The 106,159-nt window shown below is 60.0% G+C and carries 102 protein-coding genes and 1 pseudogene; 86 read left to right on the top strand and 17 right to left on the bottom strand.

Annotation, left to right across the window (positions count from 1 at the left end):
* Nucleotides 1–135: 135 nt before the first annotated feature.
* Nucleotides 136–2,079 (top strand): stalk domain-containing protein, encoded by a 1,944-nt coding sequence (locus E6C55_RS20770; RefSeq protein WP_168735780.1) that lies wholly within the window; start codon nucleotides 136–138, stop codon nucleotides 2,077–2,079.
* 118 nt (nucleotides 2,080–2,197) lie between these two features.
* On the opposite strand, the gene E6C55_RS20765 is transcribed toward E6C55_RS20770, so the two are convergent.
* On the bottom strand, nucleotides 2,198–3,505 hold the full coding sequence (locus E6C55_RS20765) for a S1 family peptidase (RefSeq protein ID WP_136371737.1): 1,308 nt from the start codon (nucleotides 3,503–3,505) through the stop codon (nucleotides 2,198–2,200).
* Between the two features lie 155 nt (nucleotides 3,506–3,660).
* Nucleotides 3,661–4,527, bottom strand: coding sequence for a YitT family protein (locus E6C55_RS20760; RefSeq protein WP_136371736.1), 867 nt, complete (start codon nucleotides 4,525–4,527; stop codon nucleotides 3,661–3,663).
* Between the two features lie 146 nt (nucleotides 4,528–4,673).
* Between E6C55_RS20760 and yidD the strand changes: the two genes are divergently transcribed.
* Nucleotides 4,674–4,934, top strand: coding sequence for a membrane protein insertion efficiency factor YidD (gene yidD, locus E6C55_RS20755; protein ID WP_211093621.1), 261 nt, complete (start codon nucleotides 4,674–4,676; stop codon nucleotides 4,932–4,934).
* 345 nt (nucleotides 4,935–5,279) lie between these two features.
* Nucleotides 5,280–7,352, top strand: coding sequence for a methionine--tRNA ligase (metG, locus tag E6C55_RS20750; RefSeq protein WP_230986777.1), 2,073 nt, complete (start codon nucleotides 5,280–5,282; stop codon nucleotides 7,350–7,352).
* Between the two features lie 880 nt (nucleotides 7,353–8,232).
* On the opposite strand, the gene E6C55_RS20745 is transcribed toward metG, so the two are convergent.
* Both E6C55_RS20745 and E6C55_RS20740 read right to left on the bottom strand, forming a co-directional pair.
* Entirely contained in the window at nucleotides 8,233–9,117 is an 885-nt protein-coding gene (locus tag E6C55_RS20745) for a transposase (protein ID WP_136371733.1), read from the bottom strand.
* Between the two features lie 47 nt (nucleotides 9,118–9,164).
* Nucleotides 9,165–10,000 (bottom strand): annotated as a pseudogene (locus E6C55_RS20740) (IS1595 family transposase).
* A 578-nt stretch (nucleotides 10,001–10,578) separates the two neighbouring features.
* Between E6C55_RS20740 and E6C55_RS20735 the strand changes: the two are divergent.
* The 6 genes from E6C55_RS20735 to E6C55_RS20710 all read left to right on the top strand — a co-directional run bounded on the left by E6C55_RS20735 (nucleotide 10,579) and on the right by E6C55_RS20710 (nucleotide 15,628).
* Nucleotides 10,579–11,565 (top strand): metal ABC transporter substrate-binding protein, encoded by a 987-nt coding sequence (locus E6C55_RS20735; protein WP_136371732.1) that lies wholly within the window; start codon nucleotides 10,579–10,581, stop codon nucleotides 11,563–11,565.
* Between the two features lie 28 nt (nucleotides 11,566–11,593).
* Nucleotides 11,594–12,442 carry a metal ABC transporter ATP-binding protein gene (locus tag E6C55_RS20730; RefSeq protein WP_136371731.1) on the top strand — a complete coding sequence of 283 codons (849 nt, stop codon included), beginning with the start codon at nucleotides 11,594–11,596 and terminating at the stop codon, nucleotides 12,440–12,442.
* Between the two features lie 7 nt (nucleotides 12,443–12,449).
* Nucleotides 12,450–13,253, top strand: a complete 804-nt coding sequence (locus E6C55_RS20725; protein ID WP_136371730.1) for a metal ABC transporter permease — start codon at nucleotides 12,450–12,452, stop codon at nucleotides 13,251–13,253.
* A gap of 24 nt (nucleotides 13,254–13,277) precedes the next feature.
* Nucleotides 13,278–13,988: a cytochrome c biogenesis CcdA family protein gene (locus E6C55_RS20720; protein ID WP_136371729.1), complete on the top strand. Its 711-nt coding sequence runs from the start codon at nucleotides 13,278–13,280 to the stop codon at nucleotides 13,986–13,988.
* Between the two features lie 102 nt (nucleotides 13,989–14,090).
* Nucleotides 14,091–14,513: a transcriptional regulator MntR gene (mntR, locus tag E6C55_RS20715; protein WP_136371728.1), complete on the top strand. Its 423-nt coding sequence runs from the start codon at nucleotides 14,091–14,093 to the stop codon at nucleotides 14,511–14,513.
* 146 nt (nucleotides 14,514–14,659) lie between these two features.
* Nucleotides 14,660–15,628 (top strand): patatin-like phospholipase family protein, encoded by a 969-nt coding sequence (locus E6C55_RS20710; protein ID WP_136371746.1) that lies wholly within the window; start codon nucleotides 14,660–14,662, stop codon nucleotides 15,626–15,628.
* A gap of 84 nt (nucleotides 15,629–15,712) precedes the next feature.
* On the opposite strand, the gene E6C55_RS20705 is transcribed toward E6C55_RS20710, so the two are convergent.
* The gene (locus E6C55_RS20705) at nucleotides 15,713–16,045 is read right to left on the bottom strand and encodes a hypothetical protein (protein ID WP_136371727.1); all 333 of its coding nucleotides are present in this window, start codon (nucleotides 16,043–16,045) and stop codon (nucleotides 15,713–15,715) included.
* 20 nt (nucleotides 16,046–16,065) lie between these two features.
* Nucleotides 16,066–17,037: a DUF1385 domain-containing protein gene (locus tag E6C55_RS20700; RefSeq protein ID WP_230986776.1), complete on the bottom strand. Its 972-nt coding sequence runs from the start codon at nucleotides 17,035–17,037 to the stop codon at nucleotides 16,066–16,068.
* A gap of 189 nt (nucleotides 17,038–17,226) precedes the next feature.
* Between E6C55_RS20700 and E6C55_RS20695 the strand changes: the two genes are divergently transcribed.
* The 6 genes from E6C55_RS20695 (at nucleotide 17,227) to E6C55_RS20670 (ending at nucleotide 23,755) form a co-directional block, all read left to right on the top strand.
* Nucleotides 17,227–17,808, top strand: a complete 582-nt coding sequence (locus tag E6C55_RS20695; protein WP_136371726.1) for a YqhR family membrane protein — start codon at nucleotides 17,227–17,229, stop codon at nucleotides 17,806–17,808.
* A 40-nt stretch (nucleotides 17,809–17,848) separates the two neighbouring features.
* Nucleotides 17,849–18,295: a type II 3-dehydroquinate dehydratase gene (gene aroQ, locus E6C55_RS20690; RefSeq protein ID WP_136371725.1), complete on the top strand. Its 447-nt coding sequence runs from the start codon at nucleotides 17,849–17,851 to the stop codon at nucleotides 18,293–18,295.
* 21 nt (nucleotides 18,296–18,316) lie between these two features.
* Nucleotides 18,317–19,390 carry a M24 family metallopeptidase gene (locus tag E6C55_RS20685; protein ID WP_136371724.1) on the top strand — a complete coding sequence of 358 codons (1,074 nt, stop codon included), beginning with the start codon at nucleotides 18,317–18,319 and terminating at the stop codon, nucleotides 19,388–19,390.
* Between the two features lie 75 nt (nucleotides 19,391–19,465).
* Complete coding sequence (efp, locus tag E6C55_RS20680) at nucleotides 19,466–20,023, top strand: elongation factor P (protein WP_136371723.1); 558 nt, start codon at nucleotides 19,466–19,468, stop codon at nucleotides 20,021–20,023.
* A gap of 152 nt (nucleotides 20,024–20,175) precedes the next feature.
* Entirely contained in the window at nucleotides 20,176–21,429 is a 1,254-nt protein-coding gene (locus E6C55_RS20675) for an aspartate kinase (protein WP_136371722.1), read from the top strand.
* Between the two features lie 820 nt (nucleotides 21,430–22,249).
* A complete protein-coding gene (locus tag E6C55_RS20670) occupies nucleotides 22,250–23,755 on the top strand; it encodes a stalk domain-containing protein (RefSeq protein WP_168735779.1) in 1,506 nt (501 codons plus the stop codon).
* Between the two features lie 28 nt (nucleotides 23,756–23,783).
* Here the strand turns inward: E6C55_RS20670 and E6C55_RS20665 are convergent, their stop codons facing one another.
* Together E6C55_RS20665 and comA are read right to left on the bottom strand one after the other, a co-directional pair.
* Complete coding sequence (locus E6C55_RS20665) at nucleotides 23,784–24,242, bottom strand: DUF441 domain-containing protein (protein ID WP_136371720.1); 459 nt, start codon at nucleotides 24,240–24,242, stop codon at nucleotides 23,784–23,786.
* Between the two features lie 129 nt (nucleotides 24,243–24,371).
* The gene (gene comA / locus E6C55_RS20660; protein ID WP_136371719.1) at nucleotides 24,372–25,190 is read right to left on the bottom strand and encodes a phosphosulfolactate synthase; all 819 of its coding nucleotides are present in this window, start codon (nucleotides 25,188–25,190) and stop codon (nucleotides 24,372–24,374) included.
* 239 nt (nucleotides 25,191–25,429) lie between these two features.
* On the opposite strand from comA, the gene E6C55_RS20655 reads away from it, so the two are divergent.
* The 39 genes from E6C55_RS20655 to E6C55_RS20465 all read left to right on the top strand — a co-directional run bounded on the left by E6C55_RS20655 (nucleotide 25,430) and on the right by E6C55_RS20465 (nucleotide 64,415).
* Nucleotides 25,430–25,693 carry a YqhV family protein gene (locus E6C55_RS20655; protein WP_136371718.1) on the top strand — a complete coding sequence of 88 codons (264 nt, stop codon included), beginning with the start codon at nucleotides 25,430–25,432 and terminating at the stop codon, nucleotides 25,691–25,693.
* 97 nt (nucleotides 25,694–25,790) lie between these two features.
* Entirely contained in the window at nucleotides 25,791–26,939 is a 1,149-nt protein-coding gene (gene spoIIIAA, locus E6C55_RS20650) for a stage III sporulation protein AA (protein ID WP_136371717.1), read from the top strand.
* The gene (gene spoIIIAB / locus E6C55_RS20645) at nucleotides 26,936–27,454 is read left to right on the top strand and encodes a stage III sporulation protein SpoIIIAB (protein ID WP_136371716.1); all 519 of its coding nucleotides are present in this window, start codon (nucleotides 26,936–26,938) and stop codon (nucleotides 27,452–27,454) included. Before spoIIIAA ends, spoIIIAB begins: the two co-directional genes overlap by 4 nt.
* A gap of 16 nt (nucleotides 27,455–27,470) precedes the next feature.
* The gene (gene spoIIIAC, locus E6C55_RS20640) at nucleotides 27,471–27,674 is read left to right on the top strand and encodes a stage III sporulation protein AC (RefSeq protein WP_136371715.1); all 204 of its coding nucleotides are present in this window, start codon (nucleotides 27,471–27,473) and stop codon (nucleotides 27,672–27,674) included.
* Nucleotides 27,675–27,698: 24 nt separating this feature from the next.
* Nucleotides 27,699–28,088 (top strand): stage III sporulation protein AD, encoded by a 390-nt coding sequence (spoIIIAD, locus tag E6C55_RS20635; protein WP_136371714.1) that lies wholly within the window; start codon nucleotides 27,699–27,701, stop codon nucleotides 28,086–28,088.
* Nucleotides 28,089–28,113: 25 nt separating this feature from the next.
* Nucleotides 28,114–29,412, top strand: coding sequence for a stage III sporulation protein AE (gene spoIIIAE, locus E6C55_RS20630; RefSeq protein ID WP_230986775.1), 1,299 nt, complete (start codon nucleotides 28,114–28,116; stop codon nucleotides 29,410–29,412).
* A 20-nt stretch (nucleotides 29,413–29,432) separates the two neighbouring features.
* Entirely contained in the window at nucleotides 29,433–30,176 is a 744-nt protein-coding gene (gene spoIIIAF, locus E6C55_RS20625) for a stage III sporulation protein AF (RefSeq protein ID WP_136371713.1), read from the top strand.
* Between the two features lie 18 nt (nucleotides 30,177–30,194).
* Nucleotides 30,195–30,845 (top strand): stage III sporulation protein AG, encoded by a 651-nt coding sequence (gene spoIIIAG, locus E6C55_RS20620; protein ID WP_136371712.1) that lies wholly within the window; start codon nucleotides 30,195–30,197, stop codon nucleotides 30,843–30,845.
* A 40-nt stretch (nucleotides 30,846–30,885) separates the two neighbouring features.
* Complete coding sequence (locus E6C55_RS20615) at nucleotides 30,886–31,605, top strand: SpoIIIAH-like family protein (protein ID WP_168735778.1); 720 nt, start codon at nucleotides 30,886–30,888, stop codon at nucleotides 31,603–31,605.
* Nucleotides 31,606–31,744: 139 nt separating this feature from the next.
* A complete protein-coding gene (gene accB / locus E6C55_RS20610; protein WP_136371710.1) occupies nucleotides 31,745–32,233 on the top strand; it encodes an acetyl-CoA carboxylase biotin carboxyl carrier protein in 489 nt (162 codons plus the stop codon).
* 62 nt (nucleotides 32,234–32,295) lie between these two features.
* Nucleotides 32,296–33,666: an acetyl-CoA carboxylase biotin carboxylase subunit gene (gene accC / locus E6C55_RS20605; protein WP_136371709.1), complete on the top strand. Its 1,371-nt coding sequence runs from the start codon at nucleotides 32,296–32,298 to the stop codon at nucleotides 33,664–33,666.
* Nucleotides 33,667–33,786: 120 nt separating this feature from the next.
* Entirely contained in the window at nucleotides 33,787–34,194 is a 408-nt protein-coding gene (locus E6C55_RS20600; RefSeq protein ID WP_136371708.1) for an Asp23/Gls24 family envelope stress response protein, read from the top strand.
* A gap of 162 nt (nucleotides 34,195–34,356) precedes the next feature.
* A complete protein-coding gene (gene amaP / locus E6C55_RS20595; protein ID WP_136371707.1) occupies nucleotides 34,357–34,920 on the top strand; it encodes an alkaline shock response membrane anchor protein AmaP in 564 nt (187 codons plus the stop codon).
* A gap of 19 nt (nucleotides 34,921–34,939) precedes the next feature.
* Nucleotides 34,940–35,170: a DUF2273 domain-containing protein gene (locus E6C55_RS20590; RefSeq protein ID WP_136371706.1), complete on the top strand. Its 231-nt coding sequence runs from the start codon at nucleotides 34,940–34,942 to the stop codon at nucleotides 35,168–35,170.
* 423 nt (nucleotides 35,171–35,593) lie between these two features.
* On the top strand, nucleotides 35,594–36,130 hold the full coding sequence (gene nusB / locus E6C55_RS20585; RefSeq protein ID WP_136371705.1) for a transcription antitermination factor NusB: 537 nt from the start codon (nucleotides 35,594–35,596) through the stop codon (nucleotides 36,128–36,130).
* Nucleotides 36,127–36,984: a bifunctional methylenetetrahydrofolate dehydrogenase/methenyltetrahydrofolate cyclohydrolase FolD gene (folD, locus tag E6C55_RS20580; RefSeq protein WP_136371704.1), complete on the top strand. Its 858-nt coding sequence runs from the start codon at nucleotides 36,127–36,129 to the stop codon at nucleotides 36,982–36,984. The genes nusB and folD overlap by 4 nt, the downstream gene beginning before the upstream one ends.
* 27 nt (nucleotides 36,985–37,011) lie before the next feature.
* Nucleotides 37,012–38,379, top strand: coding sequence for an exodeoxyribonuclease VII large subunit (xseA, locus tag E6C55_RS20575; RefSeq protein WP_136371703.1), 1,368 nt, complete (start codon nucleotides 37,012–37,014; stop codon nucleotides 38,377–38,379).
* A complete protein-coding gene (xseB, locus tag E6C55_RS20570; protein ID WP_136371702.1) occupies nucleotides 38,366–38,665 on the top strand; it encodes an exodeoxyribonuclease VII small subunit in 300 nt (99 codons plus the stop codon). Before xseA ends, xseB begins: the two co-directional genes overlap by 14 nt.
* Nucleotides 38,666–38,712: 47 nt before the next feature.
* Nucleotides 38,713–39,594, top strand: a complete 882-nt coding sequence (locus E6C55_RS20565) for a polyprenyl synthetase family protein (RefSeq protein WP_136371743.1) — start codon at nucleotides 38,713–38,715, stop codon at nucleotides 39,592–39,594.
* Between the two features lie 970 nt (nucleotides 39,595–40,564).
* Nucleotides 40,565–42,454: a 1-deoxy-D-xylulose-5-phosphate synthase gene (gene dxs, locus E6C55_RS20560; RefSeq protein WP_136371701.1), complete on the top strand. Its 1,890-nt coding sequence runs from the start codon at nucleotides 40,565–40,567 to the stop codon at nucleotides 42,452–42,454.
* A gap of 3 nt (nucleotides 42,455–42,457) precedes the next feature.
* Complete coding sequence (locus E6C55_RS20555; protein ID WP_136371700.1) at nucleotides 42,458–43,333, top strand: TlyA family RNA methyltransferase; 876 nt, start codon at nucleotides 42,458–42,460, stop codon at nucleotides 43,331–43,333.
* A 229-nt stretch (nucleotides 43,334–43,562) separates the two neighbouring features.
* Nucleotides 43,563–44,024 carry a hypothetical protein gene (locus tag E6C55_RS20550; protein ID WP_136371699.1) on the top strand — a complete coding sequence of 154 codons (462 nt, stop codon included), beginning with the start codon at nucleotides 43,563–43,565 and terminating at the stop codon, nucleotides 44,022–44,024.
* Between the two features lie 2 nt (nucleotides 44,025–44,026).
* Nucleotides 44,027–44,476: a transcriptional regulator AhrC/ArgR gene (ahrC, locus tag E6C55_RS20545; protein WP_136371698.1), complete on the top strand. Its 450-nt coding sequence runs from the start codon at nucleotides 44,027–44,029 to the stop codon at nucleotides 44,474–44,476.
* 42 nt (nucleotides 44,477–44,518) lie between these two features.
* Nucleotides 44,519–46,204: a DNA repair protein RecN gene (gene recN / locus E6C55_RS20540; RefSeq protein WP_136371697.1), complete on the top strand. Its 1,686-nt coding sequence runs from the start codon at nucleotides 44,519–44,521 to the stop codon at nucleotides 46,202–46,204.
* A gap of 126 nt (nucleotides 46,205–46,330) precedes the next feature.
* On the top strand, nucleotides 46,331–47,659 hold the full coding sequence (spoIVB, locus tag E6C55_RS20535) for a SpoIVB peptidase (RefSeq protein ID WP_136371696.1): 1,329 nt from the start codon (nucleotides 46,331–46,333) through the stop codon (nucleotides 47,657–47,659).
* A 217-nt stretch (nucleotides 47,660–47,876) separates the two neighbouring features.
* Nucleotides 47,877–48,695 carry a sporulation transcription factor Spo0A gene (gene spo0A / locus E6C55_RS20530; protein ID WP_136371695.1) on the top strand — a complete coding sequence of 273 codons (819 nt, stop codon included), beginning with the start codon at nucleotides 47,877–47,879 and terminating at the stop codon, nucleotides 48,693–48,695.
* A gap of 533 nt (nucleotides 48,696–49,228) precedes the next feature.
* Nucleotides 49,229–50,779, top strand: coding sequence for a gamma-glutamyltransferase (gene ggt, locus E6C55_RS20525; RefSeq protein ID WP_136371742.1), 1,551 nt, complete (start codon nucleotides 49,229–49,231; stop codon nucleotides 50,777–50,779).
* Nucleotides 50,780–50,841: 62 nt separating this feature from the next.
* Nucleotides 50,842–52,026 (top strand): amidase, encoded by a 1,185-nt coding sequence (locus E6C55_RS20520; RefSeq protein WP_136371694.1) that lies wholly within the window; start codon nucleotides 50,842–50,844, stop codon nucleotides 52,024–52,026.
* Nucleotides 52,023–52,895 (top strand): fumarylacetoacetate hydrolase family protein, encoded by an 873-nt coding sequence (locus tag E6C55_RS20515; protein WP_136371693.1) that lies wholly within the window; start codon nucleotides 52,023–52,025, stop codon nucleotides 52,893–52,895. Before E6C55_RS20520 ends, E6C55_RS20515 begins: the two co-directional genes overlap by 4 nt.
* A 127-nt stretch (nucleotides 52,896–53,022) precedes the next feature.
* Nucleotides 53,023–54,189 carry a peptidylprolyl isomerase gene (locus E6C55_RS20510; protein WP_168735777.1) on the top strand — a complete coding sequence of 389 codons (1,167 nt, stop codon included), beginning with the start codon at nucleotides 53,023–53,025 and terminating at the stop codon, nucleotides 54,187–54,189.
* Nucleotides 54,190–54,461: 272 nt separating this feature from the next.
* On the top strand, nucleotides 54,462–56,180 hold the full coding sequence (locus tag E6C55_RS20505) for an ABC transporter ATP-binding protein (RefSeq protein ID WP_136371691.1): 1,719 nt from the start codon (nucleotides 54,462–54,464) through the stop codon (nucleotides 56,178–56,180).
* A 404-nt stretch (nucleotides 56,181–56,584) separates the two neighbouring features.
* Complete coding sequence (locus E6C55_RS20500) at nucleotides 56,585–57,631, top strand: FecCD family ABC transporter permease (protein WP_136371690.1); 1,047 nt, start codon at nucleotides 56,585–56,587, stop codon at nucleotides 57,629–57,631.
* Entirely contained in the window at nucleotides 57,631–58,665 is a 1,035-nt protein-coding gene (locus tag E6C55_RS20495; RefSeq protein ID WP_136371689.1) for a FecCD family ABC transporter permease, read from the top strand. The genes E6C55_RS20500 and E6C55_RS20495 overlap by 1 nt, the downstream gene beginning before the upstream one ends.
* 157 nt (nucleotides 58,666–58,822) lie before the next feature.
* A complete protein-coding gene (locus E6C55_RS20490; RefSeq protein WP_136371688.1) occupies nucleotides 58,823–60,406 on the top strand; it encodes a spore germination protein in 1,584 nt (527 codons plus the stop codon).
* Complete coding sequence (locus E6C55_RS20485; protein WP_136371687.1) at nucleotides 60,403–61,638, top strand: Ger(x)C family spore germination protein; 1,236 nt, start codon at nucleotides 60,403–60,405, stop codon at nucleotides 61,636–61,638. Before E6C55_RS20490 ends, E6C55_RS20485 begins: the two co-directional genes overlap by 4 nt.
* Nucleotides 61,638–61,841, top strand: coding sequence for a hypothetical protein (locus E6C55_RS20480; protein ID WP_136371686.1), 204 nt, complete (start codon nucleotides 61,638–61,640; stop codon nucleotides 61,839–61,841). Before E6C55_RS20485 ends, E6C55_RS20480 begins: the two co-directional genes overlap by 1 nt.
* Before the next feature lie 45 nt (nucleotides 61,842–61,886).
* A complete protein-coding gene (locus E6C55_RS20475; RefSeq protein WP_136371685.1) occupies nucleotides 61,887–62,999 on the top strand; it encodes a GerAB/ArcD/ProY family transporter in 1,113 nt (370 codons plus the stop codon).
* 15 nt (nucleotides 63,000–63,014) lie between these two features.
* Complete coding sequence (locus E6C55_RS20470; RefSeq protein ID WP_136371684.1) at nucleotides 63,015–63,242, top strand: hypothetical protein; 228 nt, start codon at nucleotides 63,015–63,017, stop codon at nucleotides 63,240–63,242.
* A 27-nt stretch (nucleotides 63,243–63,269) separates the two neighbouring features.
* Entirely contained in the window at nucleotides 63,270–64,415 is a 1,146-nt protein-coding gene (locus E6C55_RS20465; RefSeq protein ID WP_136371683.1) for a GerAB/ArcD/ProY family transporter, read from the top strand.
* A gap of 49 nt (nucleotides 64,416–64,464) precedes the next feature.
* Here E6C55_RS20465 and yicI read toward each other — a convergent pair whose 3' ends face one another.
* Entirely contained in the window at nucleotides 64,465–66,816 is a 2,352-nt protein-coding gene (yicI, locus tag E6C55_RS20460) for an alpha-xylosidase (protein ID WP_136371682.1), read from the bottom strand.
* 132 nt (nucleotides 66,817–66,948) lie between these two features.
* On the opposite strand from yicI, the gene E6C55_RS20455 reads away from it, so the two are divergent.
* Nucleotides 66,949–67,830, top strand: coding sequence for an AraC family transcriptional regulator (locus E6C55_RS20455; RefSeq protein ID WP_136371681.1), 882 nt, complete (start codon nucleotides 66,949–66,951; stop codon nucleotides 67,828–67,830).
* 344 nt (nucleotides 67,831–68,174) lie between these two features.
* Here E6C55_RS20455 and E6C55_RS20450 read toward each other — a convergent pair whose 3' ends face one another.
* Complete coding sequence (locus tag E6C55_RS20450) at nucleotides 68,175–68,504, bottom strand: DUF2627 domain-containing protein (protein WP_136371680.1); 330 nt, start codon at nucleotides 68,502–68,504, stop codon at nucleotides 68,175–68,177.
* A gap of 186 nt (nucleotides 68,505–68,690) precedes the next feature.
* On the opposite strand from E6C55_RS20450, the gene lpdA reads away from it, so the two are divergent.
* The 14 genes from lpdA to E6C55_RS20375 all read left to right on the top strand — a co-directional run bounded on the left by lpdA (nucleotide 68,691) and on the right by E6C55_RS20375 (nucleotide 85,690).
* Nucleotides 68,691–70,127 carry a dihydrolipoyl dehydrogenase gene (gene lpdA / locus E6C55_RS20445; RefSeq protein ID WP_136371679.1) on the top strand — a complete coding sequence of 479 codons (1,437 nt, stop codon included), beginning with the start codon at nucleotides 68,691–68,693 and terminating at the stop codon, nucleotides 70,125–70,127.
* 185 nt (nucleotides 70,128–70,312) lie between these two features.
* On the top strand, nucleotides 70,313–71,347 hold the full coding sequence (locus tag E6C55_RS20440; RefSeq protein ID WP_330999642.1) for a thiamine pyrophosphate-dependent dehydrogenase E1 component subunit alpha: 1,035 nt from the start codon (nucleotides 70,313–70,315) through the stop codon (nucleotides 71,345–71,347).
* Nucleotide 71,348: 1 nt separating this feature from the next.
* Nucleotides 71,349–72,335, top strand: coding sequence for an alpha-ketoacid dehydrogenase subunit beta (locus tag E6C55_RS20435; protein WP_136371678.1), 987 nt, complete (start codon nucleotides 71,349–71,351; stop codon nucleotides 72,333–72,335).
* Nucleotides 72,336–73,032: 697 nt separating this feature from the next.
* The gene (locus E6C55_RS20430) at nucleotides 73,033–74,439 is read left to right on the top strand and encodes a dihydrolipoamide acetyltransferase family protein (protein ID WP_136371677.1); all 1,407 of its coding nucleotides are present in this window, start codon (nucleotides 73,033–73,035) and stop codon (nucleotides 74,437–74,439) included.
* Between the two features lie 74 nt (nucleotides 74,440–74,513).
* Nucleotides 74,514–75,230 carry a lipoyl(octanoyl) transferase LipB gene (gene lipB / locus E6C55_RS20425; protein ID WP_136371676.1) on the top strand — a complete coding sequence of 239 codons (717 nt, stop codon included), beginning with the start codon at nucleotides 74,514–74,516 and terminating at the stop codon, nucleotides 75,228–75,230.
* 143 nt (nucleotides 75,231–75,373) lie between these two features.
* Nucleotides 75,374–76,525, top strand: coding sequence for a M20/M25/M40 family metallo-hydrolase (locus E6C55_RS20415; RefSeq protein ID WP_136371674.1), 1,152 nt, complete (start codon nucleotides 75,374–75,376; stop codon nucleotides 76,523–76,525).
* A gap of 66 nt (nucleotides 76,526–76,591) precedes the next feature.
* Nucleotides 76,592–77,746 (top strand): AraC family transcriptional regulator, encoded by a 1,155-nt coding sequence (locus E6C55_RS20410; protein ID WP_136371673.1) that lies wholly within the window; start codon nucleotides 76,592–76,594, stop codon nucleotides 77,744–77,746.
* 58 nt (nucleotides 77,747–77,804) lie between these two features.
* A complete protein-coding gene (locus E6C55_RS20405; protein ID WP_136371672.1) occupies nucleotides 77,805–78,869 on the top strand; it encodes an ABC transporter substrate-binding protein in 1,065 nt (354 codons plus the stop codon).
* Nucleotides 78,870–78,875: 6 nt separating this feature from the next.
* Nucleotides 78,876–79,442 carry a nitroreductase family protein gene (locus tag E6C55_RS20400; RefSeq protein ID WP_136371671.1) on the top strand — a complete coding sequence of 189 codons (567 nt, stop codon included), beginning with the start codon at nucleotides 78,876–78,878 and terminating at the stop codon, nucleotides 79,440–79,442.
* 252 nt (nucleotides 79,443–79,694) lie between these two features.
* Entirely contained in the window at nucleotides 79,695–80,666 is a 972-nt protein-coding gene (locus E6C55_RS20395; RefSeq protein WP_136371670.1) for a LacI family DNA-binding transcriptional regulator, read from the top strand.
* 158 nt (nucleotides 80,667–80,824) lie between these two features.
* Nucleotides 80,825–82,069: a sugar ABC transporter substrate-binding protein gene (locus E6C55_RS20390; RefSeq protein WP_136371669.1), complete on the top strand. Its 1,245-nt coding sequence runs from the start codon at nucleotides 80,825–80,827 to the stop codon at nucleotides 82,067–82,069.
* Between the two features lie 102 nt (nucleotides 82,070–82,171).
* The gene (locus E6C55_RS20385) at nucleotides 82,172–83,044 is read left to right on the top strand and encodes a carbohydrate ABC transporter permease (RefSeq protein WP_136371668.1); all 873 of its coding nucleotides are present in this window, start codon (nucleotides 82,172–82,174) and stop codon (nucleotides 83,042–83,044) included.
* On the top strand, nucleotides 83,044–83,880 hold the full coding sequence (locus E6C55_RS20380; RefSeq protein ID WP_136371667.1) for a carbohydrate ABC transporter permease: 837 nt from the start codon (nucleotides 83,044–83,046) through the stop codon (nucleotides 83,878–83,880). The genes E6C55_RS20385 and E6C55_RS20380 overlap by 1 nt, the downstream gene beginning before the upstream one ends.
* Nucleotides 83,881–83,932: 52 nt before the next feature.
* Nucleotides 83,933–85,690 (top strand): glycoside hydrolase family 13 protein, encoded by a 1,758-nt coding sequence (locus tag E6C55_RS20375; RefSeq protein WP_136371666.1) that lies wholly within the window; start codon nucleotides 83,933–83,935, stop codon nucleotides 85,688–85,690.
* A gap of 34 nt (nucleotides 85,691–85,724) precedes the next feature.
* Here E6C55_RS20375 and E6C55_RS20370 read toward each other — a convergent pair whose 3' ends face one another.
* Nucleotides 85,725–85,985: a hypothetical protein gene (locus E6C55_RS20370; protein WP_136371665.1), complete on the bottom strand. Its 261-nt coding sequence runs from the start codon at nucleotides 85,983–85,985 to the stop codon at nucleotides 85,725–85,727.
* 398 nt (nucleotides 85,986–86,383) lie between these two features.
* Between E6C55_RS20370 and E6C55_RS20365 the strand changes: the two genes are divergently transcribed.
* Complete coding sequence (locus tag E6C55_RS20365) at nucleotides 86,384–86,737, top strand: hypothetical protein (RefSeq protein WP_136371664.1); 354 nt, start codon at nucleotides 86,384–86,386, stop codon at nucleotides 86,735–86,737.
* Complete coding sequence (locus E6C55_RS20360) at nucleotides 86,734–86,928, top strand: hypothetical protein (protein ID WP_136371663.1); 195 nt, start codon at nucleotides 86,734–86,736, stop codon at nucleotides 86,926–86,928. Before E6C55_RS20365 ends, E6C55_RS20360 begins: the two co-directional genes overlap by 4 nt.
* 87 nt (nucleotides 86,929–87,015) lie before the next feature.
* Here E6C55_RS20360 and E6C55_RS20355 read toward each other — a convergent pair whose 3' ends face one another.
* Genes E6C55_RS20355 through E6C55_RS20345 form a run of 3 tightly spaced genes read right to left on the bottom strand, consistent with a single transcriptional unit; the run spans nucleotide 87,016 to nucleotide 90,367 of the window.
* Nucleotides 87,016–88,125, bottom strand: coding sequence for an ABC transporter permease (locus E6C55_RS20355; protein ID WP_136371662.1), 1,110 nt, complete (start codon nucleotides 88,123–88,125; stop codon nucleotides 87,016–87,018).
* On the bottom strand, nucleotides 88,109–89,209 hold the full coding sequence (locus tag E6C55_RS20350) for an ABC transporter ATP-binding protein (protein ID WP_136371661.1): 1,101 nt from the start codon (nucleotides 89,207–89,209) through the stop codon (nucleotides 88,109–88,111). Before E6C55_RS20350 ends, E6C55_RS20355 begins: the two co-directional genes overlap by 17 nt.
* Nucleotides 89,210–89,212: 3 nt before the next feature.
* Nucleotides 89,213–90,367 carry a COG1470 family protein gene (locus E6C55_RS20345; RefSeq protein WP_136371660.1) on the bottom strand — a complete coding sequence of 385 codons (1,155 nt, stop codon included), beginning with the start codon at nucleotides 90,365–90,367 and terminating at the stop codon, nucleotides 89,213–89,215.
* 224 nt (nucleotides 90,368–90,591) lie between these two features.
* Here E6C55_RS20345 and E6C55_RS20340 point away from each other — a divergent pair, with 224 nt between their 5' ends.
* Nucleotides 90,592–91,194, top strand: coding sequence for an RNA polymerase sigma factor (locus tag E6C55_RS20340; RefSeq protein ID WP_136371659.1), 603 nt, complete (start codon nucleotides 90,592–90,594; stop codon nucleotides 91,192–91,194).
* Nucleotides 91,187–91,984 carry an anti-sigma factor gene (locus tag E6C55_RS20335; protein WP_136371658.1) on the top strand — a complete coding sequence of 266 codons (798 nt, stop codon included), beginning with the start codon at nucleotides 91,187–91,189 and terminating at the stop codon, nucleotides 91,982–91,984. The genes E6C55_RS20340 and E6C55_RS20335 overlap by 8 nt, the downstream gene beginning before the upstream one ends.
* A gap of 19 nt (nucleotides 91,985–92,003) precedes the next feature.
* Here the strand turns inward: E6C55_RS20335 and E6C55_RS33905 are convergent, their stop codons facing one another.
* Complete coding sequence (locus E6C55_RS33905) at nucleotides 92,004–92,159, bottom strand: hypothetical protein (protein WP_168735776.1); 156 nt, start codon at nucleotides 92,157–92,159, stop codon at nucleotides 92,004–92,006.
* Between the two features lie 117 nt (nucleotides 92,160–92,276).
* Here E6C55_RS33905 and E6C55_RS20330 point away from each other — a divergent pair, with 117 nt between their 5' ends.
* The 4 genes from E6C55_RS20330 (at nucleotide 92,277) to fur (ending at nucleotide 95,398) form a co-directional block, all read left to right on the top strand.
* Nucleotides 92,277–92,843 carry an NUDIX domain-containing protein gene (locus E6C55_RS20330; protein ID WP_136371657.1) on the top strand — a complete coding sequence of 189 codons (567 nt, stop codon included), beginning with the start codon at nucleotides 92,277–92,279 and terminating at the stop codon, nucleotides 92,841–92,843.
* A gap of 1 nt (nucleotide 92,844) precedes the next feature.
* The gene (locus E6C55_RS20325; protein ID WP_136371656.1) at nucleotides 92,845–94,059 is read left to right on the top strand and encodes an endonuclease Q family protein; all 1,215 of its coding nucleotides are present in this window, start codon (nucleotides 92,845–92,847) and stop codon (nucleotides 94,057–94,059) included.
* Between the two features lie 87 nt (nucleotides 94,060–94,146).
* Nucleotides 94,147–94,803: a stage II sporulation protein M gene (gene spoIIM / locus E6C55_RS20320; protein ID WP_136371655.1), complete on the top strand. Its 657-nt coding sequence runs from the start codon at nucleotides 94,147–94,149 to the stop codon at nucleotides 94,801–94,803.
* A gap of 106 nt (nucleotides 94,804–94,909) precedes the next feature.
* Complete coding sequence (gene fur, locus E6C55_RS20315) at nucleotides 94,910–95,398, top strand: ferric iron uptake transcriptional regulator (protein ID WP_136371654.1); 489 nt, start codon at nucleotides 94,910–94,912, stop codon at nucleotides 95,396–95,398.
* Nucleotides 95,399–95,477: 79 nt separating this feature from the next.
* Here the strand turns inward: fur and E6C55_RS20310 are convergent, their stop codons facing one another.
* Nucleotides 95,478–95,954, bottom strand: a complete 477-nt coding sequence (locus tag E6C55_RS20310; RefSeq protein WP_136371653.1) for a glutathione peroxidase — start codon at nucleotides 95,952–95,954, stop codon at nucleotides 95,478–95,480.
* A 104-nt stretch (nucleotides 95,955–96,058) separates the two neighbouring features.
* Between E6C55_RS20310 and E6C55_RS20305 the strand changes: the two genes are divergently transcribed.
* Nucleotides 96,059–96,502, top strand: a complete 444-nt coding sequence (locus E6C55_RS20305; RefSeq protein ID WP_136371740.1) for a MarR family winged helix-turn-helix transcriptional regulator — start codon at nucleotides 96,059–96,061, stop codon at nucleotides 96,500–96,502.
* A gap of 63 nt (nucleotides 96,503–96,565) precedes the next feature.
* Here E6C55_RS20305 and E6C55_RS20300 read toward each other — a convergent pair whose 3' ends face one another.
* Nucleotides 96,566–97,735, bottom strand: a complete 1,170-nt coding sequence (locus E6C55_RS20300) for a S8 family peptidase (protein ID WP_136371652.1) — start codon at nucleotides 97,733–97,735, stop codon at nucleotides 96,566–96,568.
* A 231-nt stretch (nucleotides 97,736–97,966) separates the two neighbouring features.
* Here E6C55_RS20300 and E6C55_RS20295 point away from each other — a divergent pair, with 231 nt between their 5' ends.
* The 8 genes from E6C55_RS20295 to E6C55_RS20260 all read left to right on the top strand — a co-directional run bounded on the left by E6C55_RS20295 (nucleotide 97,967) and on the right by E6C55_RS20260 (nucleotide 105,920).
* Complete coding sequence (locus tag E6C55_RS20295; RefSeq protein WP_136371651.1) at nucleotides 97,967–98,206, top strand: DUF4227 family protein; 240 nt, start codon at nucleotides 97,967–97,969, stop codon at nucleotides 98,204–98,206.
* 24 nt (nucleotides 98,207–98,230) lie between these two features.
* A complete protein-coding gene (locus E6C55_RS20290; protein WP_136371650.1) occupies nucleotides 98,231–99,142 on the top strand; it encodes a tyrosine recombinase in 912 nt (303 codons plus the stop codon).
* A 4-nt stretch (nucleotides 99,143–99,146) separates the two neighbouring features.
* Nucleotides 99,147–100,322 carry a phosphopentomutase gene (locus E6C55_RS20285; protein ID WP_136371649.1) on the top strand — a complete coding sequence of 392 codons (1,176 nt, stop codon included), beginning with the start codon at nucleotides 99,147–99,149 and terminating at the stop codon, nucleotides 100,320–100,322.
* Between the two features lie 150 nt (nucleotides 100,323–100,472).
* Nucleotides 100,473–101,297: a purine-nucleoside phosphorylase gene (locus tag E6C55_RS20280; RefSeq protein ID WP_136371648.1), complete on the top strand. Its 825-nt coding sequence runs from the start codon at nucleotides 100,473–100,475 to the stop codon at nucleotides 101,295–101,297.
* Nucleotides 101,298–101,331: 34 nt separating this feature from the next.
* Entirely contained in the window at nucleotides 101,332–102,654 is a 1,323-nt protein-coding gene (locus E6C55_RS20275) for a pyrimidine-nucleoside phosphorylase (protein WP_136371739.1), read from the top strand.
* Between the two features lie 44 nt (nucleotides 102,655–102,698).
* Nucleotides 102,699–103,214 (top strand): hypothetical protein, encoded by a 516-nt coding sequence (locus E6C55_RS20270; RefSeq protein WP_136371647.1) that lies wholly within the window; start codon nucleotides 102,699–102,701, stop codon nucleotides 103,212–103,214.
* 366 nt (nucleotides 103,215–103,580) lie between these two features.
* Nucleotides 103,581–105,293, top strand: coding sequence for a DUF2207 domain-containing protein (locus tag E6C55_RS20265; RefSeq protein WP_230986778.1), 1,713 nt, complete (start codon nucleotides 103,581–103,583; stop codon nucleotides 105,291–105,293).
* 63 nt (nucleotides 105,294–105,356) lie between these two features.
* Complete coding sequence (locus tag E6C55_RS20260) at nucleotides 105,357–105,920, top strand: LemA family protein (protein ID WP_136371645.1); 564 nt, start codon at nucleotides 105,357–105,359, stop codon at nucleotides 105,918–105,920.
* Nucleotides 105,921–106,159: the final 239 nt, after the last annotated feature.

Here is a 106,159-nt window from a genome sequence, read left to right as displayed (position 1 = left end):
CGGAAAGTCCAGTCCCTGATTCGATTTTCAAGGTGCAAAATGGCTGGAAATTTTTCGAGCGGCCTCCAGTCCCCTCGGGGACTGGAAATAGGCTCTTGAATGACTTCAAAACATACTATACGAGGAGATTATGCAATGAAAAAATGGTTGTCCGCACTTCTGCTCTTGTCTCTGGTCTTCGGTTCCATTCCGTTCGCAAGCTCCGTCTCGGCGGCGCCGGGCAACAACGCTCTCGTTCTCTATGTCGACAAGGCGAAGGTAACGCATAATGGAGTCGATTATTCGTCCGTTCAACCGACCACGGCAGTCAAAGGAATCTCCTACGCTCCGCTCAGCATGCTTGTCGCCCGTTACGGCTACAGCATCAGCTTCAACAGCGCGACCAAGGAATCCATCGTCCAAGGCAACAATATCGAGATGCGCTGGAAGCTGAATACGTCCTCGTATACCTTGAACGGAGTGACGACCCCCTTCACGGGAACCGCTTATGTCCTGAAGGGAAGCCTGATGGTTCCGGTACGCGCATGGGCGACCGCGACCGGCTCGACCGTCGCGTCGTCGCAAGGGCTGATCACGCTTAAGTGGAGCGCCTTCAAGGAGCCGACGGCCGAATTCGCCGTGGATCAATCCGAGATTTATGCGACGCAGACGAACGTCACCTATACAAGCAAGTCGGAGAATGCCGAATTCATCACCGAAGAGCAATGGTCCGGCAACGAACCGGTCTTCAACGAAGCGGGAACGTACACGATTACCCGCACGGTCAAGGACACGAACGGAGAATGGAGCGAGCCGTATTCGGTTACGATCACCGTTCTTCCTCCGAATCAGGAGCCGGTGGCCAGCTTCACGACCGACAAGACGGTTTACCGAATCGGGGAGCGAATCACCTATACCGACCTCTCGACCGACGACGAGAACGCAATCGCCGATCGCGTGTGGAGCACGAACAAGAAGGACGTCTACTTCACGTCGGGGCAGCAGACGATCAACCTTCGCGTTGTCGACAAGCATGGTCTGTACTCGGAAGTCTCGCAGACCATTACGATCTCGACGGAAGTTCTGTACACGGAAGAGCAATACAACCAGAAGTACACCCTTCCGGGAGAGATATACCAGACCGACGGGCTAGCCGTGCTGAAGTATTCGCTCATTCCGTACACGTTCACAAGCTCGAATCGCAAGCTGCTCGCCTCCAACAGCCCGGAGAACCTGACGAAGCCGGGACTGCTGTACCGCGATACGGTATCGGGAGACTTCCGCCTGTTCCTGTATCACCAGAATCTGGGCGCCGACAAGCTTAAAATTTACTTGGCTGCTACGAACAAAAGCTCTCAGATCGCTAGCGTAAGTCTGGGCGCCGCCGGGCAAGCTGGTCCGGATACGTTCGGTTTGTGGACAGGCAAGCTCGCTTCAGAGCGTTACCTGGACTCCAACGTAACCGGCAAGACGACGCTGACGACGCTTCAGCCGGGTGAGACGAAGCTGATCATGCCGGAGCTCGGCACGAAGGCGCTGAAGACGAACGATGTTTTCTCGGCGTATGCCGATCTGTACTCGAGCGAGAACGTCCAGTTTACGCTGTTCGCCGTCAAGGAGACCGACACCGACCCTCTGGCAACGATGAAGACGTTCGGCAACCTTCCGCGCGACACCAAGCACATTCGCGGCACGTTCGACGGCGCGGACCGGACGATTCAAGTGAGCTCCGTGCTCGGCTCCGAGCCGCAGCGCATTCTGTTCGGCGATCACGTCAACGATCCGTCCCTGGACGGGCGCGACATGCTGAACGGCGTCTATGAGAACAACTGGGGCAACTTCGGCGTCGTCTACAAGATGACGGTGCGGGTGAAGCCGAATACGCTGATCGCGGCCAACGCCCGCGGCGGCGTCTGGTCCGGCGTATTCAAGATCAACGACATTCCGGTGATGGTCTCGAACAAAAGCTTACTGCAGTTGCAGAGCGACGTGTGCGTCCTATACCGGACCGGCAATTACGAAGAGATCGTCGAACTGTCGTTCATGACGGCGCTCGGCTCCAACCTTCCGATGAATGTGCTGTTTATCCCGATGAAATAAATAAAATTATTTTGAGACTAAATTTCATTTATAAAGGTTTAAAAGAGAACACCCACATCTAGCACTTAAGCTAGATTGTGGGTGTTTGGCTATAAATTTGTTTATTGTTTTGTTGATTTTATAAAGTGTAAACTCCTGATAAGTTAAGATTGGTAATCACGTTTTGGATATGAGAGTATAATGTTCGCTGCTCTCCTGCTACAATATTGCCTCCGGATAAAACCCCAGCTAAAGTATGGTTTCCAGATGAACCAGGAAGATAAGTGGGGGCACCGCTATCTCCTCCAGTGCTATAGAGAGCTGCACTTCTTAATCCTACCAGATAGGTGCCATCAACTGATCCGCTTGCATAAGGAGTTCTAAGCGGACCGCATGTAACATCAGATGAGACTCCGCTTTTGCATATTGTTTCTCCAGCAATCTCCGAGCTAATGGATTCAGTAGCGTCCCAATATCCATTGTCATAATTGTAAGGAGAATTAAATGCAACTGTACCGGTAGTGTTAAGTATTATTAAAGCGTCAGTAGTTCCTTGGAAATATTTATAATTTACAGCTCCTATAGATGCATTCCCTTGGGAAAAGTAGTCATATAATGAACCGCAATGCCCTGCCGTCACTAATAAATCTACGGGTCCTGTGGGGCCAATAGTCCAGCCGGTGAAGGCACCAGTACATAATGAACCTGTACTTGTATTGTTAATTGCTAATCCTCCCCTAACCGGTCGTACATAATCAAATCGTGATAGTGGCTGTATACTAGGGCTACTTAGATGAGTTTCTAATATATCCTCTCCATAATTCTTTTTTATCTGTTCAATATATTCCCTATCTTGTTCGCTCGCTTGAACGATTATCTTATTTTTTTCTATTGATATCTCAGTATAAAACTCCAAACTATTATTAATAATGTAATTTATGATATCGTTTTGTATTGAAATTAATTCATTTAACGTATGGTCTACATAATAAATTTCAATATTCTTTTTTTCAGATGAGCTATCAACAATTTTTTGAATGCTTTCTGCATTTGATTTGTTTTTATTGCTTAAAGCGATACGCAACTTCCCATTATCTAACAAGTGATCGTAATATAATCCGCCAAAGAATTCACTGTAATTGGAATTTAGCATCTCTTGCAATTTTTTTCCGTAATTTATCGTTGCATCCCTGATACTTAGTGTTTTTAATTCATCATCCGTAAGATATACGCCATATCTCCCCGGACTATCTTCAGAATAGACCGCTTTCGACAAATTATCCGCTGGGTCAAATCCATAAATTTCCCTGAATGAGTTGCTGATATCCAAATCAGAAATACTAATTCTTTGTTGTTGTGACAAATCAGTCTCTGCATAAACTTGACTAGATACAATGCTGAGTAGTGACAGGACGATTATTAAAGCACGGAAAAAGCTTTTTTTCATAATAAACCTCCTAGTATGTTAAAATAAGGAACGAAGAAAGGGTATCTCATTTTAACTTGTATGTCAAATATGTACATTAATGTTATTGATAATGAGCGTGTCGGTAGTTTGTAGTCCAAACCTAATGTTGAACTTGAACGCGCCAATAAATGATTTTAGTGAATGCTTTTCTTCTGAAGATCCCCGCCCATCACTTCGGAGACCGCCTGAATGGCGATCAGCGCCTTCGAGTCGATCTCGTGTACGATGTCTCGCAGCTTGGCGACTTCAAGCCTCGTGACGATGCAGTAGATCATCTGCGTGTCGTTCTGGCTGTAGCCGCCCTTGGCGTAGATGAGCGTCGTGCTTCTCCCGAGCCGCTGCATGATCGCATCCGCGATCTCGGCGTGCTCGAGCGAGATGATCGTGACCGACTTGGATTCGTCGAGGCCTTCGACAACGATGTCCATCAGCTTGGCGGCAAGGTAGTAGGTGAACACGGAGTACATCGCGGAGTCCCAGCCGAAGACGAATCCGGCGGCGGTGAAGATGAACAGGTTGATGATCATGATGAGCTGTCCGACGGACATGCGGAGCTTCTTCGACAGGATGATGGCGACGATCTCGGTGCCGTCCAGGGAGCCGCCGAAGCGGAGAACAAGTCCGACGCCGGCACCGAGCAGAACGCCGCCGAAGCCGACCGCAAGAAGCTTCTCATTCGTGGCCGGATGGACGTGGTGCAGAAGCTGCGTCATGACCGACATGATCGCGATGCCGTACAGCGTGAAGAACGTGAACGACTTGCCGATCTGCTTCAGCCCGAGGAACAGGAAGGGAAGGTTGATGAAGAAGAGGAAGAGGCCGAGAGGCCAGCCGGTGAGCCTCGACAAGATGATCGAGATGCCGGTGATGCCGCCGTCGATAATATTGTTGGGCACGAGGAACAGCTCGAGCGCGAGCGCCATGACGACGGCTCCTATCGTGATGAAGAACAAGTTCTTTGCGTAATCGGACAGCGTTTTTTTGCGATGGGTTCTGGGCATGATCTTCTCCTCTGCGAGATGGAATGGGGATTGCCTTCGGCTCTTGGGAGTTTTCGCCATTCGCGGCCGCCTTATTCGCCCGATTTGACTCGGAGGCCGAAGGAGTTCAGAATAGAGCGAAGAAGGCAAGTAGGGAGTTGAGCCGAATGCTGCGCCGAGTAGCCCAAGCGCCGATTCGTTTCTATCGGATGTTCATCTCTCCGCTCAAGCCTCCGACATGCCGGTTCGCACCGACCTGCTCCGCCTATGCGCTGGAAGCGATTGAGGTTCACGGCGTGTTGAAGGGAAGCGGTCTCGCGGTCGTGCGCATCTGCAAGTGCCATCCTTTTCACCCCGGTGGGTACGATCCCGTTCCGGAGCGCAAGAAGCCGCGTCGCGGGCTTGACAGCGGCAGCGATCTTCCGTAAGATAATGCCAATAACCACTCCGATGAAGAGATAAGTACGAAGGTACATCCGTCCCAGAGAGCCGGTGATCGCTGCGAACCGGTGCGGAAGCCTTGGGAACATGGTCTTGGAGGATTCGTTCTCGAGCTTCGGCGGTCAACTCTGCCGGGTAAGGGGCGACGCGGGTCCGGCGTTAGCGGAACGACTGGCGGCATGCCGGTCTCAAGAAGCCTTCCCGCTCCACGGGCGGAAGGGAAGTTGGGTGGTACCACGTGAGCGATGCTCTCGTCCCATAGCGGACGGGAGCTTTTTGACGTTCTTGGCCGCAAGGCGGCCATACACTTTGAGGAAGGGCGGACTTACGAGATGGCGGATAACAAAACCTTTTACCTGACAACCCCGATCTATTACCCGAGCGACAAGCTGCACATCGGCCATGCCTACACGACGGTTGCGGGCGACGCGATGGCTCGCTACAAGCGGCTGCGGGGCTACGAGGTCATGTACCTGACGGGAACCGACGAGCACGGCCAGAAGATACAGCGCAAGGCGGAGGAAGCGGGCAAGACGCCTCAGCAGTTCGTCGACGACATCGTAGTGGGCATTCAGGATCTGTGGCGCAAGCTGGAGATCTCCAACGACGACTTCATCCGAACGACGGAGAACCGTCACAAGCAGATCGTTCAGCAGATCTTCGAGAGGCTGGTGGCAACCGGCGATATTTATAAAGGCGAGTACGAAGGCTGGTACAGCATTCCGGACGAGACGTTCTACACGGAGACGCAGCTCGTGGACCCGGTCAAGAACGAGAAGGGCGAGATCGTCGGCGGCCGAAGCCCGGACAGCGGGCATCCGGTGGAGCTCGTCAAGGAGGAGAGCTACTTCTTCCGGATGAGCAAGTACGCGGACCGGCTGCTCGCCTATTACGAGGAGAATCCGGACTTCATTCTCCCCGAGTCTCGCCGCAACGAGATGATCAACAACTTTATCAAGCCGGGCCTCGAGGATCTGGCCGTCTCCCGCACGACGTTCGACTGGGGCATCCCGGTTCCGGGCGACCCGAAGCACGTCATCTACGTATGGATCGACGCGCTGTCCAACTACATTACCGCGCTCGGATACGATTCGTCGGACGACTCGCTGTTCCGGAAGTACTGGCCGGCCGACGTGCATCTCGTCGGCAAGGAGATCGTGCGCTTCCACACGATCTATTGGCCGATCATGCTGATGGCGCTCGATCTTCCGCTGCCGAAGAAGGTGTTCGCGCACGGCTGGCTGCTGATGAAGGACGGCAAGATGTCCAAGTCGAAGGGCAATGTCGTCGACCCCGTCAAGCTGATCGACCGCTACGGCCTCGACGCGCTGCGCTATTACTTGCTCCGCGAGGTGCCGTTCGGAGCGGACGGCACGTTCACGCCGGACAACTTCGTCGAGCGGATCAACTACGATCTCGCCAACGATCTCGGCAACCTGCTGAACCGCACCGTCGCGATGATCGAGAAGTACTATGACGGTGAGATTCCGTCGTACGAAGCGGAATCGGAAGGGACGGAGTTCGACGCGGACTTGGAGAACACGGCCGCTTCCGTCATCGCCAAGGTGGAAGAGACGCTGGAGATGATGGAATTCTCCGTTGCGCTCTCCGCGATCTGGCAGCTCGTCAGCCGCACGAACAAGTACATCGACGAGACGAAGCCTTGGGCGCTTGCGAAGGACGACGAGAACAAGGGGCAACTGGCATCGGTCATGGGCCATCTCGCGGATTCGCTGCGCATTGTATCGATCATGCTGCAGCCGTTCCTGACCCACACGCCGCTTAAAGTATGGGAGCAGCTCGGGCTAAGGGAGGGCGGAGCCGCGACCCGATGGGAGAGCATCCGCTCGTTCCGCGGCATTCCGAAGGGAACGAAGGTGGCGAAGGGCGACCCGATCTTCCCGCGGCTCGACATGGCGGAGGAGATCGCCTGGATCGTCGACATGATGGGCGGCGGCAAGTCTGCCGCAGATTCCGCGGACGGCGGCGAGAAGGAGGCGGGCTCGGCATCGGCTGCGGGTTCGGCCAGCGCGGCGGAAGCCGGCGCTTCCGGCGACGAGCAGGAAGCCGTCGATCGCAAGGAGGAGATCGGGATCGACGACTTCGCCAAGGTCGAGCTTCGCGTCGGCCAGGTCGTCGCCTGCGAGCCGATCCCGAAGGCGGATAAGCTGCTCAAGCTGCAGCTCGATCTCGGCTTCGAGACGAGGCAGGTCGTCTCCGGCATCGCGAAGTTCTACAGGCCGGAGGAGCTCGTCGGCCGCAAGGTCATCTGCGTCGCGAACCTGAAGCCCGTCAAGCTGCGCGGCGAATGGTCGCACGGCATGATTCTCGCCGCCTCCCACGGCGACCAGCTCACGCTCGCCACGGTGCCGGAAGGCATGCCTAACGGCGCAGTCGTGAAGTAAATCCCGCAAGCTTAGCCGCGAGGACGTTAACCGCCCGGCCAAGGTCGATCGACCTTGGTCGGGCGGTTATTTGCATTCGGCGCGCGACGGGGCACAGGGGAATAGAGGCTCTAACCTAACACATAGTCGTCGCCCCTCTCCCGGCACTCCATCACCTCTCCAAGCACCATATCCCCCTCTGCTGGCATTATGTCTCTTCTCCCATTCGGTCAGGATAGGGATAAGCCGAGGCGAGGATGCGCCGAATCGGAGAGGAGCATAGAGAACAGCTTGACAGCCCCTTTGCTAACATTATGTCTCTTCTCCCATTCGATCAGGATGGGGATGAGCCGAAGCGGGGAAGCACTGGGCCGGAGAGGAGCACAAAGAACAGAAACAAAGAACAGAAACAAAGAACAGCTTAACCTCAGTGGTAGAGCTGGACGCGGAGAGGTCACGGAGACGAACAGTTCGATCTCGAAGGCGGAAGTCCGATCAGGCAAGCGGGAGAATGATGGGCATAGACTGCATCCAATCGATATGAAAAATCACGCCGCAGACGACCATCTGGATCGCTGCTGAAAAGGGCCCTGCACCGTGCGCTGCCATGAAGGGGCACCTGCGCCGTGCGTTGCGAAGAAAGAGCACCTGCACCGTGCCCTGCGAAGACGGGGGCTTCCTGCGCGGTGTACAGGGGGATCAGTGAGGGGCAGGAGACATCGGCGGCGACACCGGCCGCGGTCAGGGGCAGCGCCGGTCGGGAACGGCAATGGTCTAGGCGCGGCAATGGTCGGAGGGACGGCGGCGGTCGAGACAGGACGATGGTGGAATCGCGGTGATACTGGGGACGGTGGAACGACCAGCGACGGTGTTCAGGGTTGCTTCTGCGCTGCGTGCAGAGTTAACAGGCCGACCTGAGAGCGGCTGGGGAGCGCTGCACGTGCCGGAAAGCCTGGCAAGCCTGCACCATTAACCGAACGCAGTCGCCTCCGTTCTGACGGGCGTTCCACCGGAAGATGGCCTCCGCCAGATACTTGGGTAAAGAGCTGGCTCCGATGCCGCGATAGGTTGTCCGAATCCGCTTGAACTCCGCACGAAGGATCGGGACCATCGTCCGGCAATGGCGAACGGTCAGCAGCCAGGAGCGATGCACATCGTTCGCCTGGCTGGCGGGATCGGAAGCGAAGCATTCGCGCTTGACGAGCTGGCGAGCCTCCTTCGTGAGAGAACCGCCGTGCATCTGTTCGCGTTCGAGTACCATCCAGCTCCATCGCACAGGTTGACCGGCGCCATCGATCTCCATCGCTGCGGCAACCGGCTGCTCCTGCTCGTTCAGCTCGAAGAGGGACGGCAGGGAAGGACCGTAGATCGCCAAGCCGGCTTCTACGCGCCCGCTCAGCCGATCCGCTCCGTCATGCTCAAGCAGAAGGCTCGCGCGAATCTTATTCATCATGGCGTGAGCCGTTTTGTAGGTGACGCCGATCTGCTTCGTAAGCTGCGTGGCGTTGATGCCGGAGAAGGGATCGCTCATGCGTTCCATGGCGAACAGCCACTTCGACAGCGCTGTCCGCGTGCCTTCCATGCAAGTGCCGGAGGTAACGGAAGCCTGGTAGCGGCAGCGCGCGCATTCATATAGAGGCCGACGGCGAGTGGCGATCGTATACGCCTCCCGATGGCCGCAGAGCGGGCAGCGATACCCGTCAGGCCACCGGCAGCGGTAGAAATAAGCCGCGCAAGCGTCTTCGCCGCCTTGCTTCGCCAGAAACTCCGCATAGCTCTCGAGCATGAGAATACCTCCAATATAAGAACGAATGTTCCGTCTATGCACATGCCTCAGGGTTGAGGATGTGGAGTGGTCAAAACACAGGCATTGAGCAACCGGTCAAAGATTTGATTGGGATCAAAACGATGGTTGAAACGGAAACAGAACTCGTCAAAGCAAGACTGCATATACTTGGCTCCGAGTCCGTGGAACGTGCCTTGAATGAAGGCTTTGACGTTGCTGATGACGGTGTGCAGAGACTTTAGACACTCATTGTCGTCTTCCTTGTCGTACGCCTTCGGCTCGTGCTTAACTCCTTCTTGTCCAAGCGGCTTGTCAGACTCATGGCCGTCGGAGACAATGGTGCTGCCAGGTTCCACGAGCTTGTGGCGACGCGCTTGATCTCTTCAATTGATACGCTCTCGATGACGGCTTTGGCTTTATCAGTCCCGCGGCCGTCCTTGCCTCTGCGAGGCGCTCCGAAGTATGCATCATCCCTGTCTACAAGGCCTGAGAGCTTATACGGATCGTCGCGATCGGCCATCGCGGCGCGGATTGTTCGCATCAAACGTTGAGCTGTACGGTAGTTGAGGGCGAGAAGTTGGGATAGGGAAAGCGCTGACTTTCCACGCTTGTCGTGAGCGACTAAGTAAAACGCCCAGAACCAGGTAGTCAGAGGAAGCTTGGTCTTATGGAGCAGCGTACCCGCCGTCACCGAGGTCTGGTAGTGACAGGCTTGGCATTCGTAAAGCTGGCGGGTTCGGATGTAGGAATAGGCGTCATGCTTACACTTGTCGCAGACGAATCCATCTTTCCAGCGTTTATGAGCCAACTAATCAGCACAGTGTTCCTCCGTAGCAAATTCTTTTTGAAATTGCAGCAGCGACATCGGCAATGCTTTTGCCATCGTCTTTAACTAAGAACGTATGTTCGTCATAATCATTTTACCACACACACGTTCGTATTTGAGGTAATACTGAGCAGAGCGCAAAACAAGAACAAATGTTCTCTTTTATTGTAGCATTTTCTGGAATAAATGCAAGAGGATCTGTCAAAAAATGTTGGCGCGAAAAGGCCGTGATCCGGGAGGGAGAGGTTCCTGATCGAAGGGGAGAAGAGACATAAGTGTCTAGGAAGGGGATGTTGTTCGCACAACTTACCACAATAAGGAAATTCCGCAAGGTGGGAGGACGGCAAATAGGCGGAAGGGGCGATGAGACGGGAGAAGAGGAGAGATGGCGTTCGGTGAGATGAAGAAGATGGGGGGGAGTGAAGGTACAGAGGAAAGTGGAGGCACAGGGGAAAGTGATGGTACAGGTGATGGTGATAGCGCAGGTGAAGGTGTACGTTGATGGTGTACGTTGATGGTGAAGGGGGGCGGCACTCCTCGTCAGAGTCATTCCCCGTCAGTTGACAGAGTTGAAGCTCCCGGAGTATACTCCTTAAAGCGTAATTAATACGATTAAGAGGAAGTTGGGAACGGAAATGAAGCTGAGAACGGGACGAAGGGCCGCCGCCGCGCTTGCGCTGCTGCTTGCTACATTCACCGCGCTCTCCGGCTGCGGAGAGCAGAAGAGTACGTTCGTCGAGGGCAAGGTGAACGTTGTGACGACGTTCTATCCGCTCTATTATCTAGCAACCGAGATCGGCGGAGACGACGCCAACGTCGTTAATCTGATTCCGACGGGAGTCGAGCCGCATGACTGGACGCCGAAGAGCAAGGACCTGCAGACCGCGTCGAAGGCGCAGTTGTTCATCTATAATGGAGCGGGCCTGGAGGGCTGGGCGGAAGATTTCCTGCATGGGACGGGCTCGAACGGCGGTCTGAAGATCGTGGAGGCGAGCGAAGGGATCGCGCTCCTCTCCGGCAACCCGGAAGAGGAGGAGGACGGGGACGGGGACGGGGAAGAGCACAAGCACGAAGAGGGCGACGGCCACCATCACGACGCGGACGTTGATCCGCATACGTGGGTCAGTCCGAAGTCCGCGCTGATCATGGCGGATAACATCCTCCAGGCGTTCATCCAGGCGGACCCGGCGAACGAGGCGGCATACGAAGCCCGTTACGACGATCTTCAGGCCAGGCTGGCCGAACTGGATCGGCAGTTCACGCAGCAGCTCGGGGCGGTGCCGAACAAGGACATCGTTGTGACGCATCAGGCTTTCGGCTACATGGCGCGGGACTACGGCCTGAATCAGGTCGCGATCATGGGGCTGTCGCCGGAGGCGGAGCCTCGTTCGCAGGACCTGCTGGACGTCGCGGCGTTCGTGAAGAAGAACAACGTGCGGACCATCTTCTTCGAGGAGCTCGTATCCAATCAGCTCGCGAAGACGATCTCGGGCGAGACGGGCGCGGGCATCGACGTGCTCAGCCCGATCGAGGGCTTGACCTCCAAGCAGGAGAAGGACGGCGAGACGTATATCACGCTTATGGAGCGCAATTTGCAAAACCTGGTGAAGGCATTACAATAAAGAAGGCATACCGGAAGGAGATCCATTGATGACAACGACTGTCGTTCCTGATTCCGTCGCTCCTGATCCCAACGTCGCTCCTGTCGTCGCTGTCTCTCTGAACGACTCGAACGAGCGCCCTCCGGCGAGCACGCCCTCCTGCCACCGGGAGATCGTCTCGCTTCAGGACGTCACGTTCTCGTACGGGTCGCAGCATGTGATGGACAACGTGAACTTCGTCGTGCGCGAGCGCGACTTCGTCGGCCTCATCGGCTCGAACGGCGCCGGCAAAACAACGCTGCTCCGAATGATCGTCGGCCTGCTGAGGCCGACTTCCGGCGAGATCAAGCTGTTCGGCACGCCGATGTCCCGGTTTAAGGAGTGGCAGCTCATCGGCTATGTTCCGCAGCGCAACCACTTCAACCCTCTTTTCCCAGCGACGGTTCGGGAAGTGGTGCTGTCCGGCCTGTACGGGCGGCGCAAGCTGCTCAGGAGAAGTACGAAGGAAGACCATCTGCGGGCGGAGGACGCCCTCAAGACGCTCAAGATCGGCGATCTGGCGGAGAAGCGGATCGGGGAGCTGTCCGGCGGGCAGCAGCAGAGAGTGTTCCTCGCAAGAGCGCTCATCAACAACCCGAAGCTGCTCATTCTCGACGAACCGATGTCGGGCATCGACACCGAGACGCAGAATAACTTCTTTAACCTGCTGCTCCATATGCACAAGAAGCACAACATCACGTTCTTGATGGTATCGCACGACCTGGACATGGTCCGCTCCTACTTGGGAGAGGCGCCCAGAGCCAAGAGCGGCAAGCTGTCGTTCCATGTTCGGCACTCGCATGACCTCGAGGATTGCGTGGAGACCGATCTGCTGCATTCCTTGCGGCAAGAAGGGTAGGGTAGGCTTGGATATATTGACGGCCGAGTTTTTCCAACGGGCGCTTATCGGCGGCGCACTCATTGCCATCACGTCCCCGCTTCTGGGGCTGTTCCTCGTTCTTCGCAGGCTCGCGATGATCGGGGATACGCTTGCGCACGTCAGCATCGCGGGCGTCGCGCTCGGCTTCCTTATCAATATTTACCCGGTGGCCGTCGGCCTCGTCTTGGCCATCGTCGCCTCGTTCGGCATCGAACTGCTGCGCAGAAGGTACCGTTCGTTCGCGGAGCTGTCGATTGCCATCATCATGTCGGGAGGCATCGCGCTCGCGTCCCTCTTGTTTACGGTGGGCAAAGGGTATAACCTGGACGTAAACTCCTATCTGTTCGGGAGCATCTATACGCTCGACAACGCGGACATTCTGGTCATTGCCATCGTGACGGTTATCGTCCTCGGCGTTGTTCTCGCGCTGAAGAAGGAGCTGTTCCTTCTGACGTTCGACGAAGATGCGGCATCGGTCAGCGGTCTTCCGGTGCGCTACTTCAACATTCTGATCAGCATTCTGACCGCGCTTGTCATCAGCGCCTCGATCAAGATCGTCGGCGCTTTGCTCGTGTCCGCCTTGCTGACGATTCCTGCCGCGTGCAGCCTGGTTCTGTCCAAGAGCTTCCGTCAATCGATCATCCTCGTCGTGGCGATCGGCGAAGTCGCCGTTGTGCTCGGCTTGTGGATGGCCGGCGTCTGGAACCTCGCGCCCGGGGGCACGATCGTCTTGCTTCTCATCGCGATCTTGCTGGCCTCGTTGGTCATGACGCGACGAACTCGAGTCTAACAAAGCAGAGGAGAGTGGCCTCGCTTGAATGAAGTCAATATCGGCATCGCGTTCGCGGGGGGGCTGGCCTCCTTCATCTCCCCGTGCTGCCTGCCCTTGTATCCGTCTTATTTATCGTACATAACCGGCATGACCGTAACCCAGCTCAAGACCGACACCAGCCGCAGCGTGCGGACGAGGACGATGGCCCATACGTTCTTCTTCATTCTGGGGTTCTCGTTCGTGTTCTTCACGCTCAGCTATACGGCGAACGCGTTCGCGTCGACGTTCCGGGAGTACCAGGACCCGATCCGTCAGATCTCGGCGCTGCTTATCATCCTGATGGGCCTGTTCCTTCTGGGGGTATTCCAACCGCAGCTTCTGATGAAGGAGCGGAAAATAAACATGAGCTGGAGGCCGGCGGGCTATCTCGGTTCGTTCATCTTCGGGGTCGGCTTCTCCGCGGGCTGGTCGCCTTGCGTCGGTCCGATTCTGTCGTCGATCCTCGCGCTGGCCGCCAGCCAGCCGGGAACGTGGGCGAGCATGACGGCCGCCTATTCGCTCGGGTTCGGCGTTCCGTTCTTCGTGCTGGCGTTCTTCATCGGCTCGACCCGCTGGATTCTCAAGTACTCGAACCGGCTGATGAAGATCGGCGGCGTGCTTATGATTGTCATGGGGGTTCTGCTGTTCACGGACCGGATGACGTCGATTACGATCTGGCTGAACTCCGTGACGCCGGACTGGCTTAAATTCTGACGGCTTCGCAAGCGGACTTGGCAAGTGAGACTTGCTCCCCAACTTTGCGCTGGTGTATGATACTAAAGAGTTATTGACTGCCTTGGGAAAGGGGGAGCCGCATTGCCGACCCCAAGTATGGAAGATTATCTGGAGCGGATCTATCGCCTGATCGACGAGAAGGGCTATGCTCGCGTTTCGGATATCGCCGAAGGGCTGGAGGTGCATCCTTCTTCCGTAACGAAGATGATCCAGAAGCTGGACAAGGATAATTACCTTATCTACGAGAAGTACCGCGGACTCGTGCTGACATCCAAGGGCAAGAAGATAGGCAAGAGACTTGTCGACCGGCATCATCTGCTGGAGGCGTTCCTCAAGACGATCGGCGTTCAGGAGGAGAACATCTACCGCGACGTGGAAGGGATCGAGCATCACTTGAGTTGGGATTCGATTACGTGCATCGAGACGCTGGTCGAGTACTTCAAGCAAGACCCAAAGCGGGTGGAGGAGCTTTACGGCATTCGTGCCGAATTGGATAAGGAATAGATGGACGGGCTATTCGGAGAACCCTCGGGGACTTCCGGATGGCCCGTTGCTATTGGCGTTTATTCTGTCCGTTGCTGCGTTCAAGCCGAATGTACTGTTCGCTCTTCCCTGAGCATATGCTGTACGCGGGAGGGGGAGCGATGATGATGAAGGTGAACGGCGTGTTCGAAGGCGGCGGCGTCAAGGGCATCTCGCTTGTCGGCGCCGTGCGGGCGGCTGAGCTTCACGAGGTCCGGTTCCACCGGGTGGCCGGCACATCCTCCGGCAGCATCGTTGCGGCGCTGCTTGCGACCGGCTACAGTGCCGCGGAGATGAAGCTGATCATCGAGTCCGCTCCGTTCTCCAAGTTCCTGCGAAGATCGCCTTTGTTCAACGTGAAGGTGCTCGGTCCGGCGATCCGGCTGTTTCTTAAGAAGGGGCTGTACTCGGGCGACGCGCTGGAGGAATGGATACGCGACCTGCTGGCGAAGCGAGGCGTGCGCACGTTCGCCGACCTGCCGCTCGGCAAGCTCAAGATTACCGCCTCCGACATTACGAACGGCAGGCTTCTTGTCCTTCCGGACGACATCGAGGATTACGGCATCGATCCGCTTCACCTGGAAGTGGCCCGGGCGATTCGCATGAGCGTCAGCATCCCGTACTTCTTCGACCCGGTGCTGATTCCGGCTGCGAGGCCGCAGACCGGCAAGAGGAGGCGCAAGCTTGTCCTCGGGCGTTCCTCGTATGTCGTCGACGGCGGTGTGCTCAGCAACTTCCCGCTGTGGATTTTCGACGGGGACAAGAACGAGGACGGGGAAGAGGCCGTTCCCGTCATCGGCTTCCAGATGGTTGGCCGCAATGACGTGAGAGCGCACCGGATCAAGGGGCCGATCTCGATGTTCCAGGCGATGTTCGAGACGATGCTGAGCGCCCACGACGAGCGTTATATCGAGCAGAACAACCGGGTTCGCACAATCAAGATTCCTACCCTCGGCGTGCGGACGACGGACTTCCACTTGTCCGCGGAGAAGAGCGAGAAGCTGTACCGTTCCGGCCTGGAGGCGGGCGCCAAGTACTTCCGCAACTGCGACCCGAAGACGGGCAGGCTGACCGTCACGATCCAGCCGAAGAGCTAAAAAGCGAAAAGAACCCCCGATCAGCCGCTTGCGACGGCCGATCGGGGGTTTGTTGGTACGTCTTGATTGCGCCTTGATTGCGGTTCAGTGATAGCGCGGAGGCTCCTCGTCGTTCTTCTTGTTGCCTTCGATGACGCGGAAAGGAGCGGCCCGGCGCTTGGCGCGGCTCTGGCTCTCTTCGCGTTCCTTCGCGAGCCCGCGCTGCCGGCTCTTGGCGGCGGCCTGGCGGTACTTCGACGATTCCCCGGAAGAGCTTCTGCCCCAGCGGTTCGGCGGGAACTTGTAGAGCAGATAGACGATGGCGATCAGAACGACCGGAATCAGCAGCGAGGACGCGCCTCTCAGGATCTGGCCGACGATTCCGACAGCGATCAGTGCGAACAGGACGATCGCGACAGGTCCGTAACGTCTGCGCATGGCGTTGTCCTCCTTTGTTATCAGGCCGAGACGGAAGCGACAGCTTGCGGCCGGGCGCTGTATTCGCGGTCGAGCTCCATCATCCGGTTGAAGGAAGCGATCGAGACGGCTACTTGCTCGTCGTTCGGTTCCTTCGTCGTCAAGAGCTGCAGCCACAGACCCGGATAACCGAGCCAGCGAAGCACCGGGAAGTCGCGGACGGCGTTCGTCCACTTCAGCACCTCGTAGGAGATGCCGATAACGACGGGGAGCAGGGCGATCCGAATCCAAATTCTCTCCCAGACGGTGTCCCAATGGAAGATCGGGAACGAATAGAGGATGACGCCGACGATGACGGTGAAGATGATGAAGCTGCTGCCGCAACGGTAATGCAAGCGGCTTGCGCGCTGCACGTTCGCAATCGTAAGCTCGTCGCCCGCCTCGTAGGCGCTGATTACCTTATGCTCCGCTCCGTGATACTGGAACAGCCGCTTGATAATCGGCGTCTTCGAGATCATCCACAGGTAGAAGAGCAGGAGCCCGATCTTGATGACGCCTTCGAGAATGTTGTGCAGCACCTTGTTGTCGAACGCCCGGCCGAAGATCTCGCTCTCGAGGAAGGCCGGCACCGCGTTGAAAATAATTTTCCCAAACACGAAGCTCAGAACGCCCACGACCGCGACGCCGAGAATCATCGACAGGCTCCACTTCTCCTTCTCCTTCGCCTTGGCGCTCTCCTCCGGAGTCGATTCGTCTTCGGCATACGCTTCGGCGGAGAAGTTGAGATGCTGGGAGCCCTTCGCCGACGATTCGACGATGCCGACAAGGCCGCGAATGAACGGGATCTTCTTCAACCATTTAACGATCGTGGGCGTCTGGCCCCGCGGCACTTCGTAAAAAGCGATTTCTTGGTTCTTGCGTCTAACCGCCGTGACATTGACGTGGCGCCCCTGGAACATGACTCCTTCAATAACGGCCTGTCCTCCGTATGCTGTGTTCGGCTGCTGAGCCAAGCGATCACCTTCTTTGTTTAGAACTTTAAGGAAGCGGCAACTTCCGGTTTACGCTTATTTTACAGGAATCCCGCTTACAATGCCACAGGGAACGGCTGCTCGCCGTGCCAGCCCCGCAGCACTCCGAGTAGGCGGGCGTCCCGAAGCTTATACTAGATAGCGATATCGAGGGCAAGGGAGGTTCGCGCCATGTCGGATAAGGATGAGCACAAGCGCAGCCATGAGCAGGAGCGTATGGGAAACCGCAGGAAGAAAACGACCGCCAGGCGTGCGGCTATGTATGCGCTGCAGATCGGCTTCTTCGCCGGATTGATCTGGGGTCTGCTGCGCTGGCTTCTCGTCAGCCTCAAGCTTACGAACGTTCCGCAAGCGTTCCTCGCGGACCCTTGGGTGCGCAGGGACGCCTTGAACAGCGTGTTCTGGCATTGCATGGGCCTTGCGATGTTCATCGTCATGTCGATCGTCGCCGCGTTCGTCTATTGGCTGCTGCTCGGGGCGCTGCGGGGTCCCTGGCCCGGAATCGTGTTCGGGGCCGCGTGGTGGGCGCTGCTGTTCGCGGCGATCGGGCCGCCTGCCGGTCTTACCGAATCGCTGCGTGTCATCGGCTGGAACAGCATCTTCAGCGAGCTTGGCCTTTATCTGATCTGGGGACTCTTCATCGGCTACAGCATCGCCTTCGAATTCCATGACGAAGGCGCGCGCGAACCTAATCCCAAGGCGAGCGGCGGACGCGGCCGTATGGCAGGCGGGGATGACGCTGTGCTACAATGAATCACGGAAGTTTAAACGGATTCATTGGGGAGCGCGGATCATGACTCGTATATTGGTGCTGAACGGACCTAACCTGAACATGCTGGGCGTTCGGGAGCCGGGAATCTACGGCTCGGATACGCTGAAGCAGATCGAACGGAACCTGCTCGAGGCGGCCGGCCGCCTCGGCGTCGAACTGGAATTTTACCAGTCCAACCACGAGGGCGACCTGCTTGACAAGATTCATGCCGCTTACGGCCGAATGGACGGAATCGTTATCAACCCGGGCGCGTATACGCATACGAGCATCGCGCTGCGGGACGGCATCGCCTCCGTCGGTCTTCCGACCGTGGAGGTGCATCTGTCCAATATCCACAAGCGGGAGTCGTTCCGCCATGTCTCGATGACCGCAGCGATGTGCGTGGGCCAGATCGCGGGCTTCGGCGCTTACGGCTACGAGTTGGCCCTGCAGGCGCTGTGCCGTCATCTCGCCTCCTCGGCGGAATAACTCATTAAGGGAGGAAGACGGATGCCTAACGAGAGAGTCAGCCGAGCAAGAGCGGCATTGGGAGAGCTGGGAGGAGATGCCATCCTCGTCACGAACGCGTTCAACCGGCGGTACTTGACGGGCTTCACCGGCAGCGCCGGCGTTGTCCTGATCTCGGCCGAGCATGCGGCCTTGGTTACCGACTTCCGCTACCGGGAGCAAGCGCCCCAGCAAGCGAAGGGCTTCGAGATCGCCGAGCACGGGCCCGGCCTGTACGGCGACGTGGCGGCGCTGCTCGCGAAGTGGGGCGTGGCGAAGCTTCTTATCGAGGAGAACGACCTGAATCACGCGACGTTCCTGAGCATTCAAGAGAAGCTGAAGCCGATCGAACTGGTCCTCTCGAACGGAATCATCGAGAAGCAGCGCGTCGTCAAGGACGAAGCGGAGATTGCGGTCATTCAGGAAGCGGCCGATCTCGCCGACCGGGCGTTCGGGCACATCCTCGGCTATATCAAGCCGGGAGTCACGGAAGAGTCGGTCGCGCTGGAGCTTGAATTCTTCATGAGGAAGGAAGGCGCGTCCGGCACGTCCTTCGAGACGATCGTCGCCTCCGGCGAGCGCTCGTCGCTTCCGCACGGCAAGGCGAGCGACAAGATTATCGGCAGCGGCGAGTTCGTCACGCTCGACTTCGGAGCTTATTACAAGGGATATTGCTCCGATATTACGCGAACCGTCGTTGTCGGGCAGCCGACCGACCGCCATCGCGAGATTTACGCAATCGTCCTGGAAGCCCAGCTTCATGCGCTGGCTAATCTGCGCCCCGGAATGACCGGTCACGAAGGCGACGCCTTGACGAGAGATATCATTACAAGGTATGGTTATGGAGAATATTTCGGCCATAGCACCGGTCACGGGATCGGTCTCGAGGTGCACGAGGGGCCTCGGCTGGCGCGGAATTCCGACACGATTTTAACCCCCGGCATGATCGTCACGGTCGAGCCCGGCATTTATCTCCCCGGCTTCGGAGGAGTGCGGATCGAAGACGACGTCGTCGTGACGGATGACGGGATTAAAATACTTACTCGTTCTCCGAAGGAGCTCATCGTTCTGGACTAGCACCGTTGTGACTGGCTTCCGTTCCGATCTTGCTTCCGTCAGAGAGCCACGTTTCCACAGGAGGGAATTTTCAAAGTGATTTCCGTTAACGATCTGAAGACAGGCCTTACCATCGAAGTGGACGGCGACCTCTGCTCCGTCGTCGACTTCCAGCACGTCAAGCCGGGCAAGGGCGCCGCGTTCGTGCGCACGAAGCTGAAGAACCTGCGCAACGGCAACGCGATCGAGAAGACGTTCCGCGCAGGCGAGAACGTCGTTCGCGCTCACGTCGAGAACCGTCAGGTGCAATACCTGTACAACTCCGGCAGCGAATACACGTTCATGGATAACGAGACTTACGACCAGTTCAACCTGGACAAGAAGCAGCTCGAATGGGAGATCAACTTCCTGCTCGAGAACATGAACGTCAACATCCAGAGCTACCAAGGCGAGATCATCGGGATCAACATCCCGAACAGCGTCGACCTGAAGGTCGTCGAGACCGAGCCGGGCATCAAGGGCAACACCGCCACCGGCGCGACGAAGAACGCCAAGCTCGAGACCGGCCTGAACGTTCAAGTGCCGCTCTTCATCAACGAAGGCGACGTTCTGACGATCGATACCCGCGAAGGCAAGTACGTCTCCCGCGCGTAATCGTTCGCAGCGAGACGGACAAGTCCTTGTCCCGTGCACACAAATGTGCGGGGCAAGGATTTTTTATATTTCTGGGCCTAAATAGTTGTGCTATAATATACTGCTGTATGCAGTTGAATGAACCAGAAGCATGATCAAGGAGTGAAAACCCGTTGTCCTTAATCGTAATGAAGTTCGGCGGCAGTTCCGTTGGAACGACGGAACGGATGCAACGCGTGGCTCAGAGAATTATCGACAAGAAGCTGCAAGGCCACCGCGTCGTTGTCGTTGTCTCCGCTATGGGAGATACGACGGATGATCTGATCGATAAATCGTTGGAACTGAACGATAAACCGCCGGCCCGGGAGATGGATATGCTGCTGACGACGGGAGAGCAGATCTCCGTCGCCCTGCTGGCGATGACGATACACAAGCTCGGCCACGACGCCAAGTCGTTCACCGGCTGGCAGGCCGGCATTACGACCGAGGCGGTTCACGGCAAGGCGCGAATCTCCGACATTCAGCCGACGCGCTTGTTCAAGGCGCTGGACGAGGGCAATATCGTTATCGTCGCCGGCTTCCAGGGAATGACGGAGGACGGCGAGATCACGACGCTCGGACGCGGCGGCTCGGACACGACCGCAGTAGCTCTCGCCGCCGCCGTCAAGGCGGACGTGTGCGAGATCTACACCGACGTCGACGGCATCTACTCGACCGACCCGCGCGTCGTGAAGAACGCGCGCAAGCTGGACGTCATCTCGTACGACGAGATGCTGGAGCTGGCGCACCTCGGCGCGGCCGTGCTCCATCCGCGCGCAGTCGAATACGCGAAGCACAACAAGGTTCATCTTGTGGTACGCTCGAGTTTTACCCAGAATGAAGGCACGCTCGTGAGGGAGGAAGCAGCAATGGAACAAGGAGTCGTCGTAAGCGGGATCGCGTTCGACAAGAACGTCGCCCGGATCAGCATTCTGGGAGTGGAGGACGTTCCCGGCGTTCTGGCGAACGTATTCGGCGCGCTGGCCGCGGAGGGCATCGACGTCGATATTATCGTGCAGAGCGGCGTCCAGAACGAGAAGGCGGACTTCTCCTTCACAGTGTCGCTCGCCGACCGCGCGAAGGCGCTCGGCGTTCTCGAGAACAACCGCAGCGTCGTCCCTTACCGCGAAGCGACCTTCGAGGAAGGCCTCGTGAAGGTGTCCATCGTCGGAGCGGGCATGGTGTCCAATCCGGGAGTGGCGGCCAAGATGTTCGACGTCATCTCGAAGCAAGGCGTCAGCATCAAGATGGTGAGCACGTCGGAGATCAAGTGCTCCTGCGTCATCGCCGCCGAGGCGCTGCACGACGTCGTCCGCGCTCTCCACTCCGCCTACGGCCTCGACACGGCCGACGCGGTATTCGTCGGCGGCCCTCAGGACCGTCGGTAAATCTATCGCGATTGTCGGCAATATCATGCGCTAGCGGGCAACACCGCCGCGATACAGCAAGCCCGGCCGGGAGGTCGGGCTTGCTTAATCTATTATTTGTGCCTCTTCTATGTGTGCCTCATCCTCTATGTACGCCTCTTTTTCCATTATGCTTCTTCTCCCATTCGCTCAGTTGCCTCGCCTATCGTCCCCGGCCCCTCAATCCTCAAATGAACGCCACACAAACTACATATGCAGCTTGGCGACCCGGCCGCACTCCCTCAAACAAACCGTACCTCCGAACAAATACGAAAAACCACATTCGGCAGCCTGACTCAAAGCCAGATTCAGCAACTGACTCGGAGCTGAACTTACCCAGTGTGTGCAAAAACTATTATGTCGCTTCTCCCATTCGCTCAGTAGCCTCATCTATCGTCCCCGGCTTCTCAATTCTCGAATGAACGCTACACAAACTACATACGCAGCCCCGCGGTCCGGCTGTTCCCCTCGAACGAATGCGAAATTTCACATAAAAAGCCTCCGCCAGCCGTCGAAACGCCGAACGAATGTGAAATTTCACATAAAAAGCCCCGCGGTCCGGCTGTTTCCTTCGAACGAATGCGAAATTTCACATAAAAAGCCTCCGCCAGCCGTCGAAACGCCGAACGAATGCGAAATTTCACATGAAACCCCGCGCACGGCGCCCCACAAGCACCGAATGAATGTGAATTTTCGCATAAAATACTCCGCGCTGTGTCATTCTTCTAGAACTTTCCTTCCACTTGCGCGTCTATTAACTAGCAACTCTGAGCAGAAGAATCGATCGACAAAGGAGATTGTCATGAAAAAAGCATATGCCATCGCACTCTTGTCCGGAATGCTGCTAGGGAGCTTGCCGCCAAGCGTGTCGGCCGGCGCCGAGACGACCTCGCCCCCGCTTGTTGCTGCTTACGGCACCTCGTGGCTGGTCAAATCCGACGGCACGTTCTGGGTATGGGGCGGCTTCCAGCAGCAGACCGTTCCAACCCAGGTCCAAGGTTTACACGACGCGGAACAAGCCTTCGACGGACAATACGTCCGAACGAAGGACGGCTCGCTGTGGCATTGGGCACAGCAAGGAGGCTCGCCGGGCAGCTTCAAGCTCGAACGAATCGAAGGGATCGCAGATCCGGTTAACGTGATAGCGGGTTACAACGAAGGGTATGTGCTGGACAAGGAGGGCAGGGTGTATTACGGCGTGCGGGACGACGCGAGCAGCGGCGCGTTCGAATTCTCCTTGCTGGAAGGAATCTCGGACGTCGAGGAGATGACCGTTTACTATAATTACCCGAACGGCTCGCTGGTCGTGTTCCTGAAGAACGACGGAAGTGTGTGGCGGACGGCTTTTGCATCTCCCTCGGTGGAGCAGGCTGCCGAGATTCAGGACGCCGTTCGCGTGGATGCAGAGCTTGTCTACTTGAAGAACGGCTCGGTGCGCGAATGGAAGACGGAGTACGACTCGTCGGATATGCCCAATTGGAGGAGCGAGCTGTCGCAGCAAGTCGGAGAGCTGCCGTCGCTGAAGTCGGTCGAGTCGAACGGCTCGGCGAACCTGGGCATTGACGGACAGGGGCGGCTTTGGTTCTGGGGAAAGTCGGTAACCGGCTTCTCCGACGGAACGGAGAGGCACGAGCAGGAGGCTCCCGTGAGGCTGACCGGCGTCGATAGCGTCAAGGCGGCTTATGCGATGGACCGCTCGATTGTCGCGCTTACGGAGGAAGGCAAGCTCTATGAGGCTTCCATCGAAGGGGAGACGATGAAGGCGGATGCCAAGTTCGTTCTGTTGGCCAAGGATGTCGCGGGCTTGTCGGCGGGGAGCAAATCAAGTGTGCTGCAGAAAAGCGACGGTTCGCTATGGGCGTGGGGCTTGAACAAGTACGGGACTCTCGGAACGGGGGAAGACAAGCAGTTTACGAGCGAGGCGCCGATTCCGATGCAGGCGCCGATCGAAGTGGTCTTGAACGGGGAATCCGTCCAGTTGAACAACGGGGTCGTTACCCGCAACGGGCAAGCGTTCGTGCCTCTTCGTTCTATTTTCGAGAGGCTTGGCGCCAAGATCGCCTGGGACGGAACAAGCAAGATCGCCACGCTCGAACGAGCCGCTTCCGAACAGAATGCCGCCGTCTCGGTCCAATTGAACTTCCTGGACGGAACGACGCGGCTGAATGGGACGACGGTCGAGCTTCCGAACGGGCTGTTCAGCTCGGCCGGCAGTTCTTATCTTCCGTTGCGGTTCATCAGCGAGTCTCTCGGCGCCAAGGTCGATTGGATTCAGCAGGAGGGCAAAATCGCGATCACGATGCCGTAAGCGCAGGGACCGGAGCATCCTTCATCCCTCACTTATCCGCGAACAGTTGCAGCACCTTCAGGATAAAAGCGGTGATGCCCGCCGCCATGAGCGGTCCGACGGGGATGCCGCGCAGCAGGACGATGCCGACGATCGAGCCGATGACGAGTCCGACGATAAGCTGCGGGTCCACCTTCAGCAGCTCCAGCCCTTTGCCGTTCATGTAAGTGGCGGCGGCGCCGCCGATAAGCGCGACCCAGCCCGTCCAGCTCGTGAAGGCGTGGGCTACGTCCTTCAGTTGGACCTTGCCGGAGGCGAAGGGGACGAGCACCGCCAGCGTGAGGAACAGCAAGCCGATCTCGAGCCCTCTGCGCTCGATTGTCGGCAGATAGCGCTGCAGATGGAGCAGCTTGACGACGAGCAGCAGGCAGGCCGCTGTCGTGATGATGGAAGAGCGGCCGATGAGGCCGATCACGATGAGGCCGACTAACACGATTTCGCCGTTCATGGTTCTTTCACGCCTTCCGTCGGGAACGCGGCGGGACGGGCTTACCGCTAGCTAAATCTTATGGAGAGGTTCTTCCGCTTAGAACGCCGAGCGGGAGAACCTCGTCTTGTCGATGGGCCTGCCGACCGCTCAGATCATATAATCGGAAACGAGCGGATGCAGCGCGAACGTATCCGAGCGCAGCCCCCTTCGCAGCGTCTCAAGCGACAGAACGTCTCCCGGCGAGATGTTGCCCAGATTGACCCTCGTGCCGAGAATGCGCAGCAGGGACACTTGCTGTTCCTTCTGCGGAGCTTCCCACAGCAGGCAATCCGGCTCCGGCAAGCTTCGGCGCAGGAGCTGAAGCTCCTCCTCCCGACACCTCCCGTTCTCGTCGAACAGACCGACGTCGATCCCGGATTCCCGGGCTTCGACGGTGACAAGCTCGGCCCCCCTGGCCAAGTCCAATTCCACCGTTCTCCTCAGATCGTCCGTCACGATCCTCGAACCGGCTTGTTTTTTACCATATTCGGTAAATACCCGCAGCCCTCGCTGTGTCGCCTCCGTGATCAGTTCGTCCCTCCGGCGCCGGCTCAGCTCGATTGTGCCGTCCGACACCTCGACCCCGTCGAAGCCGAGGTCTGCCGCCATATCGAGGTAAGGAGCGACCACCTCGAGCCGATAGGCCGCTTCGAGCAGCGTTCCTCCCGGGAAGGTTGCGACCCGGTGCCGCTTGGCCAGGGCAATCTTGCTCCGAAGAAGGTCGAGCGGATAGAGCGGCGACGTTCCGAAGCCGAATTTAAGCAGATCGATATACTCGCCCGCAGTCAGCAGCAAGTCTTCGAATGCCGAAGGTCCGAGCCCCTTGTCGATAACCATGGTCAGCCCCGATTGCCTCGGCTTGCCGCTTCTGCGGTCGGTCGGGTCCTCTAGCGCGCAGGGCCACGCAAGGCCCGTCTTGATGTCCATAGACAGCTCTCCTCATGTCAAGGTGGAGTTGGTGGTTCACTTATGCCAGATCACTATATGCGGCGCGAACTGGGCAGGTGCCCGAAGCGAATGCCGAAGGTTGACGAATGCCGATGGCGAATCGGAGGCGAACTGCCGAAGCGCCGAATATTCGCGGACAAACTGGCAAGTTGAGGCTGCCGGCGGCATAGAGTAAGGTACGGCTTCATGTTGGCCGTTGGCCCAAGGAGGGGATACGAATGGACAAGTCCGTGTTCGGCATGGCTCTGCTCCGGCTGTTCTCGGGGAGCATCGAGCTGACGGCGGCGCTGGTTATGCTTAAGCTGAACGACGTCCAGAAGGCGCTCGCGGTCAATTCCATGCTGGCGCTGGCAGGTCCGATGGTGCTGCTCGCGACGACGACGATCGGGCTTGTCGGGCTGGCGGACAAGCTGTCGCCGATGCGCTTCGTCTGGGTGACGGTCGGGGTCGCCTGCCTGCTCGTCGGCATTCTGAAGAAGTAACCTGTCCGCGAACGTGGGCCAAGCAGGCATAAACGGGGCGAACAAGCATACACATGAATCAGCAATGGACATCGAATTCGGGAGAGGGGGTCTCTCTATGCTTCCCGTCTGGCTGGACATCTTCCCGGCTTCGCTTCGGGCACGGCTCGACAAGCTGCCGGATTCCGTCATCGAATCGCTGGAGGAAGTGCGAGTCCGCGAAGGCAGACCGCTCGAGATCTCCTACGGCAGCCGATACGCCTTCCTGACGCCGGACGGGCTGCTGTCGGGCGACCACCGCGAGGGGTATCGGACAAGTCGGGAGGAATGCCAAGCCTTCTTGGAAAAGCTCACCGATCACTCTTTATATGCGATGGAAGAGGAACTGAAGCGGGGGTACGTAACGGTCTCCGGAGGCCACCGTGTCGGACTGGCCGGACGCACGGTGCTGGAAGGGGGGCATGTCCGGCATCTCCGGGACGTGGCCGCCTTCAACGTGCGGATCGCCCGGGCAAGGGTAGGCTGCTCGGCGGCCGTCCTTCCCGGCCTGCTCGACCCGGCGGCGAGGTCGATCCGGCACACGCTGCTCGTCTCGCCGCCGCAGCAAGGCAAGACGACGCTGCTCCGGGATCTTGCCCGGGCGATCAGCGCGGGCGAGTGGAACGACCCTTCGGCGCGAGGCTGGAGGGGGAGGAAGGTCGGCATCGTCGACGAGCGCTCGGAGATCGCCGCCTGCGAGCGGGGCGTGCCGACGTTCGATCTCGGCCCGAGAACCGACGTCCTCGACGCTTGTCCGAAGGCGGAAGGAATGATGATGCTCGTCCGCTCGATGTCGCCGGAGGTGATCGTCGTCGACGAGATCGGCCGGCCGGAGGATGCGGACGCGCTGCGGGAGGCGCTTCATGCCGGGGTGCGCGTGCTGGCGACGGCGCACGCCGCGGATCTCGCTGACGTGTTCGAGCGGCCGGTGCTGTCCGCCCTGGCGCGGGAAGGAATGTTCGGGGCGTACATCGTGCTCTCCCGCTCCGGCAGCATGGTGCGGCACCGGGTTCTCGGCGCCGCAGAGGCCGAGGAAGAGGCCGGCCGCCGCCGCCGGAGCATCCGCTACGGCATTCCGCGGGACGCGCCGCCCCAGGTTCCGGTCCATGCTCCGGCCGATGTTCCGGTTACGGCTCCGCCCGAGGGCTCGCTCGAGCTCGGACTCAAGGCAAGGCCGCTTCCCTTGATCCGCTCTCCGGCTTCCGCAGAAGGAGGGGCAGCGCCATGATTCGGCTTGTCGGCGCCGCGCTTATTCTGTTCGCCGGGACGATGATCGGCTTCCTGCAGGCAGCCCGCTTCGCGGAGCGGCCGAAGCAGATTCGCCACCTCCTGCACGCGCTGCAGCGGCTTGAGACGGAGATCGGCTACGGCCAGACGCCGCTGCCCGAGGCGCTGCTGCGAGTCGCGAAGGTGCTGCCTCCGCCGCTGGCCGGCTTGTTCGAACGAATCGCGGGGGAGCTCCGCTCCGCCTCCGGAGAGACGGTCAAGGCGGCCTGGGAGCGGATTATCGGCGGCGGATGGGCGTCGACCGCCATGCGGGCGGGCGAGCTGGAAGCGATGCTTCGTCTTGGGGCCTCCCTTGGCGGAAGCGGAAGGGACGACCAGTTGAAGCATGTCCGCTTGGCCATGCTGCAGTTGCAAGCCGAGGAGACGGCGGCGAGGGAGGACCAGGCGAAGTATGAGAGGCTGAGCCGAAGCCTGGGTGTTCTGGGAGCGGCCCTGGTCGTCATCCTGATGATGTAAGCGGGAGGCCGATTCGATGAACATCGATGTCAGCACGATTTTCCAAATTGCCGGGATCGGCATCATCATCGCTATGATTCACACTGTCCTCAAGCAGATGGGCAAGGAGGATATGGCCCATTGGGTAACCGTCATCGGCTTCGTCGTCGTGCTCTTCATGGTGGTGCGCTTGCTCAATGAATTGTTCCAGGAGATCAAGTCGATCTTCTTGTTCCAGTAGCGAATCGCAGGGCGGGTGATGGAGATGGAGATATTGCAGATCGTCGGCATTGCGCTGCTCGCCACGATCCTGATCCTCGTGATCCGGGAACAGAAGCCGATGTTCGCCTTCCTCCTGTCCGCCTTCGTCGGCATCGGCATCTTCTTGGCGATGATCGGCAAGATCGGCAGCGTGGTCGCCGTGCTGGAGCAATTGGCGGACCGCTCCGGCATCCCGTCGGTCTATCTCAAGACGATGCTCAAAATTATCGGCATCGCGTACATCGCGGAATTCGGCGCGCAGATCATCCGCGATGCGGGGCTTGAGAGCGTCGCCTCCAAGGTGGAATTCGCGGGCAAGATGCTCATTCTCGTCATGGCGATTCCGATCATCAGCGTCATTATCGAGACGGTGCTCAATCTGTTGCCCGCCTGAACCGCCCCGAAGGGAGAGAAGTCTCGTGCCACCTGCCTTGAACGCCGACAGACGGCCGGGCTTCCTGACGATGGTGCTGCTGCTGTCCGCCATGCTGCTCAGTTGCCTTCCGATTCCGGACTCCCGCGCGGAAGCGTCGGCATCCGTCGGAATGATCGGTTCGGCCCCAACGGGGGGATTGGAACGGCAAGGCGGTTCGTCAAGCTCGGCCGGAGCGGAAGGCGGCGGGCTTGCCGGGGAATTGGCCGAGCAGCAGGCGGGAGACGTGGACCTGGGCCAGATCGAACAGTTCTGGAATCAGCTCAAGGACGAATACGGCGGCTACTTTCCGGACGGCCGGGTGCCGGAGCTGAAGGAGCTGATGTTCCCGAGCGGGGAAGGCTTCAGCGTCGAGACGGCTCTGCTCGGGCTGGCGAAGTTCTTCCTCCACGAGCTGCTCTTCAGCGGGAAGCTGATCGTCACCATCGTGATGCTTGCGGTGTTCACGCTGATTCTCGAGACGATGCAGAACGCGTTCGAGCGAAGCGCGGTCAGCAAGGTAGCCTACGCGATCGCCTATCTGGTTCTGCTCATCATCGCGGTGAACAGCTTCCACACCGCGACGCAGTACGCCGCGGACGCGATCGCGAGCATGGTCGAGTTCATGCTCGCGACGGTGCCTCTCCTGATGACGCTGCTCGCGAGCACCGGAAGCTTCACGACGGTCGCGGTGCTCCACCCGTTCATCGTGTTCATGATCCACATGATCGGAACGCTGATCCATCTGTTCGTCTTCCCGCTGCTGTTCTTCTCGGCGGTGCTCCACCTGGTCAGCTCGATCAGCGAGCGGTACAAGGTCACGCAGCTTGCGAATCTGCTCCGGACAGTCGGGGTCGGCCTGCTCGGCGTCCTGCTCACGATGTTCCTCGGGGTGCTGTCGATCCAGGGAGCGACGGGAGCGGTCGCCGACGGCATCGCGCTCAAGACGACCAAGTTCGTCACCTCCAACTTCGTGCCCGTCGTCGGCCGGATGTTCTCCGACGCGGCGGACACGGTGCTCTCGGCGAGCCTGCTCGTCAAGAATGCGGTCGGGCTCGCCGGTGTCGTCATTCTGTTGTTCCTGTGCGCATTCCCGGCCGTCAAAATCCTGACGCTCGCGATGATCTACAACCTGTCGGCGGCAGTGCTGCAGCCGCTCGGCGACACGCCGATCGTGCAGAGCCTGCAGGTTATCGGCAAGACGCTCGTCTTCGTCTTCGCGGCGCTGGCGGCGGTCGGCCTGATGTTCTTCCTGGCGGTGACGATCATCCTCACCGCCGGCAATGCTTCCATCATGATGAGATAGCGAAGGAGGGGGCGCCCGCCATGATGGCAGCCCTGGCTGAATGGCTGAAGCAGGTCATCGTCGTTGTGCTGCTGGCCTCCATCGTCGATCTGCTGCTGCCGAACCAGACGATGCAGAGGTACGTCCGGCTGGTCGCCGGCCTGTTCATCCTCCTGGCGCTTATCGGTCCGCTGCTGTCGTGGATCAAGGCCGACTTCGGGACGAAGCTGGCCGCAGGAATCGAATCGGTGCGGCTGACTCCCGAGGACGCGAAGGGCCAACTGGCCCAGATCGAGGAGGATGCCGCGAGGCTCCGAATGTCCAGGGACGAGCAAGTCGCGAGCCTTGCCGCAGCGCAGCTTGCCGCCGAGATCAAGGTGACGGTCGAGCAGGAGGGGGGCGCAAGCGTCCGCAACGTGCAGGTGAAGACGGGCAAGGAGGCGGACGGGACGATTCAGGTGCAAGCGGTCGAGATCGTCCTGGCCGATCCGGAGGACGCTTCCGGCGCTTCCGGCGCTTCCGGCGCAGATTCGGCTTCCGGCTCCGGGAACGGGGAATCCGACCCGATCCGGGAGGTCGAGCCGGTCATCATCGATCTCGGCTCGCAGGACGAGCCGGGAGCCGAAGGAAGCCGGGAGCCGGCGGCGGCCGCGGAGACGGGAGTGCTCGAACAGCGGATCGTCTCGCTGGTGTCCTCCCGCTACGGAATGGGAGCTGGGATGATCTCCGTGAGGACGGAAGGCGCAGCGGGCGAGTCCGGGAACCCGGGAACGAACAAATCTTGAGGCTGGGAGGCGAGACGAATGGCGAAGTGGCTGCAGCAGCTCGAGACGTTCATTGGAGGAGGACCGGGAGGGCCGAAGCGGATCAAGGCGTTCCGCTGGCTGGCGCTGATCGGCCTCATCGGCGCCGCGCTGCTGCTCGTCTCCTCCTACTTGAACGTGAAGACGCTCGATCCGGCGAAGGACCCGGGCTACTCGCCGCCGAACGACGCGGAAGAAGCGCCGCAGCAGGAAGCGTTCATCGGCGGCTCCGCAAGCGACGACGATCCTTTTCTCGATATCGAGCAATCGCTCGAAGGGCGCATCAAGGCGATGCTGGAGAACATCGTCGGCGTCGGCACGGTGGACGTTATGATCACGATCGATTCGACCGAAGAGAAGGTCGTTCAGCAGGACGAGACCTACCAGTCGAGAATCACGGACGAGGAAGATCGCAACGGCGCGAAGCGCCACATTACCGAGATCAACCGGAGCGGGCAGGTCGTTCTCTACGAGGTGTCGGGCGGGAAGTCGCCGATCGTGGTCAAGCTGGTGAAGCCCAAGCTGCGCGGGGTGCTCGTCGTTGCCAAGGGAGCCGAGAATGCGACCGTTCACAAGCTGATCGCCGAAGCGGTCGCAAGAGGGCTCGACGTTCCGCTCCATCGCATCTCGGTCGTGCCGCGCAAGCAATGAATTATGGGGAATGGACAACGAACATGGGAGGTTAAGTAAAATGAACAACAGAAGACAAACGATCTGGCTCGTCTCGATGCTCAGCTTGATGGTGATTCTGTCCGCCTATTACCTGTTCACCGAAGATGCGAACCCGACGGACAAGGCGGTCAACCAGGAGGCGCAGTCCGGCGCCCAGGCGACCGGCGATTCCGGCTACACGATTACGCAGATCGATTCGACATCGGGGGCGGACGGAGCCGCGAATTCCCCCGACGCGAAGGCGGGCGGAACGACGGACGACGCGATTGCGAGCGGCGAGGACGACGGCACGGACGCCGCGGCCGGAGGAGAGCCTGCCGCATCGGCCGGGAAGACCGACGAGGAAGTGATCGAAGGAATGACGGCTTCCCTGACGGGGCGGGCGTACTTCGACGATGCGCAGCTCCGCCGAATGGAATCGTTCGACAAGGAGGCGGAGCGGCTGAACGCGATTATCGCCGACGGCAAGAACGCCACCGCAGACGAGGCGGCGACGGCGGTCGAAGAGCTCGATCGTCTGGATTCCGTCGAGCAGAAGATCACGAGTCTCGAAGAGAAGCTGACGACGAACTACGAGTACGAGAATGCGGTTGTGGAGGAAGAGGACAGCAACTACAAGGTCGTTGTCCAAGCCGACAAGCTCGACAAGTCCCAGGCGGTGACGATTCTCGACCTGGCGGTCAAGGAACTCGGCGTCGCTCCGAGCCAACTGACGGTGCAATACATTCCGAACCCGTAAAACCCTATTCGCGCGAGCCCGGCTGTTCATGCCGGGCTCTTTCCATTTCTTTCGATTATGATATAATAGTTCCGTTATCGGAACGATAGTAGATGCCGAAGACGGGGGTTCTCCCCGAAACCAAGGAGTGTCCGAACCTATGTTTAAATTAAGCGAAATCAAAGAATTGATTAAATTAGTGGACCAAACCTCCGTCCAGGAGCTGGAGATCGAGAACGAAGGAGCTCGGCTCGCCATCCGCAAGCCCGGTCGAACGGAAGTCGTGAACGTGCAGTCCGCGCCCGTTGCGCATACATACGTGCAAGCGCCTCCGCAGCAGCCCGCAACGGCTCCTTCCCAGCCTGCGGCCGAGCCGGAAGCGAAGAGCGAATCCGCGAGCCGCGCCGGCCTGCATCCGATCGTGTCCCCGATGGTCGGAACGTTCTATCGCGCGCCGTCGCCTGACGCGCCTTCGTTCGTCAACGCGGGCGATCGCGTGCACGAGAAGACGGTCGTCTGCATCCTGGAAGCGATGAAGCTGATGAATCCTCTCGAAGCGGAGGTCAAGGGCGAGATCGTCGAGATTCTGGCCGAGAACGGTCAGCTTGTCGAGTTCGGCCAGCCGTTGTTCCTCGTTAAGCCGGAATAACAGCCTTCCGCCTGCGGGCTTGCCGCCCGCGCCGGTTCCAACTCAAAGGAGGATCTCAGCTCTTGAAAATTAACAAAATCCTGGTAGCCAACCGCGGAGAGATCGCGGTGCGTATCATTCGCGCTTGCCGCGAGCTCGGAATCCAGGCGGTCGCCGTCTATTCCGAAGCCGATCGCGAATCGCTGCACGTCCGTCTGGCCGACGAAGCTTATTGCATCGGGCCGACCGCTTCCAAGGACAGCTACTTGAACTTGACGAATATCATGAGCGTCGCTACGCTGACCGAATGCGACGCGATTCATCCCGGCTACGGCTTCCTGTCCGAGAACGCGGACTTCGCCGAGATCAGCGAGAGCTGCAACATCGCGTTCATCGGCCCGTCGGCCGAAGCGATCTCCCGCATGGGCGACAAGTCGGTCGCGAAGACGACGATGAAGGATGCCGACGTTCCGGTTATTCCGGGGTCGGAAGGTCTTATCGAGGACCTCGACGAAGCGGTCCGGCTCGCCAGAGCGATCGGGTACCCGGTCATCATCAAGGCGACGGCCGGCGGCGGAGGCCGCGGCATCCGCTTGGCGGACGACGAGGAGATGCTCGTTCGCGAGATCACGACGGCGCAGCAGGAGGCGGAGAAGGCGTTCGGCAATGCCGGCGTCTATCTGGAGAAGTATCTGACGGGCATGAAGCACGTCGAGATCCAGATTATCGCCGACAAGCACGGCAACGTGTGCCATCTCGGCGAACGCGACTGCTCCGTGCAGCGCCGCCGCCAGAAGCTCGTCGAGGAAGCTCCTTGCCCGATCATGACGCCCGCGCTTCGCGAGCGCATGGGACAGGCCGCCGTGCGCGCGGCCAAGGCGGTCAACTACTCCGGGGCGGGAACGATCGAATTCCTGCTCGGGCCGGACGGCCAGTTCTACTTCATGGAGATGAACACCCGCATTCAAGTCGAGCATCCCGTGACCGAGATGATCACGAATATCGACCTGATCAAGGAGATGATCTCGATCGCCGAAGGCAATCCGCTGTCCTTCACGCAAGAGGATGTGAGGTTCGAAGGAGCGGCGATCGAATTCCGCGTCAACGCGGAGGACCCGGACCGGAACTTCATGCCTTCTCCCGGCCGGATCGGCTTCTACCTGCCTCCGGGCGGGCCGGGCGTGCGCGTCGACAGCGGCGCTTACCCGCAATACATGATCTCGCCGCACTACGATTCCATGGTGGCGAAGCTGATCGTGTGGGCGCCGACCCGCGAAGAAGCAATCGCGCGCGGTCGCCGGGCGCTCGGCGAATTCATGATCGACGGAGTCAAGACGACAATTCCGTTCCATCTGAAGCTGCTTGAGCATCCGATTTTCCACAAGGGGACGTTCGATATCAAGTTCCTCGAGGAGCACGATATCAATTCTCCGTTCGATCCGGAAGATCAATAAGCAAGTCCGAGATTGTTTGTCATAAATCCTTGGCAATGCTATAGTATGAAGTAGAATCGGAACGCCGTCTGTCCGAACCACGGCGGCGGCGCGATGGGAATCTGGGAGGTGGATTGAAGAATGGAGACATTGGTGCCAGATTATGAACGGACCGAGATGGGAACCATTCAGATCGCTCCGGAAGTGATTGAGATTATTGCCGGCTTGGCGACGGTAGAGGTGGACGGCGTGGCCGGAATGAGCGGCGGCATCTCCTCCGGCATCGCGGAATTGCTCGGACGGAAGAATCTGTCCAAGGGCGTCAAGGTGGAAGTCGGTCAACGCGAAGCGGCTGTCGACGTCAACATTATCGTGGAATACGGCAGACGAATTCCGGAGATCGCATCCGAGATTCAACACAATGTGAAGCGCTCGATCGAAGTGATGACCGGGCTGAGCGTCGTCGAAGTGAACGTGCAGATTCACGACGTGCACTTCAAGGCGGCCGAGAAGGTGGAAGAAGAAGAGACGCATGCGCGTGTTCGATAAAGCATCCGCATAAGGAACATTCCGGGCGGACGCTCGATTCGGCTTGCGAATGCCGGCGCGTGACGGCCGATTCCTTGCGAGGGGCGGCTGTCAGGCGCTTTTTCTCCATAAGGAAGAGTTTGATTGGTAGACCAGGCGGATCAGGACTGGAGGAGACTCAAGTTGATCAAAGTAGTGGACAGGCTGCTCTTGTTCGTATACAGCTTGGCGGTCGGCGCGGCATCCGTGTTCGCGATCGTCGCAGCGGCAGGCGGCGTCAATTCCCGCTGGCTGGGCAACGTGGTGGACGATATTCTCGGAGAGGACAGCTTCAGCCAATGGCTGACCATCGTCATCGCCGTCGTGCTGCTTCTGCTGAGCCTGCGCCTCTTCATCGTCTCGTTCAAGCGCTCCGGCGGGCAAGCCCCGTCGATCACCCAGCGCTCCGAGCACGGCGACATTCGAATCTCGGTCGATACGGTCGAGAATCTCGCGCTTAAGGCGGCTTCGCGCACGCGGGGCGTCAAGGACCTGAAGGCTCGCGTGCGGGCGGCGGATTCCGGCTTGCAGATCATGATTCGGGCTTTCGTGGACGGCGATACGTCGATTCCCGCGCTGTCGGAGGAGATGCAGAAGACGGTGTCCGAGCTCGTCCAGGAGACGACCGGCATTCCGGTATCGGAAGTATCGGTCTACATAGCGAACGTGACGCAGGCGCCGACTGCCTACAAGAGCCGCGTAGAATAAGAGGGAGGGGATGCCACCGATGTGGAAGGAATGGTGGGACACCTACGGCGGTCGAACGCTCGGTATCGCGGCGGGGTTTCTGCTTGGCATCATCTATCTCATATGCGGATTCTGGGACATGCTCTTCTTCGCCCTTCTTCTGTGCGTCGGGTATGCCATCGGCAAGAACAAGGACCTGAAGCGGGGGCCGCTCGTGCGCTGGGAACGGCTGACCGAGTGGGTGAACGACCGCTGGCCTTGGATCAAGTGAACGGTGCGCAGCGGGCGCGTGCAAGCGGTGCGCGAACGTGGCATCGTCTCCGCCGGGCCTCTCCGGCGCTAAGCGGAAGCCGCAGGCGCTTCGGCTCGCTTCATCCCTAAGCGAACGCGTCCGTTCGTTTAGGGATCGACTCATGTCAGGAGACAAGCCGGGCTGCGGCGGTTCCGGCGATTCCGGCGCGGGCATGAAGCTTGGATACGGGGATTCGACTCGGCTGCAGGCTTTATGCGCGGGTTGCGGGAGTCTGATATGGTGCGGGGGCCTGTGGTGGTGCGGAGGCGTGGCATGGATTCGAGCGTCGGGCGTGGAGCCAAAGTGTCAAGCATGGAGCAAATCAAGGTATGGAGCCGACCCCAAACGGGGATAGCAAATAAGGAATGGAAGCCCAGTTCTCGGAACTCGATCGGAGGATTCATGAAGCGTAGATTGGCAAGAGAAATAACGGTGCAATGCCTGTACCAGATGGAGATGAACGGAGTCGGGGCCGATGCGGCCGTCGATACCGTCATGGAAGAGATTCGCCAGGATAACGAGCTCGAAGCGGATGTCGAGGGCGTCATTGCCGTCGACGCTTACACGCGCGAGCTGGTTCGCAGCGTCTCCGAGAAGCGGGAGCGGATCGACGAGCAGCTCTCCGTCTATCTGACGGGATGGCAGGTCGACCGGTTGTCCCGGGTAGACCGGCAGATTCTGAGACTCGCGGCATACGAGCTCGAATACCGGTCGGACGTGCCGGCCAAGGTCGTCGTGAACGAGGCGATCGAGCTGGCGAAGCACTTCGGAACGGGAGAGTCCGGCAAGTTCGTGAACGGCGTTCTCGGACGTATGATCCGAGAGAAGGAAGCCGGCGGCAAGAAGGATTCGGAGAGCAGAGACGCTGTGAAGGCGGACGGAACGGAAGAGCAGGCCTCTTCGGCCGCAAGCACATCGGAGGAAGGGGAACGGGAATGAGCGCACAAGTCATCGACGGGAAAAAAATATCGGATACGATTCGCGAGGAGATCAAATCGGAGGTCGCCTCGCTTCTTGATAAGGGAGTTCGGCCTGGTCTTGCGGTCGTTCTGGTCGGGGAAGATCCGGCGTCCCAAGTATACGTCCGGAACAAGGCGAAGGCATGCGAGGATCTGGGCTTCTATTCCGAGGTTCACCGCCTGTCCGCCGAGACGACGCAGGAGGAGCTTCTCGGACTGATCGGCCGTCTTAACGAGCAGGAGTCCATCCACGGCATTCTGGTGCAGCTTCCGCTGCCGAAGCATATCGAGGAGAAGCCGGTTATCGACGCGATCTCGGTGGCCAAGGACGTCGACGGCTTCCATCCGATCAATGTCGGCAACCTGATGATCGGGGACGATTCGCTGCTGCCTTGCACGCCGGCGGGCTGCATCGAGCTGCTCAAGCGGACCGGCAATTCGGCCGCAGGCAAGCATGCCGTCGTCATCGGCCGCAGCAACATCGTCGGCAAGCCGATCTCGCTGCTGCTGCTTCGCGAACATGCGACGGTGACGATCTGCCATTCCCGCACTCCGAATCTGGCGGAAGTGGCGAGAAGCGCGGACATTCTCGTGGCCGCGGTCGGGGTGCCTAAGCTCGTCAAGCGCGATTGGGTGAAGCCGGGAGCCGTCGTTCTCGATGTCGGCATCAACCGTCTTCCGGACGGCAAGCTGTGCGGCGATGTCGACTACGAGGACGTGCTGGAGACGGCCGGCTGGATTACGCCGGTTCCTCGCGGCGTTGGCCCGATGACCATCACGATGCTCATGGCCAACACGCTCAAGGCGGCGAAGAAGACACACGGAATCGAATAGGAAGCTGTGCGGAGCGGAGGCGAAGAGATGGAACCATCACGCGTGCTTAGCATCCGCGACGTCAATCGATATATCAAGATGAAGCTGGAGGGAGACCGCCAGCTTCAAGACGTCTGGCTGCGCGGAGAGATCTCGAACTTCACCCGGCATTCCAGCGGACATATGTACTTCACGCTCAAGGACGAGAGCGGCCGGCTCAAGAGCATCATGTTCGCGTCCCACAATCAGCGGCTTCCGTTCGCGCCGAAGGACGGCATGAAGGTGCTCGCCCGGGGCGGCGTATCGGTGTACGAACGCGACGGGCAATATCAATTCTACGTGACGGCGATGCAGCCGGACGGAATCGGCAGTCTGTACCTCGCGTTCGAGCAGCTCAAGCGGAAGCTGGAGGAGGAGGGGCTGTTCTCGGAACGCCTCAAGCGTCCGATCCCCCGTTATCCGAAGGCGATCGGCGTCATCACCTCGCCGACGGGAGCGGCGGTTCGCGATATCCTGATCACGTTGCAGCGCCGGCACCCTTCGGTGCCGGTTCTGTTCTATCCGGTATCCGTTCAAGGGACGACGGCGGCTCCGTCCATCGTGAGGGCCATCGCCGCGATGAACAAACTCGGCGAGACGGACGTTCTGATCGTCGGTCGCGGCGGCGGCTCGCTCGAGGAACTGTGGGCGTTCAATGAGGAGATCGTCGCGCGGGCGATCCGCAAGTCTGCGATTCCGGTCATCTCGGCCGTCGGGCATGAGACGGACTTCACGATCGCCGACTTCGCAGCGGACCTGCGGGCCGCTACGCCGACGGCGGCCGCGGAGCTGGCGGTCCCGCACGCGGCGGAGCTGAAGCAGCGGCTGGCAACGCTTGAGCTGCGCATGGCGAAGTCGCTGAAGCTGACGGTCGCAAGCTCGCGCGAGCGGTGGCAGCGTGCGGCGCGATCGCCGTTCTTCGCGCAGCCGCGGCGGGCGCTGCTCGCAAGGGCCGAGCAGCTCGATCGGCTGCGCGAACGGCTGCGGCACCGCGCCGAAGCGCATGCGGCGCGAGCGAAGCAGCGCCTGTCGCGGCTCGATGGCCGCCTTGCGGCGGTCAGTCCCGCGGAGCAGGCGGCGTTCGCGAGGAAGCGGGCGGACCAACTGGGGAGAAGCTTGGAGCTGGCCATGAAGAATGCGCTTCGCGGCAAGCAGGGGCAGTTCGGTCTGGCGGTTCGGCAACTGGATGCGCTGAGCCCGCTCAAGATCATGTCGCGAGGCTACAGCCTCGTATACGAAGAGGAAGAGAAATCCTTGATCCGCTCGATCAAGGAAGTGCAGCCCGGCGACATCGTCAAGATTCGCCTCACGGATGGGCGGATGGATTGCCAAGTCTGGGCGCTGCAGGAGGAGGAGATCGCGAATGGCCACACCTAACGGGAATGCGGAAGCATCGATCGAACGAACCGACGGAGCCGAGGGCGTCGTTCTGACGTTCGAGGAAGCGATGGATCGGCTTGAAGGAATCGTTGCCCGGCTCGAGAGCTCGGACGTTCCGCTTGAGACGGCAATCGAGCTCTATCAGGAGGGGATCGCGCTCTCTCGTCTGTGCGGGCAGAAGCTCGAGCAGGTCGAACGACGAATCGAGCAGCTCGTCGAGGATGAGAACGGGGTTCAGCGCAAGCCTTTCGCTGCGGGACGCGAGGACGCGGCAACGGAATAAAGGAGAGATTACGCACATTGGCTCAGACGATCGACATCCACACCTACATGAAGGGCCTGAGAGACCAGGTCGAGCTGGCGCTGCAAGCTATCGTTCCCGGCGACTGGCCCGTTCCCGCAAGGTTGAACGAGGCGATTCGCTATTCGCTCGACGCCGGCGGGAAGAGATTGCGCCCGATTCTCGCGCTGGCTGCCGCCGAGTGCGTGGCCGGCGACGAGGTCGCCGCCCGGCGAGCGGTTCCGTTCGCTGCGGCGATCGAGATGATCCATACGTACAGCCTGATCCATGACGATCTTCCGGCCATGGACAACGACGATTACCGCAGAGGTCGTCTGACGAACCATAAGGTGTTCGGCGAGGCGATGGCCATTCTGGCGGGGGACGGTCTGCTTACCCATGCGTTCTACGTCGCCTCCACCGCCTCCGGGCTCGGAGTGCCCGCGCAGCGGGTGCTCTCGTTCGTCTCCGAGCTGGCCCGCTATGCCGGCCTGCCGGGCATGGTCGGCGGCCAGGCGAGCGACATGCTCGGCGAGCAGGGGATCACGACGCTGGATGAGCTTGAGTACATCCATCTCCACAAGACGAGCGATCTGATCGCCTGCTCGCTGCGGGCGGGCGGACATGCCGCGGAAGCAAGCGGCGAGCAGCTTGCCGCGCTGGAGCTGTTCGGGCGCAACATCGGGCTTGCCTTCCAGATTCAAGACGACATTCTGGATCTTGTCGGCGACGAGACGAAGCTGGGCAAGCCGCTGAAGAGCGACGAGAAGCAAGGGAAGGTGACGTACCCGTACCTGATCGGGCTCGCCGAGAGCCAGAGACGGGTGAGCGAGCTGACCGCGGAAGCGATCGTTGCGATCCGCGAAGCGGGCCTGCGCCGGACGGAGCTGCTCGAAGGAATCGCGGATGCCATGATGAACCGGGATCATTGAGGGACCGCTAAAGAATCGCTAAAGAATCGCTAAAAAATCGCTAAAAAATCGTCAAGTCAACGCTTCTCTATCGGATTTTCCGGAGGAGGGGCGTTGCTTTTTTTTGACATTGCCCTCTCGCAAGGGGGGCGTCGAGCCCCAATGAATGTGAAAACAATTATGACAACACGAGTGTTGTCACCCCCTACCATGAAAATGATCCGTATGCGGCCATCCGCAGGGATGAAACTACCCCATGGGTGTATTCCCTCTGGCGGCATTAGGTCTCTTCTCCCTTTCGATCAGGATGAGGAGGTGCAAGGGAATGGGCTGATCTAAGATCAAAGCGAATGATCGGCGAGCGAAGGTTCCTGATCCAAGGGGAGAAGAGGCATAAGGGGTCAGAAGGGAGAGAGCGCCTTCTTTATCACCATAATATGGAAATCAACTCGCCAATTCACCAACATGCCGACCGCGTTGGGACGGTAGACGGTGGCGGGACTTTTCTGTCTCAATCCGGTACTGCCCGCCATTAGCGGGACTTAATTTTCGTATTAAATCGCATAAAACGCCGCTTTTTCCTCCAAATCCATGCCGACGAATGTGAAAAATCGCATAAAATCGAAAAATTCGCAACAGCCAGCGGGCCGGAGAGAAGGAGCCACAGCGAAGAAGGAGCCGCCAGCGAAGAGAGATCCGCCAAGCGAAACGGACCGCCAGAGGAGAAAATTTAAGGAGATTAGGCACAACGGCACGCCCGCAAGGAGCGTTTTTCGTCGAAAAGAGAACCATTCCTTCGCTCCGCACTTGGGGTTTGTTTTCCGGTTATGGTATAATGGGCGTAATATTTTTTTGGAACCACATGCCATCTGCAGAATCGACTGCACAATTGCATGCACAAGAGAAGTTGGCTTGAGCCGCTACGCTTATTCATATAAGGATATGGAATACGCTGAGCTTGCGTCAAATTCGGGGAAAGCGGGGAACTTACTTGCTGCTCGATCATATCGACAGTCCAACTGATCTGAAGAAGCTTGCGCCAGGGGAGCTTCCGCAGTTGGCTCAGGAAATTAGACATTTTCTCATCGAGAAGCTCTCGGCGACCGGAGGCCATCTTGCTCCGAACCTTGGCGTCGTCGAATTGACGATCGCCTTGCACTACTTGTACGACAGCCCGAAGGACAAGTTTATCTTCGACGTTGGCCATCAGGCGTACGTGCACAAGATGCTGACGGGGCGTATGGGGCGCTTCGATACCCTTCGGCAGAAGGACGGATTGTGCGGCTTCGTCAAGCGGACGGAGAGCGAACACGATGTGTGGGAAGCGGGCCACAGCAGCACCTCGCTGTCCGCCGCCGCGGGAATGGCGCTCGCTCGGGACCTGAAGGGGGAGCGCAATCGCGTCATCGCCGTTATCGGAGACGGGGCGTTGACCGGGGGGATGGCGCTGGAGGCGCTTAACCATATCGGCCACGAGAAGCGGAAGCTGACCGTCGTCCTGAACGACAACGAGATGTCGATCGCTCCGAACGTCGGCGCGCTGCACAATTACTTGGGCAAAGTCCGTTCGGATAAGACGTACCGGAAGGCGAAGGAAGAGTTTGAATCGTTCCTGCGCAAGATTCCGGCCGTCGGCGGCAAGCTCGCCAAGACCGCCGAGCGGTTCAAGGACGGCATCAAGTACCTGGTTGTGCCGGGGATGCTGTTCGAGGAATTCGGCCTCAAGTACTTCGGGCCGGTGGACGGACACGACACGGAGAAGCTCATCGATACGCTCCGCCAGGCGGACAAGGTCGACGGTCCGGTGCTTGTTCACGTTCTGACGGTCAAGGGCAAGGGGTACTCGCCGGCCGAAGCCGATTCGCACAAGTGGCACGGCATCACGCCGTACAAGATCGAATCGGGCCAGGTTGTGAAGTCGGTAGGACCGCCGATGTACACCGAGGTGTTCAGCAACTCGCTGATCGAGCTGGCCGAGCAGGACAGCCGGATCGTCGCCATCACGCCGGCGATGCCGGGAGGATCGGGGCTGCTCGGCTTCGCCAAGCGGTTCCCGGAGCGGATGTTCGACGTCGGCATCGCCGAGCAGCACGCCGCTACGCTGTCCGCCGCGATGGCGTTGGAAGGGATGAAGCCGGTTTTTGCCGTGTACTCGACCTTCCTGCAGCGGGCTTACGATCAGGTTGTGCATGACATCTGCCGCCATAACGCCAACGTGATCTTCGCGATCGACCGCGCGGGCCTCGTCGGTCCGGACGGGGAGACGCATCAGGGCGTGTACGATATCGCCTTCCTGCGCCACATTCCGAATATGGTGCTGATGATGCCGAAGGACGAGAACGAGCTGCGCCGGATGATGAAGACGGCCGTCGATTACGACGACGGACCGATCGCCGTTCGTTATCCGCGAGTGAACGGGCTCGGCGTTCCGATGGACGAAGTGCCGCTGCCGCTGCCGATCGGCAAGTGGGAGAAGACGCGCGAGGGCGACTTCGCTGCGGTTATCGCTGCGGGTCCGATGGTGCAGGTAGCGGAGGAAGCGGCGGAGCTGCTCAAGCGGGAAGGCCTTAACGTCAGGGTCGTCAACGCCCGGTTCATCAAGCCGCTCGACGAAGAGATGCTGCGCGAGCTTGCGCAGGAGCATCTGCCGCTGCTCGTTCTCGAGGAGACGGCGATTGCGGGAGGGCTCGGCAGCGCTATTCTCGAGTTCTACGCCCAGAGCCACGTGACGAACGTATCGGTGTCGCTCGTCGGCATTCCGGACCGCTTCATCGAGCATGCCAGCATCAAGGAACAGCGGGCGGACGCGGGACTGACCGCGGAGCACGTCGCTGCGGAGCTCCGCTCCAAAGCGCTGCGAGTGCGCCAGAAGGCGACCTGAGCGATGACGACGACAACGACGAAGGAACGGCTTGACGTCTTGCTCGTGGAGTTGGGCTGCTTCGAGAGCCGCGAGAAGGCCAAGGCGGCCATCATGGCGGGGCTTGTGCTCGTCGGCTCCGAGAAGGTCGACAAGGCGGGGACCAAGATTCCGCGCGATTCGGCCATCACGGTGAAGGGAGCTCCCCATCCGTACGTGAGCCGAGGCGGCTTGAAGCTCGAGAAGGCGATCAGGCACTTCGGCATCCGCCTCGAGGACGCCGTCATGCTCGACATCGGGGCTTCGACCGGCGGCTTCACCGATTGCGCCCTCCAGAACGGAGCTTCTCTCGTGTATGCTATCGATGTCGGCTACAACCAGCTCGATTGGTCGCTTCGGCAGCACGAGAAGGTCCGCGTGATGGAACGGACGAACTTCCGCAATGTGACCGCCGATCAGTTGGAAGGCCCGACGCCGACCTTCGCGACGATCGATGTCAGCTTCATCTCCCTGAAGATCATTCTGCCCGCCCTGGCTCCGCTTCTGAAGGACGGCGGGGGGACGGTCGCTCTCATCAAGCCGCAGTTCGAAGCCGGACGGGAGCAGGTCGGCAAGTCCGGCGTCGTGCGCGATTCTTCCGTGCACGAGACGGTGCTGCGGGAGATTCTGACTTACGCGAACGGTCTTGGCTTCGAGCTTGAGGGCTTAACCTACTCCCCGATTACCGGGGGAGAGGGCAATATCGAATTTCTGGCTTATTGGCGCCGGTTGCCGGCCCGCGAGGAAGGCGGCAGGGAAGAGGGCGGAATGTCTCCCCCTGCGAGGAACGAGGAGATCGCCGAGCTTGCCAAGCGAACCGCGGCCGAGGCGGCTTCCGTCTTCCGGAAGGGCGGCGGCTGAGCCAACGTTAACGCGCGGATGCCTGCCCGTCCCATCGATGGTGCGAGGCGTCCGCGCTCGGGTATTCAAGTCCCGGAGCTGCCGAAGAACGGCCCGTCCATGCGGTTCCGCTTCTGTCTGTCCAGCTCCGGTTTTTTTGTTATGTCTGGACAGGAGATTCCTTGGAAGGCCTCGAACTAGGTAGAAGAGGTGCAGTCAGCCTCACGCCTGGGGAGAGGGGGGCGTCCCGATGAGCCAGCTCGGCGATGGCTTCGTTTTTGTAATCGTCGTGATCTTGCTGTTATGGTGGCTTGTTCATCGCTTTAACCGTTGGCTGCACGCTCCGCCAAGCCTGCGGCTCAGGCGGCTTGCCCAGGACGGACCCGTCGATGCGGACGAGTCGGTCGTCTGGCTGGAGACGTGCGGCTACGAGGTGCTCTCCGGCAAGCACCGGATTCCGCTCGCGGTAGCGGTCGACGACGGGCCGATGCAAGCGACGAGGCTGTACTTCGATTATTTGGTCCAGAAGGACGATTGTTATTATTTGGTCAAGATCGATCGCGCCCGCAAGCCGATCGAATGGACGCCGTCGGGACTAAGGGACAGGCTGCTCGCCTTCACCCTGATGTTCCCGGAGTGCGAAGGCATTGTCATTGCCGATCCGAAGGGACAGACGATACATACGGTGCGATTCAAAGTGGAGGATGAATAGGGATGAAGGGTCAGAGGCAGAGGAAAATCCGCGAGATGATCGGCAAGCAAGAGATCGAGACGCAGGAGGAACTGGTCGAGGCGTTGCGCAGCGAAGGAGTGAATGTGACCCAGGCGACCGTCTCTCGGGACATCAAGGAGATGCAGCTCATCAAGGTGCCGCTGGAAGACGGAAGGTACAAGTACTCGATGCCGCTCGACCAGCGCTTTAATCCGGCGATGAAGCTGAAGCGGGCGCTCGAGGACCACTTTATACAGGCGGAGGCGGCCGAGAACCTCGTCGTGGTGAAGTGCATGACGGGAACGGCCAACGCGATCGCGTCGCTGATCGACGGGATGGATTGGTCGGAGATCATGGGAACGATCAGCGGGGACGACACGATGCTGCTGATCTGCCGCACGAAGGAGCAAGGGCCGATTCTCGCCGACCGAATCCGGCAGATGGTGCGATAACGGTCGTTCGGACAACAAGGATGGGTAACGGGGGGAATCAGGATGCTTCAAGAGCTGTCGGTTCGTCATCTGGCGGTCATTGAGAAAATTCGGATGAGGTTCCATAACGGATTCCATGTGCTGACGGGGGAGACCGGCGCGGGCAAGTCGATCGTCATCGACGCCGTAGGACTCATCTCGGGCTGGCGAGGCTCGGCGGATATGGTGCGCCACGGCTACGACCGGGCCGAAGTGGAGGCGGTGTTCGATCTGCCTTCCGACCATCCTGTCTGGAATGTGCTGGATACGCTCGGCATTCAGGCGAACCGGGAGGAGACGCTGCTTATTCGGCGCGAGCTGCTGCTTCACGGCAAGTCGAATGCAAGGATCAACGGCCAGAGCGTCACGATGACGATGCTGCGGGAAGTCGGGGAGCATCTGGTCAACATTCACGGCCAGCACGAGCCGCAATCGCTGCTGCGGACGGAGCGCCATCTTGAATGGCTCGACCAGTATGCGGGCGACAGGATTGCTTCCATCAAGGAGGCGTATCGTGCGAAGTACGAGCGCTACCACCATCTTGCGAAGGAACGCAAGGAGCTCGAGGACACGTCCAGGCAGCAGATGCAGATGCTGGATATGTATCGCTACCAGTTGGAAGAGATCGAAGCCGCCAAGCTGAAGCCGGGCGAGGACGAAGCGCTGGAGGAGGAGCGAAGCAAGCTCGCCTACGCCGAGAAGCTGGCGGAGTCGGCTTCCGAGGCGTACGAGCTCGTCTACGGCGCGAAGGGGCTGGCCGCCTTGTCGCGGGCGATTACCCGGCTGCAGGACATTGTGAAGTACGATTCGGCCACGCTGCAGCCGATCGTGGAGCAACTGCAATCCGCTTACTACAACGCGGAGGATGCCGCCTTCCAGCTTCGCGATTACCGCGACAGCATCGAGTTCAATCCCGACCGGCTCGCCCGGATCGAGCGGAGGCTCGACCTGCTTCACGGGCTGAAGCGCAAGTATGGAGAGACCGTCTCCGATATTATTGCCTACCGGGACAAAATTCAGGCGGAGACGGAGAAGCTGGACAATCGCGAGGAGCGGCTCAAGGAGCTGGAGTCGGCGGAGAAGCAGCTTCGCTCCGAGCTGGCCGAGCTGGCTTCATCGCTGTCGGCGATCCGCAAGGATGCCGCCAAGGTGCTCGCCCGCGCGATCGAGACCGAGCTGAAGGACCTGCAGATGGAGAGAACGGTGTTCGAGGTTCGCCTTGAATCCGGCGAATTGGGACCGACCGGCGCGGACATGGCCGAATTCCTGCTCTCGCCGAACCCGGGCGAGCCACCGAAGGCGCTGTCGAAGATCGCGTCCGGCGGAGAGATGTCCCGCGTTATGCTGGCACTGAAGGCGATCTTCGCCCGCATCGACCAGATTCCCGTGCTCGTCTTCGACGAGGTCGACACCGGCGTCAGCGGCCGCGCCGCGCAAGCGATCGCGGAGAAGCTGTCGCGGCTTGCGGGGCAGTGCCAGGTATTCGCGATTACGCACCTTCCCCAGGTCGCCTGTATGGCGGATCGGCAGTATGAGATCCGCAAGCAGGTGACGCCGGACGGCAGGACGTCGACTTCGGTTCGCGAGTTGGCGGAGACCGACCGGGTGGAGGAATTGGCAAGAATGCTCGGCGGGGTGGAAGTCACGGAGAAGACCCGCCATCACGCCCAGGAGATGCTGGTGCTCGCAAGTCGGCAAAAAAACGCGTAATACCGCCTGAAATCGCGTTTCAAGGAAGCTTTTTGGGAACATAAAACCGGGGGGGCACGGTTACCTTATAGTTACGATGCCGGAACGTCACAATCCACCGGCGAGACTGTAAGGGAGCGTGAGACTTTGAACCGTTGGCCCTCCATTCGCCGCAGCTTCGGAATCGTCCTGGTTTTTATTTTAGGGCTTGCCGTCACCTCTGCCCCGATTCGTCATTATGCCGCTTTTCCGAATGAAGTCAGGCTGTTCCAAGGTCAAGCGAGGCACCTGAACTATTCGATGCCCGTTCATGCCAGCGGGTCGCTTGATACCGGCGTCGCCGTCGTGAACGGCAAGGAAGCCCGTTCGTTCCCGGTCAACATGAATCAGCCGTTGTCCATCTTGCCCAAGCAGAGCGGAGTGACCGAGCTCAAGCTGAAGCTGTTCGGGCGCATTCCGTTCAAGACGGTGAAGCTGCAGGTCGTTCCCGACTTGCGGGTTGTTCCCGGCGGGCAGACGATCGGCGTCAAGGTTAAGGCGGCAGGCATTATGGTTGTCGGGCATCATCTGGTGCAGACGGGACCGGACAAGCGAAGCTCTCCCGGGGAAGAAGCGAAGCTCAAGCTAGGGGATCTTATCGTTGCGATCAACGGCACGCCGCTGAACGACGTGACCAAGGTGGCCGCGCTCGCCGAAGCGGCCGGCCGGAACGGCACGGCGCTGCAATTGGACGTTAAACGCGGCAAGCAGCGATTCACGACCTCGCTGAGGCCGGCGTTCGATCAAGAAGATCGCGCCTGGCGGTTGGGACTGTATATTCGCGATTCCGCCGCAGGCGTCGGGACCTTGACCTTCTACGCTCCGGATCAGGGCGTATACGGCGCACTGGGCCATGTCATTACGGATATGGATACGCAGACTCCGATCGATGTCGGCAGCGGGCAGATTCTTCAGTCCAACGTCTTGTCCATCTCCAAGAGCCAGAACGGGGAGCCGGGCGAGAAGCGGGCCACTATCGTGAAGGAAGGCAAGTCGCTCGGCAGCGTGGAACGCAATACGCCGTTCGGCATCTTCGGCAAGATGGATCGGCTTCCGGAGCACGCGATGCATTCCGATCCGATTCCCGTCGCCTTCGCCGAAGAAGTGAAGGAAGGACCGGCGGAGATTCTGACGGTCGTTGACGGGCAGAAGGTGGAGAAGTTCTCGATCCAGATCGTCCACGTCTCGAAGCAGACAAGTCCCGCGACGAAGGGGATGGTTATCCGGATTACGGACCCGAAGCTGCTCGAGAGAACCGGCGGCATCGTACAGGGCATGAGCGGAAGCCCGATCATTCAGGACGGCAAGCTGATCGGAGCGGTTACCCATGTCTTCGTGAACGATCCGGCTTCGGGATACGGCTGCTTCATCGAATGGATGCTGCAGGATGCCGGAATTATGCTCCAACCGCTTCAGCAAACATCTAAGGCGATTTGACGCCTTAGATGTTTTGTCGAAAAAATGCGGAAAAACACGTGAATTAGCAAAATTAATTATTATAGTCCATCTTGGCAAAAAAATAAAGAAAAAGATTTCGGAAAACACTTCAGTGAAGAAGGAATTGAGGGGCAAGTGTCGAATTTCGTACCAGAGGAAACGAGAAGAGTGCGTTTCTTGACCCCAATTTATTTATACAGAAAGGGAGGACCAGACCTTGCAGCGGATTGAAGTATTCCTTGCTGATGACAACCGAGAATTCACTAACTTGCTGTCTGAGTATATTGAAGATCAGGATGACATGACGGTCATTGGAGTCGCCTACAACGGAGAAGAAGTCATCCGCCAGTTGGAAGAGAACCGGATCGTTCCGGACGTGATGATCCTCGACATCATCATGCCTCATCTCGACGGCCTTGGCGTGTTGGAGAAGCTGCGAGAGCTGAATCTGCCCTCTATGCCGAAGATCATTATGCTCACGGCTTTCGGTCAAGAGACTATAACGCAACGGGCGGTTCAACTGGGCGCATCTTATTACATACTGAAGCCGTTCGATATGGACGTTCTCGCCAATCGAATTCGTCAGTTGGCGGGCTCTCCCGCCAGCACGCCGGCTCTGACCGCTTCCTCCGTCTCTTCGTCGATCACGCGCTCCGCAACGATCGTTCCGATCGGCAAGCCGAAGAACCTGGACGCGAACATCACGAGCATCATCCACGAGATCGGCGTTCCGGCCCACATCAAGGGTTATCAGTACCTCCGCGAAGCGATCACGATGGTGTACAACAACATCGAGATTCTCGGAGCGATTACGAAGACGCTGTACCCGGCCATCGCCGAGAAGTTCAAGACGACGCCGAGCCGCGTCGAACGCGCCATCCGCCATGCGATCGAGGTCGCCTGGACGCGCGGCAACATCGACAGCATCTCGCACCTGTTCGGCTACACGATCAACATCGCGAAGAGCAAGCCCACGAATAGCGAGTTCATCGCGATGGTGGCGGATAAATTGCGGATCGAGCACAAGGTGAGCTAGGAGGCAAGTCATGTTAAGCGCCACTTCTCCGTCGGCAGCAACACTGCCGGCAGAGGAGTGGCGTTTTGTATGGAGTGGAGTTTTATGCGAAAAATCGTATTCGTTCGGTGGAAAAAGGGGGTTGGCGGGGCAATGAATGTGAAAAAACGCATATATGACGGCAGTTGCGGCTCCAAATGCGGTATGTATGCGAAAAATCATATAAAACGCCGCGAGCCGCTCGAATCCGCGCCAATGAATGTGATTTTTCACATAAAATCGTACGAGTCGTCGGAGCGGCGCGCGTAGACCGCAGCCGACTGCTCCGACAATTTTGTTCATTCCGATATTTGCAAGCGCTTACAGTTGTGATGGTGTCAAATGCGGCCAAATGCGATTGACCCTCTTATGAATCTTGATTAAATTTAGGATACCTTTTGTCGCAATTCATCCGGTTTATTCAAATAACGCATTAAGCGATCGCGACGGCAAGCGATCGAGACGGGACGGGAGATGACAGCGAATTGTCCAGACCGATAACGGGAACGAAGACGATGGTAGTCAGCCCGCATCATCTTGCCTCCGCAGCGGGGGCGCGGATTCTGCTGAAGGGAGGCAACGCGTTCGATGCGGCCGTGGCGGTCAGCGCCTGTCTGGCCGTCGTCTACCCTCATATGACAAGTCTCGGCGGAGATTCCTTCTGGCTGATGCACGCCGCCGCCGAGGGCGGGGTGACGGCTTACAACGCCAGCGGCCGCTCGGGAAGGCTGGCGTCGCGGGAGCGGTTCGCGGGCCCGGATATTCCAAAGCGCGGCCCGGCAAGCGCGATTACCGTTCCGGGCATGGTCGACGGTTGGGCGGCCGTGCAAGGGCGCTACGGGCGCCTGACGTTCGCGGAAGCATTGGAGCCGGCGATCGATTACGCGAAGAACGGATTCCCGGTATCGCCGGATCAGCACGAGAACAGCGTCTCCCGGTTCGACGTGTTAAGGGAGCAGCCGATCACCTCCCGCATCTATCTCCCGGGCGGCCGGGTGCCGGTTATCGGCAGCCGCTTCCGTCAACGCGAGCTGGGGGAATCGCTGGAGAAGATCGCTCGGGGAGGAAGGGATATTTTCTACCGTGGAGGGATCGCGAAGGAGATCGTGCGGCACCTCGGAGCGACCGGCGGTCTGCTGACGCTCGAAGACTTCGAGGCGCATGCGGGCGAGTGGGCTAGGCCTGCTGCGGGCTCCTATCGGGGGTATGATCTGTATCAAGTGCCGCCGAATTCGCAAGGGTTCACGGGAATTATGGCCGCTCACATCCTGGAGAGCTTCGACCTGGCGAACGTTCCTCACGGCTCTTACGAATATTATCATCTGCTGATCGAATCGCTTAAGCTGAGCTTCCGCGATCGGGACGCTTACTTGACGGACCCGGGCTTCTCGGATATTCCGCTGAAGCGGCTGCTCTCGAAGGAATACGCCGCCGAGCTGGCCGGCCGCATCGATCCGGAGAAGACACTGCCGCAAGCCGCGGAACCGCTCGGAAGCGATACCGCCTACGCGGCGGTCGTGGACGGGGACGGCAACGCAGTCTCGTTCATCCAGAGCCTGTACTTCGAGTTCGGCTCGGCCGTGACGGCCGGGGAGACCGGCATCCTGCTTCAGAACCGGGGTTCGTTCTTCTCGCTCGATCCCGCGCACGTCAATCGGCTGGAGCCGGGCAAGCGAACGTTCCACACGCTGATGCCGGCGCTGGCGCTGGCGGACGGCAAGCCTTTCCTTCTCTACGGTACGCAAGGCGGGGAAGGCCAGCCGCAGACGCAGACGGCGCTGCTCACGCGGGTTGTGGATTACGGAATGGACCCTCAGGCGGCCGTGTCGGCTCCGCGTTGGGTGTGGGGAAGAACGTGGGGAGAGCGGACGCAGGAGCTGAAGCTCGAAGCCCGCATCGCCCCGGAAGTCGCAGACAGGCTCGCCGCAGCCGGACATAAGGTGCGGATCGTCGGCGAATATGACGGCATTGTCGGCCATGCGCACGCGATTCGGATCGACCGGGAGACGGGGATGCGAACGGGAGGGACGGACCCGCGCTGCGACGGAGCCGCATTCGGATGGTAAGCGCGGATAACCACGGAACGATTGTCAGGATAGAGACAGAGAGGCGGAAGGGAGCGAAGACGATGGACGAATGGAACGCCTATGTTCGCCCGGACGTGGTGCTGGAGCCGCTTGGGGAAGGCGAACTGAGCGGACTGACCTTCGCCGTGAAGGATGTATTCGCGATAGCGGGCTGTCGGGCAAGCGCCGGCAATCCCGATTGGCTCCGCACGCACGGGCCCGCGGATCGGCACGCAAGCGCGATCGAGGCGCTGCTGCGCGCGGGAGCCCGGATGCAAGGAACGACGCTTACGGACGAATTGATGTACAGCCTTGTCGGGGAAAATCACCATTACGGGACGCCCGTCAACCCGAAGGCTCCGGGAAGGGCGCCGGGCGGCTCGTCCAGCGGCTCTGCCGTCGCGGTTGCCGCCGGGCTGGCCGACTTCGCGCTCGGCACGGATACAGGAGGATCGGTTCGGGTTCCGTCCTCCTATTGCGGCCTCTACGGCTTCCGTCCGTCTCTCGGTTCCGTGCCGATGGACGGGGTGATCCCGCTCGCGAGGAGCTTCGATACGATCGGGTGGATGAGCGCCGATGCGGCGACGCTGCTTGCGGCGGGGCGGGTGCTGCTGAAGCCGGCCCGCTCCGGGCCTGCGGGCTTCAGCAAGCTGATTCTGCCGCGCGAGGCCTGGGAGCAAGCGCGGGACGACACGCGGGAGGCGCTGCTTCGCGAGCTGCAGACGTACGGAGCCGATATGGAGACGGCTTGGACGGAGTTGCCCGGAGACGGGCTTGCGGAGTGGGCCGCGACGTTCCGCGCCATCCAGGGCGCCGAGATCTGGGAGGAGCACGGCGAATGGATTCGCCGCGAGAAGCCGGCATTCGGTCCGGGCATCGCGGACCGCTTCGAATGGGCCAGCACGCTTCCGCCGGAGGCGAAGCCAGCGCTTCTGAAGAAGAAGGCCGAGCTCGAGCGGCAGATGGACGCTCTGCTGGAAGGCGGCGCGCTGCTCGTCATCCCGACGGTCATGGGGGAAGCGCCCGCGCTGAAGCTGACCGGCGAAGAAGCCGAGAAGCAGCGGACGGCGGCGATGAAGCTGACCTGCATCGCGGGATTAACCGGAACCGCCCAAGCGACGGTTCCCTTCGTCCCAACCGGCGGCTGTCCGATCGGTCTCAGCTTTATCGCCGGCAGGGGACGGGATTTGGCGCTGCTGGAATGGCTGCAGGCGAGAGCGTCCGCAGCCGGGGAGGAAGCCGAATGAAGGCGGTTATGCTGAAGCTGGGCGGCAGCGAGACGGCGGCGATTGCAACCGATCGCGGGTACGTTCCGATAACGGCGATCAACCGCGCGCTCGGCGCCCAATGGGGCGAGACGCTCATGGAATTGCTCGAGAACGGCCAATGGGAGGCGCTCGTCCGCTGGCATCGGGAAGCAGGGGGGCGTCAGGCTCTGGCCCTCCTGGAGGCCGTACCGACCGGCGAAGCGAAGCTGGCGCCCATTGTCCGCCGGCCGCGCAAAATTATGGGGCTCGGAATGAATTATATGGAGAAGCTCATCGAGCTGAAGGGCAGCGCGGACGATGCGCCCGTTCTGTTCGCCAAGCCGGATACGAGCTTGATCGGAGACGGCGAGCCGATCAGGCTTCCGGTGCAGTCGGAACGCGTCACGGCGGAGGCGGAGCTGGCTATTGTGATCGGCCGGGAGTGCAAAGACGTCGACGAGACGGAAGCGCCGGCGGTCGTGGCGGGTTACGCGGCGTCGCTCGATATGACGGCTGCCGACCTGCTGGCGCAGAACGCGAAGTATATGTTCCGGGCGAAGTCGTTCGACAGCTTCTTCAGTCTCGGGTCGGAGCTGGCGACGGCGGACGAGCTCCCGGAGTGGGAACGGCTTGTTGTGGAGACCGTTCATAACGGGCAGACGGTTCATCGCAACACGGTCGCAATGATGAGGTACAATCCTTGGCATATCGTCTCCTTCGTGTCCCGAGTCATGCGCCTGCTGCCGGGCGATATCATCATGACCGGGACCCCGGGATCGGTGCGGATCGTGTCCGGAGACGAAGCGGAATGCCGGATCTCCGGCCTGGCTCCGCTTCGCAATCCGGTGAACATGTTCAAGCAAGCTTAAGTGCACATTAAAAAACGGGCAAGCGTCCGTTTTTTTCTGTTTTTTAAGTTTAGCTTAAGGTATTATGAGGAAAGTTTGATATAGTGGAACAATGGTGCTTTTAATACTAGAGGAGGGTCTTACAAGAATGAGCGACATTCGCAAAGATTCAGAGGAATTGAATCAAGATGAGATCAAACTGAACAAGGATAACGCCGCCGATGAGCAAGCATCGGACACCGGCGTCTTCGATATCGTCGAAGCCGATGCGGAAGACGATAACACAAGCGCAAGCGGTGTGACCGAGAAGGAAGCGGAGCCGAAGCCGGCCGCCGTTCCCGTCGTCAAGGCTCCTTGGCCTTGGATCGTCATCGCCGTCGTTGCGGTTATCGCTCTTATCGTTGTACTAGTCGTGGATAGAGGCGGTTCCGGCAGCGAAGCGGTCGGCGAGCTTGACGGCAAGTCGATCACGAAGGCCGATCTGATGGACGAGCTCATCAAGCAATCCGGCGAAGCTTCGATCGGCTCCCAGCTCGATCAAGTGATGATGTACAAGGTGATCAAGCTTGAAGCCGAGAAGACGGGCAAGGAAGTCAACGAGGCGGACATCGACGCTTATATCCTGAACATTCGGGAAGCGAACGGAATTACGTCGGACGAGCAGTTCGAATCGGCTCTCGCCTCGAGCGGCATGACCGTGGAATCGTTCCGCGAGCAGGTGCTGCCGCAGCTTGAGCTTCGCCTTGTGTTCGAGAAGAGACTGGCGCCGACGGAAGACGATCTGAAGGCGTACTTCGAAGAGAACAAGGACAGCTACGGCGAAGAAGAGCAGGTGCAAGCTTCGCACATCCTTCTGAGCACGAAGGAAGAGGCGGAAGCGGTGCTGAAGCAACTGAAGGAAGGCGCCGACTTCGCCACTCTCGCGCAGGAGAAGTCGATCGACACCGGCTCCGCGGCGAGCGGCGGCGATCTGGGTTACTTCGGCAAGGGCGTCATGAACGAGCAATTCGAGACGGCAGCCTTCGCTCTGAAGAAGGGCGAGATCAGCGACGTTGTCGAATCGCCGAACGGCTTCCATATCATCAAGCTTGTCGACCATAAGGATGCGGTTACGGCTTCCTATGACGATGTGAAGGACCAAGTGAAGAACGACTACCTGGATTCGAAGATCAACGAAGGCTTCAGCGACTGGTACACCGAAGCGAAGAAGGCGGACGGCTACAAGAACTTCCTGACGGACGAGGACGCGACGGCGGCTAGCGAAGAGCCGAGCGCATCGGCTTCCTCTTCGCCGGAAGCATCGGCCGCGCAATAAGCCGGGGCCCAAGCGTTCGCGGGCATGGCGTTGCCATGCTCAATCATAGCAAGATCAAGCGGGAGCCACCTTCCGTCCTTGTCGGGACGAGGGTGGCTTCTTCGTTGTCGGGACCGAAGATGGCTTCAGACGTATTTTCCCGGCAAAACATGGTTGATGACAGTGTCATTATTAGGTACAATGGCTAAAGGCTAAGTCGATTGATAATCATTCTCGAAGCAACATCGAAACAAGCGGCACTTGTTTCTTACTACTCGCATGGAGGTGCACCGTTGATCCGCCGTTTTTTTGCCTACTATCGTCCTTATAAGGGGCTGTTCTATCTTGACTTCTGCTGCGCGGTGTTCGTCGCCCTGCTGGAGCTCGGCTTCCCGGTCGCGGTCAATAAGGTTGTCGACGATCTGCTGCCGCAACGGGATTGGAATCTGATCGTCTGGGCATGTCTCGGACTGCTCGGGATTTACTTGATTAATACCTTTATGCAATTCGTCGTCAATTATTGGGGACATATGCTTGGAATCAACATCGAGACGGACATGCGCCGGAGGCTGTTCGATCACGTGCAGAAGCTGAGCTTCCGGTTCTTCGACAATAACAAGACCGGCCATCTGATCTCGCGGATGACGAACGATCTGAACGAGATCGGCGAAGTGGCGCACCATGGACCGGAGGATCTGTTCATCGCCGTCATGACGCTGGCAGGCGCCTTCGTGCTCATGGCGAACATCCATATGGATCTGGCCCTGATCACGTTCGCTACGGTTCCGGTGATGATCGCGCTCGCTATCGTGTTCAACGGCCGGATGACGAAGGCGATCCATCGCATGTTCGCGGACATGGCCGACTTCAACGCCCGGGTCGAGGACAATGTCGGCGGCATTCGCGTCGTCCAAGCGTTCGCCAACGAAGAGCACGAGAAGAAGCTGTTCGCGGTGAACAACCAGCGCTACCGGTTCGCGAAGCTCGTTGCCTACAAGATTATGGGGAAAAGCCTGTCGATCAGCTATCTGCTCATGAGGCTCGTGTCTCTGCTCGTCATGATCTGCGGCGCGTGGTACGTTATCGACGGCGAGCTCCGGTACGGCGAATTCATCGCTTATCTGCTGCTGGTCAATGTACTGTTCCGTCCGATCGAGAAGATCAATGCGATCGTCGAGAGCTATCCGAAGGGAATCGCCGGCTTCAAGCGGTATATCACGCTGCTCGAGACCGAGCCGGACGTGCGGGATAAGTCGGATGCGGTGTCGGTCGATTACCTGCGCGGCGACATCCGCTACAAGGATGTCAGCTTCGGCTACGAAGCGGAATCGTCGGCGCTGAAGAACATCAACCTGAGCATCGCGGCGGGCGAGACGGTTGCCTTCGTCGGTCCTTCCGGCGCCGGCAAGACGACGCTCTGCAGCTTGCTGCCGCGGTTCTACGAGGTTGACGACGGAAGCATTACGATCGACGGGATGGATGTGCGCGGCATTAAGCTGGAGTCGCTGCGCCGCCAGATCGGCATCGTGCAGCAGGATGTGTTCCTGTTCTCCGGCACGATCAAGGAGAACATCGCTTACGGCAAGCTGGACGCTTCCGACGAGGAGATCTGGCAGGCCGCTCGCCGGGCGAAGCTGGAGGAGTTTATCCGCGCGCAACCGGAAGGCATGGAGACGGTCATCGGGGAACGCGGTGTGAAGCTGTCCGGCGGACAGAAGCAGCGGCTTGCGATCGCGCGCATGTTCCTGAAGAATCCGCCGATTCTCATTCTCGACGAGGCGACGTCCGCGCTCGACACCGAGACGGAAGCCGCGATCCAGCAATCGTTGACGGAGCTCTCCCAAGGGAGGACAACGCTTGTCATCGCCCACCGTCTGGCGACGATCAAGAACGCGGACCGCATCGTTGTCGTGACGGAAGAGGGCATCTCGGAGCAGGGCAGGCACGAGGAGCTTGTCGGCCGGGGCGGGATTTACAGCCGGCTTCACCAAGCGCAGTTCGGGTCGCGTTAAGCGAAGGGTGACGGAGAGGCCAACTGGACGCGATCTGGAGCGCGAGAAGGCTGAACGGGCGAACGAGCCCGCTTCGGCCTTCTTCGCTGCCGGCCGCGGCTTGTGATGCCGCAGGCGTCCCGTGGAGGCGCTGTGGAGCTGCCGAGATGCAGGGAGAGGTGCCGGGAGAGCGGCTGGACCCGGCGAGCGGCACCAATTGCTGGGACACGGTCGAAATTTCGTTTGACAGCAGGAACGCGGATACGGTATCCTACTTTCGTGTTATATGATAATCATTCTCAATTAATGGAATGACAGAGAGCGTATTGGCAGCAAGTGGAGTGGCAACAGGCTAACAGTTGCAGAATCAACAGTTGCAGAATCAACAGTCGCAGACTGGAACAGAGAAGAAGGTACATATGTCAATGGGTGAATCCGCGAATTCGACCGCTCAGCCGGTCACACAACTGCGTTCCCGCCCGAAGGTGGCGGGAATTATTATCTTCGGCGGCCTGATCGCGCTTGTTCTTGCCTTTATCGTATCGGTCTCATTGGGCGCCGCCAACATCAAGTTCCTGACCGTATGGGAAGCTGTCTTCCGCTTTAATCCGGATCTGACGCAGCATCAGATCATCCGCGAGCTGCGCCTGCCGCGCGTTGTTATGGGAGGACTTGTCGGTGCGGCATTCGCGACATCCGGGGCGATCATGCAAGGGATGACCCGCAATCCGCTCGCGGACCCGGGCTTGCTCGGCATTAATGCGGGGGCGGGCTTCGCGCTGGCACTCTGCTTCGCTTTCTTCCCGGGCATGTCGTTTAACCAACTGGTATTCATGTCCTTCCTCGGAGCGGCCGGGGGCGCGATTCTCGTGTTCGGCATCGGTTCGGCGACTCGCGGAGGCATGTCGCCTGCCCGGCTGGCGCTCGCGGGCGCAGCGGTTGTCGCGCTGCTGAACGCGATCAGCGAAGGGATCGCCCTGCGATACCGGATCGGCCAGGAGCTGGCGTTCTGGTATGCGGGCGGCGTCGCCGGAGCGAAGTGGGGCCAGCTCGCCTACATGTGGCCTTGGATCGCAATCGGTATCGTCGGCGCATTGGTCATCTCCCGCCAGATTACGATGCTGAGCCTCGGGGACGATGTGGCTGCGGGCCTCGGCATTCGGACAGGCCTGATCAAGATAATCGGCATGGTGCTCGTTCTGATGCTTGCCGGCAGCTCGGTAGCGGCGGTCGGTTCGATCAGCTTCATCGGGTTGATCGTGCCGCACATCTCCCGTTATCTCGTCGGGGTTCATTATCGCTGGATTATTCCGTGCTCGGCCGTGCTCGGCAGCCTGCTGCTCGTCGTTGCGGATATCGGAGCGAGAATGGTTCATCGCCCCTATGAGACGCCGGCGGCCGCCATCATCTCCATTATTGGCGTTCCCTTCTTCGTCTTCCTCATTCGTCGCGCCAAGAAAGAGGTGATCTGATGACTTCGACCGCCATCCGTTCACGCAACAAGCGAGACGCGAAGTCCTGGCTCATCGTCGGGATTCTGGCCGTGCTGATCGTTGTTGTCTTCATTATCAGCATGAATTCCGGCGTCATCCATCTCTCGCCGTTGGACGTCATCAAGAGCGTCTTCGGGCACGGAACCGCCCAGCAGAATCTGATTCTATTCGAATTCCGCCTTCCTCGTATTCTGATCTCGATTATGGTTGGAGCTGGGCTGGCCCTGTCCGGTTGTATTCTGCAAGGGATTACGCGCAATCCGCTCTCGGACCCGGGCATTCTCGGAATCAACGCGGGAGCCGGACTGATGGTCGTGCTGTTCGTGTCGTTCTACCAATCGAACACGGCGGCGCCGATCTTCCTGTTGCCGGTTCTCGCGCTGATCGGAGCGTTCGCGACCGCCGGTCTGCTGCTGGCGATGGCCTACAAGAGAGGCGAGGGCGTCGTGCCTTCCCGGCTCGTGCTGGTCGGGATCGCCATCGGCAGCGGCATCTCCTCGGCGATGATCGTGCTGACGATCAAGCTGAGCCCCGAGCAATATCAATTCGTTCAGACCTGGCTTGCCGGCAGCATCGTCGGAGCGAATTGGAAGTACGTCATTGCCGTCGTTCCGTGGCTGTGCGTGCTCGTGCCTTACGTTCTGCTCAAGGCGAGGACGCTCAACGTGCTGAGCCTCGGAGAACAGCTTGCGACGGGACTCGGAGCACGCACGAACCGCGACCGGGGGCTGCTCGTCCTGGCGGCGGTCGCCTTGGCCGGCGTCTGCGTCGCCGTGGGCGGCGGCATCAGCTTCGTCGGCCTGATCGGACCGCACCTGGCCCGCCGGCTTGTCGGCTCGAAGCACCAGGTTCTGATTCCGGCTTCGGCGCTGACCGGCGGACTGCTGCTGCTTGCGGCCGATACGATCGGGCGGGTGGCAATCCAGCCTTCCTCGATGCCGGCCGGAATTGTGGTGGCGATCATCGGAGCGCCGTACTTCCTGTATCTGATGACGAGAATGAAGAAAGGGTAAGCCTCCGGACATTCCGCAATAAGCTCCTTCCTGGCGATCCGATTGCCCGGAGGGAGCTTCTTTATTCTTTATTTTGTTGTGCAGGCAAGAGGGAGATTAAACCCCCTTGGATTGGAACATCCTAACAGAATCAAATCCAAGGAGACGAGGATTGAAGATGAAGGATCCGAGGCAATCGGTCGCCGAGAAGCCGGGGAAGTGGAATGCAAAGGTCGATCCGCGCCTCTCGGCGACGCTTAATCGACAGAGAGAGCTGCTCTCCTCGCCGCTCGCGGCAACCTTGGAGGGCAATCTGGCTGCGCTTGGCGAGCTATACGGCGAGTCGATCGACTTCATTCGCCAGCCGCTGGATCTGAAAGGCTGGGGAGAAGCGACAATTGTCTTCATCGAAGGCTTGTGCGACTCTTCGGAGATCGAGCGGAGTGTGATTGCCCCTCTTAAGGAGAGTGAACCTCAACAGTTCGCCGGCGGCTTGGCGGACATGGTCGCGGCGATCACGATCAGCGGAATCTCCTTCGTGGACACCTTTGACGAGTTGGCGGATGCCGTCTCCAAGGGCAACGCGGTTCTCCTCGCAGATCGCGAGCCTCGAGGAGCGGCGATGCATGTGTCCAAGTGGAGCATGCGCTCGATCGAAGAGCCGGAGGCGGAGACGGTTGTTCGCGGCCCGCGGGAAGGCTTCGTTGAGACGCTCCGGGTGAATACCTCGCTGCTTCGTCGGCGATTGCGCACTCCGGCTCTCAAGCTGAAGGAGATTACCCTTGGGCGGTATACCAAGACCGCTTGCGTGCTTGCTTACATCGAAGGAATTGCGGAGCCTGAGCTTGTACGGGAATTCGAGATAAGGCTGAACCGATTTGAAGTGGACGGCTTTATGGATAGCGCCTTTCTTGAGGAGATGATCGAGGACAATCCGCGATCGCCATTCCCGCAATTGCAATCCACCGAGAGGCCCGATGTCGTCTGCGCCAATCTGCTCGACGGCAGAGTCGCTCTCTTGACGGACGGCTCGCCCAACGCGCTGATCGCTCCGGCGACCTTCTTCAGCATGATGCAATCGCCGGAGGATTATTATCAGCGGCCGCTCGTGGCGACAGCAATACGTTGGCTGAGAATGCTGTTCAGCCTGATTACTTTGTTTATGCCTTCTATCTACGTTGCGGTGCTAAGCTACCATCAGGAGATGATTCCGACTTCCTTGTTGCTTACCATTTCGAAGTCGAGAGAGCAGATTCCGTTCCCTGCTCTTGTCGAAGCCTTGCTGATGGAGATTACATTCGAAGCGCTTCGTGAGGCCGGGATTCGTCTTCCGAAGCAGGTCGGCGCTGCCGTCTCGATCGTCGGAGCTCTCGTGATCGGCCAAGCGGCAATCGCGGCAGGCATCGTCTCTTCTCCAATGGTCATGGTCGTTGCCATCACTGGGGTGTCCTCCTTTCTCATCCCCAATTACTCTCTAGGCATTGCGATCCGGCTGATTCGCTTCCCGATCATGCTCTGTGCCGGTGTGCTCGGCTTGTACGGCATTGTGTTGGCCGGACTGTTTGTTCTTGTCCACTTGCTGGCGCTGCGCTCATTCGGCGTACCGTACATGTCGCCGATCGCCCCCCTGCAAGCTTCCGAGTGGAAGGACACGCTCATTCGCGCACCCCGTTATTGGATGAGCGATCGCCCGCACTTCACCGGCCCGTACTGGAATCGTCGCCGGTTCCGATTCCTGCGGCCGCCCGAGGGGCGAGAATGAGCAGATGCCTTCCGAAGACAGCGGAATCGGATTCCCGTGGCGGGCTGTCTCCGCACTTCCGGCGCCTCGGGCCGGCGCTCGGGAGAACGGTCGCCGCACTGCTTCTGTCGCCCGCACTGCTCTTATCCGGTTGCTGGGATCGCACGGAAGTCAATGATCTGGCGATTGTGACGGCTGCCGCTATTGACGTCGCGGATGATGGAAGAGTTAAACTGTCAACGCAGATCTTCATCCCCGGAGGAGAGGGCAGTGCGGATCTGGGGGGAGCTCCGCCGTCGAGCGGGTTGCAGCCGAATCTGGTGATGAGCGCGGTTGGCTCCAATCTGGACGACGCTGCTTCCCGGCTTCAGGAGCAATTGTCCAGACGGTTCTTCTGGGGGCAGACGGATGTCTTCCTGTTCGGCGAAGAGATGGCGAAGCGGGGAATCGAGGAGTCGTTGGACTACTTGACCCGCCATCCGCAGCCACGAGAGCGGAGTCATATGTTCGTCGTAGCGGGGGATGCGGCCTCGCTTATTGCGTGGAGACCGATTGTGGAGAGAAACGCGGCGGAGGTGCTTAGGGAGATGTCCAATATGAGAACGGGGTTCAACGTGACACTGCTGGGGCTTTACGTTCAGTTGTCGGAGACCGCGCATACCGGTTTGGTGCCGTATATCCAGCTTCGCAAGTCGGAATCCCGGGAGAGTCCGCGAATTATTGGTGCCGTCTCGATCAAGAAGCTTCGAATGAACGGCAAGTTTGATCTGCAGGAGACAAGAGGTCTCATGTGGCTGCACGACAGGATTCGCTCGGCGACGTTGACGGCGGAATCGCCGGACGGACAAGGTTTGTTGTCAATGACCGTGCTGAAGCAGAAGGTGAAGCTGAAGCCGATCGTGAAGGATGGTCATTGGAAGATGCTCGTCTCGCTCATAGGAACGGGTAATCTGGAGGAGAACGGTTCGCATATCGATGTGACGAAGCCGGCGGAGCTTGCGCGAATTGAGAAGCAGCTCGCGGAAGTCGTGAAGGAACGTGTCCGTTCCGCAGTTGTCAGCGCTCAGACGATGAATTCAGACGTCATGGGGTTCGCGGATCAGTTCCGCCGTCACTATCCGAAGGAGTGGAAGAAGGAGAAGGACAACTGGGATACTATCTTCCCGGTTCTCGAGGTAGACATCGATGCCGAGATTCAGATTATTAAGATTGGGTTGACCGGACGCAGCAATACATTGGGGGAGGACAAATGATGTGGTCGCAGTTCGCGTGGCTCACACTTGCTCCAACCGCGATCCTGTGGTGGGAATGGCCCGGCGCGAGCGAGCGGAAGTCGAGAATCGCGCTTCTGATCCTGCTGGTGACAACTTGGCTTCTGTCTCTGGCGGTAGTAACGTTCCATCGTCTGCCCGGTCCGTTGCAGTGGATATTGACGATGACAGGAACCGGCATCTGACCATCGTTCGAGGGTTCGAGCCTAATAGCGGGAAGGGAAGCGAGTATGCATAAAGTCAATATGTCATCCTTCCAGCTCTACGTGCTGCTGTTCATTACGATGAACGGAACCGGCTTGCTGACCGCTCCGGGTCTGCTGGCCCGGATGGCAGGAGCGAGCAGTTGGATGGCTCCGTTCCTTGCGATGCCGGTTGGCCTCGTCGCGATCTGGCTGGCGGTCAAGCTTAATCGCCAATTCCCGGAAGACAATCTGGTCGGCATCGCGGAGAAGGTGGCCGGTCCTGTTGCGGGCAGGGCGTTGTCCTTGCTCTATCTGTTCTATATGCTAAGCTCGACCGGATTCGTGCTCCGTCAGTTCAGCGACTTCCTGACGAACAGCTTCCTCATGCGCACTCCGGGGACGGTCGTATCGGCATGCCTTCTCTTGGTCGGCGGCTATGCTGTCAAGCAGGGGCCCGAGCTATTGGGACGCTTGGGCACGATGTTCCTGCCCATCTTCATATCGCTGTCGCTGCTTGTGTGCTTGCCTATGCTGTGGAACGCGCATATCCGTTACGCGCTTCCGCTCGGAAGCGCAGGCTGGGAGAGCGTCTTGTCCGGCGCATATGCGCTTCAGCTCTGGTTCCCGATGATGACGTTCGCCTCGTTCTACTTGCCCTATGTCGGAGACAAGCGGAAGGCGCTCGCCGGGGGGATCTGGATGGTTGTCGTCAATACGATTTGGTTCGCTTGCACGAATCTGTTCGCGTTGGTCGTTCTCGGCCCGGCCGCCTCGGGCTTTAATTACCCGATTATGACCATCGTGCGCCAGGTGCAGTTGAGCGAGTTTGTCGAACATATCGACGCGCTCGTCATGATGGGCTGGGTGCTGGCCTTCTTCGTTCGCATTGTTGTCTGCTTGTTCGGCGCCGCAGTCGGCACAGCAAGGTGGCTTGGCTTGCCGAATTATCGTCCGCTCGTGTATCCGCTGGCGTGGCTGCTGGTAATCGTTAGCCAATGGGGTCTGCGGAATACGCAATATATCCCGAACTCGACTGGTGCATTGTGCATGTTCTACCTGGCGAATGCGATCGCGCTGCCGTCCGTTCTGCTTCTTCTGTCCTTGCTGCGCAGAGTAAACGATAGAAGCGGAGAGACGACTCCGGCGGGTCCGTCTTGAAGGGAAGGTGAGAGATTGGTATCCAAGATCACGCTGTACTGGCTGCTGCTTATCGTTGCAATCGTCGTCCTTTGGCACGATTGGCGCGGCATCAAGGGGAGGAACACGGCTCTCGCCTATTCGGCGATGTATGCGATCTCCCTCGTTATCTCTTTTATTGTCGTCTATGACCGAAGATTTCCCGGTCCGGTCCTCGTACTCAACAAGCTGTTCGAACATCTGAACCGACTGCTGTTCCGATAGACATCTGCCCAGGAGGGATTACACGATATGGCCGCGGAGAATGAACAGAAGATCAGCTCCGTTCAGCTTGCTTCCATGATGTTTATGACGACGCTCGCCACGGGAATTATCTCGGCCTCGTCGATTACGTACAGCCAGGCGAGAGGGGACAGTTGGCTGACGCCGTTGCCTGCTTCGGTGACGGGTTATATCGTTGTGTGGTTGGTAACCGACCTGTACAAGAGATACCCAGGCTGCACCGTAATCGGATACAGCGAGCGCATTCTCGGACGCGTGGGGGGCAAAGCCGTTTCGCTGTTGCTCCTGCTGGAGCTGTTGCTGCTGAATGGGAACCAATTCCGTCAGTTCGGCGAGTTCCTGACACAGAGTTTCTTCGGACACACCCCAATGATCTTCCTGATCGGAACGCTGGCGGTGGCGGTCGCTTACGCGGTCGGGAAGGGAGTGGAGATCGTCGGCAGGCTGGCAGCGCTTATCTCTTGCGTTGTCGTCATTATCGTCCTCGGTCTTATGCTTCCCATCGCCGGGGACATGAGTCTGGGGCGGCTGCTGCCCTTGTTCGAGCAAGGCCCGACGCCCATGCTCAGAGGCGCGGCCGCGCTGCAGATCTGGTTCCCGACCTTTATGCTTATGTCCTACTTCCTGCCCCGCGTCGGAAATCCCGAGCAGGCGCGCCGTTGGGGCTATTACTCCGTCACCTGGACGCTTGTCGCCATCATGGGCTCGATGATCATCTCCCAAGCTGTGCTGGGGGAAGCGGTCGGCTTCTACTATTATCCGTTCATGACGCTTAGCCGGTTCGTCAGCGCCTTCGACTTCTTCGAGCATCTGGAATCGCTTGTCATGATTCTATGGGTTCTCGATCTGTTCGTTCGAAGCGTCGTCTCCGGTTATGCCTTCGCTATCTCCTATGCCGAATGGACGGGGGTGTCCGATTATCGCGTCTGTCTTCTTCCCTGCATTCTGCTGATGGTGACGATGTCGTTCTGGATCGCTCCCGACGCTGCATCCTATATGGCGAATTCGTTGAAGAACGTCGTCTTCTATTACTTTCTCGCACACTTTGTCGTTCCGGTTGTCCTGTGGCTAGTAGCCGTGCTTCGCCGTCATAAGTATAAGCAACTGACCTCCCCGCACCAGCCGCCGGTTGATTCCGGTTATGCCGAAACCTGAAGAGCCGTTCCGAAGTCAGTCGACTTGCGGAACGGCTCTTCAGGTTTAATCATTCGGCTTGAAGCTTGATGATCAGCTTGCTCGCGCCTCGCTCCGGCCGGATAACGACTCCTTGGCCGGAAGGCTCGAACGTGCCGCCCGCGACGCCGGTTACTTGCCGGATGCCGCGAAGGACAACTTGCCAGCCGACCGCAGCGCTGTCGCCGGTTGCTTCGTCGCGCACTTCGAACGCGATCTCGCCGCCGCTGTGCGAAGCGGTCGCCCGCAGCTTGTCGGCGCCGCGCAGATCGGGAATCGCGACGCTTGCATAAGCGCCGTCCTGAAGCGCGAAGACGTGGAAGGCGACGCCTTCGGCATACTCGTATTCCGGACGATCGTCCGAGGCCCCGACCGGAATGATCGAGTTCTCTCGGGCGTACAGAGGCAGGTTGAAGTAGTCGTACGTCTCGTCACGCCACACGCCGCCCGGGACGCTCTCGCCGGTCAGGAAGTGGGTCCACCGTCCTTGCGGAAGATAGTACGAGGAGCGCCCGTCTTCGTTGAAGATCGGGGCGACCAGCAGGCTGTCGCCGAGCATGTATTGGCGGTCCAAATAATCGGCTGTCCGGTCGCCGGGGAACTCGAGCACCATCGCGCGCATCATCGGCAGGCCGAGCCGGGACGCTTGCGCCGCCTGACCGAACAGATACGGCATGAGGCTTAGCTTCAGCTTCGTGAAGCGGCGCAGCACATCGACGGCTTCCTCGTCGAACAGCCACGGTACGCGATACGAGGTGCTGCCGTGCAGGCGGCTATGGCTGGACAGCAGGCCGAACGCGACCCAGCGCTTGTACAGATCGGGTGTCGCGCTCTGCTCGAAGCCGCCGATATCGTGGCTCCAGAAGCCGAAGCCGGACAAGCCGAGCGACAGTCCGCCGCGCAGGCTCTCGGCCATCGACTCGAACGTCGCCTCGCAGTCGCCGCCCCAGTGCACGGGGAACTGCTGGCCGCCCGCCGTCGCGGAACGGGCGAACAGGGCGGCTTCCCCGACGCCGAGCTTCTCTTCGAGCACCTCGAAGACGACCTTGTTGTACAGTTGCGTATAGTAGTTGTGCATCTGCTGCGGGTCCGAGCCGTCGAAGTAGACGACATCGGTCGGGATGCGTTCGCCGAAGTCCGTCTTGAACGAATCGACGCCCATGTCGACGAGGGCGCGCAGCTTGTCGCCGAACCATCGGCAGGCGTCCGGGTTCGTGAAGTCGACGATGCCCATTCCGTATTGCCACAGGTCCCATTGCCATACGCTGCCGTCCGGACGCTTCAGCAGATAGCCGCGCTCCATTCCCTCATCGAACAGCGGGGAACGCTGGGCGATGTACGGGTTGATCCAGACGCAGATTTTCAGCCCCTTCGCCTTCAAGCGCTGCAGCATGCCCTGCGGGTCCGGGAACACGCGCTCGTCCCACTCGAAGTCGCACCACTGGTATTCCTTCATCCAGAAGCAATCAAAGTGGAACACAGCCAGAGGAAGGTCGCGGTCCGCCATGCCGTCGATAAAGCTGTTGACGGTCGCCTCGTCGTAATTCGTCGTGAACGACGTTGTCAGCCAGAGACCGAACGTCCACGCCGGCGGAAGGGAGGGCTTGCCGGTCAGGCTCGTGTAGCCGCCGAGCACATCCTTCAGGGAGTCCCCGCCGATGATGTAATATTCCAATTGCTCCCCGGCGACGCTGAACTGGTTCTTCGATACTTTCTCCGAAGCGACCTCGAAGGAGACGAGCTCCGGATGGTTCACGAAGACGCCGTAGCCCCGGTTGGTTACGTAGAACGGAACGTTCTTGTAGGCTTGCTCGGAAGCCGTGCCGCCGTCCTCGTTCCAGATGTCGACGGTCTGCCCGTTCTTGACGAATGCGGAGAAGCGTTCCCCAAGCCCGTATACCGTCTCGCCGACAGCGAGGTTAAGCTGCTCGCGGAAGTGGTGCTTGCCGTCCTGTGCCCTAACGAACGCGGTCTGCCTCGATCCGCTTCCCGTCAGGATGCGTCCCGTGTGGGAGTAGGTAATGGCGACCGGATGCGCCTTCGTGATCGTAACCGTCGTGTCTCCGCTCGTCAGGCTGACGAACGTCTCATTGTTGTCGATGGCGACGGAAGCGTTCCCATGGGCCTTCAGAGCGAAGGAGTCGGGTGTGCCGCGCTTGCGGCCCTTATGATGATAGAACTTCGCGCGGATGACATCCTTCTGCGGCGAGGAGAATTCCATCGTCATCAGCGGTTCGTTGAGGGTGTTGCCGCGATGCTCAAGATGGCGATGGGCGGCGTACACGGTGATCGAATCGCCGTTTACTCTCACATCGTGAACTTCGTAAGGGCTCAATACTTCGTATCCTTCGCGGGTCATCCAATAGCCGTTGCTGAATTTCATCGGATCGGATCTTCCTTTCCCGAATAAGTGTTGTGGCAGGTCTTGATTAACATTATAATGACGACAATGCAGATTATCTTGCACTAAACCGCGATAAATTAACACAATTCTGCGATCCCGGGAGGCGGAGTCATGAATTTAAGACATCTGCGGGAGAAAAGAAGCCACGGAACGCCCGGATTCCCCGTCGGCGTCTACGAGATGCGTCAGGAGGCGGGGCAGCCGATTCTGGAGAGTCATTGGCACGAGGAGGCGGAGTTCCTGTTCGTCGAGGACGGGCGGGCGACGTTCCGGATCGGGGCGGACGAATGCGAGCTTGCAGCGGGGGACGCGGTGTACATCGACGGCGGCGAGCTGCACGGCGCCTTCCCGATCGAGGGCGGAGGCTGCGCCTACCGGGCGGTCGTGTTCGACCTGAACTGGCTTGCCGCCCCGGAGGACGGCTTCTCGGCGGCATTCCTGCAGCCGCTCGCACGCGGACGGATCTCGCTTCCGTTCCCGCTCTCGTCCCGGACCGGGTGGGGAGGCCGCGTGCTGGAGACGCTTCGGCGGATCGCCGACCTGGACGGCTCGCCCGACCCGGCCAAGGAGATGAGGGTCAAGGGGCTTCTCTACCTGGCGCTGGCGGACATCTGGTCGTCGGGGGCATGGGAGGCAAGAAGCCGCGCCGACCTGGCGGACGCGAAGACGATCGACCGGCTGAAGGGGGCGATCGCCCATATCGAGAGCCACTGCAGCCGCAGATTGCCCGTCGGCGAGCTCGCCGGCATCGCCGGGATGAGCGAGGGACACTTCAGCCGCGTGTTCAAGGAGTTCATGCGCAAGACGCCGATCGAATATATCAATCATTACCGGCTGAGGCAGGCGGCGCTGCGGCTGGAGGAGGGGCGGTTGACGGTCGGCGAGGTCGCGCTCGAATCGGGCTTCGACAACTTCAGCTACTTTAGCAAGCTGTTCCGCACCGTATACGGATGCAGCCCGTCGGCGTATCGTCGCAAGGCGAGGGATTCCTGACAATCGTAATTTTAGCGAACGTGATTTTAACAAATGTGGTTTTACTATGGCGATTTTGTGGGCGATTTTATGCGGTTTTTCACATTCGTCGGCTTGGATTGGCGGGAATCGCGGCGTTTTATGTGAATTTTCGCATACATCGAGCACTTCGGACCAAAAATTGCGGTATAAATGTGATTTATCACATAGAATCGTCCAAACGATTCGTTATCGAACTGCGCCAATGTGAATTTTCACATATATTCCTGTCGGGCATAGGGGGGGAGGGCATCGTGGCGAGATTAGGTGCAACGGACTGTCCATTAGAAAAGCCAGCCGCAATTGGGCTGGCTTGGCGCTTGCGTTTACTCCTTGCGGCTGTCGTTGCCGCCGGAGGCATTCCCGGGTGGGCGAGGCGGCCGCGGCCTCTTGGCTTGGAACCGGGCAGATACGTAGTTGTGCTTGCGGTCGCGGAAGAAAATCCATCCTCCGATGAAGCCGACGCCCAGCAGGAACAAAATAAAGCCTATGACGAACGGTGCCCAGGAGAAACGGGGCGTGAGCAGTTCGACGCTGCCGAGCTGCGCGAAGTAGTCGAATAGGGCGTCTTTCATGAGAAGGAAGCCATATGCTGCCGCAAGCCCGGGAATCACAAGCATTAGAATGGCGATCAGGCGGGATATGACGAGCTTCACGTAACGGCCCTCCTTCCATACCCTTTATCATAACGATTATTATGAATTTTGTCCATGATTCGCTATGTTCCGACCGCCAAAGAAGGTAAAATAGAATGGAAAGCAAATTAGATTTAGATAAAGAGAGAATGTAAAGAAACCGGGCTCATGTCGGCCCCTTGGACAAGACGATCGGAGGATACATAGATGCCAATTGAAGTGGATGTTGCCGTGCTGGGCGGAGGCCCCGGCGGCTATACCGCCGCGGTGCGAGCCGCGCAAGCCGGCAAAAGCGTCGTCATTATCGAGAAGGACAAGCTCGGCGGGACCTGCCTGCATCGCGGGTGCATTCCGTCGAAGGCTCTGCTCCGAAGCGCGGAAGTGATCTCCACGGTGAGGAACGCGGCTTCCTACGGAGTGACGCTCCCCGACGGGGATGTATCCGTCGCCTGGGATGGAGTCATGTCGCGCAAGGGAGCGATCGTGGAGCAACTGCATCGCGGGCTTCAGGCGTTGATGAAGCAGCATAAGATCGAGGTCGTTCGCGGCTCCGGCCGGGTTATCGGCCCTTCGATCTTCTCCCCGCGAAGCGGAGCGATCGCGGTCGAGCTTGCGGACGGAGAGTCGGAGACGATTGTTCCGCGTCACGTTATCATCGCCACGGGTTCTCGTCCACGCAAGCTGGAGGATTTGCCGTATGATGAAGCAACCGTCGTGACGAGCGACGAAGCGCTGGACTGGCCCTCCATGCCCGCTTCCGTCATTATTGTCGGAGGCGGCGTCATCGGCGTCGAATGGGCCTCTCTGCTCAGCGACTTCGGGACAAAGGTTATTCTCGTCGAGACGGCGGATCGGCTTGTCTCGCTCGAGGACAAGGATGTCTCGGCCGAGCTCGCCAAGGCGCTCTCCAGGCGCGGCGTCGAGATTCATACGGGAGTTAGGCTTAACGCGTCCACCTGCGTCGTGAAGGACGGAGAGGTGTCGGTCGAGATCGAGAAGGCGGGAGCGTCCGTGCGTCTTAGCGCCGAGAGGATGCTGGTGTCGGTCGGCCGGCAAGGCAACGTGGAGAATCAAGGCTTCGAGAATACGGATATTAAGACGGAGAGAGGCTTCGTGAAGGTGAATCCGGTCACGCTTCAGACCGGCGAGCCGCATATTTACGCGATAGGCGATTGCATCGGCGGCATTCAGCTCGCCCATGCGGCCATGCACGAGGCGGCCGTCGCCGTCGACCATCTGCTCGGGCGCTTGGGAGCGACCGAGCGCGCGGCGGATCGCGACGTTCCGCGCTGCATTTACTCGCGGCCGGAGGCGGCTTCGATCGGCTGGGCCGAAGCGGAAGCCGCGGCGCACGGCCTGCAGACGAAGACGGCGAAGCTGCCGCTGCGCGTTCTGGGCAAGGCGCTTGTCCACGGGGAGACGGAAGGCTTCGCCAAGGTCATCGCGGACAAGGACACCGGCGACCTGCTGGGCGTGCACTTGGTCGGCGTCCATGCGACCGACCTGATCGCCGAAGCGTCGCTTGCGAAGCTGCTCGACGCGGTGCCATGGGAGATTGCGAAGGCGATTCACCCTCATCCGACGCTCTCGGAGGCGCTGCAGGAAGTGATGGCGGCGCTGGACGGAGGAGCGGCGCACGGCTGAGCCAAGAGCCTGAATGCTCTTCGCCCCGAATGTCCGCATTCCCGCCCAATACTCGTCCAAACCGGGCTCGAGCCGATCGACTCGGCTTGGACGTTTCTTTTTCGCGCAGACAGGAGTATAATAAGCACTAAGCTCAAGTATTAAGACCAGGTTATAATACTACCCCATAGTAGGAGGTACCCGCCTTGACCCATACCGGTTCCGTCAAGAACGTATCCCGACACGCCGCGCTCGGCCTGTCGGATGAGAGAGCTGTCCACATGTACGAGAAGATGCAGTTGACCCGCAAGTTCGACGAACGGGCGCAACTGCTGCAGCGAGCAGGCAAGGTGAACTTCCACATCTCCGGGATTACGCAAGAGCCTTCCCAAGTTGCGATGGCATTCGCGATGAACCTTGAGAACGACTGGTTCCTTCCTTATTACCGGGACTACGGCTTCGTTCTGTCCGTCGGCATGACGGTCAAGGAATTGATGCTGTCCCTCTTCGCCAAGGCAGAAGATCCGAACAGCGCGGGCCGCCAGATGCCCGGCCACTTCGGCAGCAAACGGCTGCGCATCGTGACGGGCTCGAGTCCGGTTACGACGCAGGTGCCGCATGCGGTCGGGTTCGCCCTCGCCGCCAAGATGCGGGGAGAGCAGTCCGTCTCCCTCGTCTCCTTCGGGGAAGGGTCGAGCAACCAGGGCGACTTCCACGAAGGCTGCAACTTCGCGGGTGTGATGAAGCTGCCGGTCATCTTCGTCTGCCAGAACAACGGCTACGCCATCTCCATTCCGTTCGCGAAGCAATCGGCCGGCCGCATCGCCGACCGCGCGATCGGCTACGGCTTCCCGGGCATCCGGGTTGACGGCAACGATCCGCTTGAGGTGTACCGCGTATTCGCCGAAGCCCATAAGCGCGCTCTGGCCGGGGAAGGGCCGACCTTGATCGAGATCATGACGTATCGGGTCACGCCGCACTCCACCTCCGACAACGACTTGGCGTACCGGACGAAGGAAGAGGTCGACCACCACAAGGCGCTGGACGCAATCCCTGCGTTCCGCGCGTACTTGACGGAGCTCGGGCTCTGGTCCGACGAGAAGGAAGCGGAGCTGCAGGCGCGCATCCGCAAGGAGATCGACGAGGCGACGCAATACGGCGAGAACGCTCCGTTCCAGCCGGTGGAAGACGCCTTCCGCTACGTATATGCGGATAGCGCGCCAGAAGGGGAGGGACGTTAAGATGCCGGTTATGGAATATATCGAAGCGATCCGCACGGCGATGAAGGACGAGATGGAGCGGGACAACCGCGTGTTCGTCATGGGCGAGGACGTCGGCCTGAAGGGCGGCGTGTTCGGCACGACGAAGGGGCTTCAGCAGCAATTCGGCGAGATGCGTTCGCTGGACACCCCGCTGGCGGAATCCGCAATCGCGGGCGTCGCGATCGGCGCGGCGATGGCAGGCATGCGGCCGGTCGCCGAGATGCAGTATTCGGACTTCATGTTCCCCGCCACGAACCAGATCATCAGCGAAGCGGCGAAGATCCGCTACCGCTCCAACAACGACTGGGACTGCCCGGTCGTCATCCGCGCCCCGATCGGCGGCGGCGTGTTCGGCGGGCTGTACCACTCGCAATGCCCGGAGTCGGTGTTCTTCGGCACGCCGGGCCTGAAGATCGTCGCTCCGTCCACCGCCTACGATGCCAAGGGACTGCTGCTCTCCGCCATTCGCGATCCGGACCCGGTTCTTTTCTTCGAGAACAAGAAGTGTTACCGGCTGATCAGCGACGAGGTGCCGGAGGGCGACTATACGGTGCCGATCGGCAAGTCGAAGGTCATGCGCGAGGGCGACGACATCACCATTATCGGCTACAGCATGCCGCTGCACTTCGCGATGCAAGCCGCCGAGGAGCTGTCGCGCGAGGAGGGGATCGAAGCCCATATTCTCGACCTGCGGACGCTGCAGCCGCTTGACCGGGAAGGCATTCTCGAAGCCGTCTCGCGCACGGGCAAGGTGCTTATCGTGCACGAGGATAACAAGACGGGAGGCGTCGGTGCGGAGGTTGCGGCGATCATCTCGGAGGAGCTGCTGTACGACCTCGACGCGCCGATTCGCCGCCTGTGCGGCCCGGACGTGCCGGCGATGCCGATCAACCCGCCGGGGGAGAAGCACTTCCTGCTCAACAAGGATAAGCTGAAGGCCGCCATGCTGGAGCTGGCCCGCTTCTAAGCGGCAGGTGCGAACGGCGGGCGGCCGAGGTCGGAGGGGACGAGGCGGAGGGACGAAGGATCGAAGGGGCAAAGGGGGCGGAGGAACGGGCTATGAGGAGCCCGGCCGATTCCCGCGTGCCCCGGTGCGAATTCGCCTGCCGCCGCGAGCCGAGACGATGAATACCGTTCCGAGCTGCCCGCTTTTACGCGGATTTTGCCTCCGCCGCCCGGCAGATCCCCGCCGCCTCGCGATTGCGTTGCGGGAATAGGCGGGGAGGCGGAATAGGCTGCATTTTGTGCGAGGGGCCGCCGTTTGGCGCGATTGTGTGTCGTCCGAGGCGGTTATGGCGCGATTGTATGTGGTTTTTCGCATAAAAGTGTTCGTCCGAGGCAGTCATGTCGCGATTGTATGCGGTTTTTCACATAAAAACGGTCGTCCGAGGCGGTTATGTCGCGATTGTATGCGGTTTTTCGCATAAAAGTGGTCGTCCGGGGCGGTCATGGCGCGATTGTATGCGGTTTTTCACATAAAAACGGTCGTCCGAGGCGGTTATGTCGCGATTGTATGTGGTTTTTCGCATAAAAGTGGTCGTTCGAGGCTGTCGTGTCGCGATTGTATGTGGTTTTAGTATAGGATCGGTTTAGCGTAGATCGGATAGAAGCGTTCAGGACGGCCGGCTAAGCCGGTGCGTTCTTCCGGAAGGAGAATGGATTCGATGCCCAAGCAAGTCGCTCAGATCACCATGCCGCAATTGGCGGAATCTCTCGTCTCGGCCACGATCGATCGTTGGCTGAAGCAGGTCGGCGACGAAGTGGAGATGTACGAGCCCTTATGCGACCTTATTACCGATAAAGTGAACGCCGAATTGCCGTCGACGGCACGGGGCACCTTGGTGAAAATCCTCGTAGGAGAAGGCGAGACGGTTGATGTCGGAACCCCGGTGTGCCTGATCGAGACGGAAGCGGAGGGCGGCGGCGAGACGGCGGGGGCCGGGGCACCGGCCCCGTCCGCTTCGGCTTCCGCTCAAGGAGCGCCGTCGCCGGGTGCCGGAGACGGCGACGCCGCCGGGGGACGGGCCTCCGCGGCGCCGCTGCTGCCGGCCGCCTTCGATCCGAACGCGCCGATGCGCCATCGGTATTCGCCTGCCGTCCAGAAGCTGGCGGCCGAGCATAGCATCGACCTGAGCCGGGTCGCAGGCTCAGGCGTCGGCGGCCGCATTACGCGCAAGGACGTGCTCGAAGCCTCGCAGAGCGGCACGGCCGGCTTCGCCGCCACAATCTCCGCTCCCGCTCCCGAAGCTCCGCGGAAGGAAGAGATTAAGGCGCCGATGGACCCGCGCGTGCCCGTTCGCTCGACCGGTCTTCACCTGACCGAGGAGCCGCGTATTCCGACCATCGAGGTCGAGGGGCACGAGCTGCCCGGCCGCGGCGAATACTTCATCGATGTCACGCCGGTCCGGAACACGATCGCGACGAGAATGCGCCAGAGCGTGAGCGAGATTCCGCACGGCTGGATGATGATCGAGGTGGACGTGACGAACCTCGTTCTGCTGCGCAACAGCCTGAAGGACGAGTTCAAGAAGCGCGAAGGAATCAACCTGACGTACATGCCGTTCCTGTGCAAGGCGACGGTTAACGCGATCAAGGATTATCCGATCATGAACTCGGTATGGGCGACGGACAAGATCATCGTCAAGCGGGACATCAACCTGTCGCTTGCGGTCGGCACCGAGGACTCGGTCATTACACCGGTCATCCGCAATGCGGACCAGAAGAACATCGCGGGCCTCGCCCACGAGATCAACGATCTGGCGCGACGGACGCGCGACGGCAAGATCAAGCTGAACGACCTGCAGGGAGGGACGTTCACCGTCAACAACACGGGCGCGTTCGGCTCCATCCTGTCGCAGCCGATCATCAACTATCCGCAAGCCGCGATCATGACGTTCGAGTCGATCGTGAAGAAGCCGGTTGTCATCAACGACATGATCGGCGTGCGCTCGATGGTCAACATCTGCTTGTCGCTCGACCACCGCATTCTCGACGGGGTCATCTGCGGCCGCTTCCTGCAGCGGGTCAAGGAGAATCTCGAGAGCTACAACATGGACACGAAGGTATATTGATCGGATTGGCGGGGACCGTACCGTCGGCTGAGGCCGGAGGGACGGTCCTTGGCGCGAGAGGAGGAGGCAGACGAATGGGCAAGACGTTGGTGACGGAATACTTATCCCGAATCGATTATCAACAAGCATGGGATCTTCAGAAGGGCGTCGTCGCGGCGATTGATCAAGGAAGCATCGGCGATGCGCTGCTGCTGCTGGAGCACCCGCCTACGTACACGATCGGCACCGACAAGCACCCGGAGCATCTGCTGCTCGGGGAAGAGGAGCTGAGGCGCAGAGGGATCGGGCTGTTCCAGATCGACCGCGGAGGCGACATTACTTATCACGGTCCGGGGCAGTTGGTCGGGTATCCGATGATCTATCTGGCGGCGGACGGCTTGGACCTGCACGCTTATCTAAGGTCGCTGGAAGAAGCGATTATCGGGCTGCTGGCGGAGTACGGAATCGAAGGCGGCAGGAAGCCGGAGTATACGGGAGTATGGGTCGGGGACGAGAAAATCGCGGCGATCGGCGTCAAGTTCAACCGGGCGCGGAATAGCCGCGGGTTCGTCACGAGCCATGGCTTCGCCTTTAACGTGAAGAAGGAAGTGGAGCGCGAAGGCTTCCAAGGCATCATCCCGTGCGGAATCGCCGAATACGGCGTCACGTCGCTGGAGTCGCTGACGGGACGGACGCTTGAGGTGGAACGAATCGGGCAGCAATTGCTGCCGCACTTCGTCCGCGTGTTCGGCTACGAAGCGGCCGTCACAGCAGAGATCCGATCACGCCTAGCAGGGCAGAAGCAACAATAGCGAACAGCATCAGGTAGATGACGATTTTGAACCAGCGTTTGTTGTTCATGGATTACGATCCTTTCCCCATACGATTGGTGAGAGCGGCGGTCGCGCCGCGTCTATCCCTTATTGTAACGCATCCGGACGGAGGAGGAAAAGCGATGATTCAAAGAGACAGGCTGCTCGCCGAATTTATGGAGCTGGTGCAGATCGACAGCGAGACGAGATTCGAAGCCGAGATCAGCGCCGTGTTGGCAAAAAAGTTCGAGGAGCTCGGGCTCGAAGTGACGGAGGACGATGCGGCGCAGAAGACGGGACACGGAGCGGGCAACCTGTTCGCGTGGTTTCCGGCGACTCCGGGAATGGAGAACGTGCCGGCGCTGCTGTTCACCTCGCACATGGACACCGTCGTTCCCGGCCGGGGAATCCGGCCGCGTCTCGACGACGACGGCTATATTCGCAGCGACGGGACGACCATTCTCGGCAGCGACGACAAGGCGGGACTTGCGGCAATGCTGGAGGCGCTCCGCCAGCTTCGCGAGCAGCACCAGCCGCACGGCCCGCTCCAGTTCGTCATCACGGTCGGCGAAGAGTCCGGCCTGCTCGGCGCGCTGGCGCTGGACGCTTCCCGGCTGCGCGGGAAGCTCGGCTTCGCGCTCGATTCCAACGGTAGCGTCGGCGATATCGCGATCGCCGCTCCGACCCAGGCGAAGATCAAGATAACGGTTCGCGGCCGCTCCGCCCACGCCGGAGTCAACCCGGAGGACGGCATCAGCGCCATCGAGGTCGCCGCCAGGGCGATCGCGCGAATGCCGCTCGGGCGGATCGACCCGGAGACGACCGCGAACATCGGCCGCATCGAGGGCGGCGGCCCGACGAACGTCGTCTGCGATCTCGTCACGCTCGACGCCGAAGCGCGCAGCGTCGTGCAGGAGAAGCTGGACCGCCAGCTTGCGGCGATGAAGGAGGCGGTCGAGACGACCGCGGCCGAGCTCGGCGCCGAAGCGGAGTTCGATAGCCGAATCGCGTATCCGTCGTTCCGCTTCGCAGAGGACGACGAGGTCGTGCAGATCGCCAGAGCCGCGATTGAGAGCCTCGGCTTGACGCCGCGCCCGTTCGTCTCCGGCGGCGGCAGCGACGCCAACGTGTTCAACGGCAAAGGCGTGCCGACCGTCAACCTGGCCGTCGGCTACAAGGACATCCATACGACGAAGGAGCGCATCAAGGCCGACGATCTCGTCAAGGTCGCGGAGCTCGTTCTCGCCATCATTCGCGAGATCGTGAAGTCGAATGCGAATGAGACGATTCGATAACGACAATGTGTTATAATTGTTGATAACGATTCTCATCACATTCGGGCGAGATGGCAGGTGCAAGAAATGCGTAATCAACATATCCATCGGACGATCGCCTACATCATGGATCATCTGGAACGGCCCCTCACCCGATCGGAGCTGGCCGAGGTCGCGGGCATCAACCCGGATCATTTTACCCGCATGTTCAAGAAGTACTCGGGGCAAAGTCCCTCGGATTATATCGCGCGCCTGCGGATGGAGAAGGCCAAGTCGCTGCTCAGCGAAGCCCCCTCAACGGTCATGGAAGTCGCCAGACAGGTAGGGTTCGACGATCCGTATCACTTCAGCCGCCGCTTCAAGCAGGTGGTTGGCGTCGCTCCTACCGCCTATATGGAATCCCCTTCGATCCGCATTGCCGCACTGGACGGATACGGCCATTGCCTTGCGCTAGGGATTGTCCCGGTCGCTGCGGATTCCGGCGTTGTCGGCCAGTCGCTGCCGCGGCCGGGAGACTCCGTAGTGGATTTAGGCTCGCCCGCTCCGGGCGGGATCGACAGGGACCGCCTGGCTGCGCTGAAGCCGGATGTCATCCTGGCGATGAACCGGGAGAACAGGAGGGAGCTGGAAGCGATCGCTCCCGTTCTGGCATTGAACGTGCTCGACGACCCGATTTACGTTCAGCTCAGGCAGGTAGCCGAATATGCCGGGCGGGAGAAGGAGGCGGAGCGGTGGATCAAGGAGTACGAGGAGAACTGCCGAAGCTTAAGAGCGAAGCTGTCATTGGTCGAGGGCGACCGGGTGGCCGTTCTTCGCGTCAGGGAGCAATTGCTGCAGGTGTACGGAACGCTGAATATGGGCTATCCGTTCTACCAATCTCTCGGACTGGCTCCTCCCGAACGAATTCGGATTCAGAGCCTGTGCAACCCGCACTTCCATTCGAGCGCTATCAGCATCGAAGAGCTTGCGTATTACGAAGCCGATCATTTATTCGTGGTTACGCAGCCTGACGAAGGAGCGCGAAGCCGGTGGGAGAAGCTTGCGGAATCGTCCGTTTACCGCGAGTACGCGTCTTCTCTGGCGGGGCCGGCGCACTTCCTGCAAGTCGGCAGTTGGTTGGCTTACGATCCGCTGTCCATACGCAATCAAGCGGAAGAGGCGGCCCGCTTGCTGGCGCAAGGACCCGAACGTCGGAATCGTCCATCCTTAACGCAAGATCCGGCCATGGTGCAGTTCCCGTAACCTGGATAAACTGAATAATGATATTAATAATCATTATCGTAGTTCAGAGGGGGATACCATGAGTTCGCATCACACTTCATCCAAGACAGGCTTTATGATCGTCATGCTATTGTTGTTATCGGTATTGTCGGCGGCGTGCGGGAGCAATGAGCGGTCGGAGCCTTCCGCCGCTCAGCCTTCGCAAGCTGCGGCAGCTTCCGAGAGCTCCGCGTCCCCGGAATCGGGTCCATCTTCAGCGGCATCGGCACCGGCCAAGACGACCCGCACGGTCATCGACGATTTGAATAGGGAAGTGGAAGTTCCGCTGGAGCCGAAGCGCATCGTGGCGGGCGAATTCGCCCCCGAGCTGCTGACACTCGGAATCAAGCCGATCGCCTCCGGAGACAACGGGTTCAAGGTCGTCTATACGCTGGACCAGATGGAGGGGGTAGAGCGGATCGGGGACCCGCCGAATCCGGAGACGATCGTGCTGCTTAGTCCCGATCTGGTGGTGGCGCCGACTGTCTTCCTGGATATTTATCCCGACGAGATGGAGAAGATCGCCCAGGTCGCGCCGGTGTATTACTTGTCTTACGAGCAAGACCCCGTTTACGGCATCTACAGGAAGCTGGCGGAACTGGTCGGGCAGAGCGCGAAGGCGGACTCCTGGATCGAGGAATTCGAGAAGGAGGCGGAGCAAGCGAGGGAGACGATCAAGTCGGCCATCGGAGACGAGACGGTATCCATCGTCCGAATTGAGAAGGGCAGGCTGAGGGTCTACTTGAACCGGAACTTTGCGGGCTACATGGTGCGCAGCGCACTGAAGCTCCCGGCTCCCGAGGAGGTGGACGAGGAGCTGATTAAGACTCCGTTCGGCTCCGCTGTGCAGATCTCGTTGGAGAGTCTGCCCGAATTCGCAGGCGACCACTTGTTCGTCATCGTCAGGGAAGAGGGCGACGACAACGAGGCCTTCCGCGAGATCGAGGAGTCGGGTCTGTGGAAGAGCCTCGATGCGGTTAAGAACGGCAAGCTCCACTTCCTTGACACGGACAGCTATTATGGCTCCGATATCGTGACCATTCGCGAGACGATGAAGGAAGCGGCGGACATGCTGGCTGCTGCGCCTTCCTCCAACGGAGAGTAGGGGCGAATGAACCATACCGGGCCAAGCCTCTCGTCCGTCATTCGGGAGAGGAGGACGATTCGGGACTTTAACGGAGCTCCGATAGGGATGGACACGCTGCTGGAGATTCTTCGGGACGCATCATGGGCTCCCTTCCATAGCAGGAAGGAGCCTTGGCGGTTCATCCTCTTCACGGGAGAAGGGAGAATACGCTTCGCCGAGGCGGTCGCCTCGACCTATTCCCGTGAGATGCGGGAGCGATGGGGGGACTGGGCGAGGAAGCAGTATTGCGAGCGGATTCCGGTTCATCTCCTGATCGTTATCGAAGCGGACCCGCGTCAGAAGTATTGGGAGGATGCCTTCTCCGCCGCTTCCGCCCTCATTCAGAACATTCAATTGCTTGCTTGGGAGCGAAGCGTAGGCACCGTCTGGAAAACAAACGAATGGAATTGGGAGCCGCTCTTCCTTCAAGGAGTCGGCGTCAGGCCTCATGAGAGAATCGTCGGAACCTTGCATATGGGCTACTTCGATAAGGTTCCCAAAGCGAAGCCGCGAACGTCGGTGGAGGATCTGCTTACAATCGTGGCTGAGTAGGGGGGAGAGGCGGCGCCTCGACGGAACCGAACAAGGCCAACAATGCCAACAAGGCCACAAAGTCAACAATCGCGCATAACGACAACAACAAGCCGGAAGTCCGCTGCGAACCCGATGCAGCGGACTTCCGGCTTGTTTTTTCCGCCGAATACCCGCAAGTAAAATAATCGAGTAAAATTTACAAAAAAAATCGTTTGTTATATGATAAACAAAAGTGGGTAAAGAAGTTGGGTAAAGAAAGGGAGAACAAGGATGATCGGGTTGAAGGAAATTGCTCAAATCGCGGACGTATCGATCTCGACGGTGTCGAACGTCTTGAACGGCCGCAAAAATGTCGGTCAGCAGACGAGGGAACGCATCCTGCAAATTTGCGCGGAGCACGGGTACGACATCAGCGGCGCGGTAAAAAAACCGAAGGCTGATCATCATCATACGATTTTGTTTATTTTCAGCGATTTCGACCGCGATTTTTACTTGAAGATCATCCAGGGCATCAGCGATTGCTTGACCGAGAACGGCTTCAACCTCGTCGTCTGCACGAACAAATCGAGTGCCGAGTTCATGCGCGGCGGCTTCGCGAGAGGGGCCATCTGCCTCGACGGCAGCATGTCCGACGACTTCCTGACGAATGTCGCCGCCAAGGAGATGCCGATCGTGCTGATGGACAGGGTGCTGGAGGCCGGTCACAACAACGCCAAGAGCGTCATCGTCGACAATTATCCGGTCATGTGCGAGCTTGTGCAAGGTCTGGCGGACCGCGGAATGAAGCGCTTCGGCTTCATCGGCGGGCTCGGCTTCACGCTGGACAACAAGGAGCGGTTCGCCGCCTTCGCGGATACGCTGGCGCATAATCGCATCCCGTTCGACCAAAAATATTATTATCACGGCAACTACAGGGAGAACAGCGGCTACCAGGCGGCCAAGCTGATGCTGCTCAGCAACGATCTGCCGGAGGTCGTCGTCTGCGCCAACGACAACATGGCGATGGGCGCGATCAAGGCGTTCGAGGAGCATCGCGTGCGCGTGCCGGAGGACATCTCCGTGACCGGCTTCGACGACTCGGCGCTGGCTGCGATGGCCGGCTTGACGACGGTTGCGATTCCCCGTTACGAGAGCGGTTATCTGGCAGCCAAGAAAATGCTCGAGATGGTCGCGGGGGAGCCTGCGGGACAGGAGCCCTTCAAGCTGGGGGCTTCGATCAAGTGGCGGACGACAGTAAAGTGATTTGCGGTTATTTTACTTGTTTTTACTAGAATATTTACTATAAAATTTATGAAAACGGATACTTTTTAGTTGACAGCGTATTCAAATACGAATATATTGGGTATATGAAGTAGGAGTTAATAAAATTTACTGAAGATATAAACGGGGAGGTTATGGGAATGGGTTTTGTAAAAAATGCTTCGATTTTACTGACGGTCACGGCCATGGCCGGGGCACTGGCTGCATGCGGCAATTCGGACAAGGAGAGCGGGACGGGCGGAGAGAAGCTTAAGAAGATATCGCTGTTCCAGTCCAAGGTCGAAATCGCGGAGCCGCTCGAGAAGCTCGCAGAAACCTACAAAAAAGAAACCGGCAACGAGGTCGAAGTATGGGGCTCCGCCGGCGATGCGTACATGACGCAGTTGCAAGCCAAGCTCGCCGCCGGGGAAGGGCCGACGATCTTCAGTGTCGGCACCGGCGCGGAGGCCGACAAGTTCAAGTCCTACTATGCGGATCTCACCAACGAATCGTTCGCCAAGGACATCGCGCCGAACATGGCGCTGATGGACGGAGACAAGGTTGTCGGCGTGCCTTACGGCGTGGAAGGCTACGGTCTCGTCTACAACAAGAGCCTTGTCGATCCGAAGGACGTTACCGATCTCGACTCGTTTACGAAGACGCTCGAGAAGTTCAAGGCCGACGGCATCAACGGGCTTAGCCTGTCGCAGGAGGCGTACTTCCTGATCGGCCACATCATCAATACGCCGTTCGCTCTGCAAGCCGATCCGCAGGACTTCATCGACAAGCTGAACAAGGGCGAGGTCAAGATGGCGGACACGAAGGAATTCCAGGAGTTCGCCAAGTTTATGGAAGCGATCCGGGCGAACACCGTCAATCCGATGGAAGTGAAGTACGACACGCAGATGGGCGACTTCGCGACCGGCAAGACGGCGATGGTGCACCAGGGCAACTGGAGCTACGGCATGCTGGCGGATTACGGAGACATCGGCTTCGATGTCGGCATGATGGCGCTGCCGCTCGCCGGCAACGACAAGATCGCAGTCGGCGTCGCGAGCAACTGGGTCGTCAACAACAAGGCCGATGCCGATCAGATCAAGGCGGCCAACGCCTTCCTGAGCTGGTTGTTCACGAGCGAATCCGGTAAAAAAGCGATTGTGGACGAATTCAAGTTTATCCCGGCGATGACCAACATCGAGGCGAAGGAGCTGGACCCGCTGTCGCAGACCGTATTCGAGGCGACGAAGGCAGGCAACACGATCCCGTGGGCACACAGCTACTTCCCGCAGGGGATCATCGTCAACGATCTGGCGCCGGCCGCGCAGGACTTTTTCCTCTCCAAGGATATGACGGGCGAGCAGTTCCTGAACAATCTCGATGCCGCCTGGGCCAAGGGAGCGAAGTAAGGAGCTCTGCCAGAAGACGGATGCGAAGGCCTAACCCGATTCCGGCGTTAGGCTTTCGTTGTAATCGGCTGTGCGCAACTTACTCGAAAGGAGGCGATCGTGATGTCCAAACGCAACAAAGGTTGGTTTGCCCTGTTTACGCTGCCGCTGCTGCTCGTCTTCGCGACCGTGGTCATCGTGCCCTTCCTGATCGGCATCTATTACTCCTTCGTGACGTGGGACGGCATCCCGGCCAACCCGAAGGAGTTCGTCGGGTTCGACAACTATGCCGAGCTGTTCAAGGACGACCGATTCATGACCTCGGCCTGGCATACGATCGAATTCACCGTGTTCGCGCTGATTCTCGTTAATGTGCTCGGGCTTGTCTTCTCGCTGCTCGTGACGATGAAGCTGCGCGTCAGCAACGCCGCCCGTACGATGTTTTTTATGCCGAACCTGATTGGCGGGCTTATTCTCGGATACATCTGGCAGTTTATTTTTACGGACGTGTTCAAGTTCCTGGGCGACAAGACGGGGATGGACGCCATCTTCTTCAATTGGCTGATCCATCCGCAGACCGCGCTGTTTGCGATGGTTATCGTGTTCACCTGGCAGATGGCCGGATATACGATGATCATCTACATCGCCGGCATCCAGGGCATTCCCGACGAGCTGAACGAGGCCGCCCGAGTGGACGGGGCCAATCTGTGGCAACGGTTGACCCGGATCGTGTTCCCGCTGCTCATGCCGTCGTTCACCATCTGCCTGTTCCTGACGCTGTCCGGCGCGTTCAAAATATTCGACGTCAATCTGTCGCTGACCAAGGGAGGACCGAGCAACTCGACCGAGCTGTTCGCGATGAACATCTACAATGAGATATTCGGCTACGGGCATTACGGGCTCGGGCAAGCCAAGGCAATCGTATTCTTCGTACTGGTGGCCGCCGTCACGCTGACGCAGGTGATCATCACGAAGAAGAGGGAGGTCCAGTACTGATGAACAGAACTAGCCGAACTTCGCTCGGTACGCTGCTCGTGCTGGTCGCGCTGGCCTTCCTCTCCCCGATCTACCTGATGCTGGTCAACTCCTTCAAGGACCGCGCCGAATTGTATCGCAATGCGCTGGCGCTGCCGGAATCGTTCAGCTTCCAGTATTACGCCAAGGCGATGGACAAGATGAACTTCATGACCGCCTTCGGCAACTCGCTGTTTATCACGATCGTGTCGGTCGCCATCGTTGTCGTTCTCGCTTCCATGACCTCGTGGATGCTTGTGCGGACGGACAACAGGCTGAGCCGGATCATCTTCCTCGTGTTCGTCTCGACGATGCTGATCCCGTTCCAGACGCTGATGATGCCGCTCATGCAGGTGATGGACTGGATTGGCGGAGCGCTGCATATCCCGATGCTCAACACGCGCGGCGGCCTCATCTATATGAACGTCGGCTTCCATGCCAGCATGGCGGTGTTCCTGTACCACGGTTTCATCAAGTCCGTTCCGATCGCGCTGGAGGAGGCGGCCACGCTGGACGGCTGCAGCAAGTTCGGGGTGTTCTGGCGAATCGTATTCCCGATGCTGAAGACGATCACGATTACGGTCGCCATCCTCGACGTCATCGCGATGTGGAACGACTACCTGCTTCCGTCGCTGACGCTCTCGGACAAGGCGCTGCGGACGATTCCGCTGTCGACGTTTTATTTCTTCGGAGAGTTCACGATTCAGTGGAATCTGGCGATGGCGGGGCTGACGCTCACGATCATCCCGGTCGTCATCTTCTACATGTTCGCACAGAAATATATCATTAAAGGCATCGCCGCCGGCGCGGTCAAGTAAGCGGCGGATCGATGCGGTACAACGAGATTAGACAGAGGCTGGAGGGAGCGCCATGACCGCGGTCAAGCGTGTTTGGTGGAAAAAATCCGTCGTATATCAGGTGTACTGGAGGAGCTTCTACGACACGGACGGCGACGGCGTGGGCGATCTGGACGGCGTTATCGAGAAGCTTGACTATATCCGGGGGCTCGGCGTGGACATCATCTGGCTTAATCCGGTGTACGAATCGCCCGATCTGGACAACGGCTACGACATCTCCGACTACGAGTCGATCATGCCGAAGGCGGGGACGCTGGAGACGCTGGACCGTCTGCTCGCCGAGACGCATCGCCGGGGCATGAGGCTGATCATGGATTTGGTCGTCAACCATACGTCGCATCTGCACCCGTGGTTCCTCGAATCGCGGTCGTCGCGGAGCAACCCGAAGCGGGACTGGTATATATGGAAGGATGCGTCCGAGGGGGGCGGGCCTCCGAACAATTGGCGCTCCTACTTCTCGCCTTCGACATGGGAGTGGGACGCGGCGACGGAGCAGTATTATTTCCATTCGTTCGCCGCGGAGCAGCCCGATCTGAACTGGCGCAACCCGGAGCTGCGCGAAGCGATCTGCGGCATGATGCGGCGCTGGCTGAGCCGGGGAATCGACGGCTTCCGGCTGGACGCCATCGCCCTGCTGGCGAAGCCGGACGGCTTCCCGGACGCGGAGCGGCCCGAGGATATTCGCTATCTGACGAACAACCCCGGCTTGCACGATTTTATCCGGGAGATGAATGCCCGGGTGCTGGCCGGCCGCGATATCGTCACGGTAGGCGAGGCGGCGTTCGTCACCCCGGAGGAAGGGCTGAAGTTCGTCGGCGAGGACCGGGGCGAGCTCGACATGCTGTTCCACTTCGAGGTGTGCGACGAGATGCCGTCGTGGGACATGCTGCGCTTCAAACGAATTCAGCGGCGTTGGTACGAGGGGCTGTGGGGCAGAGGCGCGAACTCGCAGTTCCTCAACAATCACGACCACACCCGGCAGGTGTCGCGCTACGGCAACGACGGCCCGTATCGGGTGCAGTCCGCCAAGCTGCTCGCGACGATGCTGCACACCTTGCCGGGCATCCCTTATATCTACCAGGGAGAAGAGATCGGCATGACAGGCGTGCGCTTCGACTCGATCGAAGAGTACAACGACATCGCGATGCGCAACCGCTATGCCGAGGAGGTCGCGGGCGGCCGGGAGCCGGCCGAAGTGCTGGCGAGCCTGCAGCCGCTCAGCCGCGACAACTCGCGTACGCCGATGCAGTGGGACGATTCGCGCGAGGCCGGCTTCACCTCCGGTACGCCGTGGATTCGCGTCAATCCCAATTACCGGGAGATCAACGCGGCGCGCGACCTGGCTGCCCCCGATTCCATCTACGCGTATTACCGGGAGCTGATCTCCCTTCGCCACCGGCACGACGTGCTGGCTTACGGGGAGTTCGAGGAATGGCCGGAGTATGCGGACGATGAGCATCTGTACGTGTACGAGCGGCACCTGGACGGCGTCCGTTGGCTCGTTGCGCTTAACCACGGAGACGAGGCGGCGGAGCTGATCTGGCCGGCGCGCATGGCCGGGCGCAAGCTGCGGCTTCTGCTCGGGAACTACCCGGCACCGGCGCTCGGAGACGAATCGGCAGGCGGCTCGAAGGGCGAGGGCGGATCGGAAGGCGGGGCGGATGGCGAATGTCAGGGCGAATGCCAGGGCGAGCCCGAAGGCCAATCCGAATCCGCAAGCGGCCGAACCAAGCTGCACCCGCACGAGGCGCGGATCTATGCCGTCGAATAAAACCGCAGGGGGCCGTCCCGGAAGTCATCGGACTTCAGGACGGCCCCTCTGCATTTGCCGAATTCGGCAAACCCGGCAAACCCACTGAAACCGCCGAACTCAACAAACTAGCCAGCTTCGCTGGACTCGCTGAACCGTTGAACTCGGGGAACTTACCAAGCTCGTCGAACTCGCTTAAGTCACCCAATCCGTCGAACCCCGCCGAACTGAACAAACTAGCCAGCTCGTCTGGATTCGCTGAACCGTCGAATTCAGCGAAATTACCAAGCCCGCAGAACTCGCTTAAGCCGCCCAATCCGCCGATCCTCCGCCGAACTCAACAAACTAGCCAGCTTCGCTGGACTCGCTGAACCGTCGAATTCAGCGAAATTACCAAGCTCGTCGAACTCGCCAAGCCACCAAATCCGCCGAACCCCGCCGAACTGAACAAACTAGCCAGCTCGTCTGGACTCGCTGAACCGTCGAATTCAGCGAAATTACCAAGCTCGTCGAACCCGCCAAGCTACCAAATCCGCCGAACCCCGCCGAACTTAACAAACTAGCCAGCTCGTCTGGATTCGCTGAACCGTCGAATTCAGCGAACTTACCAAGCTCGCCGAACTCGCCAAGTCACCAAATCCGCCGAACCCAACAAATTTTATGTGAAAAATCACATTGGCACAGCTTGATAAGGGGCAGTTTGGGCGATTATATATGAAAAATAGCATAAATAGAGGAATTTATGGTCGGGAATGCTGGATATATGCTAAAAAGCGCATAAAACGCCCAGATTCCCTCCAACTCCAGGCCGGCGAATGTGAAAAACCGCATATAATCCCGCTAGGCGGCAACGGCAGGAGGTTCTTAGCAGTAACCATGACCGCCATCGACCCGCTGAATGCTCAAAAAATGAGCATTCAATCTCCAACCATCGCCATCGACCCGCTGAATGCTCAAAAAATGAGCATTCAATCTCCCAACCATCGCCACCGACCCGCCGAATGCTCAAAAAATGAGCATTCAATCTCCCGACCGTCGCCACCGACCCGCCGAATGCTCAAAAAATGAGCATTCAATCTCCAACCATCGCCATCGACCTGCTGAATGCTCAAAAAATGAGCATTCAGCCTCCAACCATCGCCATCGACCCACCGAATGCTCAAAAAATGAGCATTCAAGCTCCCGACCGTCGCCACCGACCCGCCGAATGCTCAAAAAATGAGCATTCAAGCTCCCAACCATCGCCATCGACGCGCTAACCATCGCTGCCATAACGGGAGCTGGCCCCCAAGTGAGCGTTCACTCACCTGGAGGCTAGCCTCGTCGCGCTTATTAGTCTTGTACGGCTACGACCGCGACCGGATCTCCTGGCGCATGAACGCCACGTAGGAAGCGGCGAACGACAGCGCCGTCTCCGCGACGATCGCGACCACTTGCGGCCAGACGAGCAGCAGGCTCTGCCCGAACGACAGCGGGGCGTCGATGGCGAGGTACGCCTGGTCCTGCGTGACGAACGGATTCAGCGTTCGGACATCGGGCAGCAGCAGCGTGGACGCCGCTTCCTGGAACAGATAGGCGGGCGAGAGCCGCTGCAGCAGCATCATCCAGTTCTGCTGGTTGATGTAGGCATCGGCGCCGGCGGCGGCGTCCGGCGTTGTCGCGTTCGAGATCAGGCTGACGATCATCCCGTAGAATACAAGGAAGAAGATCCACACCGCGATGCCGCTCAGCGCGGAAGTCGCCGCCTGCTTGAAGCGGACCGAGAAGAGCAGGCTCAGGTTGAGCCACAGCCCGACGTAGACGGTCGTGATGACAAGCGCGATAACGACTCGCCAGAACTCCTCCGGCGTCGGCGGGTAGCCGATCGTGAGCAGCCCCATTCCCATGACGAGGAAGCCGAGGGAGAAGACGACGACGGCGATCAGGAGCAGGCCGGCGACGAACTTGGCGTTCAGGAAGTCGTCCCGGTACACCGGCTGCGACATGACGCGGCTGAGCGTGCCCTTGTTGCGCTCCGAGTTGATCGAGTCGAAGCCGATGGCGATGCCGATGAGCGGCGCCAGGAACGACAGGAACGTCAGGAAGTTGGGCAGCGAGCCGTCCGATATCGTGAACATCTTGAGGAACAGGAACGAGGTATCGATCTCCGATCCGCTGCCTGTCGCCGCCTCCTGCGCGTCCTTGAGCGCCGTGATCGACGAATAGATCGAGCCGATGCAGGCGAGGGTCACGAGCGCGAGCAGGATGAGGAAGCGCCAACTGCGGATATGGTCGCCGAATTCCTTCTGCACCATGACCCAGAACGCCGAGCCCGAGCCGGCCGGGCGGCGCTCCCGCTCCGCCGCTCCCCGCGCCTGCGTCCCGGGCGCTCCCGGCCGCCCCCCCGATACTCCCGGCGAATCCGCGCCGCGCCGCAAGGACGCCGGCAGCCGCAGCCGTTCAATGAGTCCGCCCATGGGAATCCCCTCCTTCGAAGTAGCGGTGATAGATGTCGTCGAGGCCGTACCGCGTTCGCCGCAGACCGCGCAGCGCGGCTCCGGAGGTGACGACGGCCGCGGCCAATTGCGCCGTCAAGTCGACGGAGCTGGCGACGCGGACGGTCGCGGCGGCGTTCGGAGCGCCGTGACCGTCCGCCTCCCGGCCCGCGAGTGCGTCCGCCTCCCGGCCTGCGAGCGCGTCCGCCTCGCTGCGGGAGACCGACAGGACGCCTTCGACGGACAATAGCGTCTCCTCAAGCGCGGAGGACCAGCCCGCCACGTCCAGCTCGACGAGGTGCGTCGGCCCGCCGTCCAGCTCGCGGGACAGCGTGTCGAGGTCGCCGGAGGCGATGAGCCGTCCCTTGACGAACAGGCCGACCCGATCGCAAATCTGCTGCACCTGGTGCAGGTGGTGAGAGGACAGAAGGACGGTCAGCCCTTCGTTCCGGCTCATCTCGCGGATCAAGACGAGCAGCTCGCGAACGCCCTCCGGGTCGATGCCGAGCGTCGGCTCGTCGAGGATGATGACGTCCGGCCGCTTGATCAGCACGTCGGCGAGGCCAAGCCGCTGGCGCATCCCGCGGGAGTACGCTCCCGTCTTCTTCCGCGCCGCTTCGGCCAGGCCGACCTTCTCGAGAAGCTGCTGCGCCCGCTCGCGGGCTTCCTTCTCGGGGACGCCGTTCAGCCTCGCCGTGTAGACGAGATTGTCGAGGCCCGAACGGTCCTCGTAGAAGCCGATGTCGTCGGGCATATAGCCGACCCTGCGCTTCACCTGCATCGGCTGGCGCGTCGAGTCGAGGCCGCACACCGTCGAGCTTCCGGCCGTCGGCTCGGTCAGGCCGAGCATCATCAGAATCGTGGTTGTTTTGCCCGCGCCGTTGGGCCCAAGCAACCCGAAAATCTCTCCCTGGCGAATCGACAGATCCAGTCCGTCCACCGCCGTGAAGTCCCCGTACTTCTTCGTTAGTCCTCTCAGCTCGATTACGCTGGAAGCTTGGCTCGCCCGATCTGTCTCCGCATCCTCGAATCCGGCATTGACGCCGGCATTCCATGCCGCATCCATCGCTTACCGCCTCCCGTACTTGCGGAAGAGCCCGTAGATGCCCGCAAGCACCGCCGCAATGATAACGACGCCGATCCAGCCCCAGAGCACCGACGTCTTCACCGTGACGCGGATCGCGGCATCGCTCGACTTCTCGGTCGACTGGGCGCTCAGGCCGACAACGTAGTCGCCCGACAGCGCCTTGCCGCTCGACTTGATCGTGGCGGTGACGGGCACTGATTCGCCCGGCTTGATCGAAGAGATCGTCTTCGGCTCGAACGTCACTTCCCAATCCGTCGGCGTCGTGCTCGTCAGACTGATGTTCTCCAGATCCGAGGTGCCGGTGTTCTGAACGACGAGCTCGAGGTTCTTCGTTCCGCCGGCGGTCACGTTCGCGCTGAGACGCTGGTCGCTTGTCGTCAGGTTCAGCCCGTACGTGCCGGTGATGACGGCCTGCATCGTTGCCTTGGCGCTTGTGCTGCTGTTGGACGCCTGAATCGGAATCTCATAGGTGTCGGCGGTCGCCTTGCTGGCAGGCGTCAGCGTCAGCGTGATCGATTGCGTGCCGTTCGCGTCGAGATCGACCGCGGTCACATTGCTGCCGTTCGCCGAGAAGTGGTAGTCCCAGCCGACCGGCGCATCCGCCGACAGCGCATACTGCTGCTTGCCGGCGGTCCGGTTGCTCAGCGTCAGGTTGTAAGTAAACGTGGAATCGGAGTGCCCCTGCATGTTGGGCTGCTCGGCGGTCAGCTCCGTCTTGTACGTTCCTTGCTCGGCGATATTGATCTTCAGAGCCAGCGAGCCGAACGCTCCTGCGTTGACGTGAAGCGCATAGTCGCCTTTGTTCACCTCGTAGGGAACCTGAACGTTCAGATTGACGCTCTCGGATTCGCCCGGCTTCACCGCGACCTGCTTGATCGGGTGCCCTCCGGCCGTCAGATCGATCGTCCAGTTGCTTCCCGGCGTGTCGTAGCTTAAGTCGGCGGTCTGGATCGAGTCGCCGTCGTTGATCAGCTCGATGCTGTAGGACAGCGATTCGCCAGCTGCGGCGGACAGGCTCGTATAAGGCGTGTACAGTTTGGCGCCGCCGGCGGCGAATGCCGAAGCCGATGCGGCCAGCGCCGCAACGCAGAGCACAAGTGCGAGCGCGGCGATTTTGTTGCGAATGGTGGTGAACATGTCGTTGGACCCCTCCCGAGGCAGGAATTTAGTATCATTCGGGCTACGTCCGAGCGGGGCGGACGGATTTACGTTTTTTTGTTTTTCCCGGATAAAAATTGGCTTAAAAGAACCTTAAAACAAAATAAAAACAGCCCGCCGACGTTCCCAGCCCGGAGCGAATCTGGTATGAATGACTTATCGAATGTCTTATCGAATTGATAGAAAAGGCGGGGGGGATGAACATGCAAGCGACCGCGAACGGGCCGAGGAAGGTTGACGCGGAGCTGCTGCGAGCCATTGACGAAGGGGATGCCCGGGCGTTCGACCGGTTCTACGAGCAGGCGATGCCGTTTATGCTGCCGATTGCCGTTCATCTGCTGGGCGACCGGATGGAGGCGGAGGACGCTTGTCACGACGTGCTGCTGGCGGTCATCAAGCATCCCGAGAGGTTCGATCCGGCGCGCGGCTCGGTCGAGGCGTGGCTCGCGATCCAGACGAAGAGCCGCTGCCTGGACGGCCTGCGCAAGCGGAAGAAGCTCGTTCTTCGCGAGACCGAGAAGGAGGAGCGCGGGATGTCCGGGGCGGTGTCGCGGCCCGAGGAGACGGTGCTGGCGAAGCTGCAGGGCGAGGCGGTCCGGCGTGCGCTCGAGGAGCTGCCCGGCACCCAGAGGCAGACGCTGGCGGCGGCGTTCTATTCGTCGAGAAGCCAGCGGGAGCTTGCCGAGGAGTGGCGGCTTCCGCTCGGCACGATCAAGTCGCGGATTCGGTACGGACTGAACCATATGAAGAAGTCCTTGGAGAAAATGGGCTGGGCGGACAAGGAGGAGGCGGAGGAACGTGGATAAGCGAAGCTGCTTCGTGCCGGAGACGGCATGGATCGACTACCATCTGGGGAAGCTCCCTCCATCGGAAGAAGCGGCGCTGCGCCGCCATCGCGGCTCCTGCGCCGATTGCCTCTCCGCCAGCCGGGAGTGGGAGGCGCTGCTCGGCGCGGCTGCGTCGCCAACGATCGTGACCGATCCGGCGCCGGCGGACGCGGCCGTTCCGGCGCGGGCCCCGGCCGGGCTCCGGGCGCGCGTCGTCCTGCACGGGGCCGCGCGCCGGGCCGGGCGGGCGCTCGCCGCGCTGTGCCGCCGCCGCGCGCTGGCGGCCGTGTCCATCGCCGCCGTCGCGATCGCCCTTGCGGCGTTCGCCTTCCAGGGGCTCGGAGGCTCGAAGCCGTCGGTCGATCCGCAGGATTATGCGGAGCGGCACGAGCCGAACGCGGCGCTGGTGCTCAGCCGGCCGGATACGGTCGTCTATCGGCTCGGTTCGAGCACGGTGCTGCCGGCGGGAGCGGTTGCCCCGCTGACGCGGGAGACCGTCTGGATCAACAGGAGGACGCACGAGCTATTCGTTCTAATGGAGGGCATGATTCCTTCGGGCGATCTGGACGTGCAATTGTGGGCGTATGCGGACGGCAACGCGTCCAATCTGGGGCTGCTCCAGTTCAACGACAACCTCGCCCACCTGTACTCCAGCAACGTCCGGCCGGATGAATGGGAGTCGCTTGCGCTGACGCTGGAGCCGAAGGGAGGCAGCCTGGCGCCGACATCCCCGGAGACGGCGTCCGTCAAGCTGGACGAAGCGGAATAAAGCGTCGCTCGCGGGCGAATCAACGAGCGGGAGAGCGCTCCTTCGCGGGCCGAAGCACATCGACAAGGCGGGCGCTCCCGCCTTGTTCGCGTTGTATCCGGCGAATCGCGCTGCGAATCTCCCAAGCTTTGCCTACCCACTGCAGCCGGCTGTTTGTCTCGTATCTTTTCAACATGATCATCCGTCCTCCCCATGCGGCCGCCCCGATCGAGCCTCGCTTGCATTCTCCCGGACAAGCCTATATCTTGAACCTATGACCCACGTGGGCAAAAGATGACTGGAGGATTATGCAATGAGCCAACCGGATGCGACGAACCATCCCTTCTACGAGAGAACGATAGAGACGAAGCCGATCTTCGACGGCCGCATGATCAAGGTGCAGGTGGACACGGTCGAGCTGCCGAACGGAGAGACGGCCACCCGCGAGATCGTGCGGCACCCGGGAGCGGTCGCCGTCATCGCGCTGCTGGAGGGTAAGCTGCTTGTCGTGGAGCAGTTCCGCAAGCCGCTCGAACGGATGCAGGTGGAGATTCCGGCGGGGAAGCTGGAGATAGGCGAAGATCCGATGGAAGCGGCGAACCGGGAACTGGAGGAGGAGACGGGCTACCGGGCGAAGTCGCTGAAGCATCTGCAGACGTTCTCCACGTCGCCGGGCTTCGCGGAGGAGGTTATCCATCTGTACTATGCGGACGAGCTGGAAGCGGGCGAGGTCCATCTCGACGACGAAGAGTTCCTTACGTGCGAGGCGATCTCTCCGGAGCAGGCGCAAGCGTATATTGCGGATGGGCGGATCTACGATGCGAAGACGCTGCTGGCGGTGGCGTACTGGCGCCTCGGCAGCTTCGCGGGACTGCGCTGATATGAGCGAGAATGCAATCGAGCCGAACGCTGCGCTCCGGGACGGAATCCCGGTGTTCGCGGACCTGCACGTCCATATCGGTCGCGCAAGCGAAGGCGAGCCGGTGAAGATAAGCGCAAGCAGCGGCCTGACGTTCCGTTCGATCGCGGAGGAGGCGTCCGAGCGCAAGGGAGTCGGCCTCGTCGGCGTGATCGATTGCCATTCGCCGCCCGTGCAGCGGGACATCATGGACTGCCTGCATTCCGGCGAGATGGAGGAGGTGCCTGGCGGAGGCATCCGTTACCGGAACACCGTCATCCTGCCGGGCTGCGAGGTCGAGGTGAAGGAGGAAGGAGGCGGGCCGTTCCATCTGCTTGTCTACTTCCCGACGCTGGAGGCGATCCAGGGGTGGACCCGCTGGATGGAGCCGCTGATGAAGAATGTCAGTCTCAGCTCGCAGCGAATCCGGACGACGGCGCGCGAGCTTCAGGCGGAGGCGATCGCCCGGGGCGGTCTCGTGATTCCCGCGCACGCATTCACGCCGCATCGCGGCTTGCTCGGCTGCTCGGCCGACCGGCTCGCGGATCGCCTCGATCCGGACGGCATCGCCGCCGTCGAGCTGGGCTTAAGCGCCGATACGAGAATGGCGTCCCGGCTGCCGGAGCTGGATCGCTGCCCGTTCCTGACGAATTCGGATGCGCACTCCACCGGGATGATCGGCCGGGAATGCAACGAGCTTCTGCTCGGCGGGCTCAGCTTCGCGGAGTGGGCGCTGGCGCTTCGCGGCGAGAGCGGCAGACGAATCGTCTCGAATCTCGGCTTGCACCCGAGGCTGGGCAAGTACCATAAGACGTTCTGCGCGGCTTGCAAGCAGCCGGTCGACGCGGCGGAGGCGATTCCGGAAGCGTGCCCGAGCTGCGGCAGCCGCAGGCTGGTGCGCGGAGTGGCCGGGCGGATCGACGAGCTGGCGGAGCGGGCGGAAGGCGAAGGAATGGAAGGACGTCCTCCGTACATCCGCCAGATTCCGCTCTCGTTCTTCCCCGGCATCGGTCCCAAGCTGCGACGGAGGCTGCTGGAGGAGGTCGGGACGGAGATGGCCATTCTGCATCGCGCTGCGCACGAGGCCATCGCCGAGGTCGCCGGAGAGAAGCTGGCATCGCTCATTCTCGCCGCCCGGGAGGACAAGCTGTCGCTCGTCCCCGGCAGCGGCGGCGTCTACGGCCGGATCGGAGATTAACCGCTAAGGCGGAGCGCATATTCGCGCCTCCTTCGTCATACACATAGGCACCGGACAAGGATGCTTAAGGACGAGGGGGCAACAATGGTGAGGAAAAGGCTGTGGAACCTGTCCGCCCGCGATAACCGCAACATGTATATTTTCATAGGGGTGCTGCTGCTGTCCGGGGTCGTCTTCGGCGTCGTGCTCGTGAACGCCTTGACGCTGGATCAGCAGCAGGATCTTGCGGACAGGCTCGGCGCGTACTGGCAGACGTTCGGCAATCCGGATTCTCTCGACGCGGGGGCCGCGTTCCGGGAACGCTTCCTGCTCTACGCCAAGTGGTTGTTCCTGATCTGGACGCTCGGCTTGTCCGTCATCGGCCTGCCCTTCGTCATGGCCCTGGACTTCCTGAAGGGAGTGCTGCTCGGCTTCTCGGTCGGGCTGATTATCCGGGAGCTTAACTGGCACGGAGTCGGCCTGTCGCTCGCGGCGATCGCCCCGCAGAACCTGATCGTGATTCCCGCGCTGATTATTTCCAGCGTGTCCGCTTCGCGCTTCGCCTACTACTTCGTTCACGAACGGCTGTTCCGCCGCAAGGGAAGCATGTTCCCGCCGATTGTTGCGCATACCGCCGTAGCGATCGCGATGCTGCTGGTGCTCGGAGTCGCCTCTCTCTACGAAGCGTACGTATCCCCGCTCGTGCTCGAGAGAATCGCTCCCGAAACGGCTCGAATATCCGCCTCGTTCCTTCTCGGAAAATAGCGAATCGGGCAATTTTCGTCAATCTTTACCTGTTAACGTTTGACTTCCGAAATATGCTCCCCCTATAATGGAATCAAGTGTGTTGAACGGGTTAAGGGGGAGAATCATGGAAGCCCGAATCGAGAAAGTGAAGCAGCAATTGCAATCCCAGGGCTACAAGTTGACCCCGCAGCGGGAAGCGACAGTCCGTGTTCTCCTGGAGAACGAAGAGGATCACCTGAGCGCGGAAGACGTGTTCATGCTCGTTAAGGACATTGCGCCCGAGATCGGGCTGGCGACAGTCTATCGAACCCTTGAGCTGTTAAGCGAGATGCATATCGTCGAGAAGATGAACTTCGGAGACGGCGTGGCCCGGTACGATCTTCGTACGGAGAGCAACAAGCATCACCATCATCATCTCATCTGTGTGCAATGCGGCTCCATGACGGAGATTATGGAAGACTGGCTGACTCCGCTCGAGGAGAAGCTGGAAGCCGAGTACAACTTCACGGTGCTCGACCATCGGCTTGACTTCACGGGAGTATGCGCGAAGTGCCGGGCGAAGGCGGAAGAGGCGGCCAAGCAAGCGGACTCGTCGGCTTCGAAGAGCTTATAACAGCGACCAATAGAGGATGCCACGGGAGCCATGCGGCTTAGCGGCATCCTCTTTATGCAATTCGCCGGCAGTTGCGGGTTCAGAGGAGGTCTTCGATGGCGCTCTCGAGCTTCTCGGGAGCGACCGTCGGGGCGAAGCGCTTGACGACGCGGCCTTCGCGGTCGACGAGGAACTTCGTGAAGTTCCACTTGATGCTGCCCGAGCCGAGAAGGCCGGGGGATTCCTTCTTCAGGAACCGATAGAGAGGATGGGCAGTCTTGCCGTTCACGTCGATCTTGGCATACAAGGGGAACGTCACGCCGAAGTTCAGCTCGCAGGCGCTCGCCACTTCTTCGTTGTCGCCGGGCTCTTGGTGCATGAATTGGTTGCTCGGGAAGCCGACGATCGCGAGGCCCTTGTCCGCGTACTTCTCGTGAAGCTTCTGCAAGCCGTGGAACTGAGGCGCGAGACCGCACTTGGTCGCCGTGTTGACGATCAGCAGCACCTTGCCTTTATACCGGGCCAATGTCTCTTGCCGGCCTTGAATCGTGTTCACCTCGTAATCGTAAACCGTCATCGTATTTCCCTCCCCGTCATGTTAGTGATATAATTTAATTTTATAAAATCTAATTTGGAAGTCAAGGGGAGTGTACCGTGAGCGACGACCTGAGCGACGACCTGATGAAGCTGGACAACCAGTTCTGTTTCGCCGTATATGCTTGCGCCCGCGAGATCACGAAGCTGTATCATCCGCTGCTGAAGGACTTGAATCTTACCTACACGCAGTATATTACCCTGCTCGCGCTGTGGGAGCGGGACGACATCTCCGTCAAGGAGCTGGGCGAGCGGCTCTACCTCGATTCGGGGACGCTGACGCCGCTGCTCAAGAAGCTGGAGGCCGCAGGCTACGTCAAGCGTGTGCGCGATCCGAACGACGAACGGAGCGTGCGCATTCTTCTGACGGAGGACGGCCGGGCGCTTAAGCTCAAGGCTTGTACGATTCCGGAGCAGCTCTACCGCCTGGCGGGAGCCGAGGCCGAGGAGCTGATGGCCGTGCGAGATCAGATGGCGGCGCTGCTGAAGCGGATTCACCGTTCCGAAGAGCCGGACGATCCGGCTCCGTAACGAGGCAAGCCGCCCTGCCGCCGCGACGCGGGCGGCAAGGCGGCGGGGGAGGCGGATAACGGGCTAACAGCTCTTGCGCGAGGCTCTCTTCCGAATGCCGAGTCCGGTCGCGGCGGGGGCAACCTGGAGCAGGCCGGAGCCGACGGCGCTTCGGCCGCCCGGAATGCGCAGGGCGTACTTCCGCAGCCGGGCCGCCGCTGCGCCCGCCTTGAGCCCGGGCGAGACGCCGCGCAGCAGCACGGCGCCGCCCGCCACGTGGGGGGCGGACATGGAAGTGCCGGACATCCGTGCGTACGTGCCGTTCAGGTACGTCGACAGGATGTTCACCCCCGGGGCTGCGATGTCGATGCCCTTGCCGCGGCTGGAGAAGCTGGCGACCCGATTGCGCCGCGTCGTCGCGGCGACGGCGATGGTCTCCGGGTAGCGCGCCGGAACGTCGAGGCCCCCGCTCGCTCTGCCGTCGTTGCCGGCGGAAGCGACGAGGATAATCCCCTTGCGGCGCGCCCTTCGAAGCGCGGCCCGAAGCGCCTGGCTGTCGCCCGGCATGCCGAAGCTCATGTTGATGACCCGGATGCCGTGGGCGATGCACCAGTCGATGCCTTGCACGATATCCGAGATGTAGCCTTCGCCCCTGCGGTCAAGCGCCTTGACGGCGTACAGCGCGGCGCGCGGCGCATTGCCGAGAATTCGGCCGCGGCCCGTCGCGGCGGCGATGCCGGCGACATGCGTGCCGTGTCCGTTGTCGTCGGCATACGAGCCGCCGGGAACGATTGTGTTCGTCCCGCCCGCGATGGTCAGGTCGGGGTGAGCGGCGATGCCGGTGTCGAGGATCGCGACGCGCACGCCGCGCCCCCGGGAGCGCGGCCAGAGCGGCGGGGATTGCACGCGGCATACGTTCCATGGCGCTTTGGCCGGACAGGCGGCCCGTACGCGGCCGCTCTTGCGCTTGGCGCCGGACGCGCTCAGGCCGTGGGCGGATACCTTCGCATCCTTCTCGATGTAAGCGATGCGCGGATGCTTGTGAAGGGCTCCCCAGCGGCGCTTCTTCTCGGCATGGCAGCAGATCAAGCGCAGCGCCTTGGAGCTCTTGACCGGCTTGATGCCCGCTGCGGCCAGCTCCTTCAGGCATCTGCGGTAGTCGCCGCTGCGGCGCAAGGAGACGATGCGCCGCTCGGTCGAACGCGAAGGACGGGGCCTAACGGAACGGGACAGAATCTGTTCGACAGGCTTCATTCTCGGACAACTCTCCCTGGACAGAACGATTTGGGCGGTCAAGGCCTTCCCTAAGGCAATGTATGGACGAATGCTCCGGATGGTGAGCCCAGTTCGGCCGAACGGCTCCGTCTGCGCTTCGGTCCGGCAACTTGATCGGCACGAGTCCGCTTAATCGGCGCGAGTCGGCATGAAACGGCTCTTGTCCGAATAGGATGCTTCCAAAACCGAAGATGAAGGGGCGGAAGCGATATGCGCGAATGGTCTGGCAAGTGGATAGAGCGGCTTCAGTTCACCCTGCTTTTTCTCGTGTTGACCGTTATGGTTCATCATGTGTTCGGCTGGATGCAAGGCTGGGTGTCGCCGATGGACCCGTACAAGGTGCCGGACGGAAGCTCCGCCAAGGTGTTCCTGTCCGGCGATCCCGCGGGAGCCATCGGCGCGGAGGCGGTTAAGGACCGGCTCAAGCTGTTCTGGGAGCTGGGCGAGTAATACGGAAGGAGTTCGAAGCGCGCGATGAAGACGCATATGGAGGAGTTCCTCCTTTATCTCGAACAGGAGAAGGGGCTTGCCGCGAGCTCGCTTGGCAGCTACCGCAGCGATCTGACCGACCTGCTCCGGCATCTGGAGGAGGTCGGGATCACGGAGCCGGAGGGGATTCAGCCCCGCCACCTTGCCGCTTATCTGGCGAAGCTGCGCGGAATGGCCCGGTCGAACGCGACGCTGTCGAGGCGGATCGTGGCCGTTCGGGCTTTCTGCCAACGGCTGTTCTCGCTTCGCGTCATTGCGGACAACCCGGCGCTCTCGCTGCAGGCCCCTCGGCTGGAGAAGAAGCCGCACAAGGCCTTGTCGGAGGCCGATGTCGAGTCTCTGCTCGAGGCGCCGGAGACGGGGACGCCGATCGGACTTCGGGACAAGGCGCTGCTCGAGCTGTTCTATGCGTCGGGCCTGCGGGTGTCGGAGCTGCTGGCGCTGGATGTGAAGCATATTCGCCCCGAGTTCGGAATGCTGAGCTGCGTCGGTCCGGGCGGACAGGAGAGAATGGTGCCGATCGGTTCCTTCTGCGCGGAATGGATGGTAAACTATATCCAGCGATCCAGACCGGCCTTCCTCCGCGAGGGGAAGGAGGAGCAGGCGCTCTTCCTGAACCATCTCGGCGGAAGGCTGACAAGGCAAGGCTGCTGGAAGCTGATCAAGAAGTATGCGGACGCAGCCGGGCTTGAGAGCGAGATCGCGCCGCATACGCTTCGGCAATCGTTCGCGGTCCATCTGCTCGCAAGAGGAGCCGATCTGCGTTCGGTTCAGGAGATGATGGGCCACAAGGCGCCGGCGACGACGCAGGCTTATCAGCCTCCGGCCAAAGCTCGGCTGAAGGAAGTGTATGAGATCGCCCACCCGCGGGCACGCAAGCCCCCCAAGGAGGATTAAACGCATGAAGTTTCGCCGCATAACCGTTATCGTGCTCGACAGCGTCGGCATCGGAGAGCTTCCCGACGCGGACAGCTACGGGGACCAAGGCGCCCACACGCTCGGCCACATTCTGGAATCGGTTCCGGGGCTGCAGTTGCCGAACCTTCGCAAGCTCGGGCTCGCGAACATCGCCCCGCTCGGGAACTGGGAGCCGGAGCCGTCCCCGACGGCGTTTTACGGCAAGATGGCGGAAGTATCCGCCGGCAAGGACACGATGACCGGCCATTGGGAGCTGATGGGGCTGAAGATCGAGACTCCGTTCCGAACGTTCCCCGGCGGCTTCCCGGAGAAGCTGATCGAAGCGTTCGAGAAGGAGACGGGGCGCGGTGTGATCGGCAATAAGCCGGCGTCGGGCACGGCCATTCTGGACGAGCTCGGCGAGCAGCAGATGAGAAGCGGAGACTGGATCGTGTACACGTCGGCGGACAGCGTGTTCCAGCTTGCCGCCCACGAGGAGATTATTCCGCTCGAGGAGCTGTACGACGCCTGCCGGATCGCCCGCCGCTTGACGCTGACGGACGAGTTCTCCGTGGGCCGCGTCATCGCAAGGCCTTACGTAGGCAAACCGAAAGCGTTCGAACGCACGCCGAACCGCCACGATTACGCGCTCAAGCCGCCGCAGCCGACCGTGCTGAACTCGCTGAAGCACTCGGGTTATCAGGTGGTCGCCGTAGGGAAGATCAACGATATTTTCGACGGGGAAGGGATTACGCGCGCACTGCCGACGAAGAGCAACGCCCACGGCATCGAGACGACGCTTCGCGAGCTGGACAAGGACTTCGAGGGCTTGCTGTTCGTGAACCTCGTCGACTTCGACTCGCTCTACGGCCACCGGAGAGACCCGGCCGGCTACGCGAGAGCGCTGGAGGAGTTCGACCGCGCCGTGCCCGAGCTTCTCGGCAAGCTGGGGAAGGACGACCTGCTTGTCATTACCGCGGATCACGGCAACGACCCGGTGCATCGCGGCACCGACCACACGCGGGAGTACGTGCCGCTTCTCGTCTATTCGCCTTCGCTTGAAGGCGGAAGACTCGGCGTTCGCGAGACGTATTCGGACCTGGCCGCGACGATCGCGGACAACTTCAAGGCGCAGGCCACCGGCCGGGGCCGGAGCTTCCTGTCCGAGCTGCAGGGATAGGGCGGCGTTGGGGAAGGGGGAAGTTACTCAAGTGCGGGCGCAGGTGCTGGTATGGCGGGTCCGGATGAGTAACCATGACTCAACGGAACGCCTCCGGAATTCCGCGTTAAATAGGCTAAACGGCCGATTAGAGACAAAGGAGAGATTCGCATGGCTATTCAAACGAGGCAAGTTATCGAAGAAGCGGCTTCTTACATTCAATCGCTCACGGCGCACGTTCCCGAGGTGGGTCTTATTCTGGGGTCGGGGCTTGGCGTGATCGGGGACGAGGTCGAGGATGCGGTCACGATTCCGTATGCGAACATTCCGCACTTCCCGGTCTCGACGGTTGAAGGCCACGCGGGGGAGCTTGTGATCGGACGGCTCCAGGGGCGTATCATTGCGCTTATGCGCGGCCGCTTCCATATGTACGAGGGCTACGAGCCGGAGCGGACGGCGCTGCCGGTACGCGTCATGAAGCAGCTCGGGGTGAAGACGCTGCTCGTGACGAATGCGGCGGGCGGCATCAATCTGGACTTCTCGTCCGGCAATCTTATGCTTATCTCCGATCATCTGAACCTGACCGGCCGCAACCCGCTCGTCGGCCCGAACGACAACGCGCTCGGCGTCCGCTTCCCGGACATGTCGGACGCCTATTCGCGGCGTTTGCGCGCCGTCGCGAAGGAGACGGCGGCGGCGCTCGGCGTGCCGCTTAAGGAAGGCGTCTATGCCGGCTTGCTCGGCCCGAACTACGAGACGCCCGCCGAGATCCGTTACTTGCGCATCATCGGCGCCGATGCGGTCGGCATGTCCACCGTGCCGGAAGTGATCGTCGCTCGCCACGCGGGCATTGAGGTGATCGGCATCTCCTGCATCACGAACATGGCCGCGGGCATTCTCGACCAGATGCTGTCTCACGAGGAAGTGATGGAGACGTCGGAGCGGGTGAAGGGCGAGTTCGTGTCCTTGGTGCTGGCGCTTCTGCCCAAGCTGTAGACAATCGGCAGGGAAGAGAGGGAGGATGACGACGATGCGCATGGTGGATGTGATCCGCAAGAAGAGAGCGGGAGATGAACTGACGGCGGAGGAGATTCGCTTCGTCGTCAGCGGTGTCGTGACGGGAACGATTCCCGACTATCAGACGTCGGCATGGGCGATGGCCGTCTGCTTCACGGGCATGACGGACCGGGAGACGGCCGAGCTGACGCTCGCGATGGCCCGTTCGGGCGATGTCGTCGACTTGTCGGCGATTCGCGGCGTCAAGGTGGACAAGCACAGCACAGGCGGCGTCGGAGACAAGACGACGCTCATTCTGGCGCCGCTGGTCGCAGCTTGCGGCGTGCCGGTCGCGAAGATGAGCGGCCGGGGGCTCGGCCACACGGGAGGCACGATCGACAAGCTCGAGTCGATTCCGGACTTCCGCACGGAGCTTGCGCGGGATGAATTTTTCGCCCAGGTGAACGATATTGGGGTGGCCGTCATCGGACAGAGCGGCAACATCGCGCCGGCGGACAAGAAGCTGTATGCGCTTCGCGATGTGACCGGAACGGTCGAGTCGATTCCGCTTATCGCCAGCTCCGTCATGAGCAAGAAGATCGCGGCCGGAGCCGATGCGATCCTGCTCGATGTCAAGTTCGGCAGCGGCGCCTTCATGAAGACGGCGGCGGAAGCGATCGAGCTGGCGCAGGCGATGGTGGCGATCGGCACCGAGGTCGGCCGCACGACGGTCGCCGCGATCACCGACATGGATCAGCCGCTCGGCAACCTGATCGGCAATGCGCTCGAGGTGCGCGAGGCGATCGACATCCTCCGCGGCGAAGGGCCGGCAGACCTGCGCGAGCTGTGCCTCGCGCTGGGCGGCCACATGCTCGTCCTCGGCGGCCAAGCTGCTGACGAGGACGAGGCGCGCGGCAAGCTGCTCGCCGCGCTCGAATCCGGCGCCGCGCTCGCGAAGCTCGGCGCGATGATCGCCGCGCAAGGCGGCGATCCGGCGGTCGCCCGCCAGCCGGAGCTGCTGCCGCAGGCGAAGGAGCGCCTTCCGGTGCCGGCGGCCGCGGACGGCTATGTGCATGGCATCGACGCCGAGGCGATCGGTCTCGCGGCGATGCGGGTCGGCGCCGGACGCGCCGCCAAGGATGACGCGATCGACTACGCCGTCGGCGTCGAACTGATCGCGAAGCGCGGCGACCGCGTGCGCGCGGGGGACACGCTGGCGTACCTGCACGCCCGCGAGAATGACGAGGCGGCCTGCGCCGCCGCTCAGATCGTCCGAGCCTACGAGCTCGGAGCGGCCGCTCCCGCCGCCGCTCCGCTTATCTACGCGGTCGTGAGCAAGGACGGCGTGCGACAGTAGAATGCACTTCGCAAGCCGCCGCCGGGACGCTGAATGCTCAAAAAATGAGAATTCGTGCTTCGCAAGCTGCCGGAGGGACGCTGAATGCTCAAAAAATGAGCATTCACGCCCCGCAAGCCGCCGCCGGGATGCTGAATGCTCAAAAAATGAGCATTCACGCTCCGCAAGCCGTCGACGGGATGCTGAATGCTCAAAAAATGAGCATTCACGCCCCGCAAGCTGCCGACGGGATGCTGAATGCTCAAAAAATGAGCATTCATACTCACCACGCTTCACACGCTTCACATGCTTCACATGCCTCACATGCCTCACATTCCTCGCAAGCCGCCGCCCGTTGCTCCGCAACCCGCTCAAAGGACAGGCGCCTGAAGTCCCGCGACTCCTGGGACGACCGCTTTCTTTTCAACACACCAATATCCGCTCTTCCTTATCCGCTCGCCCATTCCGTTCCCCAAATCGTTCCCCTGCCGGTTGTTTTATCCCTACTGCTCAGGTACATATTTCCAATAATTAGGATACTGATCAGAAGGGATAAGGCACCCTTTAGCGAAAAGGGATAGCGGCGATAGCAGGAGGTGCGATGCCGATACGGGGTGGGGGTATGTGGATCGCTTTGCCCACTATCGAGATTCTGCTCCCTACCATTCCGTTGAAGGCATGGGGCAGGGGAGAGGGCCGGCTATTGCAAACGATAGTTTGGAAGCGTTCTACCGGGCACGATGTGCGCGAAAATTGGCGAAAATAGCGGAATTCTCCGGAATCCTCTAAAAAATCGGCCGAATTCCGTCGATAACAAGAAATATAAGACAAAAAGACTAGCGATTCTTCGCCTAAGTGCTCGCGCTTACCGCTGAATTGACTATTTTCCACGCTGCCGAGAGGAATTGCTGCCTATGTCTATTGGATCCAGAGTCTTAGTTCTCTTGATGTCGCTCCTCCTGCTCCTCTCCGTCGCGCCCGCTTATGCGGACGATCGCTCCTTCGAGATCAGCGCGACCGACATTCATGCCCGCATCGACTCCGCAGGCGACATGTTCGTCACCGAGCGCGACACGTACCGATTCGACGGCGCCTTCAATGGCATCCTTGTCGACTTGAACGCCGCCGGCTCCGACGGCATCGAACAATTCGAAGCTTACGAGGTGTCGGGAGAAGACAAGACCCCGCTTGAAGTCGAGCAGACCGCCGACGGGGACGCGCTTCATTACAAGGTGTTCTCGGAATCCGTCGACACGACGAAGGAGTTCGAGCTCACCTATACGGTCAAGAATGTCGTGCAGGTGTACGCGGACACGGCAGAGCTGTACTGGAAGTTCTTCGACGAGACGAACGCCAACCCGCTTGGCTCCGTGAGCATCGAGATCGAGCTGCCGGCAGGGATCTCGAAGGATGAGATTACGGCGTTCGGGCACGGTCCGCTGGATGGCAATATCCAGACTACGGACGACGGCACGGTTCTGTTCCGGGTCGAGTCGCTGCCGGCAGGCCGGATGTTCGAGACCCGCGTGCTGTTCCCTCCGCAGTACGTACCCGGCAGCGGCAAGGTGAGCGAAGAGCCGCAAAGGGACAACATTGTGGAGGAAGAGCGGAACTGGAAGGCGAATGACGAGGCCGAGAGCTCGAACGACTACACGGTTCCGTATGCGGTGCTCCTCTTGATCGCGAATCTCGGGGCGGGCTTCTGGATTTATAAGAGATATCGCAGGCCCCCCAAGTCGGAGTGGAAGGGGGACTATTATCGCGAGCTTCCGTCCGACGCGTCGCCCGCCGTCGTCAGCTTCCTGCTCGATTCCGGGATCGAGTCCCGGGACCTAATGGCGACGATGCTCGACTTGGTCAGAAGGAAGCACGTCGTCATGCAGAAGCTGGGCTCTCCGAAGACGGGCAAGGGCAAGCGCGATTATTCCTTCAAGCGGACGGGCAAATCTGCCGATGATTTATTGCCGCACGAGGCGATGCTGCTCGAATGGTTCATAGGCGAGATCGGCGACGGCGACAAGGTCGCCCTGTCGGAGATTCGTCTGAGCGCTTCGTTGCGAACTGAATTTCCGCAGAAGTGGGCAGCCTGGCAGGATAAAATCAAGGAAGCGGCCCTGGAGCGCAAGCTGCTGAAGAAGAACTCGGGCATCTACCGCTACGTTCTTCTTGCGTTCTTCATTCAGTTCTTCGGCTTCTGGTTCGCTGCTCCGTCCGATTGGAGTTGGCTGCTGTTCTGCGCGATTCCGCTGCCCTTCTTCAAGCCGAGACGCTATCAGAGAACGAGGGAAGGACAGACCGAATACGAGAAGTGGAAGGCGTTCGACCGCTTCCTTCGCGCCTACAGCCGAATCGAGAATCGCGATGCGATGGCCGTTCACCTGTGGGATCATTACTTCGTGTACGCGATTCCGCTCGGAGCGGCGAAGAAGATGATCAAGGACACGAAGGTTGTTATTCGCAGCGTGACGGATCGGGACTATAGCGCCCCCATTCTGTATCAGACATGGGCGGTTACGGAGTTTGACGAATTGAACAAGCAGTTCAAAGACGCGGTAACGGAATCGCATAAGTCGGACAGCGGCAGCTCCTCCGATTCCGGCGGCTGGTTCTCCTCGGGAGGCGGAGGAGGCGGCGGCGGGGGTGGCCGCGGAGCGTTCTGACGGTTCTGGGTTCAAGCGGCTTCAACAAGGAACGACCACAAGGGAATAAGGGAGGACGATCTCATGTCTATCGGCGCTTATATTGGAATCGGCATTGTTGTTATTGTACTGCTGTGGATCATGATCACCTATAACCGGCTTATCGAGCTGCGCAATCGGGTCCGCAACAGTTGGTCGCAGGTGGACATCATCATCAAGAACCGATTCGACCTCATTCCGAATCTGATCGAGACGGTGTCGGGCTACGCGGGTTACGAGAGAGAGACGCTTAGTCGGATGACGGAGATGAGAACGAAGTATGCCTCCGCGTCGTCCGTCGAGGATAAGGCTTCGGCCAGCGGCGATCTGTCCGCGATGGTCGGCCGCGTGATGATGGTGGCGGAAGGATATCCCGATCTCAAAGCGAGCGCGAACTTCCTCTATCTCAAGGAGCAGCTCGCGGATATCGAGGATAAAATCCGGTACGCCAGGCAGTTCTACAACGATTCGGTCGAATCGTTCAACACCGCGCTGGCGGTGTTCCCGTCCAACCTCCTGGCCGGAATGTTCGGCTTCCGCGAGGAAGCGTTCTTCAAGATCGACGAGAGCGAGAAGGCCGTGCCCAAAGTCGAGTTCAAGCTCCAATAGTTCATGAACGCGATGTTGCGCATCAAATCCCGGCACCCCCTCGCACCGCATTGACAGCTTCCATCCCTCTTAACGCAAATCCCTCCCGCGAACGCTTCGCGAGAGGGATTATTTATAGGCTTTAGCCTGTTGAGTGCGTGAAACGCGCGAAACAAAAAACCACCCGCTATGCGGGTGGAGGGAACGAGGGTTTGACCACCAAGACCATTCCGATAAAATTGAGATGTTCAGGCTCAATG

It is taken from the genome of Cohnella fermenti, from assembly GCF_004801405.1.
Classification (GTDB): domain Bacteria; phylum Bacillota; class Bacilli; order Paenibacillales; family Paenibacillaceae; genus Cohnella; species Cohnella fermenti.
The sequence above is the reverse complement of the archived record's forward strand: the minus strand, read 5'-3'. Positions and strand labels throughout refer to the sequence as shown.

Bases quoted from the DNA above. Each gene is read 5' to 3' on its own strand.
- xseA (WP_136371703.1), top strand. From the start codon at position 37,012: ATGGAACCATCACGCGTGCTTAGCATCCGCGACGTCAATCGATATATC.
- E6C55_RS20435 (WP_136371678.1), top strand. From the start codon at position 71,349: ATGCCGGTTATGGAATATATCGAAGCGATCCGCACGGCGATGAAGGAC.
- E6C55_RS20760 (WP_136371736.1), bottom strand. From the start codon at position 4,527: ATGCCCAGAACCCATCGCAAAAAAACGCTGTCCGATTACGCAAAGAAC.
- spoIIIAG (WP_136371712.1), top strand. From the start codon at position 30,195: ATGGCGAAGTGGCTGCAGCAGCTCGAGACGTTCATTGGAGGAGGACCG.
- spoIIIAB (WP_136371716.1), top strand. From the start codon at position 26,936: ATGATTCGGCTTGTCGGCGCCGCGCTTATTCTGTTCGCCGGGACGATG.
- E6C55_RS20300 (WP_136371652.1), bottom strand. From the start codon at position 97,735: ATGAAGCCTGTCGAACAGATTCTGTCCCGTTCCGTTAGGCCCCGTCCT.
- E6C55_RS20495 (WP_136371689.1), top strand. From the start codon at position 57,631: ATGACTTCGACCGCCATCCGTTCACGCAACAAGCGAGACGCGAAGTCC.
- E6C55_RS20355 (WP_136371662.1), bottom strand. From the start codon at position 88,125: ATGGGCGGACTCATTGAACGGCTGCGGCTGCCGGCGTCCTTGCGGCGC.
- E6C55_RS20455 (WP_136371681.1), top strand. From the start codon at position 66,949: ATGAATTTAAGACATCTGCGGGAGAAAAGAAGCCACGGAACGCCCGGA.
- xseB (WP_136371702.1), top strand. From the start codon at position 38,366: ATGGCCACACCTAACGGGAATGCGGAAGCATCGATCGAACGAACCGAC.
- E6C55_RS20410 (WP_136371673.1), top strand. From the start codon at position 76,592: ATGCGTAATCAACATATCCATCGGACGATCGCCTACATCATGGATCAT.
- recN (WP_136371697.1), top strand. From the start codon at position 44,519: ATGCTTCAAGAGCTGTCGGTTCGTCATCTGGCGGTCATTGAGAAAATT.
- E6C55_RS20670 (WP_168735779.1), top strand. From the start codon at position 22,250: ATGAAAAAAGCATATGCCATCGCACTCTTGTCCGGAATGCTGCTAGGG.
- E6C55_RS20485 (WP_136371687.1), top strand. From the start codon at position 60,403: ATGAGCAGATGCCTTCCGAAGACAGCGGAATCGGATTCCCGTGGCGGG.
- E6C55_RS20360 (WP_136371663.1), top strand. From the start codon at position 86,734: ATGAGCATTCAATCTCCAACCATCGCCATCGACCTGCTGAATGCTCAA.
- E6C55_RS20615 (WP_168735778.1), top strand. From the start codon at position 30,886: ATGAACAACAGAAGACAAACGATCTGGCTCGTCTCGATGCTCAGCTTG.
- E6C55_RS20695 (WP_136371726.1), top strand. From the start codon at position 17,227: ATGTCGGATAAGGATGAGCACAAGCGCAGCCATGAGCAGGAGCGTATG.
- E6C55_RS20390 (WP_136371669.1), top strand. From the start codon at position 80,825: ATGGGTTTTGTAAAAAATGCTTCGATTTTACTGACGGTCACGGCCATG.
- E6C55_RS20765 (WP_136371737.1), bottom strand. From the start codon at position 3,505: ATGAAAAAAAGCTTTTTCCGTGCTTTAATAATCGTCCTGTCACTACTC.
- E6C55_RS20710 (WP_136371746.1), top strand. From the start codon at position 14,660: ATGAAGGTGAACGGCGTGTTCGAAGGCGGCGGCGTCAAGGGCATCTCG.
- yidD (WP_211093621.1), top strand. From the start codon at position 4,674: ATGCTGCGCCGAGTAGCCCAAGCGCCGATTCGTTTCTATCGGATGTTC.
- E6C55_RS20770 (WP_168735780.1), top strand. From the start codon at position 136: ATGAAAAAATGGTTGTCCGCACTTCTGCTCTTGTCTCTGGTCTTCGGT.
- E6C55_RS20685 (WP_136371724.1), top strand. From the start codon at position 18,317: ATGCCTAACGAGAGAGTCAGCCGAGCAAGAGCGGCATTGGGAGAGCTG.
- ahrC (WP_136371698.1), top strand. From the start codon at position 44,027: ATGAAGGGTCAGAGGCAGAGGAAAATCCGCGAGATGATCGGCAAGCAA.
- E6C55_RS20515 (WP_136371693.1), top strand. From the start codon at position 52,023: ATGAAGGCGGTTATGCTGAAGCTGGGCGGCAGCGAGACGGCGGCGATT.
- E6C55_RS20260 (WP_136371645.1), top strand. From the start codon at position 105,357: ATGTCTATCGGCGCTTATATTGGAATCGGCATTGTTGTTATTGTACTG.
- E6C55_RS20350 (WP_136371661.1), bottom strand. From the start codon at position 89,209: ATGGATGCGGCATGGAATGCCGGCGTCAATGCCGGATTCGAGGATGCG.
- comA (WP_136371719.1), bottom strand. From the start codon at position 25,190: ATGGACATCAAGACGGGCCTTGCGTGGCCCTGCGCGCTAGAGGACCCG.
- E6C55_RS20340 (WP_136371659.1), top strand. From the start codon at position 90,592: ATGCAAGCGACCGCGAACGGGCCGAGGAAGGTTGACGCGGAGCTGCTG.
- E6C55_RS20430 (WP_136371677.1), top strand. From the start codon at position 73,033: ATGCCCAAGCAAGTCGCTCAGATCACCATGCCGCAATTGGCGGAATCT.
- spoIIIAC (WP_136371715.1), top strand. From the start codon at position 27,471: ATGAACATCGATGTCAGCACGATTTTCCAAATTGCCGGGATCGGCATC.
- spoIIIAA (WP_136371717.1), top strand. From the start codon at position 25,791: ATGCTTCCCGTCTGGCTGGACATCTTCCCGGCTTCGCTTCGGGCACGG.
- E6C55_RS20295 (WP_136371651.1), top strand. From the start codon at position 97,967: ATGCGCGAATGGTCTGGCAAGTGGATAGAGCGGCTTCAGTTCACCCTG.
- E6C55_RS20745 (WP_136371733.1), bottom strand. From the start codon at position 9,117: ATGCTCGAGAGCTATGCGGAGTTTCTGGCGAAGCAAGGCGGCGAAGAC.
- E6C55_RS20330 (WP_136371657.1), top strand. From the start codon at position 92,277: ATGAGCCAACCGGATGCGACGAACCATCCCTTCTACGAGAGAACGATA.
- E6C55_RS20365 (WP_136371664.1), top strand. From the start codon at position 86,384: ATGAAAAATAGCATAAATAGAGGAATTTATGGTCGGGAATGCTGGATA.
- E6C55_RS20290 (WP_136371650.1), top strand. From the start codon at position 98,231: ATGAAGACGCATATGGAGGAGTTCCTCCTTTATCTCGAACAGGAGAAG.
- E6C55_RS20550 (WP_136371699.1), top strand. From the start codon at position 43,563: ATGAGCCAGCTCGGCGATGGCTTCGTTTTTGTAATCGTCGTGATCTTG.
- E6C55_RS33905 (WP_168735776.1), bottom strand. From the start codon at position 92,159: ATGTTGAAAAGATACGAGACAAACAGCCGGCTGCAGTGGGTAGGCAAA.
- E6C55_RS20275 (WP_136371739.1), top strand. From the start codon at position 101,332: ATGCGCATGGTGGATGTGATCCGCAAGAAGAGAGCGGGAGATGAACTG.
- E6C55_RS20555 (WP_136371700.1), top strand. From the start codon at position 42,458: ATGACGACGACAACGACGAAGGAACGGCTTGACGTCTTGCTCGTGGAG.
- nusB (WP_136371705.1), top strand. From the start codon at position 35,594: ATGAAGCGTAGATTGGCAAGAGAAATAACGGTGCAATGCCTGTACCAG.
- accB (WP_136371710.1), top strand. From the start codon at position 31,745: ATGTTTAAATTAAGCGAAATCAAAGAATTGATTAAATTAGTGGACCAA.
- E6C55_RS20665 (WP_136371720.1), bottom strand. From the start codon at position 24,242: ATGAACGGCGAAATCGTGTTAGTCGGCCTCATCGTGATCGGCCTCATC.
- E6C55_RS20380 (WP_136371667.1), top strand. From the start codon at position 83,044: ATGAACAGAACTAGCCGAACTTCGCTCGGTACGCTGCTCGTGCTGGTC.
- E6C55_RS20480 (WP_136371686.1), top strand. From the start codon at position 61,638: ATGTGGTCGCAGTTCGCGTGGCTCACACTTGCTCCAACCGCGATCCTG.
- E6C55_RS20280 (WP_136371648.1), top strand. From the start codon at position 100,473: ATGGCTATTCAAACGAGGCAAGTTATCGAAGAAGCGGCTTCTTACATT.
- ggt (WP_136371742.1), top strand. From the start codon at position 49,229: ATGGTAGTCAGCCCGCATCATCTTGCCTCCGCAGCGGGGGCGCGGATT.
- spoIIIAD (WP_136371714.1), top strand. From the start codon at position 27,699: ATGGAGATATTGCAGATCGTCGGCATTGCGCTGCTCGCCACGATCCTG.
- E6C55_RS20395 (WP_136371670.1), top strand. From the start codon at position 79,695: ATGATCGGGTTGAAGGAAATTGCTCAAATCGCGGACGTATCGATCTCG.
- E6C55_RS20705 (WP_136371727.1), bottom strand. From the start codon at position 16,045: ATGCGCAGACGTTACGGACCTGTCGCGATCGTCCTGTTCGCACTGATC.
- E6C55_RS20285 (WP_136371649.1), top strand. From the start codon at position 99,147: ATGAAGTTTCGCCGCATAACCGTTATCGTGCTCGACAGCGTCGGCATC.
- spoIIIAF (WP_136371713.1), top strand. From the start codon at position 29,433: ATGATGGCAGCCCTGGCTGAATGGCTGAAGCAGGTCATCGTCGTTGTG.
- E6C55_RS20730 (WP_136371731.1), top strand. From the start codon at position 11,594: ATGACAACGACTGTCGTTCCTGATTCCGTCGCTCCTGATCCCAACGTC.
- E6C55_RS20415 (WP_136371674.1), top strand. From the start codon at position 75,374: ATGATTCAAAGAGACAGGCTGCTCGCCGAATTTATGGAGCTGGTGCAG.
- E6C55_RS20270 (WP_136371647.1), top strand. From the start codon at position 102,699: ATGAGAATTCGTGCTTCGCAAGCTGCCGGAGGGACGCTGAATGCTCAA.
- aroQ (WP_136371725.1), top strand. From the start codon at position 17,849: ATGACTCGTATATTGGTGCTGAACGGACCTAACCTGAACATGCTGGGC.
- metG (WP_230986777.1), top strand. From the start codon at position 5,280: ATGGCGGATAACAAAACCTTTTACCTGACAACCCCGATCTATTACCCG.
- E6C55_RS20405 (WP_136371672.1), top strand. From the start codon at position 77,805: ATGAGTTCGCATCACACTTCATCCAAGACAGGCTTTATGATCGTCATG.
- fur (WP_136371654.1), top strand. From the start codon at position 94,910: ATGGAAGCCCGAATCGAGAAAGTGAAGCAGCAATTGCAATCCCAGGGC.
- E6C55_RS20655 (WP_136371718.1), top strand. From the start codon at position 25,430: ATGGACAAGTCCGTGTTCGGCATGGCTCTGCTCCGGCTGTTCTCGGGG.
- folD (WP_136371704.1), top strand. From the start codon at position 36,127: ATGAGCGCACAAGTCATCGACGGGAAAAAAATATCGGATACGATTCGC.
- E6C55_RS20735 (WP_136371732.1), top strand. From the start codon at position 10,579: ATGAAGCTGAGAACGGGACGAAGGGCCGCCGCCGCGCTTGCGCTGCTG.
- E6C55_RS20510 (WP_168735777.1), top strand. From the start codon at position 53,023: ATGAGCGACATTCGCAAAGATTCAGAGGAATTGAATCAAGATGAGATC.
- lipB (WP_136371676.1), top strand. From the start codon at position 74,514: ATGGGCAAGACGTTGGTGACGGAATACTTATCCCGAATCGATTATCAA.
- E6C55_RS20490 (WP_136371688.1), top strand. From the start codon at position 58,823: ATGAAGGATCCGAGGCAATCGGTCGCCGAGAAGCCGGGGAAGTGGAAT.
- E6C55_RS20265 (WP_230986778.1), top strand. From the start codon at position 103,581: ATGTCGCTCCTCCTGCTCCTCTCCGTCGCGCCCGCTTATGCGGACGAT.
- E6C55_RS20520 (WP_136371694.1), top strand. From the start codon at position 50,842: ATGGACGAATGGAACGCCTATGTTCGCCCGGACGTGGTGCTGGAGCCG.
- E6C55_RS20465 (WP_136371683.1), top strand. From the start codon at position 63,270: ATGGCCGCGGAGAATGAACAGAAGATCAGCTCCGTTCAGCTTGCTTCC.
- E6C55_RS20400 (WP_136371671.1), top strand. From the start codon at position 78,876: ATGAACCATACCGGGCCAAGCCTCTCGTCCGTCATTCGGGAGAGGAGG.
- E6C55_RS20325 (WP_136371656.1), top strand. From the start codon at position 92,845: ATGAGCGAGAATGCAATCGAGCCGAACGCTGCGCTCCGGGACGGAATC.
- E6C55_RS20385 (WP_136371668.1), top strand. From the start codon at position 82,172: ATGTCCAAACGCAACAAAGGTTGGTTTGCCCTGTTTACGCTGCCGCTG.
- E6C55_RS20600 (WP_136371708.1), top strand. From the start codon at position 33,787: ATGGAGACATTGGTGCCAGATTATGAACGGACCGAGATGGGAACCATT.
- E6C55_RS20375 (WP_136371666.1), top strand. From the start codon at position 83,933: ATGACCGCGGTCAAGCGTGTTTGGTGGAAAAAATCCGTCGTATATCAG.
- lpdA (WP_136371679.1), top strand. From the start codon at position 68,691: ATGCCAATTGAAGTGGATGTTGCCGTGCTGGGCGGAGGCCCCGGCGGC.
- yicI (WP_136371682.1), bottom strand. From the start codon at position 66,816: ATGAAATTCAGCAACGGCTATTGGATGACCCGCGAAGGATACGAAGTA.
- E6C55_RS20565 (WP_136371743.1), top strand. From the start codon at position 38,713: ATGAAGGGCCTGAGAGACCAGGTCGAGCTGGCGCTGCAAGCTATCGTT.
- E6C55_RS20590 (WP_136371706.1), top strand. From the start codon at position 34,940: ATGTGGAAGGAATGGTGGGACACCTACGGCGGTCGAACGCTCGGTATC.
- E6C55_RS20475 (WP_136371685.1), top strand. From the start codon at position 61,887: ATGCATAAAGTCAATATGTCATCCTTCCAGCTCTACGTGCTGCTGTTC.
- E6C55_RS20500 (WP_136371690.1), top strand. From the start codon at position 56,585: ATGGGTGAATCCGCGAATTCGACCGCTCAGCCGGTCACACAACTGCGT.
- E6C55_RS20345 (WP_136371660.1), bottom strand. From the start codon at position 90,367: ATGTTCACCACCATTCGCAACAAAATCGCCGCGCTCGCACTTGTGCTC.
- E6C55_RS20305 (WP_136371740.1), top strand. From the start codon at position 96,059: ATGAAGCTGGACAACCAGTTCTGTTTCGCCGTATATGCTTGCGCCCGC.
- E6C55_RS20310 (WP_136371653.1), bottom strand. From the start codon at position 95,954: ATGACGGTTTACGATTACGAGGTGAACACGATTCAAGGCCGGCAAGAG.